Source organism: Pseudomonas sp. BN414, from assembly GCF_029871275.1.
Lineage (GTDB): Bacteria > Pseudomonadota > Gammaproteobacteria > Pseudomonadales > Pseudomonadaceae > Metapseudomonas > Metapseudomonas resinovorans_C.
Genome location: NZ_SSOL01000079.1, coordinates 338071 through 451564, shown reverse-complemented (window position 1 = coordinate 451564; position 113494 = coordinate 338071). Strand labels below are relative to the sequence as shown.

The following is a 113494-nucleotide window of genomic DNA, read 5'->3' as shown; positions in this document are numbered from 1 at the left end:
AGATCACCGACGACGATGGCCGCGCGGAGTTTCGCAGCATCCTCCCTGGCTACTACCCCGGCCGAACCAACCATGTGCACCTGAAGGTGCATCTGAGCGAGCGGGATATCCACACGGGGCAGCTGTACTTCCCCGAATCGCTCATCCGCCCGGCGATGGCAAAACCGCCCTACTCCCACCCCGGCCAGGATTGGACACCCCGGGAGCAGGACTACATCTATCGCCGGCAGGGCGGGGAACAGTCGGTTGCTGAACTGGTGGAGGATGGCGACGGATTCATTGCACGCCTGACGCTGGTGGTCGATACCCGCGCCAATACGTAGGTTGGGCAGAGCGCAGCGAAGCCCAACCTACAAGAGCAGTGCCTACCAGGCCGTGAAAACAAAACCGGCCAGGCTTTGAGGCCTGGCCGGTTCCGTTTCGCTAGCGCTTGCGCACTCGCATCATTCCCACTCGATGGTCGCCGGCGGTTTGCTCGACACGTCGTAAGTGACGCGGGAGATGCCTTCGATCTCGTTGATGATGCGGTTGGAGACGGTCTCCAGCAGCTCGTAGGGCAGGTGCGCCCAGCGAGCGGTCATGAAGTCGATGGTTTCCACTGCGCGCAGGGCCACGACCCAGGCATAACGGCGGCCATCGCCGACCACGCCGACGGATTTCACCGGCTGGAACACCACGAAGGCCTGGCTGGTCTTCTGGTACCAGTCGGCCTTGTGCAGCTCTTCGATGAAGATGTGGTCGGCACGACGCAGCAGGTCGGCGTATTCCTTCTTCACTTCACCGAGGATGCGCACGCCCAGGCCGGGGCCGGGGAACGGGTGGCGGTAGACCATGCTGTAGGGCAGGCCCAGCTCCAGACCGATCTTGCGCACTTCGTCCTTGAACAGCTCACGCAGCGGCTCGACCAGTTCGAACTGCATGTCTTCCGGCAGGCCACCGACGTTGTGGTGGGACTTGATCACGTGGGCCTTGCCAGTCTTGGCGCCGGCCGACTCGATCACGTCGGGGTAGATGGTGCCCTGGGCCAGGAACTTGATGCCCTGCAGGCGGGTGGCTTCCTCATCGAACACTTCGATGAAGGTGCGGCCGATGAGCTTGCGCTTTTCTTCCGGGTCGGCGACGCCGGCCAGACGAGAAAGGAACTTCTCTTCTGCGTTGGCGCGAATCACGCGTACGCCCATGTTCTCGGCGAACATGGCCATCACGTGGTCACCCTCGTGCAGGCGCAGCAGGCCGTTGTCGACGAAGACGCAGGTCAGCTGGTCGCCGATGGCGCGGTGCAGCAGCGCCGCTACCACGGAGGAGTCCACGCCGCCGGACAGGCCCAGCAGCACCTTGGACGAGCCCACCTGGGCACGGACGGTGGCGATGGCGTCTTCGACGATGTTGGACGGGGTCCAGAGGGCGGCACAGCCGCAGATCTCCAGCACGAAGCGGGAAAGGATACGGCCGCCCTGCTTGGTGTGGGTCACTTCCGGGTGGAACTGCACGCCGTAGTAAGCGCGGTGATCGTCAGCCATGGCGGCGATCGGGCAGCTCGGGGTGCTGGCCAGGATGTGGAAGCCGGACGGCATGTCGGTGACCTTGTCACCGTGGCTCATCCAGACGTCGAGGCCGAGTACGCCGTCGTCATCGATATGGTCTTCGATGCCGTCCAGCAGGCGGGCCTTGCCGACCACGTCGACACGGGCGTAACCGAATTCGCGCAGGTCGGAACCCTGCACCTTGCCGCCCAGTTGCTCGGCCATGGTCTGCATGCCGTAGCAGATGCCGAACAGCGGCACATTCAGGTCGAACACGGCCTGCGGCGCGCGCGGGCTGTTGGCTTCGTGCACCGACTCGGGGCCGCCGGCGAGGATGATGCCGCGCGGCGCGAAGGCGCGAATCGCCTCGTTGCTCATGTCGAACGGGTGGATTTCGCAGTACACGCCGATCTCGCGCACACGACGGGCGATCAGCTGGGTGTACTGGGAACCGAAGTCGAGGATCAGGATCCGGTGGGCGTGAATGTCTTGGGACATGGCCATCTCTCGTTACGGAATTCACAAACGACACGGGGCTGAATCAGACAGCCCCGTGACGCACTAGCTTTCAGTCAGCCTCAACCAACGCGGTAGTTCGGGGCTTCCTTGGTGATCTGTACGTCGTGGACGTGGGACTCGGCCATGCCGGCGCCGGTGATGCGTACGAACTGCGGCTTGGTACGCATTTCCTCGACAGTGGAGCAACCGGTGTAGCCCATGGAGGCACGCAGGCCGCCCATCAGCTGGTGGACGATGGCGGTCAGGGTGCCCTTGTAGGGAACGCGACCCTCGATGCCTTCCGGAACCAGCTTCTCGGCACCGGCCGAGGAGTCCTGGAAGTAACGGTCGGACGAGCCCTGGGACTGCGCCATGGCGCCCAGCGAGCCCATGCCGCGGTAGGCCTTGTAGGAACGGCCCTGGAACAGCTCGACCTCGCCCGGCGCCTCTTCGGTACCGGCGAACATGGAGCCCATCATCACGCAGGAAGCACCCGCCACGATGGCCTTGGACAGGTCACCGGAGAAGCGGATGCCGCCGTCGGCGATCAGCGGGATGCCGGAGCCGGCCAAGGCAGCCGCGACGTTGGCGATGGCGGAAATCTGCGGTACGCCGACGCCCGCGACGATACGGGTGGTGCAGATGGAACCCGGGCCGATACCGACCTTGACCGCGTCAGCACCAGCCTCGGCCAGGGCCTTGGCGGCGTCGCCGGTGGCGATGTTGCCGCCGATCACCTGGACGTGCGGGTAAGTGTTCTTGACCCAGCGCACGCGCTCGATCACGCCCTTGGAGTGACCGTGTGCAGTGTCCACCACCACCACGTCGACACCTGCGGCAACCAGTGCGGCAACGCGCTCGCCGGTATCGGCGCCAGTACCTACGGCTGCGCCTACGCGCAGGCTGCCTTGGGCATCCTTGGACGCCAGCGGGTAGGTCTTGGCTTTCTCGATGTCGCGGAAGGTCACCAGGCCGCGCAGGTAGAAATTCTCGTCGACTACCAGCATCTTCTCGATGCGGTTTTCGTAGAGCTTGGCCTTCATCTCTTCCAGCGGGGTGCCTTCACGAGCGGTGACCAGCTTGTCCTTGGGAGTCATGATCGCAGCGACGCTATCGCCCACGTTCGGGCGGAAACGCAGGTCGCGGCCGGTCACGATGCCGACCAGTTCGCCCTCTTCCACCACCGGGAAGCCGGAGAAGCCGTACTCACGGGCGATCTGCAGCAGCTCGATGATCTTGGTGGAGGGAGTGACGGTCACCGGGTCACGGACAATCGCGGTCTCGTGACGCTTGACCTTGCGCACCTCGGCAGCCTGCTGCTCGATGGTCATGTTCTTGTGGATGATGCCGATGCCGCCTTCCTGCGCCATGGCGATGGCCAGACGCGCTTCGGTCACGGTATCCATCGCCGCGGAAACCAGCGGGATGTTCAATTCGATGCCGCGGGTCAGGCGGGTCTTGAGGCTGACATCCTTCGGCAGAATCTCGGAATATCCCGGAATCAGGAGAACGTCGTCGAAGGTCAGGGCTTCTTGGCTGATGCGCAGCATGGCGGGGGCTCCCAGGCGGGAAAATTGGAAGCGCGCCATTATAACGAGGCCACGGCCTCCGCTCAACGCAGCCGATGGACTGCAGAGCGTTTCCCGCAAAAAAACATGCCAAGCCGATCAGTGGTCGTCAGCCGTCGGTTCGCACCTGGCGCACGGCGAACCCCAGCCGATCGCTGAAAGCATCGAGAAATGCCGGGGTAAAGCGGGTTTCACCCCAGCCGTTGAAGATGAACCCCAGGTTGGAAAAACCACAGGGCTGAAGGAAGAGGAAACCGTTGATGTCATCCTCGAAGCCGCATTCCGGGCAGCTGAAATTGTCCGTTTGCCCCGGCCACCACTCCTCCAGGCTCTCGAACAGCGGCTCTCCCACCTCCTGACGGCACTCCGGACAACCCGCTTCGTTGAGGAAATTCCGCGTGGGTGTATAGATGCAGCGCTTGTCCACCAGTTCGAGGCCATTCACCGGCTGGCCGAAAGGCAGGCGCTCCGGATTCTCCACCACCTGGCGCGCGCCAGCGGCGATGGCATAGGCCATGCGATTGCCGCGCAGGCCACAGGTGCTCGGCAGTGCCGCGACCACCTCGCGCCGCGCCAGCCAGCGCAGCATGCGCCCCGCCAAGGCCTGATGGCCGGGCACACTGGAAATCTGCGGCACGATGATCAACTGGCTCGATTCCATCGCGGGTCTCCTGCTTGGGTGGAAAGGGCGCGCAGCTTAACCGTCGCCCCTCACTCGTCAACTATGGCGCATGGCGACAAAGCCATTATCATTTCCCCCCATGCTCAAAGACCCCTTTCAACGGCTCGGCCTCGACCGCGAGGTGCTGACCGTCAGCCAGCTCAACCAGCGCGCCCGCCATCTACTGGAGGACGTGTTTCCGCAGGTCTGGGTGGAAGGCGAGATCTCCAACCTCGCCCGCCCCGCTTCCGGCCATCTCTACTTCACCCTCAAGGACGCCCAGGCCCAGGTTCGCTGCGCGTTGTTCCGCCAGAACGCCCAGCGTGTTCGCCAGGCACTGCGCGACGGCCTGGCCGTGCGGGTGCGCGGCAAGGTCTCGCTGTTCGAAGGACGCGGCGACTACCAACTGATCGCCGATGCAGTAGAGCCGGCCGGTGATGGCGCCCTGCGCCTGGCGTTCGAGGCGTTGAAAGAGAAGCTCGCCGCCGAAGGGCTGTTCGCCGCCGAACGCAAACGCCCCCTGCCTGCCCACCCGCAACGCATCGGCATCATCAGTTCGCCCACCGGCGCCGTGATCCGCGACATCATCAGCGTGTTCCGCCGCCGTGCGCCGCAGGTGCAGCTGACCCTGATCCCCACGGCCGTCCAGGGCCGTGAAGCCACCGCGCAGATCGTTCGCGCCCTGGCGCTGGCCGATGCGCAGGGCTTCGATGCGCTGATACTCGCCCGGGGTGGCGGTTCCCTGGAGGACCTCTGGTGCTTCAACGAAGAAGCCGTGGCGCGCGCCGTGGCCGCCTGCCAGACGCCCATCGTCAGCGCCGTGGGCCATGAAACGGACGTTTCCATCAGCGACTTCGTTGCCGATGTACGCGCCCCTACCCCATCGGCCGCTGCCGAACTGCTGGCGCCCGACGCAAACGAGCTGCAGCAGCGCCTCGATAGCCTGCACCGCCGCCTCGTCCTGCGCCTGCGGGAACAGCTGACCCGTGAACGCCTGCGCCTGGACGGTCTGTTCCGACGCCTGCGTCATCCCGGCGAACGCTTGCGGCAGCAAGCCCAGCGCCTGGACGACCTGGACATGCGCCTGCGCCGCGCCTTCGAGCGCCGCCAGCAGATTCGTGCCGAGCAACTGGCTCGCCTGGACACCCGCCTCGCCGCACAGCATCCGGGGCGCAGCCTGGCACTACTGCGACAGAAGCTCGACAGCCTCGCCGAGCGCCTGCCCCGCGCCGCCCGTGATGCCCTCAAGGACCGTCGCCAGCGCCTCGACGCCCTCGCCCAGACCCTGCACGTGGTCAGCCCCCTGGCCACACTCGGGCGCGGCTACAGCATCCTGCTCGACGAACGCGGCCAGGCCGTTCGCGCCGCCAGCCAGACCCGCCCCGGCCAGCGCCTGAAGGCCCGACTCGGGGAAGGCGAGCTGGATGTGCGTGTCGAAGACAACCACCTCACCCCCGTGAACCTCTCCCTGCTGGATTGATAATGCGCCTGCTTGCCGCCCTGCTCCTCTGCCTTGCCCTCCCCGCCCATGCCGATGGTTTCATCACCCGCCTGCTGAACAAACCGGTGCCGGGTGGCGTGGCGGTGGTCCAACTGGGCAACGGCGCCCAGGCCCCCACCGCGCAATACCAGGGCAAGCCCGTGCTGGTGGTGAAGGAAGACGGCCGCGACTGGATCGCCATCGTCGGCATTCCGCTGGGTACCAAGGCCGGCCAACAGCAGATCCAGGTCAGCGACGGACGCAAGCTGGCGTTCGCCGTTGGTCCTCGCACCTATCGTGAACAGCGCATCAAGCTGGCCAACACACGGCAGGTGAACCCGCTGCCGGAAGACCTCAAGCGCATCGACCGCGAACTGGCCGAGCAGACCACTGCCTACCGCCGCTTCAGTCCCGGCTCGCCGAGCAACCTACTGTTCGACAAGCCGGTGAACGGCCCGCTTTCCAGCCCCTTCGGCCTGCGCCGCTTCTTTAATGGCGAGGAGCGCAACCCGCACTCCGGCCTGGACTTCGCCGTGGGTGCCGGCACGCCGATCAAAGCACCGGCAGCGGGCAAGGTGACCTTGATCGGCGACTACTTCTTCAATGGCAAGACGGTGTTCGTCGACCATGGCCAGGGCCTGATCAGCATGTTCTGTCACATGTCGAAGGTAGAGGTGAAGCTCGGCCAGCAATTGCCTCGCGGTGGCGTGGTCGGCCGCGTCGGCGCAACCGGCCGTGCCACCGGACCGCACATGCACTGGAATGTCAGCTTGAATGATGTGCGAGTGGACCCGGCCATTTTCATCGGTGCCTACAAACCCTGAGCGACATCCGCGCTTACAGCCTCGGTTTGGGCCGGTGGGACGGATTTGTTATGGTCCGGCGCTTTCCGGGACCCGCCCTGTGCAGCGGATAGATAAAGGGAGCAGCCCATGCAAGACGAAGTCACCCACTGGCTGATGTGGCTGAGACAGCACAACGAATTGCACACGGTCGTCTCCACCAGCGTCCTCATCCTCCTGGCCTGGGTTTCCAACTGGATAGTCCGCCGCATTCTCCTGCGCGGCCTGTTCCGCGTTACCGGCGCGCATATACAGGACCACGGCCTGATCAAGCGCCTGGCCAACGTGGTGCCCGCCCTGGTACTGGCATTCGGCGTCAAGGTCGTACCGAACCTGCCCGGCGCGCTGGTGGAAGTGATCACCAACGTCTGCGCCGCTTTCATCATTCTCACCATCGCACTCGCCCTGAGCGCTGCGCTGAACATCGTCAGCAGCCTCTACCAGCGCCGCAAGGACGCCCACCTGCGGCCCATCAAGGGGTACGTGCAGGTGCTGAAGATCGCCATCTTCGCCATCGCAACCATCCTGATGATCGCCAGCCTGATCGACCGCTCACCGCTGATCCTGCTCTCCGGCCTGGGTGCCATGGCGGCGGTGCTGCTGCTGATCTTCCAGGACACCCTGCTTTCCCTGGTGGCCAGCGTGCAGATCACCTCCAGCGACATCATTCGTGTGGGCGATTGGGTGGAGATGCCGCAGCTCAACGCCGACGGCGACGTCATCGACATCGCCCTGCATACGGTGAAGGTGCAGAATTGGGACAAGACCATCACCACCATCCCCACCAAGCGTTTCATCACCGACTCGTTCAAGAACTGGCGGGGCATGCAGGAATCCGGCGGCCGGCGGATCAAGCGCTGCCTGTACCTGGACCAGAACAGCGTGCATTTCCTCAGCGCGGATGACATCGACCGCCTGCACCGCGTCCGCCTGCTGGACGGCTACCTCAAAGCCAAGGAAAGCGAGCTGCTCAGCTGGAACAGCCAGCTGGATGAATCCCTTCGCCTGCCCATCAACAGCCGCCAGCTGACCAACATCGGCACCTTCCGCGCCTACGTCGAGCACTACCTGCGGGAGAACCTCGACATCCGCAAGGACATGACCCTGATCGTGCGGCAGTTGGCCCCCACCGCCGACGGCCTGCCCCTGGAGCTTTACTGCTTCACCAATACCACCGCCTGGGCGAGCTACGAGTCCATCCAGTCCGACATCTTCGACCACTTGCTGGCGATTCTTCCCGAGTTCGGCCTGCGGGTGTTCCAGCACCCCAGCGGCGCGGACATGCGCGCACTTCGACTGCCAAACGCCGAGTGAGCCGGGCACTGCCCGCGGATTGCCCAACACCGGGCTTTTTGCGGGCGAGCTACTCCACCCGAAAAAAGCAGCGCAATCATCTCTAGAAAACCTCATAAATCGCGCAATAAATTCCTCCATTGCAAATTCTTGCGCTCTTTTTCGCTGTTTTTTTAACAATGCTTGCCATATTCACGCACGATGAATAGGGTTAGCCCCTATGAAAACCGCACACACTCTCATCCTTCTGCGTCAACACGCCTGCCTGCGACTGGTCAGCCCACGACTGCGTGGCTGAATCCCACCTCCGCCGCACCCGCCGACTTCAATGCCTGGCCGACCACCATACGGCCCGCAGTAAAAAGGATTTGCCCCATGAGCATGCTGAAAGACCCGTCCCGCAAATATCGCGCCTTCCCCGCCATCAATCTGCCGGACCGTACCTGGCCGTCGAAGACGATCACCGAAGTGCCGATCTGGTGCAGCTCCGACCTGCGTGACGGCAACCAGTCGCTGATCGAGCCCATGGATGCGCAGAAGAAGATGCGCTTCTTCAAGACCCTGGTGCAGGTGGGCCTGAAGGAAATCGAGGTGGCTTTCCCCTCCGCCTCGGATACCGACTTCAACTTCGTTCGCGAGCTGATCGAGGGCGGCCACATTCCGGATGACGTGACCATCCAGGTGCTGACCCAGGCACGTGAAGACCTGATCACCCGTACCTTCGAATCCCTGAAGGGCGCGAAGAAGGCCATCGTCCACGTCTACAACGCCACCGCGCCATCCTTCCGCCGCATCGTCTTCAACCAGGACAAGGCCGGTGTGATCGAGATCGCCACCAGCGCCGCCAGGCTGATCAAGAAGCTGGCCGCCGAACAGCCGGGCACCGACTGGACCTTCCAGTACTCGCCGGAAATCTTCAGCTCCACCGAGCTGGATTTCGCCGTGGAAGTCTGCGACGCGGTAATCGACGTCTGGCAACCGACCCCCGAGAAAAAGATCATCCTCAACCTGCCGGCCACCGTGGAATGCGCGACGCCGAACGTGTACGCCGACCAGATCGAATGGTTCGGGCGTCATGTCAGCCGCCGCGACTCGGTCATCATCAGCCTGCACACCCACAACGACCGTGGCACGGGCGTCGCCGCCACCGAACTGGGCCTGATGGCCGGTGCCGATCGCGTGGAAGGCTGCCTGTTCGGTAACGGCGAGCGCACCGGCAACGTCGACCTGGTGACCCTGGCGCTGAACATGTACACCCAGGGCCTGCACCCGCAACTGGACTTTTCCGACATCGATGCCGTGCGCAAAGTCGTCGAAGAGTGCAACCAGCTGCCGGTCCACCCGCGTCATCCGTACGTGGGCGACCTGGTGCATACCGCATTCTCCGGCTCCCACCAGGACGCCATCCGCAAGGGCTTCGCCCAGCAGAAGGAAGACGGCGCCTGGGAAGTGCCCTACCTGCCGATCGACCCGGCCGACATCGGCCGCAGCTACGAAGCGGTGATCCGTGTGAACAGCCAGTCCGGCAAGGGCGGCATCACCTTCCTGCTGGAGCAGGAATACGGCATCAGCCTGCCGCGCCGCATGCAGATCGAGTTCAGTCAGGTGGTGCAGAAGGAAACCGATCGCCTGGGCCTGGAAATGACTGCCGAGCAGATCTACAAGTTGCTGGACGCCGAGTACCTGCAAGCCGCTACCCCATTCACCCTGAAGGGCCATCGCCTGCAGGAAGAGAATGGCACCAGCGCCGTGGATATCGAAGTTCAGTTCAACGGTGAAACCCAGCACCTGCGCGGCATGGGCAAGGGCCCGCTGGAAGCCCTGGTGGCCAGCTTGCCGGTGAAAGTGGAGATCATGGATTACTCCGAGCACGCCATCGGCGCCGGCACCAATGCCAAGGCCGCCGCCTACATCGAACTGCGCGTCAACGGCGGCCGTGCCCTGCACGGTATCGGCATCGACGAGAACATCACCACCGCCAGCTTCCGTGCCCTGTTCAGCGCCCTCAACCGCGCCCTGAGCCAGGCCGAGGCCGAAGCGGCCTGAGGCTGATGCTGCAATAAAAAACCCCGCCATCCGGCGGGGTTTTCTTTTGTGGGCGGCCCTTCTCCTGTGGGGGCGATTTCAATCGCCAAGCGGGCCGAAGGCGCGCCACTGGTATTCCATGGGGCGGCTGCGCCGCCCTTGGCGAATGAATTCGCCCCTACATTAGAGCGACACCCGCTCTAGCCCTGCTGCTGCCAGTGGCACTTGCCCCAGGCGCACATCGAATCCAGCACCGGTTTCAGGCTGATGCCATGTTCGGTCAACCTGTACTCCACCCGCGGCGGCACCTCGGCATACACGGTGCGCGAGACGATACCGTCGCGCTCCAGCTCCCGCAGCTGCTGGGTCAGCATCTTTTCGGTGATGCCCGGCACCAGCCGCTTGAGCTCGGAGAAGCGCCGCGCCTCGGGGATCAGGTGGTAGACCAGCAGCGACTTCCATTTGCCGCCGATCACTGCCAGCGTGACCTCCACCGGCGTGTTGTAGACCTTTTCTCCCGCCACGAGCAGGTTGCCCCCGGTAGGTATCGGCTTGTGCTCGCTCATGGATTAACCCCGACTCAAAGGTGCAGGTCGAAGGCGTCCGCATCGCGCATCGCGGGGAAGCGTTCGCGGTAGGCCGCCAGTTGCGAAGCGGACAGGCTTGAGATGAACACGCCATCGCCATCGCCGGCGTCCAGCAGGTGCTCGCCCTGGAAATCCAGCACCTGGCTGTCGCCACTGTAACCATGGCCCTTGCCGTCAGTACCGACGCGGTTCACCGCCGCCACGTAGCAGAGGTTCTCGATGGCCCGTGCCGGCAGCAGGCGGTTCCAGTGATGGCGGCGGGCAGCCGGCCAGTTGGCGGTGTACAGGAGCAGGTCGGTATCGTTGGGATCGCGACTCCACACCGGGAAGCGCAGGTCGTAGCAGATCAGCGGGCGCACTCGCCAACCCTTGAGCTCGAACAGTGCCTGGGTCTCACCCGGTGTGTAGTGCTTGTGCTCACCCGCCATGCGGAACAGGTGGCGCTTGTCGTAATGCAGAATCTCGCCATCCGGACGCACCCAGAGCAGGCGGTTGCGATGGCTGCCATCGGCGGCCTGGATGATGACGCTACCGGTAATCACCGCATCCAGGCGCCGCGCCTGTTCGCGCAGCCAGACGTGCGTCGGACCTTCTTCGGGCTCGGCGAGAGCTGCCGAATCCATGGAGAACCCAGTGGTGAACATCTCCGGCAGGACGATCAGGTCCGCACCTCTCGCCTGCTCCAGCAGGGTTTCGAAGTGCGCGAGGTTCGCGGCGCGGTCGTGCCAGGCCAGGGTGGTCTGCACGAGAGCCAGCTTGAGGTCAGGCAGGGAGGTCAGATCGCGCATAGCTTTTCCGCCGCCTCGCGCAGCGTCTCCTCACGTTTGGCGAAGCAGAACCGTACCAGGCGCAGGTCTTTCGGCGCTTGCTGGTAGAACACCGAAACCGGAATGGCGGCGACGCCATGCTCGCGGGTCAGCCATTCGGACATGGCCACGTCGTCCAGGTCGTTGCGAATGGCGCTGTAGTCCACCAGTTGGAAGTAGGTGCCGGCGGCGCGGGTGAAACGGAAGCGCGAACCGGCCAGCAGGTCGCAGAACAGGTCGCGCTTGGCCTGATAGAAGGCGGGAAGTTCAGCCAGGTGCTCCGGGTGCGCAGCCATGAAATCGGCCAACGCCCATTGCAACGGGGTGACACCGCAGAAGTTCACGTACTGGTGGACCTTGCGTAGCTCGGCGGACAGCGAAGGCGGTGCCACCACGTAGCCCGTCTTCCAGCCGGTGACGTGATAGGTCTTGCCGAACGAGCTGACCACGAAGGAGCGGGCGTAGAGCTCGTCATGGGCGAGCACGCTGACGTGGCCAACACCGTCGAACACTAGGTGCTCGTAGACCTCATCCGATACCAGGTAGATATCGCGGTCGCGGATCAGCTCGGCCAACTGGTCCAGCTCAACGCGGGAGATCAGCGCACCGCTGGGGTTGTGCGGGCTGTTGAGGATGATCATGCGTGTGCGCGGGCTGAGGGCGTCGCGCATGCGCTGCCAGTCGATGGAGAAGCCCGGCAGTGCCAGGGGTACGTGCACGCAGCGGCCGCCTGCGAGTTCCACCGACGGCTCATAGCTGTCGTAGCAGGGGTCGAGGACGATTACTTCGTCGCCAGCGCGAACCACCGCCTGGATAGCGCAGAAGATGGCTTCAGTAGCGCCGGGGGTGACGGTCACCTCGCTATCAGCGCTGACCTGGCGACCATAGAAGGTAGCAACCTTGGCGGCCACCTGCTCGCGCAGGGCCGGCAGGCCGGTCATGGGGGCGTACTGGTTATGTCCGCTGGCGATGTGCCGGCCGACCGCGTCGCACAGGGCAGCAGGCGCGGGGAAATCCGGGAAGCCCTGGGACAGGTTGATGGCGCCGACTTCAGCGGCGAGCTGGGACATGCGGGTGAAGATGGTGGTGCCGACGTTGGGCAACTTGCTGGCGATCATTTCTTCAGGCTGCTGGCGACTGGGAAGTGGGTCATAGCTTAAGGCCTGAGGGGTTTCGCCACCACAGGAATGGCCCTGTAGGAGCCAGCTCTGCTGGCGAAACATTGTGCCGACTCAGTTCGCGAGCAGAGCTCGCTCCTACCTGTAACGGTGCCCCTAAATGAAAAAGGGCGCCCGAAGGCGCCCTCTTTCGTACCGGTCAATCAGCGCTTCTTGTCGCGGCGCTTCTTCTCGGCCTTCTTGTGGTGCGACATGAGGCGGCGCTTCTTGTTCACCTGACGCTCGGTCAAGGTGTTCTTCTTGCCCTCGTAAGGGTTCTCGCCGCCCTTGTACTCGATGCGGATCGGCGTACCGACCAGCTTGAGCACGCGCCGGTAGGTATTTTCCAGATAGCGCGAGTAGGACTTCGGCACCGACTCGACCTGGTTGCCGTGGATCACGATCAGCGGCGGGTTGGCGCCACCCAGGTGGGCGTAGCGCAGCTTGATGCGGCGACCGTTGACCAGCGGCGGCTGGTGCTCCTGCACCGCGTCCTCGAGGATCTGGGTCAGGCGGCTGGTCGGCCAACGGGTGATGGCCGAGCGGAACGAGTCCTGCACCGACTTGTACAGGTGACCGACGCCAGTGCCGTGCAACGCGGAAATGAAGTGGATGTCGGCGAAATCGACGAAGAACAGCCGGCGCTCCAGCTCGGTCTTCACGTAGTCGCGCTCGCTCGGCTCCATGCCGTCCCACTTGTTCAGGGCGATGACCAGCGCGCGGCCGGTTTCCAGCACAAAGCCCAACAGGTTGAGGTCGTGCTCGACCACGCCTTCACGGGCGTCCATCACGAAGACCACCACGTTGGCGTCCTGGATGGCCTGGAGGGTTTTCACCACCGAGAACTTTTCCACCGCCTCGAAGATCTTGCCGCGACGGCGTACGCCCGCGGTGTCGATGAGGGTGTACTTCTCTTCGTTGCGCTCGAAGGGGATGTAGATGCTGTCGCGCGTGGTCCCGGCCTGGTCGTACACGATCACTCGTTCTTCGCCGAGCATGCGGTTGACCAGGGTGGATTTGCCGACGTTGGGGCGGCCGATGATGGCGATCTTGATGCCATCCTTCTCGCTCGGTCCCGGAATGCGCTTGGCTTCCTCGCCTTCGGCGACCACTTCGGCTTCGGCGGCGGCCTCTTCGTCAGCCTGGTCGTCACGACCAAACTCACCCAGTGCTTCCTGCAGCATCTGGGTGATACCGCGACCATGGGCAGCGGCGATCGGCAGGGCGTCGCCCAGCCCCAGGGGGCTGAACTCGGCGCGGGCGATATCCGGATCGACGGTATCGACCTTGTTCGCCACCAGGAAACTGCGCTTGTTCCGCTTGCGCAGGTGCTCAGCGATCATCTGGTCGGCGGCGGTCATGCCGGCGCGGGAGTCGACCATGAACAGCACCGCATCGGCTTCTTCGATGGCCTGCAGGGACTGCTCGGCCATTTTCGCGTCGATGCCTTCCTCGTCGCCGGAGATACCGCCGGTGTCGATGACGATGAAGGTGCGGCCCTGCCACTTCGCCTCGCCGTACTGGCGGTCACGGGTAAGACCTGCGTACTCCGCGACGATCGCGTTGCGGGTCTTGGTCAGGCGGTTGAACAGGGTGGACTTGCCGACGTTGGGCCGACCCACCAGGGCAATTACGGGAACCATGAGGCTCTCCACTCGTTATTTCAGAAAACACAAAGGCCGCTGCCGTTCGACGGCAGCGGCCGGGTATCAAGCTTCAGCTTAGCGGATGGTCAGGCCGACCAGCTTTCCGCCGTTGCCGTAGGCATACATCCACTCGCCGACCACCAGCGGACGGGCACGCAGGCCGTCGCCGTCGATCTTCGTGCGGCCGACGAAGTGACCATCCACCTGGCTCAGCAGGTGCAGGTAGCCTTCGAAGTCACCGACCGCCACATAGCTGGAAAACACTTCCGGCGCGGACAGCTGGCGACGGGCCAGGGAATCGTTGCTCCACAGGGCGGAGGCGGAACGCTCATCCACGCCTTCCACGGTGCCATTGGCCAGGCTCACGTAGACGTTACCGAAGCCCTGGGCAACACCGGCGTAGCTGGACGCCTCGCGCTGCCAGAGCACACGGCCGCTTTCCAGGTCCAGCGCCGCAACGCGCCCCTGGTAGGTGGCCATGTAGAGGGTACCGCCGGAGAGCAGCAGGCCGCCGTCGATGTCCACGACGCGATCCAGCTCGGAGCGGCCCTGGGGCACAGCCACGCGCTGTTCCCAGACCGGAATGCCGCGCTTGATATCCAGCGCGAGCACCTTGCCGGTGGAAAGGCCGGCTACGGCCAGGTTGTTGGTCACGATGGGCGCGCCGGTACCACGAAGGGTCAGCACGGCCGGGGTGTTCTCGTAGATCCAGAGCTGGTTGCCGGTGGCGGCTTCGAAGCCGAACAGGGTGTCGTTCTGGGTCTGCACGACCACCACGTCACCGTTGTTGGCCGCCGGAGCCAGCACTTCGCCGTTGACGCGGGCACGCCACTTCTCTTCGCCGTTGGTGGCGTCCAGAGCAACGATTTCGCCCTTCAGGGTGCCGACCATCACCAGGCCGTAACCAACGCCAACAGCGCCGGAAACCGGCAGTTCGAGATCCTGTTTCCAGATCACGTCGCCATTGAAGCGATTGAGCGCCATGACCTCGCCGTTCACATCCGAGGCGTAGATGGTGTCGCCGTCGACAGCGGGCACCAACAGGTTGTAGGTCTCACCCTGGCCATCGCCGATCGAACGGCTCCAGCCCTTGTCCAGCGTCACTTCTTCAGTGATATCGGGCAGCTCGGCGGGCGGCAGTTCCTTCTTGCTGTTGCTGCTGCAGCCCACGGCCAGAACGGCGAGGGCCAGCACTGCGGCATTCTTCCAACGCATCACGTCACGCGTCCCCTTTTGCCAGGTCGTCGAGCTTCATCTGCAGGCCACCCACGGCGGCGTCTTCGGGCAGTGCGGCCTTGGCTTTCAGGTAGGCGGCATGCGCATCGTCGGCGCGACCCAGCTGAACCAGCAGGTCGCCCTTGAGTTCTTCGCGACTGGCAGCGAAGGCCTTGTCGGCATCGCCATCCAGCAGCTTGAGGGCTTCATCGGCCTTGTCCTGGGCAGCCAGAACACGGGCCAAACGCTGACGCGCCAGTTCGCCCAGGGTTGCGTCGGCAGGCTTGTCGAGCACGGACTTGAGTTCAGCAGCGGCGTCATCCAGCTTGCCGGCCTCGACCGCGACCTTGGCCACGAACAGGCTGCCGTACTGGGCGTAGTGGGTACCGCCGAAGTCGCTCTTCAGTTTGCCGGCCAGCTCGGCGACCTTCGCCGAATCGGGGGTGCCGCTCGGGTTCAGAGCGGTTTCCAGCAGTTGCTGGTAAACGATAGAGGCACCCTGGGCCTGATTGGATTCGTACTTCTGCCAGGCCTGCCAACCAAAGACCACCGCCAGCGCCAATGCGCCGCCAGTGAGCATGGGTTTGCCGTTGCGCTGCCACCAGTCCCTGAATTGCGCAATCTGTTCTTCTTCAGTCTGCATGCTTAACCCCGTACTCCTGATCTTTGTTTGCTCAAGCCTGCTTCAGGCAGGCTGCGAGATGCTCGGCCAGAGCATCCCAGGCAATGCTTTGTTGTTCGCTGTCGTCGCGAAGCGGTTTGCAACCTACCACGCGCTTGGCCAGTTCGTCGTCCCCCAGGATCAACGCGTAGCGAGCACCGCTCTTGTCGGCTTTCTTGAACTGGCTCTTGAAGCTGCCAGCACCGGCGTTGACCAGCAGGCGCAGGCCCGGAACGGCATCACGCAGCTGCTCGGAAAGGCCGAGCGCAGCCAGCTCGGCGGCTTCGCCGAAGGCACAGATATAAACGTCGGCCGGGCTGTTCAGCTCGTCCGGCACCAGGCCGAGGGTTTCCAGCAGCAGCACGAGACGCTCGACGCCCATGGCATAACCCACGCCCGGGGTCGGCTTGCCGCCGAACTGGGAGACCAGGCCATCGTATCGGCCGCCGGCACAGACGGTGCCCTGGGAGCCCAGCTTGTCGGTCACCCACTCGAAGACGGTGCGGCTGTAGTAGTCCAGGCCGCGTACCAGCTTCTGATTGATTTCATAGCGAATGCCCACGGCATCCAGTCGCGCCTTGAGGGCTTCGAAATGGACCAGGGACTCTTCGTCGAGGTAGTCGTGCAGGGTCGGCGCGTCCACCAACAGGGCCTGGGTGCCACCGTCCTTGCTATCGAGAATGCGCAGGGGATTGGTGGTCAGACGGCGCTGGCTGTCTTCGTCCAGCAGGTCGTAACGATCTTGCAGGTAAGCCACCAGGGCATCGCGGTAGCGGGCGCGGGCCTCGCTGGAACCCAGGCTGTTCAGCTGCAGGGTCACGGCGTCAGACAGGCCGAGCTTCTTCCACAGGCGCCAAGTGAGCACGATCAGCTCGGCATCGATGTCCGGGCCAGGCAGGTTGAACACTTCCACGCCCATCTGGTGGAACTGGCGATAGCGGCCTTTCTGCGGCTTCTCGTAACGGAACATGGGGCCGGCGTACCACAGCTTCTGAACCTGGCCACCGCCGGTGAGGCCATGCTCGAGCACGGCGCGCACGCAGCCTGCGGTGCCTTCCGGACGCATGGTAAGCGACTCTTCGTTGCGATCGAGGAAGGTGTACATCTCCTTGTCGACCACATCGGTGCCTTCGCCGATGCCGCGCGCGAACAGCTCGGTGAACTCGAGGATCGGCAGGCGGATTTCCTTGTAACCGTAGGAGTCCAGCAGATCAGCTACGGTGTTTTCCAGATAACGCCAGGCGGGCGTCTGCTCCGGCAGGATGTCGTTCATGCCACGAATGGCTTGCAGGGTCTTGCTCACGTGGATTCCTTCTCTCAGCTACGGGCGATCAGCGCCGCGTCAGCTTCGGCCTTTGCGGCCGCCTTCTCGCGAATGAGCCGCTCCAGCTCGTCCACCAGGTTGTCGTTGTTCAGCTTCTGCGCCGGCTTGCCATCGATGTAGACGAGGTTGTTCGGGGTACCGCCGGTGAGGCCGATATGGGCCTCCTTGGCTTCGCCCGGACCGTTGACCACACAACCGATGACGGCGACGTCCATCGGCACCAGAAGGTCTTCGAGACGGCCTTCCAGTTCGTTCATGGTCTTGACCACATCGAAGTTCTGCCGCGAACAGCTCGGGCAGGCGATGAAGTTGATGCCACGGGAACGCAGGTGCAGGGACTTGAGGATGTCGAAGCCGACCTTGACCTCTTCCACCGGGTCCGCCGCCAGGGAGATGCGGATGGTGTCGCCGATACCTTCGGCCAGCAGCATGCCCAGGCCCACTGCGGATTTCACGGTACCGGAACGCAGGCCACCGGCTTCGGTGATGCCGAGGTGCAGGGGCTGCACGATCTGCTTGGCCAGCAGGCGGTAGGCTTCGACGGCCATGAACACGTCGGATGCCTTCACGCTGACCTTGAAGTCCTGGAAGTCCAGCTTGTCGAGATGTTCCACATGGCGCAGTGCAGACTCGACCAGAGCCTGCGGCGTGGGCTCGCCGTATTTCTTCTGCAGGTCCTTCTCCAGCGAACCGGCGTTAACGCCGATGCGGATCGGGATGCCTTTGTCGCGCGCGGCATCGACCACCGCCCGGACGCGATCTTCGCGACCGATGTTGCCCGGGTTGATGCGCAGGCAGTCGACACCCAGCTCGGCAACGCGCAGGGCGATCTTGTAATCGAAGTGAATGTCCGCCACCAGCGGCACCTGAACCAGTTGCTTGATGCGGCCGAAGGCCTCGGCAGCGTCCATGTCCGGCACGGAAATCCGGACGATATCGACGCCGGCATCCACCAGGCGCTGGATCTGCCCAACGGTGGCGGCGACATCACAGGTGTCGGTGTTGGTCATGCTCTGAACGGCGATAGGCGCATCCCCGCCCACCGGAACCGAGCCAACCCAGATTTTCCGCGAGACGCGGCGTTTGATCGGTGATTCGCAATGCATGACTTATTGCCCCAACTTCAGGCGCGCGGTCTCGCCGCGGACGTAAGGCGCCACGTCGACCGACTGGCCGTTGTAGCTCAGCTGGGCGCCACGAGCGAAACCGAGGCGAACTTCCAGCGGTGCCTTGCCGGCCAGCTCCAGGCTGTCGCCGGTACGTTTAAGGGCGCTGACCAGCACCTTGCCGTTGGCGTCGGTGACCTGGGTCCAGCAATTGGCGGTGAACTGGATACGCAACACACCCTGGCCCTGCTGTGCGACCACGGGGGCCGACGCGGGAGCCGCAGGGGCTGCGGGAGCCGGGGTTACTGCAGCGACAGCGGGAGTCTCGGGCTGGGCAACCGCAGGCGCAGGCGCAGCAGGAGCGACTGCAGGCGCGGACGGCTGCGCGACGACCGGGGCGCTCGGAGCGGCGGCGATTGCCGGTGCCGGGGTCTGCGCCGGAGCCGCAGGAGCGACCGGTGCGGTCTCGCCGGCCGGGGCAACCGGTGCGGTACCTTCAGTGGCCGGCTGCTCAGGCTGTGCAGCGGTCTCCGGCGATACCTGGGCAGGTGCGGGCACCTGGCTTTCCTGGGCCTCGGCTACCGCCTGGTCTTCGGGTTCGTCGAGCGGGTGGATCTGGGTGGTGCCGTCGGCACTTTCCACTTCCACATGTTCCATGTTCACGCTGGCTGCTTCTTCGCTGTTGCGGCTGGAATGCTCCTGCCACCAGAAGAAGCCCACCGCGCCCAGAGCTACCAGGATGATGAAGCTGACGACACGCAGCACGCTCTGGGACAGGCGCACCGGCTCTTCGATGCGCCCCAGGCTGTGCACATTGCTGCCCTTGGCATCGGTGCCGGTGTAATGGTCGAACTCGGCGACCAGTGCAGCCTGGTCCATACCCAGGAACTTGGCGTAGGCGCGCACGTAACCGCGGGCGAAGGTGTGCCCTGGCAACTGGTCGAAATCGCCGGCTTCGAGCTGGCGCACGGCATGCTCGGTCAGGTTCAGGTGACGGGCGACCTCACCCAGGCTCAGATCCTTGCTCTCACGGGCCTGACGCAGGGTTACACCTGGGTTGGCGCGGGTCGCCGCTACAGCTTCGGGATGCGACGCTTTCATCATTGCTCCGACAGGTATTGCTGATATTCCGGCGTGCCGGGATAAAGTCGTTTGAGTTGCAGACCGAGGCTGGCGGCCTGGTCACGGTCTTCGAAAATGGTCGACAGACGCGCGCCGAGCAACAGGCTGCGAGCATTCTGCGGGGCGATCTGCGAATAGCGCTCGTAGTAGTCGCGAGCCGGCACGTACTGCTTTTCATCGAAAGCCAGCTGGGCCATCTCCAGCAACGCCAGGGGCTGCTGCCGGTTCAGGCGCAACGCCTTGTCGAAATGCTGTTTGGCCAGGGCCGGGTTGTTCATCTTCAGGGCGGTCAGGCCGAGGTTCTCGAACACCCGCGAGCGCTCCGGGTAGAGGTTGTCTTCGGCGGCCTGCTGGAAGCGTTCGTAGGCTTCCTTGTAGCGCTTCTGCTCGTACAGGAAGGTGCCGTAGTTGTTGAGGATGCGCGGATCGTTACGGGACGACAGGGCCTTGCGGTAATGCTGGTCGGCCAGGTCCGGCTCCATTTCGGTCTGGAACACCAGCGCCAGGGCCGCGTTGGCATCAGCGTTGGACGGATCCATCTCGAGGGCTTTCTTCAGCGGCACCTTGGCACGTTCGGTGGCGCCCTGCTTGAGGTAGCCGATGCCCAGGTTGATATACGCATCACGCGCTGCATCGCGGCCCGCGTCGGTTTTCATCGGGTCGACCTGACCAGTCGACACGCAAGCCGCGAGCAGTACGGTGGAAACGAGGAGCAGCGCAGCGCGCAGGGTCATGGGTTGTCCTTCTTTAGTTCCGGTTCGCGGCGTTATTGGACGCCTCCGCTTCGGCGTTCAGCTGGCGCACGGCGATGTAGCGCTCGCTGCGGCGGGTACGGTCCATGACCTGGCCGACCAGCTGGCCGCATGCGGCATCGATGTCTTCGCCACGAGTGGTGCGGACGGTGACATTGTGCCCGGCCTTGTGCAACAGGTCCTGGAAGCGGCGGATCGCATTATTGCTCGGCCGCTCGTAACCCGAGTGCGGGAAGGGATTGAACGGAATCAGGTTGATCTTGCAGGGGAAGTCCTTGAGCAGCTCGATCATCTGGGAAGCGTGTTCGGGCTGGTCGTTGACGTCCTTGAGGAGGGTGTACTCGATGGTCAGCACGCGCTTCTCACCCAGGCGGGAGATGTAGCGGCGGCAGGCATCGAGCACCACTTCAAGAGGGTACTTCTTGTTGATCGGCACCAACTGGTTGCGCAGGGGGTCGTTCGGCGCGTGCAGCGACAGCGCGAGGGAAACGTCGATCACCTCGCCCAGCTTGTCGATCATCGGCGCCACGCCCGAGGTGGACAGGGTCACCTTGCGTTTGGAGATGCCGTAGCCGAGGTCGTCCATCATGATGTTCATGGCGGCGACGACGTTGTCGAAATTCAGCAGCGGTTCGCCCATGCCCATCATCACCACGTTGGTGATGGCACGGTCGATCTTCGCGGGAATGGTCCCGAAGGACTTGTTGGCGATCCACACCTGACCGATCACTTCGGCGGCGGTGAGGTCGCTGTTGAAACCTTGCTTGCCCGTGGAGCAGAAGCTGCAGTCCAGGGCGCATCCAGCCTGAGACGAGACACACAGCGTGCCGCGGCCGCCTTGCGGGATGTATACGGTTTCGACGCAGCTGCCGGAGGCAACGCGGACCACCCATTTACGGGTGCCATCGCTGGAAATGTCCTGGCTGACCACTTCCGGGCCGCGAATCTCGGCAGAAGCCTTGAGCTTGTCGCGCAAGGCCTTGCCGATATTGCTCATGGCGTCGAAATCATCGACGCCAAAGTGGTGAATCCACTTCATCACCTGACCGGCGCGGAAGCGTTTCTCCCCGATGGACTCGAAGAAGCTTTCCAGTTGCGGCTGGGTCAGACCCAGCAGGTTCACTTTACCGGTCGATTCAGTCATGGCTTCACCCTCTCCCATTCGCGATTAGCGAATGCGAGCGCACACCTCGGTGGCGGCGAAGAAGTAGGAGATTTCGCGAGCAGCGGAAGCCTCGGAATCCGAACCGTGTACGGCGTTTTCGTCGATGGAAACAGCGTAATCGGCGCGGATGGTGCCAGCGTCGGCTTTCTTCGGATCGGTCGCGCCCATCAGCTCACGGTTCTTGGCAACGGCGTTCTCGCCTTCCAGAACCTGAACGACTACCGGACCGGAAGTCATGAAGGAAACCAGGTCCTTGAAGAAGGGACGCTCTTTGTGCTCAGCGTAGAAACCGCCGGCTTCGCGCTCGGACAGTTGAACCATCTTGGCGGCAACGACGCGCAGGCCGGCCTTTTCGAAGCGGGTGATGATCTCGCCCACTACGTTCTTGGCAACAGCGTCCGGCTTGATGATGGAGAGAGTACGTTCGACAGCCATGGAAAAACTCCAGAAACAAGGATTAAAGCGAAAAATTAAACCCGCGAATTATACGCGGGTTAGGGGGAAATGCGTAGGGCCGGAGCCCAGGGGTGGACGTCGCTCAGTCGGCTTCTTCGATCCAGGCGGCCTGTACGGCCTCCAGGACCTTTTCGCCACCGCGCTTGGGATCGTCGGAGAACTCCGGAAGCGCCACAATCCAGTTGTGCAGATCGACGAAGTTCACGTAGCGCGGATCGACCTCCGGCTTGGATTCAGCGAGCTGGATGGCGATTTCCAGCACGTCCGTCCATTTCAGGCTCATGTTGCACTCCAGAAGCGGCTCCGGACTCGCCAACCAAGGGCGAAGTAGCGGAGTTCATACGCGGTAAATGAGCGGCCCGAGCCTGTTACCAGATGCAACAGGCTGCGAACGCTGTATCAGTGCCCTTCGGACACCTGGTTGATGGTGTATTTCGGGATTTCCACCACCAGGTCCTCGTCAGCCACCAGCGCCTGACAGGACAGGCGCGAATTTGGCTCCAGACCCCAGGCCTTGTCCAGCATGTCGTCTTCCAGTTCGTCGGAAGCCTCCATGGAATTGAAACCCTCGCGCACCACCACATGACAGGTGGTGCAGGCGCAGGACTTCTCACAGGCGTGCTCGATGTCGATGCCGCTACGCAGGGCGGCATTCAGGATGCTTTCGCCCGGCTGCGCCTCGATCACGGCACCCTCGGGGCAATGCTCGGCGTGGGGCAGGAAGATGATCTGCGGCATTTCTGGTTCAATCCTCGATTTCGTTGAGTCGGCGGCCGGACAGGGCAGCCTTGACGGCGGCATCCATCCGACGCGCAGCAAAGGCATCGGTCACCTGGGACAGGCGCTTGATCTGGGCCTCGATGGCGACGACATCACTGCCGATCGCCAGCTCGCGCAGGGTCTGCATGCTGTCGAGGATGGCGGCGCGCTCGGTATCGTCCAGCAGGCGTTCCCCATCGACCTCCAGCGCAGCCTGGACAGCTTCCAGCAGGCGCTCGGCCTCGACCTGCTGTTCGCGCAGGGCACGGGCATTCTTGTCTTCGCCGGCGTATTCGAAGGAGTCCTTCAGCATGCGAGAGATTTCGCCATCGGTCAGGCCATAGGACGGCTTCACCTGGATGCTCGCCTCGACGCCTGAAGCCAGTTCGCGGGCAGTCACGCCCAGCAGGCCGTCGGCATCCACCTGGAAGGTCACACGAATCTTCGCCGCACCCGCCACCATCGGCGGGATGCCACGCAACTCGAAGCGCGCCAGGGAACGGCAATCCTTGATCAGCTCGCGCTCACCCTGGAGCACGTGGATCATCATGGCCGTCTGGCCATCCTTGTAGGTGGTGAAGTCCTGGGCGCGAGCCACTGGGATCGTGGTGTTGCGCGGAATCACCTTCTCCATCAGCCCACCCATGGTTTCCAGGCCGAGCGACAGCGGAATCACGTCGAGCAACAGCAGCTCTTCGCCGCGCTTGTTGCCCGCCAGGGTATCGGCCTGTACGGCAGCACCAATGGCCACGACCTGGTCAGGATCGATATCGGTCAGCGGTTGGCGGCCGAACATTTCCGCCGCTGCCTCGCGAACGCGCGGCACGCGGGTGGAACCGCCGACCATGACAACGGCCTCGACCTCATCCAGCTCGATGCCAGCGTCCCGCACCGCGCGACGACAGGCTTTGAGGCTGCGGGCAACCATGGGCTCGATCAGGGCGTCGAACTGCCCGCGAGTGAGCGTGCCGCGCCAATCGCCATGGACCAGCTCGACGCTGTCGGCATCGGTCAGGGCTTCCTTCGCATCGCAGGCAGTACGCAACAGACTGCGCTGTGCGCCAGGATCGAGATCAGCGGAAAGACCTGCCTGCTCGACTATCCAGCCAGCCATCGCATGATCGAAATCATCACCGCCCAGCGCGCTGTCGCCGCCGGTGGCCATGACTTCGAAGACGCCACGAGACAGGCGCAGGATGGAGATATCGAAGGTGCCGCCGCCCAGGTCGTAGATGGCGACCACGCCTTCGGCCTGCTTGTCCAGGCCATAGGCCACGGCAGCGGCGGTAGGTTCGTTGAGCAGACGCAGCACATTGAGCCCGGCAAGACGCGCGGCATCCTTGGTGGCCTGGCGCTGGGCCTCATCGAAGTAGGCCGGGACCGTGATCACCGCGCCCACCAGCTCGCCACCGAGGGTCTGCTCGGCGCGCTGACGCAGGGCCTTGAGAATATCGGCCGAGACTTCCACCGGGCTCTTGGCGCCCTGGACGGTCTCGATGAAGGGCATGTGCGATTCGCCACCCACGAAGCGATAGGGCAGTTGCTCGCCCAATTGCTTGACGTCTTCCAGTCCACGCCCCATGAAGCGCTTGACGGAAATAATGGTGTTGAACGGATCACTGGCGGCAGCCTGCTTGGCGCTGCGGCCAACTTCGACGCGATCGGCGTGATAGCGGACTGCAGAAGGCAGGATGACCTGTCCATTGTCATCCGGCAGGGGTTCGGCGACACCGCTGCGCACGGCAGCGACCAGCGAATTGGTGGTACCCAGGTCAATACCCACCGCCAGGCGGCGCTGGTGCGGCTGGGGGCTCAGTCCGGGTTCGGCGATCTGCAGTAAGGCCATGCTTGTCTATTTATCAGGCGTACCGGCAACCATGACGGCATCGCGGGTTAATCGTCGAGGCGCTCTTCCAGTTGGCGCACTTCGTGGGTCAGCTTGTCGAGGAACTGCATACGGCGCGCCAGACGCTCGGCATCTTCGCGGCGCTCGGCATCATCCCAGCACTCGGCGAACTCGACATCCAGCTCCGCCTGCGCCACCTTGAGCCGGCGCTTGAACGCACCCGCACCATCAAGGTCCGCGCTGTCGTGCAATTCCTCGAGCTCTTCGCGCCACTGCATCTGCTGCAGCAGGAACTGAGGGTCCTGCACTGTAACTTCCAGCGGCAGCTCCTGCCCCTTCAGCGCCAGCAGATAAAGTGCCCTTCGCGGCGCGCTCTTCAGCGTCTGGTAAGCATCGTTAAGCTGCGCCGCGCGCTCCAGCGCCAGGCGCTGCTCACGCTCGGTCGCATCGGCGAAACGGTCGGGATGGACGGTACGCGCCAGCTCGCGATAACGCGACGCAAGCTGGTCAAGGTCCAGTCGATAACCCGGCTTCAGGTCGAACAGGGCGAAATGACAGGGAGTTCCCACACACGCCTCAGACGTTGAAGCTCTCGCCGCAGCCACACTCGCCGCGCACGTTAGGGTTATTGAACTTGAAGCCCTCGTTGAGCCCTTCGCGAACGAAGTCCAGCTCGGTGCCGTCGAGGTAAGTCAGGCTCTTGGGATCGATGATCACCTTGACGCCATGACTCTCGAAGACCAGGTCTTCAGCAGTCAACTCGTCGACGAACTCCAGCACATAGGCGAGACCGGAGCAGCCAGTCGTACGCACCCCCAGACGGATACCTTCACCCTTGCCACGTCCGTCAATGGAACGCTGCACGTGACGGGCGGCGGATTCAGTCATGCTGATGGCCATTGCAACTCCTTACTCGTTCGAGCGCTTAGAGCAGACCCTTCTTCTGCTTGTAGTCATGGACGGCCGCCTTGATGGCGTCCTCAGCCAGTACCGAGCAGTGGATCTTCACCGGCGGCAGGGCCAGCTCTTCGGCAATGGTGGTGTTCTTGATGGCAGCCGCTTCGTCCAGGGTCTTGCCCTTCATCCACTCAGTGGCGAGGGAGCTGGAAGCGATGGCGGAACCGCAGCCGTAGGTCTTGAACTTGGCGTCTTCGATCACGCCTTGCTCGTTGACCTTGATCTGCAGGCGCATCACGTCGCCGCAGGCCGGCGCGCCAACCATGCCGGTGCCCACGTTGGGGTCCTGGGCGTCGAGCTTGCCGACGTTACGCGGGTTTTCGTAGTGGTCGATGACCTTGTCGCTGTATGCCATGGTAACTATTCCTCACTCATCAGGGTGGCGTCAGTGCGCCTGCCATTCGACCTGGGAAAGGTCGACGCCCTCTTTATACATATCCCACAGCGGGGACAGTTCACGGAGCTTGCTGACCGCTTCGCGCACCTTGGCAGCGGCATAGTCCACTTCGTCCTCGGTGGTGAAACGACCGAAGGTGAAGCGGATGGAGCTGTGCGCCAGCTCGTCGTTGCGGCCCAGGGCGCGCAGCACGTAGGACGGCTCCAGGGAAGCCGAGGTGCAGGCGGAACCGGAGGAGACCGCGAGGTCCTTGAGCGCCATGATCAGCGACTCGCCTTCGACGTAGTTGAAGCTGACGTTCATGTTGTGCGGCACGCGCGCCGTGGCGCTGCCGTTCAGATAGAGCTCTTCCATGCCATCGATCTGGGACCAGAAGCGATCAGCCAGGGCCTTGATGCGCACGCGCTCGGTGGCCATTTCCTGCTTGGCGATGTGGAAGGCTTCGCCCATGCCGACGATCTGGTGGGTTGCCAGGGTGCCGGAGCGCATGCCGCGCTCGTGGCCGCCGCCGTGCATCATGGCTTCGAGGCGCACACGCGGCTTGCGGCGGACGTAGAGCGCGCCGATGCCTTTCGGGCCGTAAGTCTTGTGGGCGGAGAAGGACATCAGGTCGACCTTCAGCTTCTCCAGGTCGATCTCGACCTTGCCGGTGGACTGGGCAGCGTCGACGTGGAAGAGGATGCCACGGGCACGGGTCAGCTCGCCGATGGCGGCGATGTCGTTGATGGTGCCGATTTCGTTGTTCACGTGCATGACGGAAACCAGGATGGTGTCGTCACGCAGGGCGGCCTCGACCATGACCGGAGTGATCAGGCCATCTTCGCCCGGCTCCAGGTAGGTCACTTCGAAGCCTTCGCGCTCCAGCTGGCGGGTGGTGTCCAGGACCGCCTTGTGCTCGATCTTCGAGGTGATGATGTGCTTGCCCTTGCCACCGTAGAAGTGCGCAACACCCTTGATGGCCAGGTTGTCGGACTCGGTCGCACCGGAAGTCCAGACGATTTCGCGAGGGTCCGCGTTGACCAGCTCAGCTACCTGACGACGAGCATTCTCCACCGATTCTTCAGCTTTCCAGCCGAACACGTGAGAGCGCGAGGCTGGGTTGCCGAAGTTGCCGTCCACCAGCAGGCACTCGCTCATTTTCTGAGCGACGCGCGGGTCCACCGGCGTAGTGGCGGAGTAGTCGAGGTAGATCGGCAATTTCATCGGGGCTCTCCTATCAGGTATCGGGGCCAATCACGGGCCGGCGCCCTGCTCAATCGATGGCGGACGCTTCAATCTTATCGAGGTGCGGCATCCTGCCATTGCTTCCACAGCGGCGTTGATCCTGCCGCTGTGCGACCTCTTGAACCTCACGGCGGTTGACCAGGTCGGCCAAGCTGATGCCGCTGAGGAACTCGTGGATCTGCAGACTCAGATCACACCAGAGGTGGTGGGTAAGACAGGTATCGCCGGAATGGCAATCGCCCAGGCCCTGGCAACGGGTGGCATCCACCGACTCGTTGACCGCATCAATTACCTGGGCGACATGAATGCCATGCATGTCGCGGGAAAGCTGGTAGCCACCGCCCGGGCCGCGCACGCTGCTGACCAGGTTGCCGCGACGGAGCTTGGCGAAAAGCTGTTCGAGGTAGGACAGGGAAATGCCCTGCCGCTCGGAAATATCAGCCAGGGACACCGGCCCATGCTGCGCATGCAGCGCCAGGTCGAGCATGGCGGTGACGGCGTATCGGCCTTTGGTGGTCAGTCGCATGGTGAGTACCACGGGATCGCTGGAATGCAGCGAGTATGCGATTCCCGACTATTTAAGTCAACTATAAGCCTGATCAAAATAGTCGGGATTACATCTTGCAGGGGCGTGCATGATAGCAGAGGCATATCCCGTTAGCACCCTAATAATCCGCCCCTGAAGCACCGGACCAAAGTCGAATCGGAAGCGTCAGGCGACCGGCTTGCGCTCTTCGTCCTTGACGCCCGCGAAGTCCTCATCACGAAGCTCCGGCAACGCCTTGGCGCAGTAGTCACTGCCCAGCGCAGTGAGCGCCTTGCACATGCCATCGAGGCGCTCGTCCACCGCCTGCACATGATCCAGCAACTGGCCGATCGCCCGCGCCACAGGGTCGGGCATGTCCTGGCCAAGACCATAGGCGTCGAAGCCGAAACGCTCGGCGATCGCCTGGCGCTTGGCCTCCTGCTCGGGATCAGCCTTGACGATGACCCGACCTGGAATACCCACCGCCGTAGCACCGGCCGGCACTTCCTTGGTCACCACGGCATTGGAGCCGATCTTGGCGCCCGCACCAACGGTGAAAGGCCCAAGCACCTTGGCGCCCGCACCTACTACCACGCCATCTTCCAGCGTCGGATGGCGCTTGCCCTGGTTCCAGCTGGTACCCCCGAGGGTCACACCCTGATAGAGAGTCACGTCATTGCCGATTTCGGCAGTCTCGCCAATGACGATACCCATGCCGTGGTCGATGAAGAACCGCCGGCCGATCTTGGCGCCGGGATGAATTTCAATGCCGGTGAGCCAGCGACTGAAGTTGGACACCAGGCGCGCCAGCCACTTCCAACCGGAGACCCACAGAGCGTGAGCCACACGATGCAACCAGATGGCATGCAGGCCCGGGTAACAGGTGAGCACCTCGAAGGCATTACGCGCAGCCGGATCACGGTGGAATACGCTTTGAATGTCTTCTCGAATGCTGTCGAACATCACTTGTCACTCCGCTTGCTTGTTTCGCCCCGCGCGGCTTTCTGGGTTTCCGTGAGGATGCCCCGCAGGATATTCATTTCCAACTTGCTGATGGCGCTGCGGCCATAGAGGCGGCGCAGACGGGACATCAGATGTCGCGGCTTTTCCGGATCCAGGAAGCCGATCTCGACCAGAGTGCTCTCCAGGTGTTCGTAGTAGCGCTCCAGCTCATCGACGGTGACGGGCTGGGCGTTGAGCATGGCGGTGGTTTCCACCTTCTCCACCTTGCTTGGCAAGCCTTCCTGCTCGAGCCACGCCATGCGCACCTCGTACACCAGCACCTGAACGGCGGCCGCCAGATTCAGCGAGGAGAACTCGGGATTGGAGGGGATGTGCACGTGATACTGGCAGCGCTGCAACTCTTCGTTGGTCAGACCCGCGTACTCGCGACCGAACACCAGGGCAACCTCACCGCCAAGCTGCGCCTGCTCCACGGAAGTCTTGCCGCACTCGCGCGGATCCAGCAGTGGCCAGGGAATACGGCGATCACGAGCACTGGTACCGATGACCAGACTGCAGCCAACCAGCGCCTCCTCAAGGGTGGCAACGACTTGAGCACCCGCCAGGATGTCATCCGCACCGGATGCGCGAGCTTGAGCCTCGGGACTGGGGAAGTCCTCGGGATCGACCAGCACCAGCTTCGACAGGCCCATGTTTTTCATGGCGCGCGCGGCACCACCGATATTTCCGGGATGGCTGGTATTGACCAGTACCACGCGAATGTTCTGCAGCAACGCTCTAGTCTCCCAGCGGAACCTCAAGGGAGCGGAATATTACCGGAGCCCCCGACGCAACGCCACGAATGACGCCTCGTCCTCTGCCTGCCTTGTGCTTTTTCTGCTACTATGTGCGGCTTTCTTCTTTAACGACCCAGGTGAACTCCCCATGCAGCCTATGCTGAATATCGCCCTGCGCGCCGCTCGCAGCGCCGGTGAACTGATTTTCCGCTCTATCGAGCGCCTGGACGTTATCTCCGTCAACGAGAAGGACGCCAAGGACTACGTCACCGAGGTCGATCGCGCCGCTGAGTTGTCCATCGTGCAGGCCCTGCGCAAGGCCTACCCGAACCACGGCATCATGGGCGAGGAAGGCGGCCTGCTGGAAGGCAAGGGCGAAGGCGCTGACTACCTGTGGATCATCGATCCGCTGGACGGCACCACCAACTTCATTCGCGGCGTTCCGCATTTCGCCATCAGCATCGCCTGCAAATACAAGGGTCGCCTGGAGCATGCCGTGATCCTCGATCCGGTTCGCCAGGAAGAGTTCACTGCCAGCCGCGGCCGTGGCGCCGCCCTCAACGGCCGCCGCCTGCGTGTCAGCCCGCGCAAGAGCCTGGAAGGCGCCCTGCTGGGCACCGGCTTCCCCTTCCGCGATAGCCAGCTGGACAACCTCGACAACTACCTGGGCATGTTCCGCAGCCTGGTTGGTCAGACCGCCGGCATCCGCCGCGCCGGCTCCGCCAGCCTGGACCTGGCCTACGTCGCTGCTGGCCGCTTCGACGCGTTCTGGGAATTCGGCCTGTCCGAGTGGGACATGGCTGCAGGCGCCCTTCTTGTTCAGGAAGCTGGCGGCCTGGTAAGCGACTTCACCGGCGGCCATGACTTCCTCGAGAAGGGCCACATCGTTGCCGGCAACACCAAGTGCTTCAAGGCGGTACTGACTGCCATCCAGCCGCACCTGCCGCCGTCGCTGAAACGCTGATCGCGCAGCCATGAAAAAACCCGGCCAAGGCCGGGTTTTTTTGTGCTCGAGCGCAGCTTATTGCTGCACGCCTGCACCGCCACCCTGGGGCTCGATACCGCCGCCCTGCTGACTCAGGATCAACTGACCTTCCTTCGTCACCGGAATCTGACGACCCGGGTCATGATCCATGCGAACCTGGCTAACCTTGCCATCCAACTGGTACTTCACGTCGTAGCCGACGAGCCTTTCGCTCGTATCAGTGACGGTCTTGCAGCGGGTTTCAGTCGTGGTGTAGGTGTCACCTTCCTGCATGTGCTCCTGCACCTTGTTGCCGGCATAACCACCACCGACGGCGCCAGCCACAGTGGCGATCTTCTTGCCGCTACCGCCGCCGACCTGGTTGCCCAGCAGACCACCCGCAACCGCTCCAAGGACGGTACCGGCAATCTGATGTTGATCCTTGACCGGACGCTGACGGGTCACCGCCACATCGTTGCAGACCTCGCGCGGGGTCTTCACGGTTTCATTGATCGGTTGGACAGCGAGCACTTCGGCATACTCCGGGCCGTTCTTGCCTACCAGGTTGTAGGTGGCCACGGCGCCGCCGGCAGTCACACCAACCGCACCCAATACAGCACCGACGAGCATCGACTTGTTCACTTGAACCTCCAGAATCTTCCATAGCGGGCCTACTTGCCCTGCTCAACGCCTTGGATAGGCGGATAAATGCCAAGTTCCCAAACCCATGGGAATATTCCGACAAATGGGACGACAGTCTCACACAGCAGAAACGACGAGGCCCGGCATTTGCCGGGCCTCGCTTTCAGCTGCGGTACGCCTCAGGGACGGTCATCCGCTTCGGCGGTATTCGCCGGCGGAATCAGGTCCTCGGAAGACAGACCCAGCCAGATCAGCACCGGGGCACTGATATAGATCGAGGAGTACGTACCCACGACCACGCCGACCAGCAGCGACAGGGCGAAGCCATGCAGGCTGTCACCGCCGAAGATCAGCAGGGCGAACAGCGCCAGGGCGGTGGACATCGAGGTCGCGATGGTCCGCAGCAGAGTCTGGGTGCAGGACACGTCGATGTTCTCGATCAGGTCAGCACGACGCAGCACGCGGAAGTTCTCGCGGATACGGTCGAAGATGATGATGGTGTCGTTCAGCGAGTAACCGATCATCGCCAGCACAGCGGCCAGAACAGTGAGGTCGAAGGGAATCTGGAAGAACGCCAGGATACCCAGGGTGACGATCACGTCGTGGACCAGCGAGGCCACAGCGCCTACACCGAACTTCCACTGGAAGCGGAAGGCCAGGTACAGCAGGATGCCGCCCAGCGCCAGGAGCATGGCCAGTCCACCCTGGTCACGCAGCTCTTCACCCACCTGCGGGCCGACGAATTCGACGCGCTTGAGCTCGAACTTGCTCTCGGCATCCACCTTGCGCAGGGCGTCGGCCACCTTGTTGCCCAGCTGCGGGTCTTCGCCAGCCAGACGAACCAGGACATCGGTCGAAGCACCGAAGCTCTGCACAATGGCGTCGGGGTATCCGACCTGGCCCAGCTCCTTCTTGATCAGCTCGAGGTTCGCCGGCTTCTCGTAGGCGAGCTCGATCAGCGTACCGCCAGTGAAGTCCAGGCCGAAGTTCAGACCCTTGATGAACAGGCTGCCGATACCGATCAGGCTGATGATCACGGTGATGGCGAACGCAACGTTGCGTATCGCCATGAAACGGATGGTTGACTTGATCATGACAGGCCTCAAATCCACAGTTTCTTGAAGTTGCGGCCACCGAAGATCAGGTTGACCATGCCGCGGGTGAACATGATGGCGGTGAACATCGAGGTGATGATCCCCAGCGACATGGTCACGGCAAAGCCCTTGATCGGACCGGTGCCGAGGGCGAACAGGATGCCGCCCACCAGCAGGGTGGTGAGGTTACTGTCGACGATCGCGGTATAGGCGCGGTCAAAACCTTCGTGAATCGCACGCTGTACCGACAGGCCGTTGTTCAACTCCTCGCGAATACGCGAGTAGATCAACACGTTGGCATCCACCGCCATGCCGAGGGTCAACACGATACCGGCGATACCCGGCAGCGTCAGGGTCGCGCCGATCACCGACATCAGACCGACCAGCAGCACCAGGTTGAACGCCAGGGCGATGGTGGCCAGGAAGCCGAAGAAGCGGTAGATGGCCATGATGAACAGCGATACGAAGACCATCGCCCACTCGGTGGATTCGATGCCCTTGATGATGTTCTCGGCACCCAGGCTCGGGCCGATGGTGCGCTCTTCCGCGAAGTACATCGGTGCAGCCAGGCCACCCGCGCGCAGCAGCAGGGCCAGTTCGGAGGACTCACCCTGGCCGTTCAGGCCGGTGATGCGGAACTGGCTGCCCAGCGGCGACTGAATGGTCGCCAGGCTGATGATTTTCTTCTCTTCCTTGAAGCTCTGGACCGCGACTTCCTGCTGGACGCCGTTGACGTCCTGGGTGACGTAGCGGGTAACCGGGCGCTGCTCGATGAAGATCACCGCCATGCTGCGGCCCACGTTGTTGCGGGTAGCACGGCTCATCAGTTCGCCGCCATGGCCATCCAGACGGATGTTCACTTGCGGGCGGCCGTTCTCGTCGTAGCTGGCCTGGGCGTCGGTCACCTGGTCACCGGTGATGATCAGGCTGCGCTCCAGCGGCACCGGCGGACGACCCGGCTCACGGAACTCGAAGGATTCGGTAGAGGCCTTGCTGGCGGTCGCCTCAGCGGCCAGGCGGAATTCCAGGTTGGCGGTCTTGCCGAGGATACGCTTGGCTTCGGCGGTGTCCTGCACACCCGGCAGCTCGACCACGATGCGGTTGGCACCTTGGCGCTGCACGATCGGCTCGGCCACACCCAGTTCGTTCACGCGGTTACGAACGGTGGTCAGGTTCTGCTTGATGGAGTATTCGCGGATCTCAGCCAGCTTGGCCTGGGTCAGGACCAGTTGCAGGACCTGCTGATCACCACGCGCGGTGGTGGTCATCTGGAAATCGTTGAAGCTCTTGCGAATCAGCGACTGCGCCTTGTCCAGGGACTCCTGGTCGGTGAAGCCGAGCTGGAAGCCGTTCTCCTGGGCCGGCAGGCTGCGGTAGCGGATCCGCTCCTTGCGCAGCAGGGTACGAACTTCGCCTTCGTAGATCTTCAGGCGCGCATCGACAGCTTTCTCCATGTCCACTTCCAGCAGGAAGTGCACGCCGCCGGAGAGGTCAAGACCGAGCTTCATCGGCGCAGCGCCAAGCTTGCGCAGCCAGTCCGGAGTAGTCGGGGCCAGGTTGAGTGCGACTACGTAGTCGTCGCCCAGCGCCTTGCGCACAACATCCTTGGCCGGCAGCTGGTCACCCAGCTTGGTCAGACGCAGCAGGCCGCCGCGCTCGCTGACGCTGGAGGACTTGAGCTCGATGCCCGCTTGCTTCAGGGCTTCGCTCGCCTTGTCCAGGTCGGATTGCTGGATCTTCAGCGCGGTGCTGGTGCCGCTGATCTGGATCGCCGGATCATCCGGATAGAGATTCGGTGCGGAATAGACCAGGCCGATCGCCAGCACCGCCAGGATCAGCAGATATTTCCACAGTGGATACTTGTTGAGCATGACTCCGCCCGTTATGAAGCGGGGCGCCTGATGGCGCCCCGTCGGTGTTGATCCATGTATCTGTTAGATGGCTTTCAGGGTGCCCTTCGGCAGGGTCGCCGCAATAGCCGCCTTCTGGAACTTCAGCTCTACGGTATCGGACACTTCGATGACCACGAAGTCATCGGTGACCTTGGTGACCTTGCCCGCGATGCCGCCGGAGGTGACCACTTCATCACCTTTCTGCAGGCTGCCCAGGAGATTCTTGTGCTCCTTGGCGCGTTTGGCCTGGGGGCGCCAGATCATCAGGTAGAAGATGACCAGGAAACCGATCAGGAAGACCCACTCGAAACCGGTACCGGCAGGGCCTGCAGCGGCGGCCGGCGCAGCGGCGTCGGCATAGGCGGCGGGAATCAGAAAGCTCATGTAGCACTCCTGTTGCAGAAATTTGAAAAAATCGACTGTGAATATGCGGCTTTATCAGTCCAGGGGCGGAGTCGGTAGTCCGCGCTTGGCGTAGAAGGCATCGACAAAGGCGGCCAATTTACCCTGTTGAATAGCCTCGCGCAAACCAGCCATCAGGCGCTGGTAATGCCGCAAGTTGTGGATTGTATTCAACATGCTGCCGAGCATTTCGCCGCATTTGTCCAAATGGTGGAGATAGGCGCGCGAGAAGTGTTTGCAGGTGTAACAGTCGCAAGTCGGGTCCAACGCAGACTCGTCATGCTTATGCACCGAGTTGCGGATTTTCAGCACGCCGGTATCGATGAACAGGTGACCGTTTCGCGCGTTACGCGTCGGCATCACGCAGTCGAACATGTCCACCCCGCGACGCACACCCTCCACCAGATCCTCCGGCTTGCCCACGCCCATCAGGTAGCGCGGCTTGTCCGTCGGCATTTGCCCGGGCAGGTAGTCCAGCACGCGAATCATCTCTTCCTTGGGCTCGCCCACCGACAGACCGCCGATGGCCAGTCCGTCGAAGCCGATTTCACTGAGGCCCTCCAGGGAGCGCATGCGCAGTTCTTCGTGCATGCCGCCTTGAACGATGCCGAACAATGCGGCGGTGCTTTCACCGTGGGCCGTCTTGGAGCGTTTGGCCCAACGCAGGGACAGCTCCATGGAACGCTTGGCGGTATCGAAGTCCGCCGGATAAGGCGTGCACTCGTCGAAGATCATCACGATGTCGGAGCCCAGGTCGCGCTGGACTTGCATGGACTCCTCGGGCCCCATGAACACCTTCGCGCCATCGACGGGCGAAGCGAAGGTCACGCCCTCCTCCTTGATCTTGCGCATGGCACCCAGGCTGAACACCTGGAAGCCACCGGAATCGGTGAGGATCGGCCCCTGCCACTGCATGAAGTCGTGCAGGTCGCCATGGCGCTTGATCACTTCCATGCCCGGGCGCAGCCAAAGGTGGAAGGTATTGCCAAGGATGATCTGCGCGCCGATGCCTTCGATGTCGCGCGGCAGCATGCCCTTCACGGTGCCGTAGGTGCCTACGGGCATGAAGGCAGGCGTCTCGACGACACCCCGGGGAAAGGTCAGACGGCCACGACGGGCCTTGCCGTCGGTGGCCAGCAGCTCGAAGTTCATCCGGCAGGTGCGCGTCATGCTTGGTCCTCGGGCCCGCGAGGGGCGGGATTGCGGGTGATGAACATGGCATCACCGTAACTGAAGAATCGGTAACCCTGCTCCACGGCGGCAGCGTAGGCGGCCATGGTCTCTGGATAGCCGGCAAAGGCGGAAACCAGCATCAGCAGGGTGGATTCGGGCAAATGGAAATTGGTAACCAGCGCATCGACCACATGGAAGGGGCGGCCGGGGTACAGGAAAATATCGGTGTCGCCGCTGAACGCCTTGAGCTGCCCGTCCCGCGCGGCGCTTTCCAGGGAGCGCACGCTGGTGGTGCCGACCGCAACCACCCTGCCACCACGGGCACGGCAGGCAGCAACGGCATCGACCACGTCCTGGCCCACTTCAAGCCACTCGCAGTGCATGTGGTGGTCTTCGATGCGCTCTACTCGCACAGGCTGGAAGGTACCCGCCCCGACGTGCAGCGTGACGAACGCACTCTCTACCCCTTTGGCGGCAATGGCGGCCAGCAGGTCCTGGTCGAAATGCAGCCCCGCCGTCGGCGCCGCAACGGCACCAGCATGGCGGGCGTAGACGGTCTGGTAACGCTCGCGGTCGGCGTCTTCGTCAGGCCTGTCTATATAGGGAGGCAGCGGCATGTGGCCGACCCTGTCCAGCAGCGGCAGCACTTCTTCGGCAAACTTCAGTTCGAACAGCGCATCGTGGCGAGCGACCATTTCAGCCTCCCCGCCACCGTCGATCTGCAGCATCGAGCCCGGCTTGGGCGACTTGCTGGAGCGCACATGGGCCAGCACGCGATGGCTGTCCAGCACGCGCTCGACAAGAATCTCCAGCTTGCCGCCAGAAGCCTTCTGGCCGAACAGGCGCGCGGGAATGACGCGGGTGTTGTTGAACACCATCAGATCGCCGGGCCGCAGGTATTCCAGCAGGTCGGTGAAATGGCGATGGTTCAGTGCACCAGATTCGCCATTCAGCACGAGGAGGCGGCTGGCGCGACGCTCGGCCAGTGGATGGCGGGCAATAAGAGCTTCAGGGAGCTCGAAATGGAAGTCGGCTACGCGCATGGTGGGGGGTCGTATCGCAGGGGCGCAGATAGTACAGGAAATGCCTGTTTCTGACCACGCAGACGGATTGACCGACACAGAGCGTCTCCCTATACTCCGCCGCCATCGTGCCTCGGTGGCGGAATGGTAGACGCGGCGGATTCAAAATCCGTTTCTGGCGACAGAGTGAGAGTTCGAGTCTCTCCCGGGGCACCACGATATCTTCAAGCTCTTTCTGAGCTTTCTCCCCCTCAACTTTCCGCCCGTCCGGGCCCCTCCCCCGCCCGTAAATATTGGCCTTTTGGGGGCTTGGCATTTCCGGGAAACTTAGCGTAGAGTTGGCCAACTGTGTTTGCATGGGTCGCTGTTGAATCGTGACCTGATGCGGTAGATCACCAGATCCGCTACATCCCGCTCGACTTCTCTTACCTCTTTGCAACCAGTTCCAGCCCTTCTGGCGCATCAGTGAACAGCAGGCTGTCATCAACTTCAGTTTCAAGGAAAAAGATATGTCGAATCGTCAAACCGGCACCGTCAAATGGTTCAACGACGAGAAAGGTTTTGGTTTCATCACCCCGGAAAGCGGCCCGGATCTGTTCGTTCACTTCCGCGCTATCGAAGGCTCCGGCTTCCGTAGCCTGAAAGAAGGCCAGAAGGTTACCTTCGAAGCCGTTCAAGGCCAGAAAGGTATGCAGGCTGACAAGGTTCAGGTAGTTAACTAACTACCCGAGCTTCGCCGAAAGCCTCTGATGGAAACATCAGGGGCTTTTTTGTGCCCGCGAATCGGCTGCTAGAATGGCGCGCCCTCCACACGCCAAGAGCCCGCAATGCCGAAACATCAGCTGCGCCCCCAGGGTGAATTCCCCTCTGCCGGGCTGGTTCGCCGCTTCGCCGCGATCTTCTACGACTTCCTCCTTTGCGTCGCCCTGCTGATGGTGGTCACCCTGATCTATCAACAGGTCGTCCTCCGTCTGATTTACGGAGGCGAGTACCTGCGCCAACTGGCCGATCAGGGTGCCCTCTCCGGCGACCCGGTGCTCTCCACGCTGCTGGTATTCGCCCTGTTCGGATTCTTCGCCAAGTTCTGGACCCATAACGGACAGACCCTCGGCATGCAGGTGTGGGGTATCCGCGTGCAGAACAAGGATGGTTCGGCCATCAGCCTGTGGCAGGCCCTCCTGCGTTTCGTCATTGCCATCGGTTCATGGCTGGCGCTGGGCCTGGGCTTCCTCTGGAGTCTCTGGGACAAAGAGAAGCGCACCTGGCACGACATCTATTCGGAAACCCGGGTCGTTCGCGTCCCCAAGGACGCACACAAGAAGTGACCCACAAAAAAGCCGGCAGACGCCGGCTTTTTCTTGGGTCGATTCGGGGTCAGCCCGCGCGCCTCAGCAGCCAGACGCCAGCCAGGGCGCAGATGCCCGCCGGTACCAGAACCGCGAAGAGCGGCGAGAATCCGAACACCAGGCTCGAAGGCCCGAGCAGATCCTGGCTGATGCGCACCACGAAGCCGATCACGACGCCGGTGAACACGCGCTGGCCCAGGGTTACCGAACGCAGCGGACCGAAAATGAAGGAGATCGCCATCAGCACCAGGGCCGCCGTAACCAGGGGCTGCAGCACTTTGGTCCAGAACGCCAGCCAGTAGCGGCCGTTGTTCAGCCCCTGCTCCGCCAGGTAGTGGGTGTAACGCCAAAGACCCGTGATCGACAGCGCCTCGGGCTCCATCACCACGGTGCCGAGCAACTCCGGCTTGAGTTCGATATCCCAACGCTCGGTGACACTGTTGAGCACCTCAGTGTGATCACCCCGGAAATGCGTGGTGGTCACATCCTCCAACTGCCAGTAGTCACCCTGGAACAACGCGCGCTTGGCAAAGCTGGCCGACTGCATGTGGCGCTCGCCGTCGAAGTGATAGCGCGTCACGCCATAGAGCACGCCATTGGGCTGCACGGCGTTGATGTGGACGAATTCCTCGCCCTGGCGGTGCCACAGACCACGCTTGGAGCTTTGTGCATCACCGCCGCCCTGGGCCAGGGAACGATTGGCCTGGGCCAGGTTCTCGCTCCAGGGTGCGGCGTACTCGCCAATCAGCACGCCTACCAACATCAGCACCAGCATGGGCTTCATCACCGCCCAGACGATACGACCGATGGACACACCGGCAGCACGCATCACGGTCAGTTCGCTGCTGCTGGCCAGGGTGCCGAGACCGATCAGGCTGCCGATCAGGGCCGCCATGGGCAGCATGTCGTAGATCCGACGCGGCAGGGTGAGGAAGACATACCAGGCTGCGGCGAGCACATCGTAGTCACCCCCCACGTCGCCCAGTTCATCGATGAAAGCGAACAACGCCGCGAGGCTGACGATGATCCCCAGCACCGCGAGGATGCCGAAGAACACGCTAGTGCCGATGTAACGATCCAACCTAACCATGGGCCACCTCACGGGCATCACGACGAGCCGCCCACTTCAGGCGCAGAGGCTCCCAGTACAACAACAACAGGCCTACCGCGATGAACAATGCGTGAACCCACCACAGGCCGAGGGCCATGGGAATGCGCCCCTTGTCCAGCTGTCCGCGCGCAGCAATCAGCAGGGCGAGGTACGCCATATACAGAAGGATGGCCGGGAGCAGCTTGAGGAAGCGCCCCTGGCGCGGATTGACCCTGGACAGCGGCACCGCCAGCAGGGTGACGACGAACACCAGCAGCGGGATCGACAGACGCCACTGCAGTTCGGCCTGGTAGCGCGGGTCTGTGCTGCCGATCAACTCGGAGGTGGACACCGCCTCGCGCTCGCCGATTTCCGAGGAAATCTCGGGCTTGGGCAGGAGCACGCCGTAGGTTTCGTAGTGGATGATGCGGTAATCGGCCTTGCCCGGATTGCCGTCATAGCGATAGCCATTCTTGAGGATCAGGTAGCGGCTGCCGTCCGGCTGGACCTCCTGGTGGCCCTTCTCCGCGACCAGCACCCCAATGCCACGATCCTTGCCGTCCTGGCGCGAAATGCGCTTCTCGGAAATGAACACACCGCCCAACTCACCGCGGTCGGAAGACAGGGTTTCGGTATAGGTCACCCGACCACCACCCTTGAGCGCCTGGAAGCGTCCGGGAACGAGGGTATCCAGCTCCGTCAGGGCATCCTGTTCGTTGAGGATGCGAGCGACCTGGCCAACGCCCTGGGGCGCGAGGCCCAGGCTCAGCCAGGCCACCAGCAGGGCCACCAGCAGCGCAGGCGCGAGGCTGTAGACCATCAGGCGCTGCTGGCTCATGCCGGTAGCGCTGAGCACGGTCATTTCACTTTCGAGATACAGGCGGCCGTAGGCCAGCAGGAAACCGAGAAACAGCCCCAGAGGCAGGATCAGCTGAAGGAAACCGGGGATCCGAAACCCCATGATCATGAACAGCACGCCGGGGTCCAACGCCCCTTGCGCGGCTTGCGCCAGATACTTGATGAAACGGCCGCTCATGATGATCACCAGCAGCACGGCACTGACCGCGCTCAGGGTAACCAGGACTTCGCGGGAGAGATAACGGAAGACAATCAAACCAGACACTCCAGGGTTGTCAGGCTCACGCGGCTACGCTCAAACTAGCCGCTTTATGGCCAGCCCGCCGTTCTGACGGGCCACTGAAAAAATAGCCGGCATTATCCGTCAATCCCGGCTCTTTGTCTTGGGGACACATGTCATGGAATTCCTCGTCAAAAGCGCCCGTCTGGAAACCCTGAAAACCGCCACACTGGTCGTCGCTGTCGGCGAAGGACGCAAGCTTGGCGACGCCGCCAAGGCCGTTGATACCGCAGCTGGCGGCGCCATCACGACCCTGCTCAAGCGCGGCGACATTGCCGGCAAGGTGGGTCAGACCCTGCTCCTGCACAGCCTCCCCAATCTCAAGGCCGAGCGCGTACTGCTGGTGGGCAGTGGCAAGGAGCGCGACCTCTCTGACCGCCAGTTCCGCAAAATGATCGCCGCCGTGAATGGCGTGCTGAAAGGCCTCGGCGGCGGCGATGCCACGCTGGCCCTCTCCGAGCTGGCCGTCAAAGGCCGCGACGCTTACGGCAAGGCCCGCCTGATGGTGGAAACCCTGGCCGATGGCGGTTACGTCTTCGACCGTTTCAAGAGCCAGAAGGCCGAACCCAGGGCCCTGAAGAAAATCACCCTGCTGGTGGAAAAGGCCGACCAGGCCGAGGTCGAGCGCGGCAGCCTGCACGCCCAGGCGATCGCGAACGGTATGGCGTTCACCCGCGACCTCGGCAACCTGCCGCCGAACCTCTGCCACCCCAGCTTCATCGCTGAGGAAGCCAAGGCCCTGGCCAAGGCGCACAAGAACCTCAAGGTCGAAGTGCTCGACGAGAAGAAGCTCAAGGAGCTCGGCGCCGGCGCCTTCCTCGCCGTGGCCCAGGGCAGCGAGCAGCCGCCGCGGATGATCGTGCTCAATTACCAGGGTGCCAAGAAGGACGAGCAACCCTTCGCCCTGGTCGGCAAGGGCATCACCTTCGACACCGGCGGCATCAGCATCAAGCCGGCGGCCGGCATGGACGAAATGAAGTACGACATGTGCGGCGCCGCCAGCGTGCTCGGCACCTTCCGTGCCGTGCTGGAACTGCAACTGCCGATCAACCTGGTGGGCCTGCTGGCCTGCGCCGAGAACATGCCCAGCGGCGGCGCCACGCGCCCGGGCGACATCGTCACCACCATGAGCGGCCAGACGGTCGAGATCCTCAACACTGACGCCGAAGGCCGCCTGGTGCTGTGCGACACCCTGACCTACGCCGAGCGCTTCAAGCCGCAGGCGGTGATCGACATCGCCACACTCACCGGCGCCTGCATTGTCGCCCTGGGCAGCAATACCTCTGGCCTGATGGGCAACAACGACGCGCTGGTGAAGCAGATCCTCAAGGCCGGCGAATACGCCGACGATCGCGCCTGGCAGCTGCCGCTGTTCGACGAGTACCAGGAACAACTGGATAGCCCCTTCGCCGACATCGCCAACATTGGCGGCCCGAAGGCCGGCACCATCACCGCCGGCTGCTTCCTGTCGCGCTTCGCCAAGAAGTTCCACTGGGCGCACCTGGACATCGCCGGCACCGCCTGGGTCAGCGGCGGCAAGGATAAAGGCGCCACAGGCCGTCCAGTCCCCCTGCTCACCCAGTACCTGCTGGACCGCATCAAGTGAGAGTTGAGTTCTACGTGCTCTCTTCGGCCAATCCGGCAGACCGCCTGCGCGCGGCCTGCCAGTTGGCCGCCAAGGGCTGGCGACATGGCTTGCCAGTCCTCGTGCGCTGCACCGATGCCGCCCAGCGCGACGAGCTGAACGAGCTGCTCTGGCGTTTTCGCGGCGAAAGCTTCATTCCCCACAGCCTGATCGACGACGACGCCAGCGCCCCGGTGGTGCTGGCCCTGGACGAAGCACCCGCCACCCAGCAGGGCCTGCTGATCAACCTTGCTTCGACCATTTCCCCTCACGTCGAGCAATTCAGCCGGATCATCGAGATCGTCAACCAGGAACCCGACCTGCTTGCCGCCTGCCGGGAGAATTTCCGTAGCTACCGGCAGCGGGGCTATGATCCGAAACGAGTCGAACTCTAGCCGTACCGCACCGATGGACACCCCCAAGAATCCCCAAAAGCCGGCGAACCTGCTGGACGACCTCGAATCCATTCGTGCCCTGCTCGATGACGAGCCTGGCGACGCCGAACCACCCTTGCTCACCGAAACCCTGGATGCCGACGACATCCCACTGCTGTCGGAAATAGTCGAACCCGCGCCCACGCCGCCGGCCGCGCCCCTGTCGGCCCCGCAGCAGCCCTTGTTCCAGGCAGCGCCCGTCGAACCGGACCCCATTGCCGCGCCGACTCCGGAGCCAGATCCAGCGCCCGCACAGATGGCCGAAGCGATACGTCAGCGCATGACGCCGGCGAGCAACCCGGAACTGGTCCGCCTGGACAGCGAACTGCGCGCCGCCGCGCAGCTGATCCTGCAGGATGTGATCGACGATTTCGTGCCGCAGATCGAAGCCGAACTCAAACGCCGCCTCGAAGCCCGCCTGACCCGCCTGCTGCCGCCACGCCGGCAGTGATCCGGCGCGCCCGGTAACCACCGGGCGGCACCGGTAACGCGCGCCAATTCTTTCGAGGGGCCGTTGCCGTTATACTCTCCCGTTTTCCCGTTCAGACGCCTCTAGGGTCCCCGCCGAACCATGGACAAGACCTACCAGCCCCACGCCATCGAAACTTCCTGGTACCAGACCTGGGAGAAGAACAACTACTTCGCCCCGCAAGGTTCCGGTGACCCCTACACCATCATGATCCCGCCGCCGAACGTGACCGGCAGCCTGCACATGGGTCATGGCTTCAACAACGCCATCATGGATGCCCTGATCCGCTTCCGTCGCATGCAGGGTCGCAACACCCTGTGGCAGCCGGGCACCGACCATGCCGGCATCGCCACCCAGATGGTGGTGGAGCGCCAGCTGTCCGCCCAGGGCGTCAGCCGCCATGACCTCGGCCGCGAGAAATTCCTCGAGAAGGTCTGGGAATGGAAGGAACAATCCGGCGGCACCATCACCCGCCAGATTCGCCGCCTCGGTTCCTCCGTGGACTGGACGCGTGAGCGCTTCACCATGGACGACGGCCTGTCCGACGCGGTGAAGGAAGCCTTCGTGCGCCTGCATGAAGATGGTCTGATCTACCGCGGCAAGCGCCTGGTCAACTGGGACACCAAGTTCCACACCGCCATCTCCGACCTCGAAGTGGAAAACCACGACGAGAAAGGCAGCCTGTGGAACCTGCGCTACCCGCTGGCCGACGGCCACAAGACTGCCGATGGCAAGGATTACCTGATCGTCGCCACCACCCGCCCGGAAACCATGCTGGGCGACAGCGCCGTTGCCGTGCATCCGGAAGACGAGCGCTACAAGAACCTGATCGGCACCTTCGTCGAACTGCCCCTGGTGGGCCGCCGCATTCCGATCATCGCCGACGAGTACTGCGACCCCGAGTTCGGCACTGGCTGCGTGAAGATCACCCCGGCCCACGACTTCAACGACTATGAAGTCGGCAAGCGCCACGACCTGCCGCTGATCAACATCTTCGACAAGAACGCCGCCGTGCTCGCCACCGCCCAAGTGTTCAACCTCGACGGCAGCGTCAACGACCAGCTCGACGGCAGCCTGCCCGCGCAATACGCCGGCCTGGACCGCTTCGAAGCGCGCAAACAGATCGTCGCCGCCTTCGAACAACTCGGCCTGCTCGAGAAGATCGAAGACCACGCGCTGAAAGTGCCAAAGGGCGACCGCTCCGGCACCGTCATCGAGCCGTGGCTGACCGACCAGTGGTACGTCTCCACCAAGCCGCTGGCCGAACCGGCCATCGCCGCAGTGGAAGATGGCCGCATCCAGTTCGTGCCCAAACAGTACGAGAACATGTACTTCTCCTGGATGCGCGACATCCAGGACTGGTGCATCAGCCGCCAGCTCTGGTGGGGCCATCGCATTCCGGCCTGGTACGACGAAGCCGGCAATGTCTATGTCGGCCGCGACGAAGCCGAAGTGCGCGCCAAGCACAACCTGGGCGACATCGCCCTGCGCCAGGACGAAGACGTGCTGGACACCTGGTTCAGCTCGGGCCTGTGGACCTTCTCCACCCTGGGCTGGCCGGAACAGACCGAATTCCTCAAGACCTTCCATCCGACCGACGTGCTGGTCACCGGCTTCGACATCATCTTCTTCTGGGTCGCCCGCATGATCATGCTGACCATGCACCTGGTGAAGAACGAAGACGGCACCGCGCAGGTTCCGTTCAAGACCGTCTACGTCCACGGCCTGGTGCGCGACTCCCAGGGCCACAAGATGTCCAAGTCCAAGGGCAACGTCCTGGACCCGCTGGACATCGTCGACGGCATCGACCTGGATACCCTGCTGGAAAAACGCACCAGCGGCATGATGCAGCCGAAGCTCGCCGAGAAGATCGCCAAGCAGACCAAGGCCGAGTTCCCGGAAGGCATCAACAGCTACGGCACCGACGCCCTGCGCTTCACCTTCCTCTCGCTGGCGTCTACCGGCCGTGACGTGAAGTTCGACATGGGCCGCGTCGAGGGCTACCGCAACTTCTGCAACAAGCTGTGGAACGCCGCCAACTTCGTCATCGAGAACACCGATGGCCAGGACACCGGCGTCAACGACGAACCGATCGAACTGTCCTCGGTTGACCGCTGGATCATCTCCGCCCTGCAGCGCACCGAAGCTGAAGTCACCCGTCACCTCGACGCCTTCCGCTTCGACCTGGCCGCCCAGACTCTCTACGAGTTCATCTGGGACCAGTACTGCGCCTGGTACCTGGAACTGGTCAAACCGGTTCTGTGGGACGAGAACGCCCCCATCGAGCGCCAGCGCGGCACCCGCCGCACCCTGATCCGCGTGCTGGAAGTGGCCCTGCGCCTGGCACACCCCTTCATGCCGTTCATCACCGAAGAAATCTGGCAGCGCATCAAGGGCCAGGCCGGCAAGAGCGGCGCCACCCTGATGCTCGAGCCCTGGCCGGTTGCAGTGGAAGAGCGCATCGACGCTGCCGCCGAAGGCGACATCGAGTGGGTCAAGGCACTGATGCTCGGCGTGCGGCAGATTCGTGGCGAGATGAACATCTCCATGGCCAAGCGCATAGACATCATCCTCGCCAATGCCAACGACGAAGACCGTCGCCGGCTGGCCGACAACGAGCCGCTGCTGAAGAAGCTGGCCAAGCTGGAGACCATTCGCGTCCTGGCCGCCGGTGAAGAAGCGCCGATGTCCGCCACTGCCCTGGTCGGCGACATGCAGGTGCTGGTACCCATGGCCGGGCTGATCGACAAGGACGCGGAACTGGCCCGCCTGGACAAGGAAATCCAGCGTCTGGACGGCGAAGTGAAGCGAGTCGGCGGCAAGCTGGGCAACGAAGGTTTCGTCGCCAAGGCTCCGCCCGAGGTGATCGAGAAGGAGCGCGCCAAGCTGGCCGAAGCCGAACAGGCCCTGGCCAACCTGACCGAACAGCGCTCGCGAATCGCCAGCCTGTAACCCCCGACAAGGCCCGCTACTGCGGGCCTTGTTCTATTTGCTGAAGGACAGTCCATGGAAACCAGCAAGACCAAGTCCAGCTTCTACCGCCGCCTCTACGTCGCCTGGCTGATCGACAGCGGCACCGCTGTCAGTGTGCCGGCAATCATGGACGCCACCGGGATGCCCCGGCGCACCGCACAGGACACGCTGCTGGCCCTGGGTGAGCTGGATATCGATTGCCATTTCGAGCAGCAGTCCGGCGAGCGCAATAACGCCGGGCACTACGTGATCCGCAACTGGGGTGCCATCGACAAGCACTGGATCGCCGCTAACCTGCATCAGATCAAGGCCGTTCTGAACTACCCCTGACAGACTGCCGCCCCCTCAAGGAACCCTGGGAGTCGCGTTTGAACTTCGATCTGCTGATGGTGCTTGGCCTGCTCGTGGTCGCCATCACCCTGTTCGTAATCAACAAGCCACGCATGGACGTGGTCGCCCTGCTGGTCATCGTCGCCCTGCCGCTGACCGGCATTCTCGATATCAGTCACACCCTGGCCGGCTTCAGTGACCCCAGCGTAGTGCTGATCGCCGCCCTCTTCGTCATCGGTGACGGCCTGGTCCGCACCGGCATCGCCTATCGCCTCGGCGACTGGCTGGTGGCCCGCGCCGGCAGCAGTGAAACACGCCTGCTGGTACTGCTGATGTTGGCTGCCGCCGGCCTCGGCTCGGTGATGAGCTCGACGGGCGTGGTGGCCATCTTCATTCCCGTCGCCCTCGGGGTCGCCGCACGGCTGAAGATCGCCCCGGCGCGGCTGATGATGCCGCTGGCCTTCGCCGGCTTGATCAGCGGCATGCTCACCCTGGTCGCCACCGCTCCCAACCTGGTGGTACACAGCGAACTGCGCCGCGCCGGCCTCGACGGCTTCGGCTTCTTCAGCCTGACCCCGGTGGGGCTTGCGGTACTGGCACTGGGTATCGTCTACATGTTGCTCACTCGGCACTGGCTGACCCCCAGGGGCAGCGACCAGGCCGACGCCGTACCGCGCCTGACCCTCACCGACCTGGCCACGGCCTACGCCCTCGAAGAACGCGAACGGCGCCTGAAAGTACGCGCCGACTCCCCTCTGGTTCGCCAGGCCCTCAACGAGTTGGAGCTGCGCAAGCAGTACGGCATCAACGTAATCGCCGTCGAGCGCCAGCGCCGCTTTCGCACCCTGCTGCTGATGGCCACCGGCAATACCCTGCTGGAACCCGGCGACGTACTGCTGGCGGACCTCGCCAGCCCGGCCATTGGCCTGCTGGGCGCCTACCAGGAACTCGGCCTGGAACCCTTGCCGCTGCCCTCGTCCTACTACAGCCTGCACGCCCATTCGTTGGGGCTGGCCGAGGTAGCCCTGCCGCCCGAGTCGAAGCTTCCGGGCAAGACCATCCAGGAACTGGGTTTCCGTTCCCGCCACCAGCTCAACGTGGTCGGCCTGCGTCGCCATGGTGAGGCGCTGGAAGGCGTGCTGGTGGACGAGAAGCTGAAACCCTCAGACACCCTGCTGGTGGCCGGCGAGTGGAAAGCCATCCACCAGTTGCAGGGGCAAAGTCGCGACTTCCTGGTGCTGAGCCTGCCCGCCGAAGTGGATGAAGTGGCCCCAACCGCGCGCAAGGCGCCCTACGCCCTGCTCAGCCTTGCGGTGATGATCTTCCTGATGGTCAGCGGCCTGGTGCCCAACGTGATGGCAGCGCTGATCGGCTGTCTGCTGATGGGCGCGTTCCGTTGCATCGACCTGGACAGCGCCTACCGCGCCATCCACTGGCCCACCCTGATCCTCATCGTCGGCATGCTGCCGTTCGCCCTGGCCCTGCAACAAACCGGCGGCATCGACCTTGCGGTGAAGGGGCTGGTCGCCCTGCTCGGCAATGCCGGTCCCTACGCCATGCTCGCCTGCCTGTTCATCGTCACCGCGCTGATCGGCCTGTTCATTTCCAATACCGCCACCGCCGTGCTCATGGCCCCGGTGGCCATTGCCACGGCCCAGCAACTGGGAATGTCGCCCTACCCCTTCGCGATGATCGTCGCCCTGGCGGCATCGGCAGCCTTCATGACGCCCATTTCCTCGCCCGTGAATACCCTCGTGCTGGGACCTGGGCAATATCGCTTCGGCGACTTCGTGAAGGTGGGTGTGCCCTTCACGGTCCTGGTGATGATCGTCAGCGTTTTCCTGGTGCCCTTGGTGTTCCCGCTCTGAGCTTCAATGAAGGGGACAACTGCGGAGCCCCTGCCATGTACAAGTACCGCCGCCTGATTCTGGTCGCCCTGTTTCTCGCACTCCTCCTGGCGGGCTTCCAGTTCAGCGGTTTGCGCGAACATCTGAGCCTCCAGTACCTCCATGACACGCTGCTGGCGCACAAGGGCTGGGGTCTGCTGCTCTTCGCCCTGCTCTTCGCGTTGGGCAACCTGATCCAGATTCCCGGCTGGATTTTCCTCGCCGCCTCGGTACTGGCCCTGGGGCGCGTCTGGGGCGGGCTGGCCACCTACCTGGCCGCCACCTTCTCCTGCTGCACGACATTCGTGGTCATCCGCCTGCTCGGCGGCAGCGCCCTGCGGGAGCTGGACAACCGCCTGGCGCGACGCATCATCGCCCACCTCGACGAACGTCCAGTGACCGTCATTGCCCTGCTGCGGATGCTGTTTCAGACCGTGCCGGCTCTCAACTACGCGCTCAGCCTCAGCGGCGTGCGCTTTCGCCATTACCTGACTGGAACCTTGCTCGGCCTGCCGCTGCCCATCGCCGTCTACTGCCTGTTCTTCGATTACCTCGGACGCGCGCTTCACCTCTCCTGACGCCAGCCCCGCGCCTGTGGGAAAATGCCGCGTTTTCACCTGCCGACACCGCCACCATGCCCCAGCCTCCCAAGCGCCCCCGCACCGCCCCAGCCAAGCCCCCCGCCGCCAAGGGGCAATTGCACCCACGCAATCGCCATCAGGGCCGCTATGACTTTCCCCAACTGATCCAGGGCAGCCCGGAGCTGGCGCGCTTCCTCATCACCAACCCCTACGGCAAGGAGAGCATCGACTTCGCCGATCCGGAGGCGGTCAAGGTCTTCAACCGGGCCCTGCTGCGGCAGTTCTACGGCATCCAGCACTGGGACATTCCCGCTGGCTACCTCTGCCCGCCCATACCGGGTCGCGCTGACTACCTGCACGGCCTGGCCGACCTGCTGGCCGCGGATAACGGTGGGCAGATTCCCCACGGCAAGGGCATCCAGGCGCTGGATATCGGTGTAGGCGCCAACTGCATCTATCCGCTGATCGGCCATAGCGAGTACGGCTGGCACTTCACCGGTGCCGATATCGACCCGACGGCCCTCGGCTCGGCGCGCGACATCGTCCAGTCCAACCAACTGGACGGCGCCATCGACCTGCGCCAACAGACCGGATCGCGCAATATTTTCAAAGGACTGATCGCGCCGGGCGAACGCTTCGACCTGACCCTGTGCAACCCGCCCTTCCACAGCTCACTGGAAGAAGCCACGCGCGGCAGCCAGCGCAAGTGGAAGAACCTCGGCAAGCTCGACCCCAAGCGCAAGCTGCCGGTGCTGAACTTCGGTGGCCAGGGCGCGGAACTCTGGTGCGAAGGCGGCGAAGTCGGTTTCCTGGAACGGATGGCGGATGAGAGCGTGCACTGCAAGGCACAGGTGCTCTGGTTCAGCAGCCTGGTTTCCAAAGCCAGCAATCTGCCAGGACTCGAGGCTCGCCTGCGGCGAAACAATGCCGTGGAAATCCGCGTCCTGGAAATGGCTCAGGGCCAGAAGCAGAGTCGCTTCGTCGCCTGGACCTTCTTCGATGCCGCCGGGCGCGAAGCCTGGCGCAAGGAACGCTGGGCCTGATTGCGGCGGGTCTGCTCGGGACTTCGAGCTGCCTCAACAACCCTCTCCCCCCGCCCCTCTCCCTGAAGCGGAGAGGGGAGTTATCCGTGCCAGCTGAATCGTCTTGCCCATCCTGTGGGGGGCGATTTCAATCGCCAAGCAGACCGCAGGGCTGCCCATGGGAATCAAGCCAGTTCCAGCTGCCCTCACCCCAGCCCTCTCCCGCAAGCGGGAGAGGGGGCTGTCCGTGCCAGCTGAATCGTCTTGCCCATCCTGTGGGGGCGATTTCAATCGCTAAGCAGACCGTAGGGCTGCCTATGGGAATCGAGCCAGTTCCAGCTGCCCTCACCCCAGCCCTCTCCCGCAAGCGGAGAGGGGGCTGTCCGTGCCACCTGAACCGTCTTGCCCATCTTGAGGGAGCGATTTCAATCGCTAAGCAGACTGCAGGTCTGCCTCAACTAACAAACCGCGAAACAGGCATCCAGCCGGCTGTACCCCATGCCCACGCCCTTGTGCACCTTGAGCTGCACCGGGATGCGTTCCTTCAATGCTTCGACGTGGCTGATCACACCGATCATCTTGCCGCTGGCATTCAGTGCATCCAGGGCGTCGAGGGCGATTTCCAGGGTTTCACCGTCGAGGGTGCCGAAGCCTTCGTCGAGGAATAGGGAATCGATGCTGGTCTTGTGACTGACCAGATCGGACAGCGCCAGCGCCAGCGCCAGGCTGACCAGGAAGCTCTCGCCGCCGGACAAGGTCTTGCAGTCGCGGACGACATCGGCCTGCCAGGTATCCACCACCTCCAGCTCCAACTCTCCGCCTTGGCGCCGGGCCAACTGATAGCGGCCGTGCAGGCGCTGCAATTGCAGGTTGGCCAGGTGCACCAGATGGTCCAGGGTCAGGCCCTGGGCGAACTTGCGGTACTTGGCGCCGTCGGCCGATCCCACCAGGCCGTTGAGGCGTTGCCAGAGGTCGTATTCGGCTTCCTGGCGGGCGATGTCGGCGAACAGGGCCTGCTGGTTTTGCCGGCGCTGCTCGTCACCGGAGAGCTGGGCACGGATTTCGCCCTGTCGCTGGCTGAGCTCGCGCACGCGTTCGCCCAGGGCCTGCCATTCACTCTCCAGACGCTCGCGGTCGAGCTCGCTCTGGGGCTCAGCCTGCAGGCGTTCGGCCTGGGCCCGAGCGTCAGCCAACAGGGCTTCGGTATCGCCCAGTTCCCTGTTTAGCCGCTGCTGCAGCTCAAGCAAGGCGTTGCGTTCCGCCTCATCCAGCAAGGCGGCGATAAAGGCGGCTTCATCGGCAAAAGGACTGGCGGCCAGCCCCTGTCGCCAGGAGTCGAGCTGCACATGCAATTGGTGCCGGGCTTCCTGGATCCGCTGGTCCTGGCTGCGCTCACTGCCCTTGAGCTGGTTCAGCCGCTGCTGCGCAGCGTCCAGCTCGGACTGCACCAGCGCCAGCGCGGCCTGGGGATCCTCTACCGGCACCAGCGGTGTTTGTCCGGTATGCCCGGAAGCCTGCCAGCGGCCTTGCCACAGACGGGCCTGCTCCCGAGCGGCCTCCAGGGCATGCTGCTGGTCTCGCAGGCGGACTTCCAGTTGCTGACCGGTCGCCTGGTCCTGCTGCCACTGCTGCCACTCGGCTTCGCGTTCGGTGAGCCAGACGTCACCTGCCGTCGGCAGGCCATAGCCCAGTGTCGCCAGGCTGGCGGACAACTGCTCGCGCGCCTCACCCTGCTCGCGGTCCAGTTGCTCCAGCCGCTGCGCGTTGCCCTGTTCCTGCTGGCGCAGGCTGGCCTGGTCCTTCTCCAGCAAGGCGAGCTGGCTGGTGCAATCGTGCAGGACCTTGTCGCGCTGCTGGCGCAGGTCGCGGGCCGAGACTAGGCCAGCCTTGAGCTGATCCAGCTGTGCCAGTCGATCCTGCAGCGCGTGCAGCTGCTCGGCATGACCTGACAGCTCGGCCTGCAGCGCCGCCAGGTCCGGCAATTGGAGTTCCAGGGTCTGGCACAGCTCGCGCCATTGCTCCACGTACTGCCGCTGTTCGACTTCGGCGCCCTGCAAGGCTTCGCCCAGCTGGGCCACCTGCGCTTCCAGGGAAGCCAGGCGATTGCTCAGGGTTTCCCCTTGCTGGCGCACCTCGTCCTGCGCGGCCTTGCAATCCAGCAGCCCCTGTTGGGTAGCGGAGAGGTTGAGGGCCTGGTACTCGGCAATGGCCGGATGCTCATGGGAACCGCACAGCGGGCAGGCCTCGCCCGGCTGCAGGGCGGCACGATAAGCCTCCAGTTGCTGGATGCGCTGCGCCTGTTCGAGGAGCTTTTCCTTGTCGGTGATCTGTTGCTTGAGTTCGGCGAAACGGCGACGAAGGGAATCGCGCTGTTCGACCAGGGTTTTCTGCTCGTCCTGCAACGGTTGCAGTTGCTCACGGGCGCGCGACTGGCGCTCGGCCAGTTGTCGGCGTTGTTGGGACAGTTGGTCAAGGCGCTCCAGCTGGCGGCCTCGTTCCAACAGTTGCTGCCACTGCGAGCGAAGGGCAGCGTCATCCAGCCCACCCAGGAGTCCATCGAGCCGGGCTTGCGCTTCCGTCTCGCCATGAAGCGCCTGCGCCTGTTCGGCCTTGGCACTTTCCAAGGCACCACGGGCCAGGCTGAAGCGCACGCCCAAATCATCCGCCTGGCGCTTCAGCTCGGCCTGGGCACTCTGCAATCCGCTCAACTCGTCCTGGCGCCTGGCCAGGGCGCCGAATTCCGCCCGCCAGCCCCCCAGGTGCTCTCCAAGACGGGACCGCTGGGGTTGTTCAGCCATCCTCCTTTGCAGGGCTTCTCGCTCGGCCTGGAGGCCTTCAAGGGCATTCTGGCGCGCCTCTGCCCACTGCTCGCCAAGCTGGGCGCCCTGCCAGAGTTGGTCGAGGATGCGTTCGGCCAGCGTCTGCAAATCGTGCCGAGTGACGCGCAGTTCGCTTTCACCCTGATTCAGCTGCTGCTGAGTCCGCTGCCAATCGCGATACACGGGCAACAGCTGACTGGCCGGCTCGCTGGCAGCCAGCCGGGACAGTTGCGGCTGCGCTTGTTCCAGGGCGGCGCGGGCAGCCTGGCCTTGTTGTCCGGCTGCCTGTTGGCGGGCCAGGGCCTTGTCCAGTTCATCGCGCCATTGCCGCTGACGTTGCAGATCGGCCTGGCGAGTCTGCAGTTGGCGCTCTTCGTCGGAGAGGATGCCGACTTCCTGCTGCAAGGCTGCGCGGGTGTCTTCGTTCAACAGCTCGACCCCCTCGGCGCGGGCGCGCAGTTGGTCCAGCCCGGTCTTCACTTCACGGGTGCGCTCGAATACGCGCTGGGATACGCGCCCGTAGATTTCGGTGCCGGTCAGTTCTTCCAGCAGTTCCGCACGCTGGTTGGCGTTAGCCTCCAGGAAGGCGGCGAAGCCACCCTGGGCCAGCAGCATGGACTTAGTGAAACGCTCGAAATCGAGGCCCGTCAGGCTCTCGGTCAGCTTGAGCTTGTCGTTGATCTTGTCGGTGAGGATTTCCCCATCCAGCACCCGCGCCAGCTCCACCTTGGGTGGCTGCAGGCCGCCATCAGCCTTGTCGCGGGCACGGCGCTGACTCCAGAAGGCGCGATAGGCCACGCCCTTCACCTCGAATTCCACCTCTGCCAGGCAGTCGGCGGTGTGACGGGTCATCAGCTCGTTGATGCTCGCCGATACGGTCCCCATGCGAGGCGTCCGGTGGTAGAGCGCAAGGCAGATGGCGTCCAGCAGGGTCGTCTTGCCGGCACCGGTGGGGCCGGTGATGGCGAACAGGCCGTTGCCGGCGAAGGGTTCGCCGGTGAAATCGACCTTCCACTCGCCCTTGAGCGAATTGAGGTTCTTCAGGCGCAGACTGAGGATCTTCATGCCTGGCCCTCCTGCAATTCGGCCAGCACTTCGCGGTGCAGTCCCTGGAGTCGCTGCCGCAGTTCCTGCTCAAGCTCTTCGCTATCCAGGCGCTTGTCGAACACCTCTTGCGGATTCAGCTCATCGAGGGTTTCCCGTGCCTCACGCTGCAGGCCAGCCAGGGCCGCGCCGCGTTCGCGGCGAATACGCAACACCTCTACCGGGAGGCCATCGCAGAGTGCAGCCAGACGCGCCTGCAGGTCGTTGAGGTAGTCGTCGGTGCTGATCTGCACCTCCACCCAGACGGGCTGTTCCGGGCTGCCATCGCGCGCCACTTCGGCGAACAGGGCCGGCAACTCCGTCAGGCTGCCACGCAGTGAATAGAGGGGCTGGAAACGCGGTACCGCCAGGGCTTCCACCTTGTGCAGACCAATGCTATCCAGCTCCACCAGCAACACTTCCTTCTGCTGCCGCGCCTCGTCGAAAGACAGCGGAATGGGCGAGCCGCAATAGCGGATGTGGTCCAGGCCACCCACCTTCTGCGGCCTGTGGATATGTCCGAGGGCGATGTAGTCGGCCGCCGGGAAGGCGCTAGTGGGGAAGGCTTCCAGCGCACCGACGTAGATTTCCCGCACCGACTCGCTCGCGCTGGCGCCCACGGTGGTCAGGTGGCCGGTCGCGACGATGGGCAGTCCGCCGCCCAGTTCGGTGCGGCGCTGTTCGGCGAGGGCGAACAGTTGCTGATAGTGATCCTGGATCGCCTGCTGCAGGGACAGTTGCTTGTCCGCCGCGCTCTGCCCGGCCTGGCTCTGCAGCACATCGCGCGGACGAATGAAGGGAATCGCGCAGAGGATCGCCCCCGGTTCGCCGGAGCGGCGCTTGAGCACCAGCAATTGCTCGTCCGGATTGACGCCCACCGCCGGCACCACCCGCGTATCCAGTTGCGCCAGCAACGTGCGGCTCTCGCCGAGCATGGCGACCGAATCGTGGTTACCACCGAGTACCACCAGGCTGGCGCCGGCATCCCGCAGTTCGACGATGAACTGGTTGTACTGCTCGCGGGCGTAGCTGGGCGGTGCGCCGGTGTCGAACACATCCCCGGCGACCAGCACCGCGTCGACCTCGCGTTCACGTACCTGCTCGATCAGCCAGCGGCAGAAGGCCTGGTGCTCGGCCTGGCGGGTCTTGCCCATGAAGTGCTGGCCCAAGTGCCAGTCGGAGGTATGGAGAATGCGCATCGGGAATCACGGCGAAGGAACGGAAATGCGGGCAACCCTGTCATTTCCTTCGCGGCCTGGCAACCACGGAGCCGCTATCCTTCCCAGCATTCGCTGCAGACAAGGACTGACATGCAACGCATCTTTCGTGACCTCAAGATCATGCTCCTGGCCAACCTCTGGCTGATCCCGGTGATGGCGGCACTGGTGGGTGCGCTCTTCTATTTCGTCGCGCCACCTCCACCCATGCACGCGCGGCTGGCGACCGGTGGCCCGTCGGGCGGCTACAACGCGTTTGGCGAGAAGCTCAAGGAGGAACTGGCCAAACAAGGCTTCGAGCTGGAACTGGTGCGCAGTACCGGTTCACTGGACAACCTGGCGAAGCTGCAAAGCGGCGAAGTGGATATCGCCCTGGTCCAGAGTGGCCAGGAACTCACCCTGAGCCCGAAACAGCGCCAGCACCTTCACGGTCTCGGTGTGATGTACCAGGAGCCGCTCTGGCTGTTCAAACGCAAGGAACTGGACATCGACAGCATGGCCGACCTGCTGCAGCTGCGGATTGCCATCGGTGCCCCGAACAGCGGCACCCGCTCGGTCAGCGACGCGCTCCTCGCCGCCAACCAGATCAGCCCCGAGCGCTATCCGCCACAGTGGCAGCTCATCAGCGGCAGCTCGGCGGCCAACGCCCTGCTCGGCGGTGAACTGGACGCCGGCTTCTTCCTCGGCCCGGCAGAGAGCGCCGTGGTGCAGCGCCTGGCGGCCAGCCCGGAACTGGACCTGGTCAACCTGCGCCGCAGCGCCGCTTATCGCGCGCGCCTGCCCTACCTGACCAAGCTGGAAGTGGGCGAGGGCCTGCTCAACCTCGCCAGCAACAGCCCCTCGCGCGACATTCGCACCCTCGCCCCGGTGGCCACCCTGGTCGCCAACGACGAGTTCCATCCCTCGCTCACGCCACTGATCCTCGAAGCGGCCCGCGAAGTGATGAAGAACGGCACCCTGCTCGATCCGCCTGGCACCTATCCGAGCCCCAAGCCGCAGATGCTCGCCAGCCTGGACGAAGCCGATTACTACTACGACAAGGGATTGCCGATCCTGCAGCGCTACCTGCCCTTCCGTATCGCCTCGCTGGCAGACCGTTACATCATCCTGCTGATTCCGCTGCTGGTGATCATGATTCCGCTGAGCAAGGCGATAGGTCCGATCTACCGCTGGCGTATCCGCGCGCGCATCTACCGCTGGTACAAGTACCTGCGCGAAATCGACCGCAAGCTGGACAGGGGCACGCCGCCAGAACAACTCGCCAACGAGATCGACCAGCTCGAAAAGCTGGAACAGCGCCTGGCGAAGGTCGAAGTGCCGCTGTCGTACTCCAACGAGCTGTACGACCTGCATGTGCACCTGCGCTATGTGATCGAGCGCCTGCAGGCGGTGCAGACACGGCAGGCAGCCGAGGAGCAGGTCGGGTAGACTGGCGCACTTTTCGTGCCGGCGCGTCCTCGCGCCGGATGTGCCCCTGAGAGCGAAGATCCATGCCCATCCGCCACTGCATCGTTCACTTCATCGACAAGAAGCCCGACGGCAGCGCCGCCGTGCTGCATGCCCGGGATAGCGAGCTGGGCGCTTCCCAGGCCATGGAAAACCTCCTGGCCGATCTCAACGAAAGCTACAACGCCAAGCAAGGCAAGGCCTGGGGCTTCTTCTTCGAGGAGTCCGGCGCTTATCCCTTCGTTGGCTGGCTGAAGGAATACCAGGACGGCGCCCGCGACTTCACCGCCTTCAGCCGCCAGGCCGTGGAGCACCTGCAGAAGCTGATGGAGGAATCCAACCTCTCCACCGGCGGGCACGTGCTTTTCGCCCATTACCAGCAAGGCATGACCGATTACCTGGCCATCGCCCTGCTGCACCACAGCGAAGGCGTTGCCGTGACCGACTCGCTGGAAGTCACGCCAGCCAAGCACCTGGACCTGGGCCAACTGCACCTGGCAGCGCGTATCAACATTTCCGAGTGGCAGAACAACCAGCAGTCGAAGCAGTACATCTCCTTCATCAAGGGCAAGAACGGCAAGAAAGTCTCGGACTACTTCCGCGACTTCATCGGCTGCCAGGAAGGTGTCGACCCGCCGAGCGAAACGCGCACCCTGCTCAAGGCCTTCAGTGACTTCGTGGAAAGCGAAGACCTGGCCGAGGAACAGGCCCGCGAAAAGACCAAGACCCTGGTTGACTACGCCACCACCCAGGCCAAGATGGGCGAACCGATCACCCTCGACGAACTGTCCGGCCTGATCGACGAAGACCGCCCGCGCGCCTTCTATGAGCACATCCGCAACAAGGACTACGGGCTGTCGCCGGAAATTCCGCCGGACAAGCGCACCCTCAGCCAGTTCCAGCGCTTCACCGGGCGTGCCGAGGGCCTGTCGATCAGCTTCGAAGCGCACCTGCTGGGCTCGAAGATCGAATACGACGAAGGCCGCGACATGCTGATCATTCGTCAGTTGCCGACCCAGCTGAAAGACCAGCTGAAGCGCCGCAAGGATTGACTCTCTGCGCCCCCCAATGAACGAAGCCCGGCGATTGCCGGGCTTTGTTTTGGGGTGCTCAAAAAAACTGGGACAACGACATCCGTAGGGTGGGCTTCAGCCCACCTGGGCGGAAGCCTTGTAGGGGCGAATTCATTCGCCAAGGGCAGCGCAGCTGCCCCCCTGGGGATTCGAAGGGCAGACCTGCGGCCTGCTTGGCGAATGAATTCGCCCCTACAGAAGAGCGGTCGCCCCGCCTCAACGGGCTTCGATGCGGAACCCCAGGCGCGGTACATGGACATGCACCGTACCGGCGCGCTCGTCCTGGCGGCGCAGGATGATCTCCTCGCGGCCGACGAACACCAGTTCGCCTTCCACCGGATCGACGCCGTAGTCGGTAGCCGCCACCAGTACCTTCTGGCCGGGGGCGAAGCCATTGGGGTCGACGAAGTCCTCGACGGGCAAGGCAGCCGGAGTGGCCTGGCGGGCGATTTCAATCGCCTCCGCGGCAGACAGTTGACTGCTCGCGCCCTCGCCGAACCCCAGCGCGCGACCGTACCAGGCCGCCACTTCCGGGTAGTCGTCCACCAGCGGCGCGGTAACCGGCGTGGCCTTGAGGAACCACAGGCAGTGGGCCAGGGAAAAATCAGCCACCGACGGTTCGCCGAAGAGGAAGTCGCCTTCGCTGCGCTCCAGTTGGTCCTGCAGTCGCCCCATCAGTACGGGCCAGTTGCTGCGGGCCTGGTCTGCCGGCAGGCGAGTCGTGCTGCCGCCGGAGAACAGCTTGGCGCGGTCGGCGAGGAAAGCCTGCTGCACGGCCGGCGGTAGCTGGCCCATGCGCACGGCGATGGATTCGGGCTGGAACACCAGGGTCACGGCGTGCTGGAAGACCACCGAGTCCACCCACAGGGCGAAGCTCGCAACGTTGAACTCCTGCCCCTCCGGGAACAGCGCCGGACCGGCCTTTTCCTGCTCCAGCCGACGGGCGATCAGTGCGGTGTCGCAGTAGATGTCGGCGCCCACCTGCAGAACCGGCGTCTTGCGGTAGCCACCGGTCAGCGCCATCAGATCGGGCTTGGGCAGGATCCTCGGGATCTCCACCGATCGCCACGACAGCTGCTTGTAGCCGAGCATCAGCCGCGCCTTCTTGGCGAAGGGCGAGGGTTCGTAATGGTGCAGGATGAGTTCGGACATTGCAGGGCTCCGCTGCGGTTGTGATGAGGCCGGAGCTTATCCGGCCACTTGGTCAAGGCCTATCCTTTCGGCGCGCACCCAGTCCTCTATCAGCGACTCTTTGACCGCCTTCTTCATGCGCTTGATGGCGATCTCGCGGCGCAAGGCCTCGCTCTTGTCGGCGCAGGCCTCGACGAACACCAGGGCCTGGGCCGGGCTGGAATGGAAGAATCGTGCCCCCTTGCCGCTCTGGTGCTGGGCAAAACGCCGCTGCGGGTCGTCGCTGATGCCGCAGTAGAGGGCACCGTTCTCGGCGCGCACCAGATAGACGTACCAAGGCTTGGCAGCGGGGGCGGATTCGGATTGCTCGGGCATTGCGGGGTCCTGAGAAAAGGCCGCCGCATTAGGCATTGCCTCACCTGATCAAGACAAGTCCTTCAATGCCCCGGCGCGATACGCCGCAAGCCCTCGCGCCGCTTGCTCGCGAATGGCGTTCTGCACCGGCGGCAACCAGCCCAGCAGCGTCCCCTTGGCGCCGAGGGCCTGACGAGCCCAGCGCCAGAGGTCGAAGCTGTCGTGGTGCTCGATGATCTTGCCGTCGGAAAAGAGGAAACGCGCCTGGATACGGTTCTCCACCATTCGCCCGGTCTGGCTGAAGAGGTAAGTGGCGACCCAGTTGGCGCGCCCGGAAAGGTCGTCCGCTTCGACGCCGTCGAAGGTCAGGCTGAACCGCTGCGCGCGGCTGGCCAACATGCGCCACATGTCAGCGGCTTCCTGGCCATTGAGATCGGTGAACACCGGGTCGCTGAAGTGCACATCCGGGCTGTAGCAGGCGGCCATGGCCTCGGCATCGAGCTGCTGGAAGGCCTGGTAGAAGCGGGTGATAAGTTCAGCATTGGGGTGAGCCATGGACAACTCCGACAAGACTGTATGACTAGCAGTATTGACCCGAATGGCCCGGAGGGCGATTGGCGGCATTGCCAACTTTGTGTCAATAATCGCCAACCCTATCCTGAGTCCAATCCATGATCCGCGTCGCCCTGTTCGTCTGCCCACAGACCGTCTGCTCCAGCCTGGCAACGGCCGACGACGCCTTTCGCCTGGCCAACCAGTTGGCCGGCGAGCCGTTGTTCCAGGTCCAGCGCTTCAGCCGTGATGGCCGCGCTGTGGATATCGGCATGGCCGAGGTACGGGTGGATGGCGATCTGGCACTGGCGGAGCGCGCCGATCTGGTACTGCTGACAGCGACCGGCCCTGGCGTGGAGAAAACCCTCGCAGCCAACCAGGCACTGCTGCCCTGGCTAGCCGCGCGGCCAGACACCCAGCAACTCGCCAGCCTCTGCAGCAGTGCCTTCCTGCTGGCCGCTTCGGGTCGCCTCGACGGCCGTCGCGCCACGACGCACTGGGCGCTGGCACCGGCCTTCCGCAAACGTTATCCACAGGTCCGGCTGGATGCGGATGCCATGCTGACGGAGGACGGCAACCTGTTCTGCTCGGGTGGTGCCCAGGCGGGGCTGGACCTCTGCTTGCACCTGATCGGCTGGCATGCGGGCGACTGGCTCGCACAACGCGTGGCCAGCGCCATGGTGTTCGACATGCAGCGCGGTCTCCAATCGCGCTTCGCTCCGTTGTTGCCAGCCGCCGGCGGGGACGATCCACAGATAAGCCCGCTGCTGCTCTGGCTGCAGCGCAACCTGGCCGAACCGCTGGACGTGGACGCCCTGGCGACCCGCGCCCACTGTTCGAGCCGCACCCTGCTGCGACGCTTCAAGGCCTCCACCGGCCTGACCCCGAATGCCTACCTGCAACGACTGCGCATCAGCGCAGCGCAGATCGCCCTGCGCAACCCGGCGCGGTCCCTGGAACAGGTGGCGGCGCAGGTGGGTTACGCCGATCGGGCGACGTTCGCCAAGTTGTTCAAGCAATTGTGCGGGGAAACGCCAGGAGCGTTCAGGCGCAGGCTGCGAACACCGGAATCACCGTAGGTTGGGCCAAGCGAAGCGCGGCCCAACGCTTGTTCGCGAAGACGTTGGGCTTCGCTTCGCTCAGCTCAACCTACAAGAGCAGATGCTTCAGACCGACTCTTCCTTCAGTTCCTTGAGGTGCTTGTAGACGGTGGCGCGACCCATGTTGAGCACGTTGGCCACGTAGTTGGCAGCGCTTTTTCCCTTGAAGGCGCCCTCGGCATGCAGGGCCAGGACCAGTTCGCGCTTGTGATCACGGGTCAGCAGGTTGAGGCCGAGCTGACGCTGCCGCAGCCAGTTGTGCAGGAAGGTGTTGATACGCTCCTGCCAGTCGTCGCGGAACAGCGCGTCGGGCTGGGGAATGAGCTTGCTGGAGGACAGGAACAGGTCGAGGGCCGCCTTGGCCGCCTCGAACATGGAGATATTCAGGTTGATGCAGAGCATGGCAAGCGGCGCGCCCTGGGCATCGCGCAGCACGGTGCTCACCGAGCGGATCTTCTGACCGTCCCAGTTGAGCTTCTCGTAGGGGCCGATGTTCCGCTCATCCACTTCCTCGCTGAACAGGTCTTCCAGCGCCGCATCGTCGCCCACGCAGCGCTTGGAGATGTTGTTGGCGATGTAGTCGATCTTCTGTGTCCGCAGGTCGTGCAGCACCACCTCAGCATGGGGAAAGAACAGCGTGGCGATGGCGTCCGCGATGGCGCGGTAGTTGTCCAGGGCGAGGTCTGGGCGAGAGGTCATGGAGCGGCTCCTGGAGCATGAAGATCGGCGCCGGGCACAAGGCCCGGCGCAGCGAGTGTGGCGCAAAGCGCCAACGTCGTCACCCCAGCCGCGCGGGCGACAGCATGGCCTCGGTCAGGCCGAATTGCGTCAGGTGCTCCGGCAACGGCTGGCGCAGGATCAGGCAGGCACTGGCCTCGCCCATGGCAGCGGAGGTCTGGATACCGTAGCCGCCCTGCCCCGCCACCCAGTAGAAGTCCGGCGCGCGCAAGTCGTAGCCGGACACCAGGTCGCCATCGGGGAAGAACGAACGCAGCCCAGCCCAGACCCGCGCGGGACGGCGAATGGTCATGCTGGTGTGCTCCTCGATCTGGTAGATGCCGAGGGCGATGTCCAGTTCTTCCGGCTGCACATCGTGGGGATCGACCGGGTCGGCGTTTGCCGGCGAGCCCAGTAGCACTCCAGCGTCCGGCTTGAAGTAGAAGGATTCGTCCAGGCTCACCAACGCCGGCCATTTGTGCGCATCTACGCCTTCCGGCGGCGAGAAGATGAACGCAGCGCGGCGCTTGGGTTGCAGGCCCAGCGGCTGGACGCCGGCAAGCTTCGCGAGCTGGTCGCACCAGGCACCGGCGGCATTGATCAGCGTCGCGGCCTGGAAGCTGCCCTGGGAGGTTTCCACCCGCCACTGGTCACCGTCACGGGTCACACCGGTCACTTCGCAGCTATGGCGTACTTCGCCGCCGTTGCGGCGAATACCACGCAGGTAGCCCTGGTGCAGGGCATCGGTGTCGATATCGGCGGCACTGGGGTCGAGCATGGCGCCCTGCACCTTGTCCCGGCGCAACACCGGCACCAGGGCGCAGGCCTGATCAGGGGTGAGCATCTGCATGTCGGGGACGTTCTCCAGCGCACTGTCGAACTGGCGCTGCAGCTCAGCGGCATCGCCAGTGAAGTCCACCACCATCTCGCCACGCGGGGTGAGCAGCGGGTGCTCGCTGAAGCCTTCCGGCGGCGCGTCGAAGAACGCACGACTCGCGGCGGTCAGCGCACGCACCTGGGGAGTGCCGTAGGCGACGGTATAGAGCGCAGCGGAACGACCGGTGGAGTGGTAGCCGGCGTGCTCCTCGCGTTCCAGCACCAGCACGCGGCCGTGGCGGGACAGCCAGAAGCCGGTGGAGGCACCGGCGATACCGGCGCCGATAATGATGAAGTCAGCCTGTTGCATGGCGTCTACCTCACTGTCCTTGGCGTTGCAGATGATAGAGGGCGTTGGCCAGGGCCATGTCTTCCAGGCCCAGACCGATGGAACGGAAGAAGACCGGCCGGCTGTAATCGGGCCGAGCCGCCTTGCCACTCACCAGCTCCGGCAGGTCGCCACGGATGGCGTCGCGGCTCCAGCCGTGAAGCTCGGCGGCGAGCAGCATCTCGCCTGCGGAGCCCGGCGTGGTAGCGCGATAGTCGCAATACACATCCATTTCACCCAGCGCCTGCGGCGGCACTTCATGGGCGCGCGGGGCATTGGTGCTGATGGAGGTGACCAGGGCGGGCTTCGCCAGGCTGCGTGGGTCCAGCACCGGGCCGGCGGACGACGTACAGAGCATCACCACATCGGCTTCGGCGACTGCGTCCTCCAGGGTGGCACTGAATTCCACGCGCGGGTCCTGGGCAGCCAGTTGCGTCCGGGCATCGTCCGAGAGGGAGGGCGAATAGACGGCGATACGTTGCCAATCACGCAGGCCTTTCACGTAATGCAGGTGGGCACGGGCCACCGGGCCGCTGCCGACCACGGCGAGTCGACGCGCCTGGGCCGGTGCGAGGACCTCGACGGCTACGGCGGTGGTCGCGGCGGTGCGTGCGGTGGTCAACTCGGCGGCATCGCAGAGCAGCAGAGGCTGGCCGCTGTCCATGGACATCAGCAGTGTCCAGGCCGTGACCAGGGCACCATCGGGTTTCTTGATGTAAGGCGATGTCTTTACGCCGTAGACCCCATCCTTGGCCAGCACGCCCAGGTAGTTGATGAAGTCGCCTGCAGCATTGGGGAACTCCACCAACTGTTGGGCCGGCTGTACCGCTTCACCGGCGGCGAGGTCGAGGAACATGTTGCGCATGGCCTGGTGAACGTCCACCTGTTGGAGCAGGCGGCGAGCTTCGGCTTGCTGGAGAACAATGGGCGGGGTGCTGGACATGGGGGATGCTCCCGAGACTGGCATAAACAATTTGTCCATCTTGGACTTTTAAGTTTATACCAGCAAGGGGACAACCGACCGGATGTACGAGTTTGGCGCCTGGGTATAAGACCAGGCACCGGGTGTGGGAGCGATTTCAATCGCGACCGACTTGTAGGAGCGAGCTTGCTCGCGAACATCCGCGCACGATCTTTCGCGAGCAAGCTCGCTCCTACAGACAATCCGACTTTTACCAGCCCACACCGAAGCCCACGGTGTAGCGGGTTTCGTCGACTTCACCCTCGGCGCCGCTGACCTGGTCCTTCTCCGCTTTCATGTTGAGCGAGGCCCAGTCGGTGAGCTTGTAGCGCAGGCCCACTTCAGCATCCAGCGCGTAGTCGGCGGTGTTGTCCAGGGGACGGCCGACCTCGCCGTTGGTGAAGAGCTCCACGGTCTTGCCCACCAGGTAGCGGTTGTAATCCCACTTGGTACTGATGGAGTAGAAGTTTTCCTTCTCGCCGTTGGAGAACTGGAAGTCACTGCGGTTGACCAGCCCGGCCAGGGAGAAGGCCCCGAGTTCGTCGTCCCAGAACTGGTAACCGGGGCCGGTACCCAGGGTGCGCTGGCGTTCGAGGTCTTCGACCTTGTCGCGCTTGTACTCACCGCGGCCTTGCCAGAAGAACTTCTGGGTGATGAAGCGATCGAGGGCGTACTCGGTTTCCCAGTTGTCCGTGGTCTTCTCGTCGTCGGTGAATTCGCGGTTGTACTCGCCCGAGGCGTTGTGCCGCCAACGGCCGTGGCGCGCCTTGGTCTTGAAGTCGACGTCGTAGTCGTCGGTGTCCCGCTCGGCGCGCTTGTAGTCCAGCGCCAGATCGACGTTGCCGCTCCAGGTGAGGTCTTCCACCAGAGGCTTGGGCTTCATGATCTGTTCGATGCTGGCCAGCTCGACTTCCTTCGGCGCCTCGCCGTTGGCGAGGATCACCTTGCCTTCGTCGGCACGATGCAGCGACTTGGCGCGTTCGCCGTTGAGATCGTCCTGCTTGATCAGCAGCTCGCGGTCACTTTCCAGGGTGGCGACTTTCTTCCAGTCCAGCGGGATGGTGCCACCGTAGTCGGTCTCCAGAACCAGCTTGCCACCATCGAACACGCGGATCGTACCGGTGAGTTTGTCGCCATTCTTCATCCAGACGGTGTCGGCGAAAGAGGCGGAGGAAGCGGCGGCGAGCGCCATGCACAGCAGGTTTCTGGACAACATAAAGCGGATTCTTTGCTCGGGTCTTCGAAAAAAGCCGGGCATTATCCGTATGACCGACAGCAGAGCAAGGACTGACCGGCCAACACCTGCTGAGTTCCGGAAAATCGATGGACGTGCCCCTTCCCTGCCCTACCAACCGATACCAACACCGATGAGATAGTGCTTGTCCGAGTCCGTCTGGCCCAGCCCTCGCAACTGATCCAGTTCGTAGAGCAGCGACAGGCGTGCCCAGTCGTTCAGGCGATAGCGCAGGCCGAATTCGCTGTCGAGCACGTAGTCGACCTCGTCTATCTGCGGCACCTGCAGCTGGGCCTTGGAATAGAGCTCGAAACGGGTTCCCCAGATCAGTCGCTTGAAGTCCCATTCGAAGGAATAGGCGTTGAAATCCAGGTTGCCGTCATCGCTTTCCAGTTGGAAACGGGACAACTGCGCGATCAGGTCGAAACGGCCCAGTTCGTTGTCCCAAAACCGATAGCCGGGCCCGAGCCCATAGGATCGCTGCCGCTCGAAGAACTGGAACTGGTCGTTCTCCTGGTCGTAACTGCCTCGCACGAACCAGTGTTCGGTGAGGAAGCGGTCGAGGTCGTACTCCAGCTCCCAGCTGTCCTCAGTGCGCTCGCCGTTCTTGGTTTCCTTCTCGAACTGGCCGCTCATGACATGCCGCCAGCGGCCATGCTCGACGCGGGTATCGCCCTTGAGTTTCCACTCGTCCGTCTTGTCGTCGTTGCGCTCCATGTCCAGCTTGGCATCGAGGTTGCCCTCCCAGACCCGGTCCTTGAGGACGGGGCGCGGCGGCACCATCTGCCGAATGCTCGCCAGCGGCACCGTCTCGCTCTTGCCATTGACCAGGTGCACCATGCCTTTGCCCGCCGCGCCAAGGCTGCGGCTATGCTGGCTGTCGAGGCCCTGGCGCTTGATCAGCAATGGTTTTTCGGAGCGGAGGGTGTCGATATCCTTCCAGTCGATCAGGACCTGGCCGGCATATTTGGTTTTCAATGCGAGCTTGCCGCCATCCAGCAGGATGATTTCCCCGGTCAGGCGGTCACCGTTGTTCAACCACACGGTGTCGGCCCAGAGCGGCAGGCAGTTAAGCAACACGAACGAAGCAAGCAGGCTACGGAGCAGCATGGTCGGTAAGAAGAAGAAAGAAGAAGCGCCAGAGCATGCATGGGCCGACTTGCCGACAGCAAGCACGGACGTCCGCCGCGAAGCGCTCTACCTGACCCTGGGCCAGGTTCCGGAAGGCAAGGTCGTGACCTATGGCCAGTTGGCTGAATTGGCTGGCCTGGGTCGTGCCGCTCGCTGGGTCGGTCGCACCCTGAGCCAATTGCCGACCGGGACCCAATTGCCCTGGCATCGGGTGCTGGGGGCTGGCGGACGCTTCAGCCTGGCGCTGGGCACGCCTTCGGGCAATGAGCAGCGGGCACGTTTGCGCGCCGAAGGGGTCAGTATCCAGAACGATCGGGTGGACATGCGTCGGCACGGCTGGCATCCCATGCCACCCAAGGGTTAGAGTGCGCCCTGCCCTGTTTTCCGCTCCCACCATGGACGCCGCGAGCAGCCTTATGCCCAGCACCACGCTTTCCGGACCACACCGCTAATGCCCCATCGCTCCTGGCGCGCAGCCATCGCCGCCTACGCCACACCGGCCACGCTTTCGCTATTGCTGCTCGGGTTCGCCGCCGGCCTTCCCTACATGCTGGTGTTTTCCACCCTTTCCGTCTGGCTTCGCGAGGCAGGTGTTTCTCGCGAGACCATCGGCTTCGCCAGCCTGATCGGCCTGGCGTACGCCTTCAAATGGATCTGGTCGCCGCTGCTCGACCAGTGGCGCCTGCCGCTGCTGGGCCGCCTCGGACGGCGTCGCTCCTGGCTGGTGCTGTCCCAGGCGCTGGTGGGCCTCGGGCTGGTGGGCATGGCCCTGTGCGATCCCAAGACCAACCTCACCTGGCTCATCGCGCTGGCGGTGCTGGTGGCTTTCGCCTCGGCCACCCAGGACATCGCCATCGATGCCTATCGCCTGGAAATCGCCGAAGACAGCCGGCAGGCCGCCCTGGCCGCCAGCTACATGACCGGCTACCGCGTCTCCGCGCTACTCGCCACCGCCGGCGCGCTCTACTTCGCCGAATGGTTCGGCTCCACCGCCCAGGTCTATGAATACGGTGCCTGGGCCGGTACCTACCTGCTGTTCGCCCTGCTGATGCTGCCGGGGCTGATCACCAGCCTGTGGATGCGCGAGCCACCGGTGGACCTGCCGGCCACGAGCACCACCTCGCGCTTCAAGCTCAAGCACCAGCTCTCCTCCGTGCTGATCCTGCTGGTCATGCTGATCTCCCTGCCAGCGATGATCACCGGCCTGCTCGACCGTGCCTGGCCACGCGCCGCGCTCTACGCCATCTTCCTGGTCACCTGCCTGTCGCCCTGGGGCATGCGCCAGATCCTGCCGGTGCGCGAGCTGCTCAGCCAGCAGCGCCGCCAACTGCTGGTCGCCGCGCGGGGCAAGGTGATGCCCAACTTCGACTTCGTCCACCAGGCGGTTTCGATCATCGTCCTGATCGTGATCCTGGTGACCATCGCCGCTGCCGCCAAAGCCTTCTCCTCCGGCGCCTGGCCACGCGGGACGATGTTCCTGCTGATCACCCTGGCGTGCTTCTCCGCCGCTGGCCGCCTGTTGATGGCACCGGTCCTCACCCCGATCAGCGAGTTCGTCCAGCGCTATCGCTGGCAGGCGCTGCTGTTGCTGGGGTTGATTGCCACTTACCGCATGTCGGACACCGTCATGGGCGTGATGGCCAACGTGTTCTACATCGACCAGGGCTTCACCAAGGAGCAGATCGCCAGCGTCAGCAAGCTGTTCGGCCTGGTGATGACGCTGCTCGGCGCGGGTGCGGGCGGGGTGCTCATCGTGCGCTTCGGCATCCTGCCGATCCTGTTCATCGGCGGCATCAGCTCGGCAGCCACCAACCTGATGTTCGTGGCCCTGAGCGACATGGGTGCCCACCTGAACATGCTCATCCTGACCATTTCCTGCGACAACTTCAGTGCAGGGCTGGCCACTTCGGCGTTCGTCGCCTACCTCTCGAGCCTGACCAACCTGAAGTTCTCCGCGACCCAGTACGCCCTGCTCAGCTCCATCATGCTGCTGCTGCCACGCCTGATCGGCGGTTACTCCGGCGTAATGGTGGAAAGCGTGGGCTACCACAACTTCTTCCTCATCACGGCATTGCTGGGCATTCCCACACTGGTGCTGATCGCCATCCAGTGGGGCCGCGACCGCCAGCAGCCGAAGGAGAATGGCTCCTCCGACGCATCGGCGACGCCTGGCTCTACCGAGCAGCCCTGACTTATCCACAGGCATGAAAAAGGCCGGCAAATGCCGGCCTTTTTCGTTCCTGCCGAACCTCAGCTCGGCACCACCTGCACCATGCGCGGCGGCTGCGCCAGCTCGACGCCAACCGCGTTGAGGCTGTCACGCACGGTTTCGTTGAGCTTGAAGATCACGCCCCAGTAGTCGGCGTTGGACGTCCACAGGCGCAGCGACAGGTTGATCGAGGTATCACCCAGGGACGAAACCACCACCACCGGCTCCGGGTCCTTGTGCACGCGCGGGTCCTGAGCCAGCTTCAGCAGCACATCGCGGGCCTTGGCGAGGTCGGTGGAGTAATCCACTTTCACGTCATACAGGACCTGGCGATTCGCCTGCTTGGAGTAGTTGGTGATGATGCCGTTGGACAGGCCGCCGTTGGGCATGATCACAGTCTTGTTGTCGCCGGTGCGCAGCACGGTGTGGAAGATCTGGATGTGGTCCACCGTGCCGGAAACGCCCTGCGCCTCGATGAAATCACCGACCTTGAAGGGGCGGAACAGCAGGATCAGCACACCCCCTGCGAAGTTGGCCAGGCTGCCCTGCAGCGCCAGGCCGATGGCCAGGCCCGCCGCACCGATGGCGGCAACGAAGGACGTGGTCGATATGCCGATCATGGACGCCACGCTGACCAGCAACAGCACCTTCAGGATGATGTTGGCCAGGCTGCCGATGAACCCCTGCAACGTACGGTCGACGCGGCGGTGCTGCATCAGCGTTCCGACCCGGCCGGTCAGCACATTGATCAGCCACCAGCCGATCAGCAGGGTGAGCAGCGCCAGCGTCAGCTTGCCGCTGTACTCCAGCACTACAGGCAACCAGGCTTGGGATACCTTCACCAGTTCGTCGACGTTCATCTCCATGGGCACTCTCCCGCACTATTTCAGCGATGCAAAAAACCGGGCCGCCATGGACGAGCCATGGCAGCGACGGTTCAAAGGACTTCAGTTTTGCGACGCGATTCGGCCGCGAAGGTTCCGCTCAGTCGCGGAAGTTGTTGAATTGCAGGGGCATGCCGAATTCCTTGGCACGCAGGGCGGCGATGGCTTCCTGCAGGTCGTCGCGCTTCTTGCCGGTGACGCGCACCTGCTCACCCTGGATCGCGGCCTGGACCTTGAGTTTGCTTTCCTTGATGTGGGCGACGATCTTTTTCGCCAGTTCCTTGTCGATACCTTCGCGCAGAACGGCTTCCTGCTTCACGATCTTGCCGGAAGCGTAGGAGTCCTTGATCTCGAGGCACTGGACATCGATCTTGCGCTTGACCAGCGCCATCCTGAGAATTTCCAGCATCTGCTCCAGCTGGAAATCGGCGTCGGCCGTCAGGGTGACCGTCAGTTCCTTGAACTCGAAACTGCCCTTGCCGCGCAGGTCGTAGCGGCGATCGAGCTCTTTCATGGCGTTGTCGACGGCGTTAGTGACTTCGTGTTTGTCCAGTTCGGACACCACGTCGAACGAGGGCATGGGATTCCTCCAGATAGACGGCGCGATCTACTTCACGGATATGAGCGCGCCTGGCTTGACGGTAAAAAATGCGCACCCATTATAACCGAGGCGACAAGCCGCCTTCTGGAGACCTTCCCCAGCAGTCCGAAACCGGCAGAACGGTAGGGCGACAAGGGAATCCGAACGAGGCTTGATATCATAACGCCATATACCGCTGTTCCACTCCCCTTGCGAGCCTGCCACATGCCCAACCCTCATCTCAGTATCCTGGTGGTGGACGACGCCAAGTTTTCCAGCGCCATGATCGGCCGAACCCTCAGCCAGGCCGGCTACCAGGATCTGCGATTCGCCAGCAGCGCCAGCGAAGCCCTGCAGTTGCTGGAGTCCAAGCCCGCCAACGTCATCCTCGCCGACTGGCTGATGCCCGAGATCGATGGCCTGGAACTGACCGCCCGCGTGCGTCAGCTGGATGAAATGACCGATCACTACAGCTACATCATCCTGCTCACGGGCAAGGAAGGTGAGAACGTCCTCGGCGAAGCTTTCGATCGCGGCGTGGACGACTTCATCAGCAAGGCGGCGATGAGCGAGCAACTGGTTCCGCGGGTCTACGCGGCTGATCGCCTGTGCAACACCCTGCAGCGCCTGTTGCAGGAGAACCGCCTGCTGACCCAGAACATCGCCAGCCTGGAACAACGTAACCTGGTGGACTCCCTCACCGGCCTCGGCAACCCGCGCTACCTGCGCCAGAAGCTCGCCGACAGCCTGCGCCAGGTGGAGTCCCGGGGCGGCGCCATGTGCTACCTGCTGATCGGCCTGCTGGATGCTCCGCAACTGCGCCAGCAGTACGGCGAATCCTTCTACAACGAGCTGCTACACGGTGTCGCCCGGCGCCTGCAGCAGTTGGTGCGTCCGCTGGACGTCCTGACGCGCGTGGACGACAGCCATTTCGGCCTGATCACCCTGCTCGACGACCTCCACGAATGCTCACCGAGCAGTTTCCGTCGCCTGCATGAAGGCCTGAACCTGAAAGCCTTCAAGACCAGCGAGGGTTTCATCACCCTCAAGGCCGGCATCACCCTCGTCGGCCTCGATACCAAGGCCCTGCCCCTGGATGTCGAGGAGCTTCTGGAGAAAGCCAGCGCGATGCTCCCTGAAGCCTACGCCAGCGGTCGCGTCACCGCCTTGCGCCTGCCACAACCATGACCTGGCATATTCTCGGCGCGGGCAGCCTGGGCAGCCTCTGGGCCGCCCGCCTTGCGCGCGCCGGGAAGCCGGTACGGCTGATTCTGCGCGATCGCGCGCGGCTGCAGGCCTATGAAGCGGCCGGTGGCCTGACCCTCGTCGAGCAGGGCCAGGCGCAGCAGTACGCCATCCCGGCCGAGCTGCCCAGCAAGGCCGGACCGATCAGGCGCCTTCTGGTCGCCTGCAAGGCCTACGACGCCGAAGCGGCGGTCCAGCCACTGCTGCCGCATCTGGCACCTGGCGCCGAACTCATCCTGTTGCAGAACGGCCTGGGCAGTCAGGACGCCGTTGCCCTGCGCCTGCCCCACGCCCGCTGCATACTCGCCTCCAGCACCGAAGGCGCCTTTCGCGAAGCGGACTTCCGCGTGGTCTTTGCCGGCCACGGTTTCACCTGGCTGGGCGATCCTCTGCAGCCCGCCGCCCCCGCCTGGCTGGATGAGCTGGAGCAGGCGGGAATTCCCCATGGCTGGACGCCCGACATCCTTTCGCGCCTCTGGCGCAAGCTGGCGCTCAACTGCGCCATCAACCCCCTCACCGTGCTTTACGACTGCCGTAACGGCGGCCTCGCCGAGCACCCTGCGGAAGTTGGCGTGCTCTGCCTCGAGCTGGCCGAGTTACTGCGCCGCTGCGGCCAGCCGGACGCCGCCGAAGGCCTGCACGAAGAAGTGCAACGCGTGATCCAGGCCACTGCAGCGAACTACTCGTCCATGTACCAGGACGTCGCAAACGGTCGCCGTACCGAGATCAGCTACCTGCTCGGCCACGCCTGCACCAGCGCCGCTCGCCACCAAATCAGCCTGCCGCATCTGGCCAGCCTGCACGCTCGCCTCAGGGCCCATCTGGAAAAGCGTGGATTGCCCGTCACCTGACCCCGCGCTAGGCTCTGTTCGAAAAGCCATCGAGCGACAATCAGGTGTTCGTGCACAGCCCAACCTGCCCTTCACCCCAGCCGCGGATATTTCCTTGACCAATCTGCGTCAGCGCCTAGATAACCTGTCGGTCGGCCGCAAATTGCTCGCCGCATTGCTGGTCCTGCTTGCCACTGTCCTCCTCATCGCCAACCTGGCCTTCATCAGCGCCGCCTACTGGATCTCCCAGGAAAGCGTGGCGCCGCAGGGCCTGGAAACCCTCGGGCGGCTCTTCGCCACCTCGGCCGTTGGCCCGGAAGCCCTGTCCTCGGAAGGGAACGCGAAGGCGATGCTGCAGCGCCTGAACAGCTATACGCCTTTGCGGGTCGCGGCCCTCTACGACACCGATGGCCGTCTGCTGGCGCAGTTGCAGCGCGGCGAACAGCTGGATCTGCCACTGAAGGCCGACGACATTTCCACCTGGCGGCTGCGAGAGTTCCGCACGTCCTATGTGACCGAACTGCCGATTCCCGGCAAACCCGCCGGCCACCTGCTATTGGTGGCCTCCAGCGAACTACCCGGCGTGTTCTATACCGGCACCTTGACCGCGAGCCTGGCCATCCTGGCCTGCAGCGTACTGCTCTGGCTGCTGGTGGCGCGGCAGATCAGGCGCATGGTCACCCGCCCCATCCGCCGCCTGGAGGAGCTTTCGCGCCAGGTGACCCGCGAGGAGAACTACGCCCTGCGGGCTCCCCGTGGCAATCGCGACGAGATCGGCAGCCTGGCGGATGCCTTCAACACCATGCTCAGTCGCATCGAGGCCCGCGAGCAGCAGCTCAAGCGCGCCCGCGACGATGCCCAGGCAGCCTTCGACCAGGCCCACGAACTGGCCGAAGAAACCCGCCATTCCAACCGCAAGTTGGAGCTCGAAGTCCAGGTGCGCAGCAAGATCGAGAAGAAGCTCACCGGCTTCCAGAACTATCTCAACAGCATCATCGACTCCATGCCCTCGGCACTCATCGCACTGGACGAGCAGCTCTACGTCACCCAGTGGAACCAGGAGGCCAGCGCGCTCTCCGGCACCCCCATGGACGATGCGCTGAACCAGCCGGTGTTCCTCGCCTTTCCCTCGCTCAAGCCCTTCCTCCCGCAGATCCGCCTGACCGCCGAAAAGCACAAGGTGGAAAAGGTGGAACGGGTGAGCTGGCTGGTCGGCGAGAACGTCCACAACTATGCGCTGACCTTCTACCCGCTGATGGGGGGCACCGGGCGCGGCGTGGTGATCCGCATCGACGACATCACTCAGCGCCTGTCGATGGAAGAGCTGATGGTGCAATCGGAGAAGATGCTCTCGGTGGGCGGCCTGGCTGCCGGCATGGCCCACGAGATCAACAATCCGCTAGGGGCCATCCTGCACAACGTGCAGAACATCCGCAGACGCATCTCCCCGGAACTCGACCGTAACCAGGAACAGGCGGCGATCAATGGCCTCAGCCTGACGTCGGTCAACCAGTACCTGGAGGCCCGCGAAGTGCCCAAGCTGCTGGACGACATTCACCAGGCCGGCGCCCGGGCGGCCAAGATCGTCACCCACATGCTCGCCTTCAGCCGACGCAGCAATCGCCAGCTGGCGCCCTGTCAGTTGCCGGTGCTGATCGACCAGGCGCTGGAAATCGCCAGCAACGACTTCGACCTGACGGAAGGGTTCGACTTCAAGGGCCTCAAGATCGTCCGCGAATTCGACCCTGAGCTGGGACCGGTGCCCGGCACGGCCAATGAGCTGGAGCAGGTGTTGCTCAACCTGCTGAAGAACGCCGCGCAGGCCATTCACCTGCGCGAGGACGACGAGGAAGGCCGCATCACGCTGCGCACCCGGCTGTGCCCGCCGTGGGCGGAAATCCAGGTGGAGGACACCGGCATGGGCATCCCCGAGAGCGTGCGCAAGCGCATCTTCGAACCCTTCTTCACCACCAAGGAAGTCGGCCAGGGCACGGGGCTCGGATTGTCGGTCTCGTATTTCATCATCACCAACAACCACAAGGGGCAGATGGAAGTGCAGTCCAAGCCCGGCCAGGGCACCTGCTTCACCCTGCGCCTGCCGCTGACTTCCGCCGCCACGGAAGCAGGAACCTGAAATGGGCAATCGCCTTTCGAAGATCTATACCCGCACCGGCGACAAGGGCGAAACCGGTCTGTCCAGTGGACGGCGCGTGCCAAAGAACCACCCGCGAATCGAAGCCATAGGCGAGGTCGACACGCTGAACAGCCAACTCGGCCTGTTGCTCGCGGAACTGCTCGAAGCCCTGCCGCAATCACCCGGCTTGAGCGAGGTGATCGACATGCTCGCACCCTGTCAGCATCGTCTGTTCGACCTCGGCGGCGAATTGGCGATGCCGGAGTACCAGGTGGTGGAAAAGCCGGAGATCGAGCGACTGGAAGCCGCCATCGATCTCTGGAACGACGAACTCGGGCCGTTGAAGAACTTCATTCTTCCTGGTGGCTCCCGCCTGGTAGCCCAAGCCCACATCTGCCGCAGCCAAGCCCGTAGTGCCGAACGCCGCGCACAGGCGCTGAACGGCGAGGAACCGCTGCGCGAAGAGCTGCTGGCCTACCTCAACCGCCTCTCCGACCTGCTGTTCGTCGCTGCGCGCCTGATTGCCTTGAGGCAGGGCGTAAACGAGGTGCTTTGGCAGGCAGCAAGTCGGCCGTAGGTTGGTAAGTGCAGCGATCCGTTGGAACGAAACGAAGCCCAATCTAGCGCCTCAGCGTTGGGCTTCGCCGAGCTCAGCCCAACCTACGACTCTGGCCAGAACGCCCGAATCCCGGCCACGCCCTGTGCACCGACCTGCCAGGCACGCTCCAGTTCATCAGGGCCAACACCGCCCAACAGATAAGCCGGCTGGTTGAAGCCGCGAAGCAGTTCCTCGGCGCGCTCCCAACCGAGGGGCTGTGCCTCGGGGTGGGTCTGGGTGGCTTGTACCGGCGAGAGGGTGACGAAATCCACCTCCATAGCCGCCGCAAGCTGCAGTTCCTCGATACTGTGGCAGGACGCCGCCAGCCAGCGCTCGCGTGGGAATGGACGGCCGTTGGGGGAGTACTTGCGCAGTTGCTCGGCGGTCAGGTGCCAACCGGCGGCGGGGAAGTCGCCCAGCCACTCCAGCGGTCCCTTGAGCATGAGCTGCGCCTTGCCCGCGCAGAGCCCCTGTACATCCACGGCCAGGTCGCGGTACTGGGCATCGAACATGCGCGGCGCGCGCAACTGCACCAGACGCACGCCACTCGCCAGGGCCGTCTTGAGGCCAGCCAGCAGGGCCTGTGGTTCGATGTCATCCGGGGTAATCAGGTAGCGATCAGGCAACCGCGCAGCGGCCACGATCGGCTTGTTGGCGGCAGGGAATTCATAGTCACCCAGCTCTCGCGGTGACGCCCAGACAAGCGGCTGGCCTTCGGCGCCATGGGGCTCGCCGGTAAAGGCGCTGACTTCCCAGACATCCAGCAGCACGTGCTTGTCCGGGTAGTCATGGTGAATCTGAATCAACGGCCGGGCTGCGCTTACACGGATGCCCAGTTCCTCCTCCAGTTCGCGGGAGAGCGCGGCCTGCACGGCCTCGCCCTCCTCTACCTTGCCGCCGGGAAATTCCCAGAGGCCGCCCTGGTGCTTGTCGTCAGGGCGCCTGGCAATCAGTACCCGGCCGTCGGCGCCGCGGATGACTGCGGCGGCAACATGCACTCGTTTCATTCAATGATCTCCGTTTCCTGCAAGGCGGCCTGGTACCAGCGCTGGAAGGCAGGCCACCGGTAAATGGTTTCGACATAGGCCTCGGCATCCGCCGGCAGCTCAACGCCGTAGCTGCGCAGGCGGCAGGCCACCGGCGCGTAGAAAGCATCGGCGATGCTGGCATGGCCGAACAGATAGGGGCCGTCCTGACCGAAGCGCGAGCGGCACTCGGCCCAGATCGCGCTGATGCGGCGAATGTCCTCGGCCACCTCTTCCGGGACCTCGGCCAGGGGCTGATTGCGCTTCATGTCCATCGGCATGTGGCTGCGCAGGGGAACGAAGCCACTGTGCATCTCGGCACAGACGGCACGAGCGAAGGCGCGGGCGGCCTGACCGAAGGGCCACAGATGTGCCTCGGGGAAGCGTTCGGCGAGATATTCAGCGATGGCCAGGGAGTCCCAGATGGTGCCATCTTCGGACTGCAGCACGGGCACCTTGGCGGTGGGCGAATAGGCGAGCAGGCGCTTGTGGCTATCCGCCTGGTAGAGCGGGATACGTACTTCGTCGTAGGGCGAGCCGGTCAGCTCCATGGCCAGCCATGCACGCAGGGACCAGGACGAGTAGTTCTTGTTGCCGATTACCAATATCAGGGACATGTTCAGCTCCTTCTTTCCAGTTCCTCGGGGGTGTCGCTGGATCATGAAGAGCGAGTGTGCCCATGGCAAATTCCCGATTTTCATCGGGGGATGAAAATCGGGAATGCCTGGAACGCCTTCACGATCAACTGCCGGACAGCTGATCGTGGAAGGAATATCAGGTGCGGTACTCGGCGTTGATTTTCACATATTCGTGAGACAGGTCAGTGGTCCAGATGGTCTCACTGCAATCGCCACGGCCGAGCTCGATACGGATGGTGATTTCCTCGCGGGCCATCACCGCCGCGCCCTGCGCCTCGGTGTAGGTGGCGGCACGGCCACCCTGGCTGGCGATGCAGACTTCGCCGAGGAACACGTCGATCTTGCTCACGTCCAGGTTCGGCACGCCGGCGTAGCCCACTGCCGCGAGGATGCGGCCCCAGTTCGGGTCGGATGCGAACAGCGCGGTCTTGATCAGCGGCGAATGGGCCACGGCGTAGGCCACGTCGAGGCATTCCTGGTGATTGCCACCACCATTGACCTGCACGGTGACGAACTTGGTCGCGCCTTCGCCGTCGCGCACGATGGCCTGGGCGATTTCCATGAAGACGTCGAATACTGCCTGCTTGAGCTTGGCGAACAGCTCGCCGCTGGCAGCAGTGATTTCCGGCAGTGCGGCCTGGCCGGTGGCAATCAGCATGCAGCAGTCGTTGGTGGAGGTGTCGCCGTCGATGGTGATGCGGTTGAACGACTTGTTCGCGGCATCGCGCACCAGGGCATGCAGCACATCGCGGGTAACCTTGGCGTCGGTGGCGATGTAGCCGAGCATGGTGGCCATGTTCGGACGGATCATGCCGGCGCCCTTGCTGATGCCGGTGATGGTAACGGTCACGCCATCGTGCTCGAACTGGCGGCTGGCACCCTTGGGCTGGGTGTCGGTGGTCATGATGCCTTCGGCGGCCTGGGCCCAGTTGTCCACCTTGAGGTCGGCCAATGCGGCTTCCAGTGCGCCTTCGATCTTCTCGACCGGCAGCGGCTCGCCAATCACGCCCGTGGAGAACGGCAGCACGACGTCTTCGCTGACGCCAGCCAGCTCGGCCAGCTTGGCGCAGGAGCGACGGGCACGGACCAGACCGTCCGGGCCGGTACCGGCGTTGGCGTTGCCGGTATTGGTCAGCAGATAGCGAACTTCGCCATCCAGACGCTCACGGGTAACCAGTACCGGGGCGGCGCAGAATGCGTTGGTGGTGGTCACGCCGGCGATGGTCGAACCCTCGGCGCAACGCATCACTACCACGTCCTTGCGGCCGGGGCGCTTGATGCCGGCAGAGGCGATGCCGAGTTCGAAACCGGGTACCGGGTGCAGCGTAGGCAGAGGGCCAAGACCAACAGCCATGGGAAGCGCTCCTTTGTCAGCGGGTGACCGGCTGCGGGCGGCGCAGGCGGCCAGGGATATCAGGAAAAACGCCGCGAGCGGCAGGGCCGGTCGCGGCGTTGTAACTACAGCAGTGCCTTAGTCGATTTGACCGTGGCAGTGCTTGTATTTCTTGCCGGAGCCACAGGGGCAGGGTTCGTTACGACCCACCTTGGGCTCGGTACGCACCGGCGCGGCAGCGGTAGCAACGGCCACATCACCTTGCTCGTCCGCCAGTTCCGGCTCGTCGATGCTCGGTGCAGCGGCGTGCTGGAACTGCATGCGGCGGGCCATTTCTTCGGCTTCGCGGCGCAGGCGCGCCTCTTCCTCGGCCGGATCCTCGCGACGGACCTGAACATGGGAGAGGACGCGGATGGTGTCGCGCTTGATGGAGTCGAGCAGGTCCTGGAACAGGGTGAAGGACTCGCGCTTGTACTCCTGCTTCGGGTTCTTCTGCGCGTAACCGCGCAGGTGGATGCCGTGGCGCAGGTGGTCCATGGTGGACAGGTGGTCTTTCCACAGGTCGTCCAGCACGCGCAGCAGCATCTGCTTCTCGAAGGCACGCAGGGCTTCGGCGCCGGCGAGCTCTTCCTTCTCGTTGTAGGCCCCCAGCAATTGCTCGAGGATCTTCTCGCGAAGGGTCTCTTCGTACAGTTTGTCGTCTTCGTCGAGCCACTGCTGAATCGGCAGCTTGAGGCCGAAATCGCTGTACAGCGCGGCTTCCAGACCGGAAATGTCCCACTGTTCCGGCATCGACTGCGGCGGAATGTGGGCGTCGATGGTGCTGCTGAGCACCTCGTCGCGGAATTCCTTGATGGTGTCGCCAATGTCCTCGGCGGCCAGCAGGCTGTTGCGCATGTGGTAGATCACCTTGCGCTGCTCGTTGGCCACGTCGTCGTATTCGAGGAGCTGTTTGCGGATGTCGAAGTTGCGGCCTTCGACCTTGCGCTGGGCCTTCTCGATGGCGTTGGTCACCATGCGGTGCTCGATGGCCTCGCCGGACTGCATGCCGAGGGCCTTCATGAAGTTCTTCACCCGGTCAGAGGCGAAGATGCGCATCAGGTTGTCTTCCAGCGACAGGTAGAAACGGCTGGAACCCGGGTCACCCTGGCGACCGGCGCGGCCACGCAACTGGTTGTCGATACGACGGGATTCGTGGCGCTCGGACGCGACCACGTGCAGGCCGCCAGCTTCGATCACCTGCTGGTGACGCTTCTGCCATTCAGCCTTGATCTGCGAAACCTGCTCGTCCGTCGGGGCTTCCAGGGCGGCGACTTCAGCTTCCCAGTTGCCGCCGAGGAGGATGTCAGTACCACGACCGGCCATGTTGGTGGCGATGGTCACGGCGCCCGGGCGGCCTGCCTGGGCAATGATCTCGGCTTCCTTCTCGTGGTACTTGGCGTTGAGCACCTTGTGCTCGATACCACCCTTGATCAGCAGCTGGGAGACGTACTCGGAGCTCTCGATCGAAGCGGTACCCACCAGCACGGGACGGCCGCTGGCCTGGCAGTCCTTGATGTCGGTGATGATGGCGCTGAACTTCTCTTCCTGGGTCAGGTAGACGAGGTCGTTGAAGTCCTTACGGGCAACAGGGCGGTGAGTCGGGATGACGATCACGTCCAGGCCGTAGATCTGGCGGAACTCGAAGGCCTCGGTGTCGGCGGTACCGGTCATGCCGGACAGCTTCTTGTAGAGGCGGAAGTAGTTCTGGAAGGTGGTAGAAGCCAGGGTCTGGCTCTCCGCCTGGATCGGCAGGTTTTCCTTGGCTTCGATGGCCTGGTGCAGGCCCTCGGACAGGCGACGGCCCGGCATGGTACGGCCAGTGTGCTCGTCGATCAGCAGGACCTGGTCGTTCTGCACGATGTATTCGATGTTGCGGTGGAACAGCGTGTGGGCGCGCAGTCCGGCATAGACGTGGGTCAGCAGGCTGAGGTTGTGCGCCGAGTACAGGCTCTCGCCCTCGGCCAGCAGACCGGCCTGGGTGAGCATTTCCTCGATGAACTGGTGACCCATCTCGTTGAGTTCGACCTGACGGGTCTTCTCGTCGACCGAGTAGTGGCCTTCCTGGGTGACCTGCCCCTCAACCTCTTCGATGTGCTGCTTGAGGCGCGGGATCAGCTTGTTGATCTGAATGTAGAGTTTGGAGCTGTCTTCGGCCTGGCCGGAGATGATCAGCGGGGTGCGCGCTTCGTCGATGAGGATGGAGTCCACTTCGTCGATCACGGAGAAATTCAGCTCGCGCTGGAACTTGTCGTCCATGCTGAACGCCATGTTGTCGCGCAGGTAGTCGAAACCGAACTCGTTGTTGGTGCCGTAGGTGATGTCGGAGCCGTAGGCAGCGCGCTTCTCTTCCGGCGGCTGGAAGGGCGTGACGACACCCACGGAGAGGCCGAGGAATTCATACAGCGGACGCATCCAGTTGGCATCGCGGCGGGCCAGGTAGTCGTTCACGGTGACCACGTGCACGCCTTTGCCGGACAGCGCGTTCAGGTACACGGCCAGGGTCCCTACCAGGGTCTTGCCCTCACCGGTACGCATCTCGGCGATCTTGCCTTCATGCAGGGTCATGCCGCCGATCAGCTGGACGTCGAAGTGGCGCATGCCCATGACGCGCTTGCCGGCCTCACGCGCCACGGCGAAGGCTTCCGGCAACAACTGGTCAAGGGTCTCACCCTTGGCCAGGCGCGCCTTGAACTCTTCGGTCTTGGCACGCAGCTGGTCATCGGACAGGGCCACCATCTGCTCTTCGAACGCGTTGATAGCCTGCACAGCCTTGGCCATGCGCTTCACTTCGCGTTCGTTCTTGCTTCCAAAGAGTTTCTTCAACAATGGCGCAAACATATAGAGAGGATCTTCCACACATTGAGATGGAGGGCGGCCTGTAGTCGCCCGCGCAGCCGCCATGGCTGCTTGCGAAGGGGGCATTCTACCCGGATTCCTTGCTGAGGAAAGCGGGAGCACTTCCCGGTCGCCGTAGGAGGGCTTCCATTGTCCCTGGCCAGGGGCCCACTGCGAATGCACAGGCGAGTTGACTGCCAGGACAGCCGAACCGCGCATGAACGCCGAGGCCAAGGTCACCCTCTGTTAATATGGGCGCACCTCCCTTCATTCAAGCAGCTCATCATGGCGTTTCGCCCTTTGCCCGCCCGCTCCCCTGCCGAACTGCTGCGTGAGCAAAAACCTCTGCGGGCTTTGTTCAACGAAGCCCAGCGCATCGAGCAACTGCAGCAATTGCTGGCCAGCCAGTTGCAGCCCGCCGCCCGTGATCACTGCCATGTGGCCGCGTGGCGCGAAGGGCGCCTGTTGCTGATCGTCACCGACGGCCACTGGGCCACGCGTCTGCGCTATCAGCAAACCCGACTGCTGCGACAACTGAAGGGATTCGAAGCATTTGCAGGCCTGGAGCGGATCGTTTTCAAGGTCCAACCGAGCTTCACGCCGAGCAGCGCACCGGCGACCGAGGGCCGCTTGTCTTCCACTGCTGCGGAAAGCCTGCAAGCCACCGCGGAAACCGTCACCGACCCACGCCTGCGCGAAGCGCTGGAGCGCCTGGCGCGCCACGGCAAGCCGAAAGACACTTCGGAATAACGAAGATAAAAAAAGGCCACCCGAAGGTGGCCTTTGAAGTCAGGAAAGAGGGTATTGCTTAAACGGCTGCTACCGGTCGCATATAAGAGATAGGTGCAGTCCTGGCATCCTCGAAGGTCACCACTTCCCAGGCGTCCTTCTGCTCGATGAGCTGGCGCAGCAAGCGGTTGTTCAGCGCGTGGCCCGACTTGAAGCCACGGAATTCGCCGATCAGGCTGTTTCCGAGCAGGTAGAGGTCACCGATCGCATCGAGAATCTTGTGCTTGACGAACTCGTCCTCGTAACGCAGGCCGTCTTCGTTGAGCACCTGGTTCTCGTCTACCACGATGGCGTTCTCCACGCTGCCGCCGAGTGCCAGGTTCTGAGAACGCAGGAACTCGATGTCGCGCATGAAGCCGAAGGTCCGCGCGCGGCTGACCTCCTTGACGAACGAGGTGCTGGAGAAATCCACGCTCGCACTTTGGGTGCGGTTGCGGAATACCGGGTGATCGAAATCGATCTCGAAGCTCACCTTGAAACCATCGAAGGGAACGAAGGTGGCGCGCTTGTCGCCCTCCTCCACGGTCACTTCGCGCAGGATACGGATGAACTTCTTCGGCGCTTCCTGCTCCTGCAGGCCGGCGGATTGAATCAGGAAGACGAAGGGACCAGCGCTGCCGTCCATGATCGGCACTTCCGACGCGGAGAGTTCGACGTAGGCGTTGTCGATGCCCAGGCCTGCCATGGCCGAAAGCAGGTGCTCCACGGTGTCCACCTTGACCTCACCGTTGATCAGTGTGGTCGACATGGTGGTCTCACCGACATTCTCTGCGCGTGCAGGAATATCCACCACGGGATCGAGGTCGGTACGGCGGAACACTATGCCAGTGTCCACAGGAGCGGGCTTGAGGGTCAGGTAGACCTTTTCCCCGGAATGCAGCCCCACGCCAGTGGCACGGATAATGTTCTTGAGAGTGCGTTGTCTGATCATGGCATTGGCCGCTTGTGCGCAAGTTGCGAACTGTTTTCAACAATGGGCGGCGATAATAGCAGAACCGCCCTTTGCTGAACACCAATCACCCTAATGCTCCTGATACAAATCATCAATCGGCCTGGCGACGCAGGAACGCCGGGATGTCCAGGTAATCCAGGTCATCCTGAGTGTTGAGCTTGGCCGCGGTGGCCGCGCCGGCGTGAGCCTGGTTGCGCATCACGGTCGGACGATCCAGATCGCGGTAGTTGACGGACGGCTGCTCCGGACGAGCGGCGACGGTGGTGGTGGCCACAGCGGCTGCCTGAACGGTGTTGTCGACGACCTTGACCGGCTTCTCGATGCGCGCACCCAGGCCAGTGGCCACTACGGTTACGTGCAGCTCGTCGCGCATGTCCGGATCGATCACGGTACCCACCTTGACGGTGGCGTGCTCGGAGGCGAACTGCTCGATGATGTTACCCACGTCGGAGTACTCGCCCAGGGACAGGTCCGGACCGGCGGTGATGTTCACCAGGATGCCGCGGGCGCCCTGCAGGTTCACGTCGTCCAGCAGCGGGTTGCGGATAGCCGCTTCGGTCGCTTCGCGAGCGCGATTCGGACCGCTGGCGCAGCCAGTGCCCATCATTGCCATGCCCATCTCGCCCATGACGGTCTTAACGTCGGCGAAGTCGACGTTGATCATGCCGGGACGCTTGATGATGTCGGAGATGCCGCGCACCGCGCCGGCGAGCACGTCGTCCGCCTTGGCGAAAGCGGCCAGCAGGCTGGCGTCCTTGCCGAGGATGGTCAGCAGCTTTTCGTTGGGAATGGTGATCAGCGAGTCGACGCTTTCCGCCAGGGAGCGAATGCCCTCGTCGGCGATCTGCATGCGCTTGCGACCTTCGAACGGGAACGGACGGGTCACCACCGCAACGGTGAGGATGCCCATGTCCTTGGCCACTTCAGCAATGACCGGCGCAGCACCGGTACCGGTACCGCCGCCCATGCCGGTGGTGATGAAGACCATGTCGGCGCCCTGCAGCACTTCGGCAATGCGCTCACGGTCTTCGATGGCAGCCTGACGGCCGACTTCCGGGTTGGCACCGGCACCCAGGCCCTTGGTCACGCCCGGGCCGAGTTGCAGCACGGTGCGCGCACCGATGTTTTTCAGCGCTTGGGCATCGGTGTTGGCGCAGATGAACTCGACGCCTTCGATGTTGCTTTTCGACATGTGGTTAACGGCGTTGCCACCGCCGCCACCAACGCCGATAACCTTGATAACCGCTGTTTGCGGAACGTTATCTACGAGTTCGAACATTTCCCCTCTCCTTCCTTTTTTAGTTTTTCGCCTACTGCGTACCGCGTTAAAAATTGCCCTGAACCCAGCGCTTGAGCCGCTCCAGTACAGGAGCCTTGGCCTCTTCGGCATAGCCGTAGCTGCCAGTGGAGACGGGCATGCCGTCGGACTGCTTGCGCAACCCGTACATCAGCAGGCCCACGCCCGTGGAATAGATGGGGTTGCGCACGACATCCGCGAGCCCCTTGACGCTATGCGGGACGCCGAGGCGTACCGGCATGTGGAAAATCTCTTCGGCCAGTTCAACTGCACCTTCCATCTTGGCGGTGCCACCGGTGAGGACGATGCCCGCCGGAATCAGGTCCTCGTAGCCGCTGCGGCGCAGCTCGGCCTGAATCAGGGTGAAGAGCTCGTCGTAACGCGGCTCGACCACCTCGGCCAGGGCCTGGCGTGACAGCTCGCGCGGCGGACGGTCGCCGACGCTGGGCACCTTGATGGTCTCTCCGGCGCCGGCCAGCTTGGCCAGGGCGCAGGCGTAGCGAATCTTGATCTCTTCGGCGTACTGGGTCGGCGTACGCAGGGCCATGGCGATGTCGTTGGTCACCTGGTCGCCGGCGATCGGGATCACCGCGGTGTGGCGGATGGCACCCTCGGTGAAGATCGCGATGTCGGTGGTGCCGCCGCCGATATCCACCAGGCAAACGCCCAGTTCCTTCTCGTCATCGGTGATGACCGAGTAGGCCGAGGCCAGTTGCTCGAGGATGATGTCGTCGACTTCGAGACCGCAGCGGCGCACGCACTTCTCGATGTTCTGCGCCGCATTCACCGCGCAGGTCACCACGTGCACCTTGGCTTCCAGACGCACACCGGACATGCCCAGCGGCTCGCGTACGCCTTCCTGGTTATCGATCACGTAATCCTGGGCCAGGGTGTGCAGCACACGCTGATCGGCTGGGATGGCCACCGCCTGCGCCGCGTCCAGCACACGCTCGATGTCGGCACCGCTCACTTCGCGGTCGCGAATCGCCACGATGCCGTGGGAGTTCAGGCTGCGGATGTGGTTGCCGGCAATGCCGACGAATGCCGAGTGGATGCGGCAGCCCGCCATCAACTGGGCCTCTTCCACCGCACGCTGGATGGATTGAACGGTGGACTCGATGTTGACCACCACGCCCTTTTTCAGGCCGCGCGACGGATGAGTGCCGATACCGACGATTTCCAGTTGGCCGTCAGCTGCGACCTCGCCCACCAGCGCCACCACCTTGGAGGTGCCGATGTCCAGGCCGACGATCATCTTGCCGCTCTGTACGCTTCCCATGGTTCTAACCTTCTCTCTAATTCACTGCACGGCGACCGTGGTCGCCGCGGGGGCCTCGACTTGCGCCCGCCAGGCCACAGCCAGGCCGTTGGGGTATCGCAGGTCGACGCGCTCGATGTTCGCAATCTGGTCCTTCAGCGTTTTCTCGTAGATCGAGATGAATCGCCGCATTTTCTCTACCAGGTGGTCCCGCCCCAGTAGTAATTCGACACCCTGTCCAGTGGACAGGAACCAGCTACCGCGTTCACGCAGCTCCAGCCGGACTATGGAAAAGCCGAGCGGGCGCAACATCTGGCTGAGCATCTGGTATTGCTGCATCACCTGCTCCTGTGCCCGTTGTGGGCCCCAGAGCTGCGGCAGCTGTTCGTAGTGGGCCAGTTCGCGCGGAGCGAAAGCCTGGCCCTGGTTGTTCAGGAGTGCCTCGTCGCCCCAACGAGCGATGGGCAATTGCTCTTCCAGCCGGACCATTACCTGGTCCGGCCACACACGGCGTACCTCTGCGTGGGCGATCCACGGCATCTGCTCCAGCTCGCGGCGCATGCCGGCCAGGTCGATGCTGAAGAAGCTCGCAGCGATGTAAGGCGCGATCCGTTGCTGCACCGCCTGCTGGCTGATGTAACTCAGATCGCCCTGCACATTGACCTTGGCGATGGGCCGGTCGGCATAAGGAAGCAGGCGCTGGGCCGCTTCGTAGGCGCCGAAACCGAGCACCGCCAGCATCACCGGCCACATCAGCTTGCGCAGGAAACCGAAGCTGGGCTTGGGCAGACGCTGGGTCAGCGGCTCCTTGGCCACCATCCGACTGGCGCCACGCGGCATCGGCTTGCGCAAAGGAGCGGCGCGACCGATAACAGGTTCCTGGCGGCGGATAGTGGCGTTACGCATGGGATCAGCCCCTTGCCTCGACGCTGTCGGTCAGGATTGCCAGCACAAGTTGCTGGAAATCCAGGCCCGCGGCGCGTGCGGCCATGGGCACCAGGCTGTGATCAGTCATGCCCGGTGCGGTGTTGACTTCGAGGAGCCAGAAGCGCCCTTCGGCGTCCTGCATCACGTCGGCGCGAGCCCAACCCTGGATACCGAGGGTCTCGCAAGCGCGCGCGGTGAGCTGCTTCAGCTCCTCTTCCTTTTCCGCATCCAGGCCACAGGGGATCTGGTAGCGGGTGTCACTGGCCAGGTACTTGGCGTCGTAGTCGTAGAAGGTGTGCGGGGTGCCAAGGCGGATGGGCGGAAGTACGTCGCCGCGCAGCCAGGCGATAGTGAACTCCGGACCGTGGATCCACTGCTCCACCAGGACCTGCGGGTCATAGGTTCCAGCCGCGCGCCAGGCTTCGATGAGCGCCTCGACGTTCTCGACCTTCGCCATGCCGATGCTGGAGCCTTCGTGGGCTGGTTTGACGATCAGCGGGAAGCCCAGTTCTTCTGCGGCCTGGCGGCAGTCCTGCTCGCTGGCGAGAACGGCGTGGCGCGGGGTCGGCAGACCCAGGCTGATCCACAGCTGCTTGGTGCGGAGCTTGTCCATCGCCAGGGCCGAGGCAAGGATGCCGCTGCCGGTATAGGGAATGCCCAGGCACTCCAACAGGCCCTGCATGCTGCCGTCTTCGCCGCCACGGCCGTGGAGGATGATGAAGGCGCGGTCGATCTTCTCGGCCAGCAGTCGCTGCAGCAGGTCATCGCCCACGTCGATGCCGAAGGCGTCCACGCCAGCAGCCTGCAGGGCCTGCAGCACCATGGCGCCGGATTTCAACGACACTTCGCGCTCAGCGCTCTTGCCACCGTAGAGCACGGCGACCCGGCCAAACGCAGCCGGTTCGAGGGTGGGTTTCAATTGCGCGCTCATTTCGACTTCCTCTTGGTGGTGTCGTCAGACTGGCCACCAAACAGCGGGTTCTGGATCAGTTGCGGGGCCAACGCGCCGATGTCGCCGGCACCCTGGCAGAGCAGGATGTCGCCGGGACGCAGCAGCGGCTTGACCAGGGGCGCCAGGTCGACGCCGCGCTCGATGTAGATCGGGTCCAGTTGGCCGCGCTGACGGATGCTGTGGCAGAGCTGGCGGCTGTCAGCACCGGGGATCGGCTCTTCGCCGGCCGGGTAGACCTCCATCAGCAGCAGTACGTTGGCCTCGCCGAGCACCTGCACGAAATCGTCGTAGAGATCGCGGGTGCGGCTATAACGGTGGGGCTGGTAGACCATCACCAGGCGACGCTCCGGCCAACCACCGCGAACAGCCTTGACCACCGCAGCCACTTCGCGGGGATGGTGGCCGTAGTCGTCCACCAGCATCACGCTGCCGCCTTCGATTTCCAGCTCGCCGTAGACCTGGAAGCGTCGACCCACGCCCTGGAAGCCGGAAAGGCCCTGGACGATGGCTTCGTCGCTGATGCCTTCGTCGGTGGCAATGGCAATGGTCGCGAGGGAGTTCAGGACGTTGTGGTTACCCGGCATGTTCACCGAGACATCCAGCGGCTCGCGGTCCTTGCGCAGGACGGTGAACCAGGTACGCATGCCTTCCTGGCGAACATTGATGGCGCGTACGTCGGCGTCTTCGGCGAAGCCGTAGGTCACGGTGGGACGTGCGACCTGGGGCAGGATTTCGCGTACTACCGGGTCATCCACGCAAAGCACGGCCAGCCCGTAGAACGGCAGGTTGTGGAGGAACTCCACGAAGGTCTTCTTCAGCTTGTTGAAGTCCCCTTCGTAGGTGCTCATGTGGTCCGCGTCGATGTTAGTGACCACGGCCACCATCGGCTGCAGGTGCAGGAAGCTGGCATCGCTCTCGTCCGCCTCGGCTACCAGGTAGCGACTGGTGCCAAGCTGGGCGTTGGTGCCGGCAGCGTTCAGACGACCGCCGATGACGAAGGTCGGATCAAGGCCACCGGCAGCGAACACCGAAGCGATCAGGCTGGTGGTGGTGGTCTTGCCGTGGGTACCGGCGACGGCGATGCCGTGACGGTAACGCATCAGTTCGGCCAGCATTTCGGCGCGCGGTACCACCGGGATACGGCGCTCCAGGGCAACCGCGACCTCGGGGTTGGATTTGTTCACGGCGCTGGACACCACCAGAACATCGGCGTGTTCAGCGTTCTCGGCGCGGTGGCCGATGAAGATCTGGGCACCAAACTTCTCCAGACGCTCGGTAACCGCCGAGGTCTTGAGGTCGGAACCGGACACGCGATAGCCCAGGTTCAGCAGCACTTCAGCGATCCCGCACATGCCCACGCCGCCGATACCGACGAAATGGATCCGGCGGATGCGGCGCATTTCCGGCTGGGGCATGGCTTTCTGGCTCTCAACCATGGGCCACCTCCAGGCAGATCTCGACCACGGTGCGGGTGGCGGCGGGTTTGGCCAGACGGCGGGCGGTAGTGCCCATGGCCTTGAGTTTTTCGGGCTGCATCAGAACCTCGGTCAGCTGAGCGGCAAGCTTGGCCGCGTCAGTGGAATGTTGCGGAAGAAGGACAGCTGCGCCCTCCTTCGCCAGATATTCGGCATTGCGCGACTGGTGGTCGTCGATCGCATGGGGCAGCGGTACCAGGAACGACGGCAGCCCGGCAGCGGCCAATTCGCTCACGGTCAGGGCACCTGCACGGCAGATGACCAGGTCGGCCCAGGCATAGGCACGTGCCATGTCCTTGATGAAGGGTGCGACCTCCGCTTCGACCGCGGCTTCGCGATAACGCTCCGCGGTGATCTCGTCATGCTTGCGACCCGCCTGGTGGAACACTTCCGGACGCAGGTCAGCAGGGACCTTCGCCAGCGCTTCCGGCAGCAATTTGTTCAACGGTTCGGCGCCCAGACTGCCGCCCAGCACCAGCAGGCGCGGCTTGCGTCCTGCCAGGGCATCACGCGGTGTTTCCAGGAACAGCTCCTCGCGCACCGGGTTGCCGGTGGTGCGCCGTTTGTCGCTTTGTCCGAAGGTATCGGGGAAGGCCTCGCAAACGCGGCTGGCAAGAGGCGCCAGGCTGCGATTGGCGGTACCCGCCACGGCGTTCTGCTCGTGGATGATCAGCGGCACACCGGACAGTCGTGCGGCCAGTCCACCGGGACCGGTGACATAGCCGCCCATGCCCAATACGCAGACGGGCTTCAGTTCACGCACGATTCGACGTGCCTGGAACAGCGACTTGAGCAATTCGAAGGGTGCCTTGAGCAGCGACTTCAGCCCCTTGCCGCGCAGGCCGCTCACCTGAATGAGGTGCAGTGGCAGACCCGCCTGGGGTACCAACTCGTTCTCGATCCCCTTCGGCGTACCGAGCCAATGCACCTTGAAGCCGCGCGCCTGGAACTCACGAGCGCAGGCCAAGGCCGGGAATACGTGACCGCCGGTGCCGCCGGCCATGATCAGCACGTTGCCGCTCATGGGCGTACCTCCTCGTCGAAGAAATCGCTTTCGACGAATTCCACTTCTTCATTGCCCAACTGGGTACGCCGCTCCCATTCGATACGCAGTAACAAGGCCAGGCTCACGCAGCAGATCACCAGCGAGCTGCCGCCATAGCTGAGGAACGGCAGGGTCAGGCCCTTGGTCGGCAGCAGACCGACGTTCACGCCGATGTTGATCAACACCTGGCCGATCCAGAGGAAAGCGAGGCCGTAGGCGACGTAGGCGGAGAAATACTGGCGCGCCTTCTCGGCCCAAAGACCGATGTAGAGGGCTCGGACGCTGACGAAGACGAACAGGCCGACGGTTGCCAGTGCGCCCAGCATTCCGAGTTCTTCGGCGAGCACGGCGAACACGAAGTCGGTATGGGCCTCAGGCAGGTAGAACTGCTTCTGGATGCTGTTGCCCAGACCTACGCCAAACCATTCGCCGCGACCGAAAGCGATCAACGCCTGGCTCAGCTGGTAGCCGGCGCCGTACTGATCGGCCCAGGGGTCCACGAAGTTGGTCAGACGCTGCATCCGGTAACTCTGGCTGGTCATGACCAGGACGCCGGCAGCCAGTACCGCGCCTGCCAGGGGTATGAAGCGAACCAGGTTGATACCGCCCAGGAAGAGCATCGCGATGCAGGAACCCACCAGCACCACAGTGGCTCCGAAGTCCGGCTCGGCCAGCAGCAGTACGGCGATCGGGCCCAGCACCAGCATGGGTTTGATGAAGCCGGTCAGCTTCTCGCGAACTTCATCCTGGCGCCGCACCATGTAGCCGGCGATGAACATCACGGTGAACAGTTTGGCCAGCTCGGACGGTTGCAGGTTGAACAGACCGAAGCCGATCCAGCGCTTGGCACCGTTGATTTCGCGGCCGATGCCCGGCAGCAGTACCAGCACCAACAGGATGATGGCCGCGAGCATCAGCCGCGCGCCGTGGCGCTGCCAGAAGGCCATGGGAATCTGCAGGGTGACCAGCGCCGCGCCAAGACCGATCGCCAGGTAAATCAGGTGGCGGATCATGTGGTACAGCGGATTGCCGGACTGCGCCGCAGCCACTTCCGACGAAGCCGAGGTGATCATCACCAGGCCCAGGCCCAGCAGCGACAGACAGCCGGCCAGCAGCGGGAAGTCGATGTCGATTCCGCGGCGGCTGCGCAGCGGCGATGGGGCGGCGAGCAGACGGGCCAGCATCAGGAAAGTCCCTCCGCGGCCTGGGCGAAGAGGCGCCCGCGTTCTTCGAAATTCTTGAACATGTCCAGGCTGGCGCATGCCGGCGACAGCAACACCGCATCGCCGGCCTCGGCCAGTTCGGCGCAGCGTTGTACCGCCTCTTCCAGGGTCTTGACCCGCACCAGCGGCACGGCATCGCCCAAGGCTTCGGCGATCAGCTCGGCGTCACGTCCCAACAGCACGACGGCGCGGCAGAAGCGTGCTACGGGAGCCTTGAGACCGGAGAAGTCGGCGCCCTTGCCATCGCCACCGGCGATCAGCACCAGCTTGCCGCCGATGTCGGCACCGAGCCCTTCGATTGCCGCCAGGGCCGCCCCGACGTTGGTAGCCTTGGAGTCGTCGTAGTAGGACACGCCACGCAGCTCGCGTACCCATTGGCAACGGTGAGCCAGTCCGGGGAAGGTCTTCAGGGTCTCCAGCATGGGTTCGAACGGCAATCCCACCGCGTGACCCAGCGCCAACGCAGCCAGGGCGTTGGACTGGTTGTGAGCGCCACGAACCTTCAGCTCGCGCACCGACATCAGCTTGTCGAACTGATAGGCCAGGTACTTCTCGCCGTCTTCCTCGATCAAGCCGAAGGACTTGAAGTCGGGCTTGTTCAGGCCGAACGTCCAGCAAGGCAGCTGGTCGGCTACCAGCGGCCGCGACAAGGCATCCCCACGATTGACCACGACCTGACGCGCGCCGCGGAAGATGCGGTGCTTGGCCAGGTGATAGGCCTGCATGTCGGCGTAGCGGTCCATGTGGTCTTCGCTGACGTTGAGCACCGTCGCCACCTCGGCATTCAGCCGGTCAGTGGTTTCCAGCTGGAAACTGGACAGTTCGAGCACGTAAAGCTCAACGTCATCATTCAGCAGGTCCAGGGCCGGTGTGCCGAGGTTGCCGCCGACAGCGACGCGCTTGCCGGCAGCCGCTGCCATGTCACCCACCAGGGTGGTGACAGTGCTCTTCGCGTTCGAACCGGTGATGGCAACGATCGGCGCCTTGGCATTGCGCGTGAACAGTTCGATATCACCGGACAGCTTGGTGCCGCGGCTCGCGGCTTCCTGCAGCGCCGGAGTTGCCAGGGCAAGACCCGGGCTCACGTAAAGCTCGCTGGCGCGACTGAGGAAGTCCGGATCGAGCTCGCCACAACGCACTTCCACCTGCGGGAACTGACTCTGCAGCGTCGCCAGTTCCGGCGGGTTCGCACGGGTATCGGCCACGGCAAACGGAACGCCCTGGCGCGCCAGGAAGCGCACCAGGGACATGCCGCTCTTGCCGAGGCCGACAACGATGCGGAACTGGTCGGAAGCGATCAACGTCACTCTCGGTTACCTCAGTTTCAGGGTGGCAAGGCCCACCAGGACCAGGATCACGGTGATGATCCAGAACCGTACGATGACCCGGGGTTCGGGCCAGCCTTTCAGCTCGAAGTGGTGATGGATAGGGGCCATGCGGAATACACGACGACCGGTCAGCTTGAACGAGGCGACCTGGATCATCACCGAGAGCGTCTCCATCACGAACACGCCACCCATGATGAACAGCACCACTTCCTGGCGCACGATCACGGCGATGGTGCCCAGCGCCGCGCCCAGGGCGAGAGCGCCCACGTCACCCATGAAGACCTGGGCGGGGTAGGTGTTGAACCAGAGGAAGCCGAGGCCGGCACCCACCAGGGCGGCGCAGAACACGATCAGCTCGCCCGCGCCCGGTACGTAAGGGATCAGCAGGTAGTCGGCGAATTTGATGTTGCCCGACAGGTAGCAGAAGATCCCCAGCGCGCCGCCGACCATCACGGTGGGCATGATCGCCAGGCCGTCGAGGCCGTCAGTCAGGTTCACCGCGTTGCTGGAGCCGACGATCACGAAGTAGGTCAGCACCACGAAGCCAATGCCCAGCGGAATCTCGATGTTCTTCACCAGCGGCAGGATCAGCGTGGTCTCGGCCGGAGTGCTCGCGGTCATATAAAGGAAGATTGCAGCGGCGATGCCAAACACGGATTGCCAGAAATACTTCCAGCGGCTCGGCAGGCCGCGGGAGTTTTTCTCGATCACCTTGCGGTAGTCATCCACCCAGCCAATGGCGCCGAACGCCAGGGTCACGGCCAGCACCACCCAGACATAACGATTGGACAGGTCCGCCCACAGCAGCGTGCTGATGGCGATGGCGGTCAGGATCAGCGCGCCACCCATGGTCGGCGTGCCGGATTTCGACAGGTGCGATTGCGGGCCGTCGTTACGTACGGCCTGGCCGATCTGGCGGATCTGCAGGGTGCGGATCATCCAGGGACCGAGCCAAAGCGACAGCGACAGCGCTGTCAGGACGCCGAGAATCCCGCGCAGGGTCAGGTACTGGAATACGCCGAACCCTTTATAGAACTGTTGCAGGTACTCAGCGAGCAGCAGCAGCATGATTAGTGAGCCTCCCCCGTCCCGCAGAATGCCGCGACGACTTTGTCCATCGCCGCACTGCGGGAGCCTTTGATCAGAATTGTGGTGTTTGCATCCTGCTCGCTGACCAGCGCCTGGATCAGGCTGGCCTGGTCGGCGAAGTGGCGCCCCTGGGAACCGAAGGCAGTGACGGCGTGCGCCATCAGCGGGCCAACGGCGTACAGGGAACTGACCTTGCCGCGAGCATATTCGCCAACTTCGCGATGCCCTTGTTCGGCCCAGTCGCCAAGCTCGCCCATATCTCCGAGCACCAGGACGGTGCGACCGGAAAAGCCGGCGAGTATATCAACGGCGGCCAGCATCGACGCGGGGTTGGCGTTGTAGCTGTCGTCGATTACGCGCATGCCGCTGGTGGCGAGCTGCGCTACGGCGCGGCCTTTGACAGGCTGCAGGTTTTCCAGGCCGGCCTTGATCCCGACCAGCGGCACACCAAGGGCGTGCGCAGCGGCGGCGGCGGCCAGTGCGTTGGCGACGTTGTGCGTCCCCAACAGGTTGAGCTGGATGTCCGCCTCGCCGGCTACGCCACGAAGGCTGAAGGCCATGCATCCACGGGCATCACGGGTAATGTTTTCGGCTCGCAGGTCCGCCCCGGCGTCAGCCAGGGCAAAGCTCAGCACCTTGCGACCGGCTGCACGCTTGTGCCAGATCGCAAAGGCGCGGTCATCGCGATTGAGGATCGCCACACCATCAGCCGGCAGGCCCTCGAGAATCTCGCCCTTGGCCTCGACGATTCGTTCCGGACCACCGAACTCGCCCACATGGGCAGTACCGGCGTTGTTGAGGATCGCCACCTGTGGCCGGGTCAGGCCCACGGTGTAGAGGATTTCTCCGACACGCGACGCGCCCAGCTCGATCACCGCGCTGTCGTGCTCGGAACCAAGCTCCAGCAGGGTCAGGGGCACGCCAAGATCGTTGTTCAGGTTGCCTCGGGTGGCCAGCACGGAACCCTGGGTGCGCAGGATACTGGCAAGCATCTCCTTGACCGTGGTCTTGCCGCTGGAGCCCGTCACCGCTGCCACGCGACCGGTGAAACCGTCGCGATTGTAGGCGCCCAGGCGACCGAGTCCTTCGCGGGTGTCGGCGACCAGGAGTTGCGGGATCGGCGCATCCGCCACCTTGCGCTGGACAAGGGCTGCGACGGCGCCCAGGGCGGCTACATCGGCAAGATAGTCATGGCCGTCGAAACGCGGGCCGACCAGCGCGATGAACAACTGCCCGGCTTCAATCTTGCGGCTATCACTGGAGACGCCGCTGAACGCCACGTCCGCACCGATCAATTCCGCCTGCAACGGCCCAAGCAGTTCAGACAGCTGGAAAGGTTTAAGCATGGGGCACCTCCCAGGCATCCAGCGCCTTGGCGGCTTCATCGAGATCGGAGAAGGAATGACGTACGCCAGCGATCTCCTGGTAATCCTCATGGCCTTTGCCGGCCAGCAGGACGACATCGTCCACACCAGCAGTGCCGATCAACCGGGCAATCGCCAGACCACGGCCAGCGACGAACTCGACCTTGTCCACGGCAGTGAAGCCGGGACGAATGTCGGCGAAAATCTGAGCAGGGTCTTCAGTGCGCGGGTTGTCGTCGGTCACCAGAACCCGGTCGGCCAGCTGCTCGGCGACGGCCGCCATGATCGGGCGCTTGCCACGATCACGATCACCGCCACAGCCAAACAGGCAGAGCAGGCTTCCGCGAACATGGGGACGCAGGGCTTGCAGGACCTTTTCCAGGGCATCCGGAGTATGTGCGTAGTCCACGACTACCAACGGCTTCTCGCCGCCGCCAAGTCGCTGCATCCGCCCGACGGGGCCTTGCAACGACGGCAGGACGCCGAGCACATCCACCAGCGGGTAATCCATGGCAAGCAGGGCGCCCACCACGGCCAACAGGTTGCTCAGGTTGAAGCGACCCAGCAACGGGCTGCGCAGCAGGCCTTCGCCTTGATGGGTAACCAGCTGGGCGCGGACGCCGTGATCGTCGAAGTGGGCTTCGCGGCAATAAATGAAGGCGCTCGGGTCTTCCAGGCTATAGCTGAACAACCGCGACTCATGCTGTTCCGCTGCCAGTTTGCGTCCCAACGCGTCGTCCAGGTTGATCACCCGGGCCCGCAGGTTGGGCCAGCTGAACAGCTTGGACTTGGCGGCCGCGTAGGCCTCCATCGAGCCGTGGTAGTCCAGGTGGTCACGGGACAGGTTGGTGAACGCTGCCACGTCGAAATCCAGTGCGGCTACACGCCCCTGTTCCAAACCGTGGGACGAAACTTCCATGGCCACGGCGCGCGCGCCGGCCTGTTTCAGATTGGCCAGCGTGGCCTGCACGGCAAGCGGGTCAGGCGTGGTATGGCGGCCGCTTTCCAGCTCGCCGTAAAAACCGGTGCCCAGGGTGCCGACAATGCCGCAGCGCTCGCCCAACTGGTCGAGCGCCTGTGCCAGCAGCTGGCTGACACTGGTCTTGCCGTTGGTCCCGGTGACGCCGACCAGCCGCAGTGCACGGCTAGGTTCGCCATAAAAGCGTCCAGCAATGGCCGAAAGCTGGTTGGCCAGGCCTTTGACAGGAATAAGCTCCGCACCGGCAACTTCAGGCACCTCGGCACCGGCGGCCTCATAGGCGACGGCGACGGCACCGCGAGCGACAGCATCAGCAATATGGGCGCGGCCATCGTACTGGGCGCCGGGAATAGCCAGGAACAGATCCCCCGGACGTACCTTGCGGCTATCCAGGGTCAGTTCGCGAATCAACGTGGCGCTTTGCGCCTGGGACAGTAACTGGTTCAGTGGCATGGGCATCAGATCCGCCCTCCTTTGCCGGTGGCCGCATTTGCGGTCTGTTGTTCCTCGGTGGGCAGGTTGTCCGGCGCGATGTTCATCAGACGCAACGCACCCGCCATGACCTTGCCAAATACCGGGGCCGAAACCAGGCCGCCGAAGTAGCCCGCCTTGCTGGGCTCGTCGATCACCACCACCATCGCGATACGCGGATTGGTGGAAGGACCGAAGCCTGCGAAGAGCGAGCGATAGGCGTTCTGGGTGTAGCCCTTGGTTCCTACGCTGGCTTTACGCGCCGTACCACTCTTGCCGGACACGTGGTAACCGGGCACCTGGGCGCGGAACACGCCGCGCGGTGCTTCGACCACTTGTTGCAGCATGCCCTGCATCGTTTTGGCCACATCGGCGGGGATTACCTGTGCACCGTCGGGAATGCTGTCCACTCGAGTCATGGACAACGGCACGGCAATGCCATTGTTGGCCAGCGTCGCGTATGCATGGACCAGTTGGATCGCCGTGGTCGAGAGGCCGTAGCCATAAGACAGGGTCGCGGTCTCCGCCTTGCGCCACTCGCGATGGTTGGGCAGGTTGCCTACGCGCTCGCCGGGAAAGCCGAGGCCGGTGTCCTGGCCCATGCCCAGTTTGCGCATGGTGTCGTAAATGGCCTCGCCGCCAATGTCGAAGGCGATCTTGCTCATGCCGACGTTACTGGAGTTGATCAAGATGCCGGTCAGGTCGAGGATCGGGCCCTCGGTCTTGGATACGTCCTTGATGGTGTAGCGGCCGATCTGCAGCGAACCGGGGTAGACCTCGACCTTGTCCTCGGGCTTCCAGCGGCCGGACTGCAGGGCAGCGGACATGGAAATCGGCTTCACGGTCGAGCCCGGCTCGAACACGTCGATCATCGCGCGGTTACGCATCGCCGCAGGTTGCAGGTTGCGGCGGTTGTTCGGGTTGTAGGTGGGCTGGTTGGCCATCGCCAGCACTTCGCCCGTCTTCACATCGACGATCACGAGGCTGCCCGCCTTGGCACCGTTCTCCACCAGGGCGTTGCGCAGCTCCCGATGGGCGAGGTACTGCAGGCGCAGATCGATGGACAGGGCGAGAGTCTTGCCGGGTTTTGCGTTGCGAGCGACCTGGACGTCCTTGATCAGGCGACCACGGCGATCCTTGAGAACCTGGCGCTTGCCCGGCACACCGGCCAGCCACTCGTCGAACGACAGCTCGACGCCTTCGCGACCACGGTCATCGACGTCGGTAAAGCCCACCACATGCGCGGTCACTTCACCGGCCGGATAGAAGCGGCGGAATTCCTCGATGCCATACACGCCAGGAGCCTTGTTGGCCATGATGGCCTGCCCCTGTTCCGGCGTCAGGCCACGCACCAGGTACATGAACTCGCGATTGGCGTTCTGCTCGATACGCTGGGCAAACGCTTTCGGGTCCTGCCCGAGGGACTGAGCGATGCGCGGCCATTCGTCGCGCAGCGCCATGAGGTCCTTCGGATTGGTCCAGAGGGTAGTGACCGGGGTACTTACGGCCAGCGGCTCCCCGTTGCGGTCGGTGATCAGGCCGCGGTGGGCGGGAATCGGGATGTGCCGAACGCTGCGCGCATCACCATGAGCTTTGAGGAAGTCATGGTCGATCACATGCAGGTCGACGATGCGCCAGGAAATCGCGCCGACCATGATGGCGAGAAGACCCAGCACCACCCGGAAACGCCAGGGGTAGAGTGCGCCTTCCAGCTTCATCATTGCGCCACCATCCGTACTTCTGCCGGATCGGGGATGCGCATCTTCAGCTGTTCGCTGGCCAGGGATTCAATGCGGTTATGCGCAGTCCAGGTGCTTTGCTCGAGTACCAGGCGCCCCCACTCGGCCTGTGCCTTGTCGCGTACGCTGAGTTCCGCATACAGCTCGTTGAGCAGCTTGCGATTCCAATGGGCGCTGTAGGACACCGCGATTGCGGAGAACAGCACGCCGACGAACAGCAGCAGCATGAACAGGCTGCCGCCGGGAAGGGGTTTGGCGTAGAGGCGGCTCATCGCAGCTTCTCCGCTACACGCATGACGGCGCTGCGCGAGCGCGGATTTGCCTTGAGTTCTTCGTCGGAGGCGTACTGCGGCTTGCCGAGCAGTTTCAGGCGCGGCTCGAAGGTAGCCAGGCGGACAGGCAGGTCGCGGGGAAGCTTGTCTGCCTCGCCCTTGGCGTGCTTGCGCATGAACTGTTTGACGATGCGGTCTTCCAGGGAATGGAAGCTGATCACCACCAGGCGACCACCGACAGTGAGCGCTTCGAGCGCAGCATCCAGTCCCTGCTCCAGGTCGCCGAGCTCATTGTTGACGTGAATACGAATGCCCTGGAAGGCGCGGGTAGCGGGATTCTTGCCTTTCTCCCACGCCGGATTGGCGACAGTCAGCACAGCTGCCAGGTCGGCGGTACGCTCGAAAGGCTTCTCGGTACGGCGCTGCACGACGGCACGCGCCATACGCTTGGCGAATCGCTCTTCGCCATAGTCCTTGAAGACACGGGCGATTTCGTCCTCGCTGGCACTGGCAATCCACTGTGCAGCGCTTTGGCCGCGATCAGGGTTCATGCGCATATCCAGCGGGCCATCGTTCAGGAAGCTGAAACCACGCTCCGGATCGTCAAGCTGCGGGGAAGACACGCCAAGGTCCAGCAGAACGCCGTCAACCTGCCCGGCAAGCGAGCGCGTGCGCACTTCGTCGCCGAGCTCGGCAAAGCTCCTTTGCACAATGACAAAGCGGCCGTCATCGGCCGCCAGAGCTTGCCCCGTCGCAATCGCTTGCGGGTCTTTGTCGAACCCCAGCAAGCGACCTCCAGGCCCAAGCCGCTCCAGGATGAGCCGGCTATGCCCTCCGCGCCCGAACGTGCCATCGAGGTAGCAGCCGTCTGCGCGCAGGGCGAGGCCTTCCACTGCCTCTTCGAGCAGTACGGTGATATGGCGGAAGGTGCTGGTTGCGCTCACAGGATCAGGTCACGTAGTTCGTCCGGCAGACCGCCAGGTTGTTTGATTGCCATGAGGTCGGCCTCGGAAATCGCAGTCCAGGCATCCTCATCCCACAGTTGAAATTTGTTCAGTTGGCCGACCAGCATGGCCCGCTTGTCCAATCCGGCGTACTCGCGCAGGCGCGGAGGAACCAGAAAGCGCCCGGCGCTATCCAGCTCCAGGTCCACGGCATTACCGATCAACAGGCGTTGCAGGCGGCGAGTTTCCTCGCGCAGGGAGGGCAGCTCTCTCAGCTTGGCTTCGATGAGTTCCCATTCAGGCAGGGGGTAGACAGTCAAACAGGGATCGACGGCGTCGATTGTGACGATGAGCTGCCCACCACAACGCGAAACGAGCTCGTCTCGATACCGACTTGGCATCGCGAGTCGCCCTTTGGCGTCGAGACTGATGGCGTTAGCTCCGCGAAACAAGGCTGCGCTTCCCCTTTGATTGGCTTTCCTTGCCAGTAAATCCCACTTCTACCCACTTCGCTCCACTTCCGCACACTATAGAAATGCGCTAGCCCCACCGTCAAGGCGCGGAAAAGCGGAAAACTCCTTACAGGACGGCAATTTAGCGAGTGTTCGGAAGGCATTTGGGCGGTTTTGGAGGGACAAAGGAGAAGCAAAATCCAGCACTTACAAGAGGCTGAACTTCGAACTTAAAGTAATTTGTTAAGAGTAAGATCTTTTCGGTATTTTGAGGGCGGGACAAAGAGCGGAGAAGAGCTAACGCGAGGAGAGAAAAAGTAGAGAGTCGATCTGTAAGCCGGGTTCTGTCGAGGACAGTCATTCATCTACGGCTGCCATCACTGACAGCCTTTAGCAACCTACCCGAATCCGACGCGGGCCGCGCCATGGATTCCTATTTGGTCTTGCTCCGAGTGGGGTTTGCCTAGCCACGAACTGTTACCAGTCGTGCGGTGCGCTCTTACCGCACCTTTTCACCCTTACCGGCGCTTGCGCGCTTAGGCGGTTATTTTCTGTGGCACTTTCCGTAGGCTTGCGCCTCCCAGGCGTTACCTGGCACTCCGCCCTATGGAGCCCGGACTTTCCTCCCTCTCAAATCGTAGAACGAAATGAGACAGCGACTGTCCGATCGACTCTCCGCCGCCAAGGTTAACGGCAGGCGCCCTCAAGAACAAGCTCAGACATCCGCCTGACGCTCCAAGGCCGCCTGATAGAGCAGGTTCTTGCGCACACCCGTGATCTCAGCAGCCAACGCAGCAGCCCGCTTGACGGGCAACTCGGCCAGAAGAAGATCCAGCACCCGCAACGCTTCCGCACTCAAGGCACCCTCGCCTTCCGGCGCTTGCCAGCCACCGACCAACACCACGCACTCGCCACGCTGCTGATTCGAGTCCGCCGCCACCCAGGCACACAACTCTTCCAATGGTGCTCCCTTCAAGGTCTCGAAGGTCTTGGTCAACTCCCTCGCCAGCACCGCTGGACGATCACCGCCAAATACTCCCCGCATATCCTCCAGAGATTCCAGGAGACGATGAGGTGCCTCATAGAAGATGAGCGTTCGCGGCTCTTCCTTTATGCCCTCCAACCGGCCACGGCGAGCAGTGGCCTTGGCGGGGAGAAAGCCCTCGAAGATGAATCGATCCGAAGGCAGGCCCGCCGACGACAACGCTGCGATCAACGCGCAGGCGCCCGGTACTGGAACGACAGGGATGCCGGCCGCACGAGCCTGGCGCACCAGATGGAAACCCGGATCGGAGATCAGTGGAGTTCCCGCGTCGGAGATCAGCGCGACATCATCCCCGGCTTGCAGACGCGACAGGAAGCGCCCGCCCTGGTCACGCTCGTTGTGCTCGTGACAAGCCGCCAGCGGCGTTTCTATGCCGAAGTGTTGCAACAGGCGAACCGAGTGGCGAGTGTCCTCAGCAGCGATCAGCTTTACGTCCCGCAACACTCGGAGGGCCCGCGCAGTGATGTCGTCGAGGTTGCCGATGGGCGTTGCGACCACATAAAGCGTACCGACCGCACTGCCGCTGGCGGAAGAAAGAGTCACAAGGCACCTCGGAAAAGACTGAAAGCGCGCATTGTATCCCGATTCACCGGCCCGACATCGCGCCTCAACCGGGGCTTGGGTACAATCGCACCTTTCTTTAACGAGTATCGGGACCGATAAATGATCGCTTGCCTGCGTCCGCTCTCCGCCCTCTGCCTCGCTGGCCTGCTGGCTGCCTGCTCCAGTTCGCCCTCGTCCAGCCTTGGCGAACTGCCCCGCACACCCCAGGCCAGCATCGAGCAACTGCTGCAGCAAGCCAGCCAAGCCGAGCCGGAAGAGGCCGTACTGCTCCGCCTGTCTGCTGCTGACCTTGCGTACAAGCAGCAGGACATTGGCCGCTCCGCTCGCATCCTAGAGCAGATCCCGCTCGACAGCATGAAACCGGCGCAGCAGATCTTCGCCAGCACCCTGGCCGCGGAACTGGCCATGGCCCGCAACCAGCCCAAAAGCGCGCTGAAGGCCCTGAGCCACCCCAGCCTCGACCACCTGGCCGAATTGCCGGTAGAGCAACAGGTGCGCACTCAACTGGTTCGCGCCCGCGCCCTGGAAGCCGACGGCCAGACCCTCGCAGCCGCTCGCGAGCGCGTATTCATCGCCCCGCTGCTGAGTGGTGAAGCCGCCGGCAGCAACCATGAAGCCATCTGGGCACTGGTTTCCAGCCTCCCGCTCGACCAACTGCAAGGTGGGGGCGACACGGATCTGGCCGGTTGGCTGGAACTGGCGCGCCTGACCAAGACCTCCTCGACACTGGAGCAGCAGCAGGCAGCCATCGACAACTGGCGCGCACAGAATCCGGAGCACCCGGCCGCCAAACAGCTGCCCCAAGCCCTGACCAAGCTGAAGGAAATTGCCGGCCAGCCACTGACCAAGATTGCCCTGCTCCTGCCCCAGGAAGGCCAGTTGGCGTCGGTCTCCCGCGCCCTGCGTGATGGCTTCCTGGCCGCCCATTACCAGGCCAAGCAATCCGGACAGCCGCAACCGACCATCGAGATCTACGACAGCTCCAAGCTGACCTCCATCGATGACTTCTACCGCCAGGCTCAGGCCGATGGCGTGCAACTGGTCGTCGGCCCGCTCGAGAAGCCGCTGGTCAAGCAACTCAGCACCCGCGAGCAACTCCCCATCACCACCCTTGCCCTGAACTACAGCGATTCCGGCCAGGAAGCTCCTGCCCAGCTCTTTCAGTTCGGCCTCGCCGCCGAAGACGAAGCCCGCGAAGTAGCCCGCCGCGCCTGGGCCGATGGCATGCGCAGCGCCGTGGCACTGGTTCCCCGCAGCGAATGGGGCGATCGCGTACTGCGCGCGTTCCAGCAGAGCTGGCAAGCCGAAGGCGGCCGTCTGATCGCCGCAGAGCACGTAGACCAACCCGTCGCCCTGGCCCAACAGATCGCCGACCTGTTCCAGCTTCGCCAGAGCGAAGCGCGCGCCAAGCGCCTGCAGGGCACCCTGGGCGTTCCCGTAGCGGCCCAGCCAGCGCGTCGCCAGGATGTCGACTTCATCTTCCTCGCCGCAACGCCGCAGCAAGCCCAGCAGATCAAGCCGACGCTGGCCTTCCAGTACGCTGGCGATGTACCCGTCTACGCCACTTCCCACCTCTATTCGGCGAGCAATGACCCGGCCCAGTATCAGGACCTCAACGGCATCCGCTTCTGCGAAACCCCCTGGCTGCTGAACGGTGACGACCCGCTCCGCCAGCAGGTTGGGAGCCAATGGCCACAGGCCGGCGGCAGCCTGGGCCGTCTCTATGCAATGGGTGCTGACGCCTATCGTCTCGCGCCGCGCCTCACGCAACTGAAAGCCCTGCCAGAAACCCAGGTGGACGGCCTTTCCGGCCGCCTCACCCTCAATCCCGCTCGTCGCGTGGAGCGCCAGCTTCCCTGGGCCGAGTTCCGCGATGGCCAGGTCCAGCGCCTGAAAGACAGCGACTCTTGATTGACCGGCGTGCCCGCGGGCAAGCGGCGGAAGCCCTTGCCCGCAATCATCTCGAAGCCAACGGACTGCGCTTGCTGTCCCAGAACTGGCTGTGCCGACGCGGCGAGCTCGATCTGGTCATGCTCGACGGCGATACAGTAGTATTCGCCGAAGTCCGCTACCGGCGTCATGCCGGCTGGGGCGGTGCCCTCGAGAGCGTCGATGCCCGCAAGCGCGAAAAACTGGCATACGCCGCCCAACAGTTCCTCCAGCAGGAATCCCGCTGGGCAAAATACCCTTGTCGATTTGATGTGATTGCCGTCCATGCAATGGACGGTGACTCACCCCCGCGACTGACCTGGCTGAAGAATGCCTTCGACACCTGATCGGTCGCCCCACTGAAGGTCTAACCCGATGGACATGCAACCCCGTATTCGCCAACTCTTCCAGGCCAGCATCGACACCAAGCTGCAAGCCATGGAAGTGCTGGCCCCGCACATCGAGCACGGCAGCATGGTGATGGTCCACGCGCTGCTCAATGAGGGCAAGATACTGTCCTGCGGCAACGGCGGCTCGGCCGGCGACGCCCAGCACTTCTCCTCGGAACTGCTCAATCGCTTCGAACGCGAGCGCCCGAGCCTGCCCGCAATTGCGCTGACTACCGACAGTTCGACCATTACCTCCATCGCCAACGACTACAGCTACAACGAAGTCTTTTCCAAGCAGATCCGCGCCCTGGGCCAACCCGGCGACGTGCTGCTGGCCATCTCTACCAGCGGTAACTCCGCCAACGTGATCCAGGCCATCCAGGCCGCCCACGACCGCGAAATGGTGGTGGTTGCCCTGACCGGCCGCGACGGCGGCGGCATGGCATCCCTGCTGCTTCCAGAGGACGTGGAAATTCGTGTGCCGTCCAAGATCACCGCACGAATCCAGGAAGTACACCTGCTGTCCATCCATTGCCTCTGCGACCTGATCGACCGTCAACTGTTTGGGAGTGAAGAATGATCCGTTCCCCGCTGATACTCGCCGGCCTGGCCATCTGCCTCGCGCTCTCCGGCTGCGGTGGCCGCACCATCGGCAAGACCATCGATGACCAATCCATGCCATCGAAAGTACGCGCCAAAGTCGAAGCGGCCAGCCCTGATCTGAAGACCAACTCGCACATCGTCGTCTCCAGCTACAACGGCGTCGTGCTGCTCGCCGGCCAGACGCCGCGCGCCGACCTGAAGGAACTGGCCGGCCAGGCTGCCCAGTCCGCTCAGGGCGTTCGTCGTGTGCACAACGAGCTGCAAGTGCTGCCGCCCTCCTCCACCCTGGCGCGCATGAACGACAGCACCATCACCACCAAGATCACCACCCAGCTGCTGGCCGACGGCAAGGTTCCCAGCTCGCAGATCAAAGTGATCACCGAGAACGGCATCGTCTATCTGCTGGGCCTGGTTACCCGCCAGGAAGCCCAGCTCGCTACCAGCATTGTCCAGAACGTTTCTGGGGTGCAGAAGATCGTCCGGCTCTTCGAATACACCAACTGACCTTACGGGCAGGCATGAAAAAGGCGATCCGAGGATCGCCTTTTTTATTACTTGACCACTTTGAGGCTGGGTCGCCCACTGGGGCGCGACGGTTCGCCTCCCGAACTCGGCGGCTCGCCACCCGACGGACCGTCATCCTCCGGCTCCGGATCATCACCGGGCAGCGGGGGTTCGAGATCGAAGACCATGCCCTGGCCGTTCTCCCGCGCGTAGATGGCCATCACTGCGGCGGAAGGAACGTAGAGGCTGTGGGCAACGCCACCGAAACGGCCTTCGAAGCTCACCGCCTCGTTGTCCATGTGCAGATGGCGCACCGCACTCGGCGAAACGTTGAGCACGATCTGGCCATCATTGGCGTAGCCGGGCGGAACCCGCACGCCGGCGTGCTCAGCATTGACCAGCAGGTGCGGGGTGCAATCGTTGTCGACGATCCATTCGTAGAGGGCACGGACGAGGTAGGGACGACTGGAATTCATCTTGGTCTCCTCAGCGCATATCGCGCTCGGCGGCGGACAGGCTGGCCTGGAAGGAGTCACGGGCAAATGCGCGCTCCATGTAGTCCAGAAGAGGTTTGGCCGGCCGCGGCAACTCGATGCCCAGCAGGGGAAGGCGCCAGAGAATCGGCAGCAGGCAGCAATCCACCAGACTGAAATCTTCGCTTAGAAAATATGGCTTGTCCGCAAATAGCGGCGATACGCCGGTCAGGCTCTCACGCAGCTCCTTGCGCGCGACGGCCTTGTCGGCTTCCTTGTTACGAGAATCGAGGATGCGATCTACCAGCGAACACCAGTCACGCTGCACACGATGCATGAGCAGGCGGGTGTTGGCGCGCGCCACGGGATAGACCGGCAGCAGCGGAGGATGGGGGTAACGCTCTTCCAGGTACTCCATTACGACCGTGGACTCGTAAAGCGCCAGGTCCCGATCAACCAGGGTCGGAACGCTGCCGTACGGATTGACCTCGGCCAGCTTGGGCGGGCAACGGCCCGGCTCGACATTGATGATCTCGGCGGCGACGCCCTTCTCGGCGAGCACGATACGCACACGATGGGAGTAGTGGTCGGCGGGGTCGGAGTAACAGGCCAGCCTGTTGGTGACGGCCATTGCGTCCTCCTTACATTGGAAAATTCAGGGGCAGAAAGAAGCGCGCGCCCAATAAGGGCGCGCGCTTCTTGCAACAGTGCAGCAGTGTATCAGTGCACGTCCTTCCAGTACTCGCGCTTGAGCAGGTAGGCGAACACGAAGAAGAACGCCAGGTACAGCAGTACGTAGGTACCGATGCGCTGGCTTTCCATCTTGACCGGGTTGGCGGAGTACGCCAGGAAGGTCACCAGGTTCTGGACCTTCTCATCGAACTCAGCTTCGGTCAGTTTGCCGGTCTTCGGTACTACGGTCAGCTGATCACAGGCTTCGTGGGTCAGCGGAGCACCAGTCAGCGGGTCGAACTGCTTCTTGCCGTCCTCAACCGCTTGAACCTGCTTGCAACCAACGACCTGACGACCCTGCAGACTGACCAGGACGTTTGGCATGCCGACGTTCGGGAAGACCTTGTTGTTCACGCCCCAGGGACGCGCAGGATCTTCATAGAACGAACGCAGGTAGCTGTACAGCCAGTCGGTGCCACGCACGCGGGCAACCAGGGTCAGGTCCGGCGGAGCAGCGCCGAACCAGGTCTTGGCGTCCTGCGGCTGCATGCCGATCTTCATGTGATCGCCGATCTTGGCACCGGTGAGTACCAGGTTCTGCAGCATGAGCTCTTCCGGAATGCCCAGGTCCTTGCCCACACGCTCATAGCGCTGGAACTTGGCACTGTGGCAGCCCATGCAGTAGTTCGCGAAGGTACGCGCGCCGTCCTGCATGGCAGCCTTGTCGGTCACGTCGATATCGACCTTGTCCAGATGCACATCATGACCACCGGCGGCGAAGGAAAGAGCCGGCAGTGCAGCGAAAACAAATGCAGCAAATAGCTTTTTCATCAGCCTGTCACCCTTTCCGGTACCGGTTTGGTTTTTTCCATCCTTGTGTAGAACGGCATCAGGATGAAGTACGCGAAGTACAGGATGGTGCAGACCTGGGACAGCAGGGTACGACCCGGAGTCGGAGCCAGAACACCCAGTACGCCCAGGATGACGAAGGAGATGCAGAACACCAGCAGCCAGATCTTGCTCAGCCAGCCTTTGTAGCGCATGGACTTCACCGGGCTGCGGTCCAGCCACGGCAGCACGAACAGCACGGCGATCGCAGCACCCATGGCGATAACGCCGAGGAGCTTGTCCGGTACCGCACGGAGGATCGCGTAGAACGGAGTGAAGTACCAAACCGGTGCGATGTGCTCAGGAGTCTTGAACGGGTTGGCCTGTTCGAAGTTCGGCTTCTCGAGGAAGTAACCACCCATTTCCGGGAAGAAGAACACCACGAAGCAGAACACGAAGAGGAACACCACCACGCCGACGATATCTTTCACGGAGTAGTAGGGGTGGAACGCAATACCGTCCAGCGGAATGCCGTTCTCATCCTTCTTCTTCTTGATGTCCACGCCGTCCGGGTTGTTCGAACCCACTTCGTGCAGGGCCAGGATGTGCAGTACAACCAGGCCGAGCAGCACGATCGGCAGGGCGATCACGTGCAGCGCGAAGAAGCGGTTCAGGGTGATACCGGAAATCAGGTAGTCACCACGGATCCACTGGGTCAGGTCATCGCCCACGACAGGGATGGCACCGAACAGCGAGATGATCACCTGGGCACCCCAGTAGGACATCTGGCCCCAGGGCAGCAGATAGCCCATGAAGGCCTCGGCCATCAGGGCGAGGTAGATCAGCATGCCGAAGATCCACACCAGCTCACGCGGCTTCTGGTAGGAGCCGTAGAGCAGACCGCGGAACATGTGCAGGTAGACAACGATGAAGAACGCCGATGCACCGGTGGAGTGCAGGTAGCGAATGATCCAGCCGTACTCCACGTCGCGCATGATGTACTCGACGGACGCAAAGGCTTCTTCGGCGGACGGAGTGAAGCTCATGGTCAGCCAGATACCGGTGAGGATCTGGTTTACCAGTACCAGCAGTGCCAGCGAACCGAAGAAGTAGAAGAAGTTGAAGTTCTTCGGCGCGTAGTACTTGCTCAGATGGTCTTCCCACATCTTGGTCGCGGGGAAGCGCGCATCGACCCATTCCATGAATTTGCTCATCAGGCCTTCTCCTGGTCCACACCGACGATGATGACGTCATCCGTCTCATACGAGTACGGCGGCACCGGCAGGTTGATCGGCGCGGGTTGCGCCTTGTAGACACGGCCGGCGAGGTCGTAGCGAGAGCCATGGCAGGGGCAGAAGTAGCCACCAACCCACTCGGAACCCAGGTCAGCCGGGGCAACTTCCGGGCGGAAGGACGGCGAGCAGCCCAGGTGGGTGCAGATACCGACCAGTACCAGGATTTCCGGCTTGATCGAACGGCTTACCGGGTCCACATAGGTCGGTTGAACCGATGCCTTGGACTCAGGGTCTGCCATGCGGTCGTGGATCTTCGGCAGGTTCGCCAGGATCTCTTCGGTACGACGCACGATGAACACCGGCTGACCGCGCCATTCGGCAATGATCTGCTGGCCCGCCTCGACCTTGCTTATATTCACCTTGACCGGTGCACCCGCGGCCTTGGCCTTGGCACTGGGCAGCCATGACCCCACGAACGGGACAGCAGCCCCCACCGCTCCCGCCGCACCAACCACGGACGTGGCCGCTACGAGGAAGCGACGCCGGCCTGCATTCACGCCGTCATTGCTCATTCAGTCGTCTCCCATCAGCTTCTGTGGCCTGTTGTTCAGGCCTCTACTAAGTAAAAAATCGAGCCGCGCAAAAAATTCGCCAAATGGTAAAGAAAAGCCCCTTACCTGACAAGGTAATAGCCGGATACAAATAGTCCGAAAGCCTTGATTGGCGGGGGATTCGCACGTGCGACAAGCTGTCGCACGGACAAATTCTTCACGCATAAAAAAACGCCCAGTTCCGAAGAAACTGGGCGCTTTTCGCAAGCGTTGAATTAACGCTTGGAGTACTGCGGACGCTTACGCGCTTTACGCAGACCGACTTTCTTACGCTCAACTTCGCGAGCATCGCGAGTCACGTAGCCGGCCTTACGCAGCGGGCTGCGCAGGGTCTCGTCGTATTCGATCAGGGCGCGGGTGATGCCGTGGCGGATAGCACCGGCCTGACCGCTTACACCACCGCCAACGACGGTAACGTAGATGTCGAATTTCTCGACAGTCTCGGTCAGCTCCAGCGGCTGACGCACGACCATGCGAGCGGTTTCGCGGCCGAAGAAGGTATCCAGGCTGCGGTTGTTGATGGAAATCTTGCCAGTGCCCGGACGCAGGAAGACGCGAGCGGTAGCAGTCTTACGACGGCCGGTGCCGTAATTTTGAGTCGCCGACATAATGAACTTATCCCGTTAAATCTTCAGTTCTTGGGGCTGCTGAGCGGTGTGCGGGTGAACAGCACCCTTGTACACCTTCAGCTTGCGATACATGTCGCGGCCCAGCGGATTCTTCGGCAGCATGCCTTTGACCGCGGTCTCGATCACGCGCTCAGGGGCCTTGGCAATCAGCTTCTCGAAGTTGATTTCCTTGATGCCACCCGGGAAGCCGGAGTGCGAGTAGTACATCTTGTCGGTGGTCTTGGCACCGGTAACACGAACCTGCTCGGCGTTGATCACGACGATGTAGTCGCCGGTGTCAACGTGAGGGGTGTATTCGGGCTTGTGCTTGCCACGCAGACGGCTGGCAATTTCGGTGGCCAGACGACCCAGGGTCTGACCTGCAGCGTCGACGACGTACCAGTCGCGCTTAACAGTTTCCGGTTTTGCAGTAAAAGTCTTCATTCGCTATAGCCTCAGGGGCCGCCCTGAAAATAAGACGGCGGATCTTACTGAATAGTGCTCGCCCTGACAAGTCAGGGACAGCCGGAAACAGACGCTATCGGGGGCTCGGGTCAGCGCGTCCGCTACGGCAAAAGGTTTTTCGGCGGGCTAGGCATCCCCACCTTCCTTCTTCGCAGGCTAGGCATCCCCGCAAAGAAAGCCGCGGAATTATGCCGATTGCAGGAAAAAATTCAACCTGATTTCATGCATCCTTTACAAAAACGCAGGAGGCAGCGATGGAATACCGCCAACTTGGCCGCACTGATCTCAAGGTCAGCAGCCTTTGCCTGGGCACCATGACCTGGGGCGAGCAGAACACCGAGTCGGAAGCCTTCGCCCAGATCGAACGCGCCAAAGGCTACGGCATCAATTTCATGGACACGGCGGAGATGTATCCGGTACCGCCCCGCGCGGAAACCTACAGCGCGACCGAAACCATCATCGGCAACTGGTTCGCCAGGCATCGCGACCGGGCCGACTGGGTGCTGGCGAGCAAGGTGGCCGGACCGGGAAATGGCATCAGCCATATCCGCGGCGGCAACCTCAAACACAATCGCCAGCACATCACCGCGGCGCTGGATGCCAGCCTCAAGCGCCTGCAGACCGACTGGATCGATCTCTACCAGTTGCACTGGCCCGAGCGCAGCACCAACTTCTTCGGCCAGCTCGGCTACCAGCACAAGGAGGAAACGTTCACCTCCCTGCAGGAAACCCTCGAAGTGCTCGGCGACCAGGTCAAGGCGGGCAAGATCCGCCATATCGGCCTGTCCAACGAAACGCCCTGGGGCACCATGAAGTTCCTACAGCTCGCCGATCAGCTTGGCCTGCCACGCGCTGTCTCCATCCAGAACCCCTACAACCTGCTCAACCGCAGCTTCGAAGTGGGCCTGGCCGAAGTGGCGATGCGTGAGCAATGCGGCCTGCTGGCCTATTCGCCCATGGCCTTCGGCATGCTCTCCGGCAAATACGAGAACGGCGCGCGCCCAGCCAATGCGCGGATCACCCTGTTCAGCCGTTTCACCCGCTACACCAACCCGCAGTCCCAGGCAGCCTGCTCGCGCTATGTACAACTGGCTCGCGAACACGGCCTGGACCCAGCACAAATGGCACTGGCCTTCGTTACCGCGCAGCCCTTCGTGACCAGCAACATCATCGGCGCCACCTCCCTTGAGCAACTGGAGGCGAACCTGCGCAGCGCCGAGCTGACCCTGTCCGAAGATGTACTGGAAGGCATTGCCGCCATCCACAAGGACCAGCCGAATCCGGCCCCCTGAAAACAAGAAAGCCCGGCAATTGCCGGGCTTTTTCCCGCAAGGGACTCACACCAGGGAACGGGCGATGATCTCCTTCATGATCTCGTTGGTACCGGCGTAGATCCGTTGCACGCGCGCGTCCGCCCAGGCCCGCGCTACCGCGTATTCCCACATGAAGCCGTAACCGCCGTGCAGCTGTACGCATTCGTCCAGCACCTTGCACTGCAGGTCGGTACCCCAGTACTTGAGCATCGCCGCCGTCGGCACATCCAGCTTGCCTTGCAGGTGCAGCTCCAGGCAGCGGTCGACGAATACACGACCAATCTGGATTTCAGTTGCCATCTCCGCCAGCTTGAAACGGGTGTTCTGGAATTCGGCGACCGATTTGCCGAACGCCTTGCGTTCGCGGGTGTAATCCAGGGTCCAGTTGAGCGCCGCCTCGGCGGAAGACAGGGCGCCGATACCCACAGTCAGACGCTCCTGGGGAAGCTCCTGCATCAGATAAGCGAAGCCCATGCCCGCCTGACCCAGCAGGTTCTCCTTTGGCACGCGAACATCCTGGAAGAACAATTCGGAGGTGTCCTGGGCCTTCATGCCGACTTTCTCCAGACGCTTGCCCTTGGCGAAGCCCGGCGTTCCCGCTTCAACCAGGAACAGGCTGGTTCCCTTGGCGCCCGCCTTCGGGTCGGTCTTGGCCACCACGATGACCAGATCGGCAAGGAAGCCGTTGGTGATGAAGGTCTTGGAGCCGTTGATGACGTACTCATCACCATCCAGCACCGCAGTGGTCTTCACACCCTGGAGATCGGAGCCGGCACCCGGCTCGGTCATGGCGATGGCCGTCACCAGCTCGCCACTGACAAGCCTGGGCAGGTACTTCAGCTTCTGCGCCTCGGAACCGTAGTGGAGGATGTAGGGGGCAACGATGTCGGAGTGAAGGGAGAAGCCGATACCAGTCAGTCCCAGGCGGCCGATCTCTTCGATGACCACCGCGCTGTAGAGGAAATCAGCGCCCATCCCGCCGTACTCCTCCGGGATATGCGAGCAGAGCATTCCGGCTTCGCCTGCCTTGTTCCAGAGGGTGCGATCGATGTGACCGTCCTTTTCCCACTGATGGTGGTAAGGCACCGCCTCCTGCTCGAGGAACTTGCGCACGCTATCGCGGAAGAGCTCGTGATCGGAGCTGAACAGGGTTCTTGGGATCATGGCATCACCTTGGAATGAACTTCTTGTTGTGTGTGGGGTTCGGAGGCCACCGACTCTAGGTCAGTCCCCTGCCCCGCCATACTGGACACTTAGGACAAAAAATAAGACGATCCAGCCGCAGAATGACCGCTTTCCCCTAATAAGAACAACACCATGAGTATTACGCAGTCCCCCAACCTTCGGCAGGTCAGCATCCTGGCCACCGATGGCGTCTTCGCCTCCACCCTCATGCAGGCCAAGGACTTCTTCCACATGGCCAGCCTGCGCTTCGGCAAGCTGCAAGGCAAAGGCCTCACCCCCGCCTTCCAAACCCGCCTGGTCAGCCCTGACGGCCAGCCCGTACGCAGCTTCAGTGAAGTGCACATTCCGGTCGACGGCGCGCTGGATGATGCCGACATCATCGTCATACCGACGTTCTGGGGCGACTTTGACGCCCTGCTCGCCCGTTATCCACACGTGTGCGGGTGGTTGCGCGCGCGTCACGCCGCCGGCAGCGCCATCTGCGGCGAAGCGTACGGGGTGTTCTGGATGGCCCAGGCCGGCCTTCTGGATGGTAAGGAAGCGACTACCTACTGGCGCTTCTTCGGCGAGTTCGCCGAACGCTTCCCCAAGGTATTGCTGAACCAGGACAAGCACCTTTCCGACGCCGACAATCTCTACTGCGCCGGCGGTGTCACTTCGGCCTGCGACCTCTACATCTACCTGATTGAACGCTTCTGCGGCGCCGGCATCGCCCAGGCGGTTGCCCGCGACATCCTCTATGAAGTGCAACGCAGCTATACGCCCGGCCGCATCGGTTTCGGCGGACAGAAGCTGCACCACGACATGACCATCCTGCAGATCCAGCAATGGCTGGAAGACCACTTCGCCGACAAGTTCCGCTTCGAGGACGTGGCCCGCGACCACGGCATGAGCATCCGCAACTTCATGCGGCGATTCCAGGCGGCTACTGGCGACAAGCCCCTGCACTACCTGCAAAGGTTGCGCATCGAAACAGCGAAGGGACTGCTCTCGGGTACGCGCAAGAGCATCAAGACCATCAGCTACGAGGTGGGCTACGACGACGCCAGTTTCTTCGCGCGCCTGTTCCGTCAGCACACTCAGCTTTCGCCGAATCAATACCGGCACCAGTACCAGCAGAAAGGTGAATGAACGGAGCCGCGCACATGCGGCTCGTCACCGGACGCTGCAACCATACCGCTGACGCCGGTTAGCGACCCCGCCTTTTCTGGTATCGCCATCCCAAGGATGGGTTGGCCCCATGCCCCGTCGCCCTATGATCGACCCATGCCCGAACGGGTTGCTTCGAACCCGCGCCGAACCTCGCGCGGGAGGAAAACAACAAGAAAAGGTCCCTCGCCATGCGCCGCTACCTGCTTGCCCTGCTGGCCGCTCTCAGCCTCACCGCTGTAGCGGATGAAAACTGGAAACCCTTCCCCTACGACCAGGCCGCCTATGACTACTCCGGCGACAAGCTGCGTGAAGCCTGGCCGCGCCTGACCCGCGGTTTCGGCTCCAACTACCCCTACCCGGATGCCGACTGGGTCGTGACCATGGCCAGCCAGTATCCCAAGGCACTCGAACTGACCGTGACCGGCAATACCGGCTTCACGGGCAAGCCAGAAGAAGCCGAAGCCTATGCGGCGAAACTCCAGGATGTCTGGCGCCTGATGTTCCGTGGCGACTTTGCCCAGGCCAAGAAGCAGGGGCTCGCGCTAGGTGTTGGCGGCCAGGTTCCGGCGATGTTCGCCCAGGTGGTCTACGCCATGTTCCTGGTGCCGGACCAGACGGAGAAACATCGCCTGCTGGAGGAAGTGATCCGTTACACCGATGAAGCCGGCGATCTGGTCAAGGCAGACGTGGTCGCACAGTTCGGCCGCGCCTATGCCAAGGCCCGGCTGGGTGAAGAGTTGCCAGTGCCCGTTGTGCTCAAGCGCGGCTATACCAGCCAGATCCCCGAAGAACTGGATGCCCTGCTGAAGACGCAGCCTGGGCAACCCTTCGCCCTGGCCCTCTACGGCGGTTACGAAGCCGGTGTGATCCGCAAGGTGGGCAAGCTGGTGGGCAAGATGACCTACGGGGTCAGCTCGGACAAGATGGAGCAATACTTCGCCCGCTCCTTCAAGGCCACCGATGACCTGCCCATTGGCCACTACGAATACGCCAACGCCCTGGAGTACGTATACGGCGAAGACGAGGAAGCCAAGGCCGTGGAGCACCTGAAAAAGGCTGTGGCGATCAAGCCGATCAACGCGATGGAAGCCCTGGAAGTGGCTCACGCGCAGCGACTGCTGAAACAGCAGGAGCAGAAGGTGGCGCAGAACTGACGCCAGCGGAAATGAAAAAGGCTGCCTTTCGGCAGCCTTTTTTGTATCCATCTCAGGGCTTGTGCGGCCGCGACAGGAACTCGTGCGACTGCATTTCCAGCAGGCGGCTCAATGTACGTTGGAACTCGAAATTCAGCCGGCCGCCGGAGTAGAGATCCTTCAGCTCCACCTCGGCGGAAATGATCAGCTTCACGTTGCGATCGTAGAACTCGTCCACCAGGTTGATGAAGCGGCGCGCCATGTCGTCCTTGGCCACGCCCATCTGCTCGACGTTGGCGAGGATCACCGCGTGGAAGATCTTGCCCAGTTCGATGTAGTCGTTCTGGCTGCGCGGACCGTCGCAAAGCTCGCGGAACTCGAACCAGGCAACATCTTCGCAGACGCGCACAGCGCGAATTTCACGATTCTCGATCATC

108 protein-coding genes, 1 tRNA gene and 1 other RNA gene (2 of these 110 running past the window's edge) are annotated in these 113494 nt (G+C 63.3%); 34 read left to right on the top strand and 76 right to left on the bottom strand.

Annotated features, from left to right (window positions below; genetic code table 11):
- Positions 1–323, top strand: the 3' end of a protein-coding gene (locus tag E8E95_RS29945; protein WP_280356024.1) for an intradiol ring-cleavage dioxygenase. Its footprint begins 331 nt before the window's first position; the window shows 323 of its 654 coding nt (coding positions 332–654); its start codon lies off the left edge, out of view; its stop codon occupies positions 321–323.
- Between the two features lie 120 nt (positions 324–443).
- On the opposite strand, the gene guaA is transcribed toward E8E95_RS29945, so the two are convergent.
- From guaA to E8E95_RS29930, 3 genes are all read right to left on the bottom strand, one after another.
- Complete coding sequence (guaA, locus tag E8E95_RS29940; RefSeq protein ID WP_280356022.1) at positions 444–2021, bottom strand: glutamine-hydrolyzing GMP synthase; 1578 nt, start codon at positions 2019–2021, stop codon at positions 444–446.
- A gap of 80 nt (positions 2022–2101) precedes the next feature.
- The gene (gene guaB, locus E8E95_RS29935; RefSeq protein ID WP_179061684.1) at positions 2102–3571 is read right to left on the bottom strand and encodes an IMP dehydrogenase; all 1470 of its coding nucleotides are present in this window, start codon (positions 3569–3571) and stop codon (positions 2102–2104) included.
- A gap of 127 nt (positions 3572–3698) precedes the next feature.
- Positions 3699–4250, bottom strand: coding sequence for a sugar ABC transporter ATPase (locus tag E8E95_RS29930; RefSeq protein WP_280356019.1), 552 nt, complete (start codon positions 4248–4250; stop codon positions 3699–3701).
- A gap of 100 nt (positions 4251–4350) precedes the next feature.
- On the opposite strand from E8E95_RS29930, the gene xseA reads away from it, so the two are divergent.
- The 4 genes from xseA (at position 4351) to leuA (ending at position 9911) form a co-directional block, all read left to right on the top strand.
- Complete coding sequence (gene xseA / locus E8E95_RS29925; protein ID WP_280356017.1) at positions 4351–5730, top strand: exodeoxyribonuclease VII large subunit; 1380 nt, start codon at positions 4351–4353, stop codon at positions 5728–5730.
- 2 nt (positions 5731–5732) lie between these two features.
- Positions 5733–6554 carry a peptidoglycan DD-metalloendopeptidase family protein gene (locus E8E95_RS29920; protein ID WP_280356015.1) on the top strand — a complete coding sequence of 274 codons (822 nt, stop codon included), beginning with the start codon at positions 5733–5735 and terminating at the stop codon, positions 6552–6554.
- A 108-nt stretch (positions 6555–6662) separates the two neighbouring features.
- On the top strand, positions 6663–7886 hold the full coding sequence (locus E8E95_RS29915) for a mechanosensitive ion channel family protein (RefSeq protein WP_280356013.1): 1224 nt from the start codon (positions 6663–6665) through the stop codon (positions 7884–7886).
- A 354-nt stretch (positions 7887–8240) separates the two neighbouring features.
- Complete coding sequence (gene leuA / locus E8E95_RS29910; protein WP_280356011.1) at positions 8241–9911, top strand: 2-isopropylmalate synthase; 1671 nt, start codon at positions 8241–8243, stop codon at positions 9909–9911.
- A 179-nt stretch (positions 9912–10090) separates the two neighbouring features.
- Here leuA and E8E95_RS29905 read toward each other — a convergent pair whose 3' ends face one another.
- The 22 genes from E8E95_RS29905 to trmJ form a co-directional block, all read right to left on the bottom strand.
- Positions 10091–10456: a helix-turn-helix domain-containing protein gene (locus E8E95_RS29905; RefSeq protein ID WP_280356009.1), complete on the bottom strand. Its 366-nt coding sequence runs from the start codon at positions 10454–10456 to the stop codon at positions 10091–10093.
- Between the two features lie 14 nt (positions 10457–10470).
- Entirely contained in the window at positions 10471–11265 is a 795-nt protein-coding gene (locus E8E95_RS29900) for an amidohydrolase (RefSeq protein ID WP_280356008.1), read from the bottom strand.
- Entirely contained in the window at positions 11253–12401 is a 1149-nt protein-coding gene (locus E8E95_RS29895; RefSeq protein ID WP_280356007.1) for a pyridoxal phosphate-dependent aminotransferase, read from the bottom strand. Before E8E95_RS29895 ends, E8E95_RS29900 begins: the two co-directional genes overlap by 13 nt.
- A gap of 203 nt (positions 12402–12604) precedes the next feature.
- Positions 12605–14083, bottom strand: coding sequence for a ribosome biogenesis GTPase Der (gene der, locus E8E95_RS29890; protein ID WP_280356005.1), 1479 nt, complete (start codon positions 14081–14083; stop codon positions 12605–12607).
- Between the two features lie 78 nt (positions 14084–14161).
- On the bottom strand, positions 14162–15304 hold the full coding sequence (bamB, locus tag E8E95_RS29885) for an outer membrane protein assembly factor BamB (protein ID WP_280356003.1): 1143 nt from the start codon (positions 15302–15304) through the stop codon (positions 14162–14164).
- A 1-nt stretch (position 15305) separates the two neighbouring features.
- A complete protein-coding gene (locus tag E8E95_RS29880) occupies positions 15306–15944 on the bottom strand; it encodes a YfgM family protein (RefSeq protein WP_280356001.1) in 639 nt (212 codons plus the stop codon).
- A gap of 31 nt (positions 15945–15975) precedes the next feature.
- Positions 15976–17265, bottom strand: a complete 1290-nt coding sequence (hisS, locus tag E8E95_RS29875) for a histidine--tRNA ligase (RefSeq protein ID WP_280356000.1) — start codon at positions 17263–17265, stop codon at positions 15976–15978.
- A gap of 14 nt (positions 17266–17279) precedes the next feature.
- Positions 17280–18392: a flavodoxin-dependent (E)-4-hydroxy-3-methylbut-2-enyl-diphosphate synthase gene (gene ispG, locus E8E95_RS29870; RefSeq protein ID WP_280355998.1), complete on the bottom strand. Its 1113-nt coding sequence runs from the start codon at positions 18390–18392 to the stop codon at positions 17280–17282.
- A gap of 3 nt (positions 18393–18395) precedes the next feature.
- Positions 18396–19496 (bottom strand): helix-turn-helix domain-containing protein, encoded by a 1101-nt coding sequence (locus E8E95_RS29865; RefSeq protein ID WP_280355996.1) that lies wholly within the window; start codon positions 19494–19496, stop codon positions 18396–18398.
- Complete coding sequence (pilW, locus tag E8E95_RS29860) at positions 19493–20248, bottom strand: type IV pilus biogenesis/stability protein PilW (protein ID WP_280355994.1); 756 nt, start codon at positions 20246–20248, stop codon at positions 19493–19495. The genes E8E95_RS29865 and pilW overlap by 4 nt, the downstream gene beginning before the upstream one ends.
- A gap of 13 nt (positions 20249–20261) precedes the next feature.
- Complete coding sequence (rlmN, locus tag E8E95_RS29855; RefSeq protein ID WP_280355993.1) at positions 20262–21410, bottom strand: 23S rRNA (adenine(2503)-C(2))-methyltransferase RlmN; 1149 nt, start codon at positions 21408–21410, stop codon at positions 20262–20264.
- Positions 21411–21434: 24 nt separating this feature from the next.
- Complete coding sequence (gene ndk, locus E8E95_RS29850; protein ID WP_077522642.1) at positions 21435–21866, bottom strand: nucleoside-diphosphate kinase; 432 nt, start codon at positions 21864–21866, stop codon at positions 21435–21437.
- A 103-nt stretch (positions 21867–21969) separates the two neighbouring features.
- Positions 21970–22170, bottom strand: a complete 201-nt coding sequence (iscX, locus tag E8E95_RS29845; protein ID WP_280355992.1) for a Fe-S cluster assembly protein IscX — start codon at positions 22168–22170, stop codon at positions 21970–21972.
- A gap of 116 nt (positions 22171–22286) precedes the next feature.
- Positions 22287–22625, bottom strand: a complete 339-nt coding sequence (gene fdx / locus E8E95_RS29840; protein ID WP_120652805.1) for an ISC system 2Fe-2S type ferredoxin — start codon at positions 22623–22625, stop codon at positions 22287–22289.
- Positions 22626–22632: 7 nt separating this feature from the next.
- Entirely contained in the window at positions 22633–24492 is a 1860-nt protein-coding gene (hscA, locus tag E8E95_RS29835; protein WP_280355990.1) for a Fe-S protein assembly chaperone HscA, read from the bottom strand.
- Positions 24493–24539: 47 nt separating this feature from the next.
- Positions 24540–25061 (bottom strand): co-chaperone HscB, encoded by a 522-nt coding sequence (gene hscB, locus E8E95_RS29830; RefSeq protein WP_280355988.1) that lies wholly within the window; start codon positions 25059–25061, stop codon positions 24540–24542.
- 7 nt (positions 25062–25068) lie between these two features.
- Positions 25069–25392 (bottom strand): iron-sulfur cluster assembly protein IscA, encoded by a 324-nt coding sequence (gene iscA, locus E8E95_RS29825; protein ID WP_077522652.1) that lies wholly within the window; start codon positions 25390–25392, stop codon positions 25069–25071.
- Positions 25393–25417: 25 nt separating this feature from the next.
- Complete coding sequence (iscU, locus tag E8E95_RS29820) at positions 25418–25804, bottom strand: Fe-S cluster assembly scaffold IscU (protein WP_151132043.1); 387 nt, start codon at positions 25802–25804, stop codon at positions 25418–25420.
- 30 nt (positions 25805–25834) lie between these two features.
- The gene (locus E8E95_RS29815) at positions 25835–27049 is read right to left on the bottom strand and encodes an IscS subfamily cysteine desulfurase (protein ID WP_280355987.1); all 1215 of its coding nucleotides are present in this window, start codon (positions 27047–27049) and stop codon (positions 25835–25837) included.
- A 49-nt stretch (positions 27050–27098) separates the two neighbouring features.
- Positions 27099–27596, bottom strand: a complete 498-nt coding sequence (iscR, locus tag E8E95_RS29810; protein ID WP_016491067.1) for a Fe-S cluster assembly transcriptional regulator IscR — start codon at positions 27594–27596, stop codon at positions 27099–27101.
- Positions 27597–27782: 186 nt separating this feature from the next.
- Positions 27783–28559, bottom strand: coding sequence for a serine O-acetyltransferase (cysE, locus tag E8E95_RS29805; RefSeq protein WP_179061703.1), 777 nt, complete (start codon positions 28557–28559; stop codon positions 27783–27785).
- Entirely contained in the window at positions 28559–29332 is a 774-nt protein-coding gene (trmJ, locus tag E8E95_RS29800) for a tRNA (cytosine(32)/uridine(32)-2'-O)-methyltransferase TrmJ (RefSeq protein ID WP_179061704.1), read from the bottom strand. Before trmJ ends, cysE begins: the two co-directional genes overlap by 1 nt.
- Positions 29333–29483: 151 nt before the next feature.
- On the opposite strand from trmJ, the gene suhB reads away from it, so the two are divergent.
- Entirely contained in the window at positions 29484–30299 is an 816-nt protein-coding gene (gene suhB, locus E8E95_RS29795; RefSeq protein ID WP_179061705.1) for an inositol-phosphate phosphatase, read from the top strand.
- 57 nt (positions 30300–30356) lie between these two features.
- On the opposite strand, the gene E8E95_RS29790 is transcribed toward suhB, so the two are convergent.
- From E8E95_RS29790 to queA, 6 genes are all read right to left on the bottom strand, one after another.
- The gene (locus E8E95_RS29790; protein ID WP_179061706.1) at positions 30357–30941 is read right to left on the bottom strand and encodes a glycine zipper 2TM domain-containing protein; all 585 of its coding nucleotides are present in this window, start codon (positions 30939–30941) and stop codon (positions 30357–30359) included.
- A 179-nt stretch (positions 30942–31120) separates the two neighbouring features.
- Positions 31121–32035, bottom strand: a complete 915-nt coding sequence (secF, locus tag E8E95_RS29785; protein WP_179061707.1) for a protein translocase subunit SecF — start codon at positions 32033–32035, stop codon at positions 31121–31123.
- A gap of 8 nt (positions 32036–32043) precedes the next feature.
- Positions 32044–33906 carry a protein translocase subunit SecD gene (gene secD, locus E8E95_RS29780; RefSeq protein WP_280355983.1) on the bottom strand — a complete coding sequence of 621 codons (1863 nt, stop codon included), beginning with the start codon at positions 33904–33906 and terminating at the stop codon, positions 32044–32046.
- Positions 33907–33969: 63 nt separating this feature from the next.
- Positions 33970–34311 (bottom strand): preprotein translocase subunit YajC, encoded by a 342-nt coding sequence (gene yajC / locus E8E95_RS29775; RefSeq protein ID WP_077522670.1) that lies wholly within the window; start codon positions 34309–34311, stop codon positions 33970–33972.
- 54 nt (positions 34312–34365) lie between these two features.
- Positions 34366–35481 (bottom strand): tRNA guanosine(34) transglycosylase Tgt, encoded by a 1116-nt coding sequence (tgt, locus tag E8E95_RS29770; protein ID WP_280356198.1) that lies wholly within the window; start codon positions 35479–35481, stop codon positions 34366–34368.
- Between the two features lie 14 nt (positions 35482–35495).
- Positions 35496–36545: a tRNA preQ1(34) S-adenosylmethionine ribosyltransferase-isomerase QueA gene (gene queA, locus E8E95_RS29765; RefSeq protein ID WP_280355981.1), complete on the bottom strand. Its 1050-nt coding sequence runs from the start codon at positions 36543–36545 to the stop codon at positions 35496–35498.
- Between the two features lie 109 nt (positions 36546–36654).
- Between queA and E8E95_RS29760 the strand changes: the two genes are divergently transcribed.
- The 3 genes from E8E95_RS29760 (at position 36655) to E8E95_RS29750 (ending at position 37849) form a co-directional block, all read left to right on the top strand.
- Positions 36655–36740: transfer RNA gene (locus tag E8E95_RS29760), tRNA-Leu, on the top strand.
- Between the two features lie 293 nt (positions 36741–37033).
- A complete protein-coding gene (locus E8E95_RS29755; RefSeq protein WP_016491057.1) occupies positions 37034–37246 on the top strand; it encodes a cold-shock protein in 213 nt (70 codons plus the stop codon).
- Positions 37247–37351: 105 nt separating this feature from the next.
- A complete protein-coding gene (locus E8E95_RS29750) occupies positions 37352–37849 on the top strand; it encodes an RDD family protein (protein ID WP_280355979.1) in 498 nt (165 codons plus the stop codon).
- Positions 37850–37898: 49 nt separating this feature from the next.
- Here E8E95_RS29750 and lptG read toward each other — a convergent pair whose 3' ends face one another.
- Both lptG and lptF read right to left on the bottom strand, forming a co-directional pair.
- Complete coding sequence (gene lptG, locus E8E95_RS29745; protein ID WP_280355977.1) at positions 37899–38960, bottom strand: LPS export ABC transporter permease LptG; 1062 nt, start codon at positions 38958–38960, stop codon at positions 37899–37901.
- Positions 38953–40074, bottom strand: coding sequence for an LPS export ABC transporter permease LptF (lptF, locus tag E8E95_RS29740; RefSeq protein ID WP_280355976.1), 1122 nt, complete (start codon positions 40072–40074; stop codon positions 38953–38955). The genes lptG and lptF overlap by 8 nt, the downstream gene beginning before the upstream one ends.
- 142 nt (positions 40075–40216) lie before the next feature.
- On the opposite strand from lptF, the gene E8E95_RS29735 reads away from it, so the two are divergent.
- The 8 genes from E8E95_RS29735 to rlmF all read left to right on the top strand — a co-directional run bounded on the left by E8E95_RS29735 (position 40217) and on the right by rlmF (position 49438).
- A complete protein-coding gene (locus tag E8E95_RS29735; protein ID WP_280355974.1) occupies positions 40217–41704 on the top strand; it encodes a leucyl aminopeptidase in 1488 nt (495 codons plus the stop codon).
- On the top strand, positions 41701–42117 hold the full coding sequence (locus tag E8E95_RS29730; protein ID WP_280355971.1) for a DNA polymerase III subunit chi: 417 nt from the start codon (positions 41701–41703) through the stop codon (positions 42115–42117). The genes E8E95_RS29735 and E8E95_RS29730 overlap by 4 nt, the downstream gene beginning before the upstream one ends.
- A 13-nt stretch (positions 42118–42130) precedes the next feature.
- A complete protein-coding gene (locus tag E8E95_RS29725) occupies positions 42131–42607 on the top strand; it encodes a DNA polymerase III subunit chi (RefSeq protein ID WP_280355969.1) in 477 nt (158 codons plus the stop codon).
- A gap of 120 nt (positions 42608–42727) precedes the next feature.
- Complete coding sequence (locus tag E8E95_RS29720) at positions 42728–45577, top strand: valine--tRNA ligase (RefSeq protein ID WP_280355968.1); 2850 nt, start codon at positions 42728–42730, stop codon at positions 45575–45577.
- Between the two features lie 54 nt (positions 45578–45631).
- On the top strand, positions 45632–45928 hold the full coding sequence (locus E8E95_RS29715; RefSeq protein ID WP_280355966.1) for a winged helix-turn-helix domain-containing protein: 297 nt from the start codon (positions 45632–45634) through the stop codon (positions 45926–45928).
- 38 nt (positions 45929–45966) lie between these two features.
- Entirely contained in the window at positions 45967–47796 is a 1830-nt protein-coding gene (locus tag E8E95_RS29710) for an SLC13 family permease (protein WP_280355964.1), read from the top strand.
- 35 nt (positions 47797–47831) lie between these two features.
- Positions 47832–48392, top strand: a complete 561-nt coding sequence (locus E8E95_RS29705) for a VTT domain-containing protein (RefSeq protein WP_280355962.1) — start codon at positions 47832–47834, stop codon at positions 48390–48392.
- Between the two features lie 56 nt (positions 48393–48448).
- The gene (gene rlmF, locus E8E95_RS29700) at positions 48449–49438 is read left to right on the top strand and encodes a 23S rRNA (adenine(1618)-N(6))-methyltransferase RlmF (protein ID WP_280355960.1); all 990 of its coding nucleotides are present in this window, start codon (positions 48449–48451) and stop codon (positions 49436–49438) included.
- Positions 49439–49875: 437 nt separating this feature from the next.
- Here the strand turns inward: rlmF and E8E95_RS29695 are convergent, their stop codons facing one another.
- Complete coding sequence (locus E8E95_RS29695) at positions 49876–53301, bottom strand: AAA family ATPase (RefSeq protein ID WP_280355959.1); 3426 nt, start codon at positions 53299–53301, stop codon at positions 49876–49878.
- Positions 53298–54518 carry an exonuclease subunit SbcD gene (gene sbcD / locus E8E95_RS29690; RefSeq protein WP_280355958.1) on the bottom strand — a complete coding sequence of 407 codons (1221 nt, stop codon included), beginning with the start codon at positions 54516–54518 and terminating at the stop codon, positions 53298–53300. The genes E8E95_RS29695 and sbcD overlap by 4 nt, the downstream gene beginning before the upstream one ends.
- Positions 54519–54629: 111 nt before the next feature.
- Here sbcD and E8E95_RS29685 point away from each other — a divergent pair, with 111 nt between their 5' ends.
- Positions 54630–55964, top strand: coding sequence for a TAXI family TRAP transporter solute-binding subunit (locus E8E95_RS29685; RefSeq protein ID WP_280355957.1), 1335 nt, complete (start codon positions 54630–54632; stop codon positions 55962–55964).
- Between the two features lie 62 nt (positions 55965–56026).
- Positions 56027–57034, top strand: a complete 1008-nt coding sequence (yejK, locus tag E8E95_RS29680; RefSeq protein WP_077522704.1) for a nucleoid-associated protein YejK — start codon at positions 56027–56029, stop codon at positions 57032–57034.
- A gap of 237 nt (positions 57035–57271) precedes the next feature.
- On the opposite strand, the gene E8E95_RS29675 is transcribed toward yejK, so the two are convergent.
- The 3 genes from E8E95_RS29675 to E8E95_RS29665 are packed head-to-tail and all read right to left on the bottom strand — an operon-like array spanning position 57272 to position 59095.
- A complete protein-coding gene (locus tag E8E95_RS29675; protein ID WP_280355956.1) occupies positions 57272–58207 on the bottom strand; it encodes a glutathione S-transferase family protein in 936 nt (311 codons plus the stop codon).
- A 36-nt stretch (positions 58208–58243) separates the two neighbouring features.
- Entirely contained in the window at positions 58244–58561 is a 318-nt protein-coding gene (locus E8E95_RS29670; RefSeq protein WP_280355954.1) for a GIY-YIG nuclease family protein, read from the bottom strand.
- 48 nt (positions 58562–58609) lie between these two features.
- Positions 58610–59095: a nuclear transport factor 2 family protein gene (locus E8E95_RS29665; RefSeq protein WP_179061725.1), complete on the bottom strand. Its 486-nt coding sequence runs from the start codon at positions 59093–59095 to the stop codon at positions 58610–58612.
- Positions 59096–59211: 116 nt separating this feature from the next.
- Between E8E95_RS29665 and E8E95_RS29660 the strand changes: the two genes are divergently transcribed.
- Complete coding sequence (locus E8E95_RS29660; protein ID WP_280355951.1) at positions 59212–60171, top strand: helix-turn-helix domain-containing protein; 960 nt, start codon at positions 59212–59214, stop codon at positions 60169–60171.
- Between the two features lie 87 nt (positions 60172–60258).
- On the opposite strand, the gene E8E95_RS29655 is transcribed toward E8E95_RS29660, so the two are convergent.
- From E8E95_RS29655 to E8E95_RS29635, 5 genes are all read right to left on the bottom strand, one after another.
- Entirely contained in the window at positions 60259–60891 is a 633-nt protein-coding gene (locus tag E8E95_RS29655; protein WP_077522714.1) for a transcriptional regulator, read from the bottom strand.
- Between the two features lie 79 nt (positions 60892–60970).
- Positions 60971–62095, bottom strand: a complete 1125-nt coding sequence (locus E8E95_RS29650; RefSeq protein WP_280355950.1) for an FAD-binding oxidoreductase — start codon at positions 62093–62095, stop codon at positions 60971–60973.
- Between the two features lie 10 nt (positions 62096–62105).
- Complete coding sequence (locus E8E95_RS29645) at positions 62106–63056, bottom strand: ornithine cyclodeaminase family protein (RefSeq protein WP_280355949.1); 951 nt, start codon at positions 63054–63056, stop codon at positions 62106–62108.
- Positions 63057–63285: 229 nt separating this feature from the next.
- Positions 63286–64290 (bottom strand): DUF481 domain-containing protein, encoded by a 1005-nt coding sequence (locus E8E95_RS29640; RefSeq protein WP_280355948.1) that lies wholly within the window; start codon positions 64288–64290, stop codon positions 63286–63288.
- Between the two features lie 129 nt (positions 64291–64419).
- Positions 64420–65418: a DUF481 domain-containing protein gene (locus E8E95_RS29635; protein WP_280355946.1), complete on the bottom strand. Its 999-nt coding sequence runs from the start codon at positions 65416–65418 to the stop codon at positions 64420–64422.
- Here E8E95_RS29635 and E8E95_RS29630 point away from each other — a divergent pair.
- Together E8E95_RS29630 and E8E95_RS29625 are read left to right on the top strand one after the other, a co-directional pair.
- Entirely contained in the window at positions 65417–65803 is a 387-nt protein-coding gene (locus E8E95_RS29630) for an MGMT family protein (RefSeq protein WP_280355944.1), read from the top strand. The genes E8E95_RS29635 and E8E95_RS29630 overlap by 2 nt on opposite strands.
- Before the next feature lie 87 nt (positions 65804–65890).
- A complete protein-coding gene (locus E8E95_RS29625) occupies positions 65891–67630 on the top strand; it encodes an AmpG family muropeptide MFS transporter (protein ID WP_280355942.1) in 1740 nt (579 codons plus the stop codon).
- A 59-nt stretch (positions 67631–67689) separates the two neighbouring features.
- Here the strand turns inward: E8E95_RS29625 and E8E95_RS29620 are convergent, their stop codons facing one another.
- Together E8E95_RS29620 and E8E95_RS29615 are read right to left on the bottom strand one after the other, a co-directional pair.
- On the bottom strand, positions 67690–68514 hold the full coding sequence (locus tag E8E95_RS29620) for a mechanosensitive ion channel family protein (protein WP_280355941.1): 825 nt from the start codon (positions 68512–68514) through the stop codon (positions 67690–67692).
- A gap of 118 nt (positions 68515–68632) precedes the next feature.
- Entirely contained in the window at positions 68633–69112 is a 480-nt protein-coding gene (locus E8E95_RS29615; protein ID WP_120652845.1) for a YajQ family cyclic di-GMP-binding protein, read from the bottom strand.
- Between the two features lie 225 nt (positions 69113–69337).
- Between E8E95_RS29615 and E8E95_RS29610 the strand changes: the two genes are divergently transcribed.
- From E8E95_RS29610 to E8E95_RS29595, 4 genes are all read left to right on the top strand, one after another.
- Positions 69338–70300, top strand: coding sequence for a response regulator (locus E8E95_RS29610; RefSeq protein ID WP_280355939.1), 963 nt, complete (start codon positions 69338–69340; stop codon positions 70298–70300).
- Positions 70297–71208, top strand: a complete 912-nt coding sequence (locus tag E8E95_RS29605; RefSeq protein ID WP_280355937.1) for a putative 2-dehydropantoate 2-reductase — start codon at positions 70297–70299, stop codon at positions 71206–71208. Before E8E95_RS29610 ends, E8E95_RS29605 begins: the two co-directional genes overlap by 4 nt.
- A gap of 94 nt (positions 71209–71302) precedes the next feature.
- Positions 71303–73321: a HAMP domain-containing sensor histidine kinase gene (locus tag E8E95_RS29600; protein ID WP_280355935.1), complete on the top strand. Its 2019-nt coding sequence runs from the start codon at positions 71303–71305 to the stop codon at positions 73319–73321.
- Position 73322: 1 nt separating this feature from the next.
- A complete protein-coding gene (locus E8E95_RS29595) occupies positions 73323–73898 on the top strand; it encodes a cob(I)yrinic acid a,c-diamide adenosyltransferase (protein WP_280355933.1) in 576 nt (191 codons plus the stop codon).
- Positions 73899–73981: 83 nt separating this feature from the next.
- Here the strand turns inward: E8E95_RS29595 and E8E95_RS29590 are convergent, their stop codons facing one another.
- From E8E95_RS29590 to secA, 4 genes are all read right to left on the bottom strand, one after another.
- A complete protein-coding gene (locus E8E95_RS29590; protein WP_280355932.1) occupies positions 73982–74926 on the bottom strand; it encodes a Nudix family hydrolase in 945 nt (314 codons plus the stop codon).
- Positions 74923–75561: a glutathione S-transferase family protein gene (locus tag E8E95_RS29585; protein WP_280355930.1), complete on the bottom strand. Its 639-nt coding sequence runs from the start codon at positions 75559–75561 to the stop codon at positions 74923–74925. Before E8E95_RS29585 ends, E8E95_RS29590 begins: the two co-directional genes overlap by 4 nt.
- Before the next feature lie 157 nt (positions 75562–75718).
- Positions 75719–76936: a bifunctional glutamate N-acetyltransferase/amino-acid acetyltransferase ArgJ gene (gene argJ, locus E8E95_RS29580; protein ID WP_280355929.1), complete on the bottom strand. Its 1218-nt coding sequence runs from the start codon at positions 76934–76936 to the stop codon at positions 75719–75721.
- Between the two features lie 117 nt (positions 76937–77053).
- Positions 77054–79795, bottom strand: coding sequence for a preprotein translocase subunit SecA (secA, locus tag E8E95_RS29575; RefSeq protein ID WP_280355928.1), 2742 nt, complete (start codon positions 79793–79795; stop codon positions 77054–77056).
- 282 nt (positions 79796–80077) lie between these two features.
- Here secA and E8E95_RS29570 point away from each other — a divergent pair, with 282 nt between their 5' ends.
- Positions 80078–80542, top strand: coding sequence for a DUF721 domain-containing protein (locus tag E8E95_RS29570; protein ID WP_280355926.1), 465 nt, complete (start codon positions 80078–80080; stop codon positions 80540–80542).
- A gap of 58 nt (positions 80543–80600) precedes the next feature.
- Here E8E95_RS29570 and lpxC read toward each other — a convergent pair whose 3' ends face one another.
- From lpxC to rsmI, 18 genes are all read right to left on the bottom strand, one after another.
- Positions 80601–81512: a UDP-3-O-acyl-N-acetylglucosamine deacetylase gene (gene lpxC / locus E8E95_RS29565; protein ID WP_077526468.1), complete on the bottom strand. Its 912-nt coding sequence runs from the start codon at positions 81510–81512 to the stop codon at positions 80601–80603.
- A 112-nt stretch (positions 81513–81624) separates the two neighbouring features.
- Positions 81625–82812 carry a cell division protein FtsZ gene (gene ftsZ / locus E8E95_RS29560; RefSeq protein ID WP_280355924.1) on the bottom strand — a complete coding sequence of 396 codons (1188 nt, stop codon included), beginning with the start codon at positions 82810–82812 and terminating at the stop codon, positions 81625–81627.
- Between the two features lie 46 nt (positions 82813–82858).
- Entirely contained in the window at positions 82859–84109 is a 1251-nt protein-coding gene (ftsA, locus tag E8E95_RS29555) for a cell division protein FtsA (protein WP_179061744.1), read from the bottom strand.
- A gap of 21 nt (positions 84110–84130) precedes the next feature.
- Positions 84131–84994 carry a cell division protein FtsQ/DivIB gene (locus E8E95_RS29550; protein ID WP_280355921.1) on the bottom strand — a complete coding sequence of 288 codons (864 nt, stop codon included), beginning with the start codon at positions 84992–84994 and terminating at the stop codon, positions 84131–84133.
- Between the two features lie 4 nt (positions 84995–84998).
- Entirely contained in the window at positions 84999–85946 is a 948-nt protein-coding gene (locus E8E95_RS29545; RefSeq protein WP_280355918.1) for a D-alanine--D-alanine ligase, read from the bottom strand.
- The gene (murC, locus tag E8E95_RS29540; RefSeq protein ID WP_280355916.1) at positions 85943–87403 is read right to left on the bottom strand and encodes a UDP-N-acetylmuramate--L-alanine ligase; all 1461 of its coding nucleotides are present in this window, start codon (positions 87401–87403) and stop codon (positions 85943–85945) included. The genes E8E95_RS29545 and murC overlap by 4 nt, the downstream gene beginning before the upstream one ends.
- Positions 87396–88466 carry an undecaprenyldiphospho-muramoylpentapeptide beta-N-acetylglucosaminyltransferase gene (gene murG / locus E8E95_RS29535; RefSeq protein ID WP_280355915.1) on the bottom strand — a complete coding sequence of 357 codons (1071 nt, stop codon included), beginning with the start codon at positions 88464–88466 and terminating at the stop codon, positions 87396–87398. Before murG ends, murC begins: the two co-directional genes overlap by 8 nt.
- Positions 88463–89671, bottom strand: a complete 1209-nt coding sequence (gene ftsW / locus E8E95_RS29530; RefSeq protein WP_179061749.1) for a putative lipid II flippase FtsW — start codon at positions 89669–89671, stop codon at positions 88463–88465. Before ftsW ends, murG begins: the two co-directional genes overlap by 4 nt.
- On the bottom strand, positions 89671–91017 hold the full coding sequence (gene murD, locus E8E95_RS29525) for a UDP-N-acetylmuramoyl-L-alanine--D-glutamate ligase (protein WP_280355913.1): 1347 nt from the start codon (positions 91015–91017) through the stop codon (positions 89671–89673). The genes ftsW and murD overlap by 1 nt, the downstream gene beginning before the upstream one ends.
- A 6-nt stretch (positions 91018–91023) precedes the next feature.
- A complete protein-coding gene (mraY, locus tag E8E95_RS29520; RefSeq protein ID WP_280355911.1) occupies positions 91024–92106 on the bottom strand; it encodes a phospho-N-acetylmuramoyl-pentapeptide-transferase in 1083 nt (360 codons plus the stop codon).
- Between the two features lie 2 nt (positions 92107–92108).
- Positions 92109–93473 carry a UDP-N-acetylmuramoyl-tripeptide--D-alanyl-D-alanine ligase gene (gene murF, locus E8E95_RS29515; RefSeq protein WP_280355909.1) on the bottom strand — a complete coding sequence of 455 codons (1365 nt, stop codon included), beginning with the start codon at positions 93471–93473 and terminating at the stop codon, positions 92109–92111.
- Positions 93466–94929, bottom strand: a complete 1464-nt coding sequence (gene murE, locus E8E95_RS29510; protein WP_280355908.1) for a UDP-N-acetylmuramoyl-L-alanyl-D-glutamate--2,6-diaminopimelate ligase — start codon at positions 94927–94929, stop codon at positions 93466–93468. Before murE ends, murF begins: the two co-directional genes overlap by 8 nt.
- Positions 94929–96659 carry a penicillin-binding transpeptidase domain-containing protein gene (locus E8E95_RS29505; protein WP_280356196.1) on the bottom strand — a complete coding sequence of 577 codons (1731 nt, stop codon included), beginning with the start codon at positions 96657–96659 and terminating at the stop codon, positions 94929–94931. The genes murE and E8E95_RS29505 overlap by 1 nt, the downstream gene beginning before the upstream one ends.
- The gene (ftsL, locus tag E8E95_RS29500; protein ID WP_280355906.1) at positions 96659–96952 is read right to left on the bottom strand and encodes a cell division protein FtsL; all 294 of its coding nucleotides are present in this window, start codon (positions 96950–96952) and stop codon (positions 96659–96661) included. The genes E8E95_RS29505 and ftsL overlap by 1 nt, the downstream gene beginning before the upstream one ends.
- Entirely contained in the window at positions 96949–97896 is a 948-nt protein-coding gene (gene rsmH / locus E8E95_RS29495) for a 16S rRNA (cytosine(1402)-N(4))-methyltransferase RsmH (protein WP_280355904.1), read from the bottom strand. The genes ftsL and rsmH overlap by 4 nt, the downstream gene beginning before the upstream one ends.
- Complete coding sequence (gene mraZ, locus E8E95_RS29490; protein ID WP_280355902.1) at positions 97893–98348, bottom strand: division/cell wall cluster transcriptional repressor MraZ; 456 nt, start codon at positions 98346–98348, stop codon at positions 97893–97895. Before mraZ ends, rsmH begins: the two co-directional genes overlap by 4 nt.
- 317 nt (positions 98349–98665) lie before the next feature.
- An RNA gene (gene rnpB, locus E8E95_RS29485) (RNase P RNA component class A) lies at positions 98666–99023 on the bottom strand.
- Between the two features lie 40 nt (positions 99024–99063).
- On the bottom strand, positions 99064–99936 hold the full coding sequence (gene rsmI, locus E8E95_RS29480; protein ID WP_179061756.1) for a 16S rRNA (cytidine(1402)-2'-O)-methyltransferase: 873 nt from the start codon (positions 99934–99936) through the stop codon (positions 99064–99066).
- A gap of 120 nt (positions 99937–100056) precedes the next feature.
- On the opposite strand from rsmI, the gene E8E95_RS29475 reads away from it, so the two are divergent.
- From E8E95_RS29475 to E8E95_RS29460, 4 genes are read left to right on the top strand one after another with little or no spacing between them, the layout of a single operon-like run.
- A complete protein-coding gene (locus tag E8E95_RS29475) occupies positions 100057–101868 on the top strand; it encodes a penicillin-binding protein activator (RefSeq protein ID WP_280355900.1) in 1812 nt (603 codons plus the stop codon).
- The gene (locus E8E95_RS29470; RefSeq protein ID WP_280355898.1) at positions 101865–102233 is read left to right on the top strand and encodes a YraN family protein; all 369 of its coding nucleotides are present in this window, start codon (positions 101865–101867) and stop codon (positions 102231–102233) included. The genes E8E95_RS29475 and E8E95_RS29470 overlap by 4 nt, the downstream gene beginning before the upstream one ends.
- Positions 102234–102261: 28 nt before the next feature.
- Positions 102262–102855: a phosphoheptose isomerase gene (locus E8E95_RS29465; protein WP_077526499.1), complete on the top strand. Its 594-nt coding sequence runs from the start codon at positions 102262–102264 to the stop codon at positions 102853–102855.
- Complete coding sequence (locus E8E95_RS29460; protein ID WP_280355896.1) at positions 102852–103382, top strand: BON domain-containing protein; 531 nt, start codon at positions 102852–102854, stop codon at positions 103380–103382. Before E8E95_RS29465 ends, E8E95_RS29460 begins: the two co-directional genes overlap by 4 nt.
- Before the next feature lie 47 nt (positions 103383–103429).
- On the opposite strand, the gene E8E95_RS29455 is transcribed toward E8E95_RS29460, so the two are convergent.
- From E8E95_RS29455 to rplM, 7 genes are all read right to left on the bottom strand, one after another.
- Entirely contained in the window at positions 103430–103858 is a 429-nt protein-coding gene (locus E8E95_RS29455; RefSeq protein ID WP_280355894.1) for a ClpXP protease specificity-enhancing factor, read from the bottom strand.
- Between the two features lie 10 nt (positions 103859–103868).
- Positions 103869–104486 (bottom strand): glutathione S-transferase N-terminal domain-containing protein, encoded by a 618-nt coding sequence (locus E8E95_RS29450; RefSeq protein WP_280355893.1) that lies wholly within the window; start codon positions 104484–104486, stop codon positions 103869–103871.
- A gap of 89 nt (positions 104487–104575) precedes the next feature.
- On the bottom strand, positions 104576–105358 hold the full coding sequence (locus E8E95_RS29445; protein WP_280355890.1) for a cytochrome c1: 783 nt from the start codon (positions 105356–105358) through the stop codon (positions 104576–104578).
- On the bottom strand, positions 105358–106569 hold the full coding sequence (locus tag E8E95_RS29440) for a cytochrome bc complex cytochrome b subunit (RefSeq protein WP_179061763.1): 1212 nt from the start codon (positions 106567–106569) through the stop codon (positions 105358–105360). Before E8E95_RS29440 ends, E8E95_RS29445 begins: the two co-directional genes overlap by 1 nt.
- Entirely contained in the window at positions 106569–107162 is a 594-nt protein-coding gene (gene petA / locus E8E95_RS29435) for a ubiquinol-cytochrome c reductase iron-sulfur subunit (RefSeq protein ID WP_179061764.1), read from the bottom strand. Before petA ends, E8E95_RS29440 begins: the two co-directional genes overlap by 1 nt.
- Positions 107163–107416: 254 nt before the next feature.
- On the bottom strand, positions 107417–107809 hold the full coding sequence (rpsI, locus tag E8E95_RS29430) for a 30S ribosomal protein S9 (RefSeq protein ID WP_003448478.1): 393 nt from the start codon (positions 107807–107809) through the stop codon (positions 107417–107419).
- Between the two features lie 15 nt (positions 107810–107824).
- Entirely contained in the window at positions 107825–108253 is a 429-nt protein-coding gene (rplM, locus tag E8E95_RS29425; RefSeq protein WP_016490991.1) for a 50S ribosomal protein L13, read from the bottom strand.
- Positions 108254–108528: 275 nt separating this feature from the next.
- Here rplM and E8E95_RS29420 point away from each other — a divergent pair, with 275 nt between their 5' ends.
- Entirely contained in the window at positions 108529–109566 is a 1038-nt protein-coding gene (locus E8E95_RS29420) for an NADP(H)-dependent aldo-keto reductase (protein WP_280355889.1), read from the top strand.
- Between the two features lie 45 nt (positions 109567–109611).
- Here E8E95_RS29420 and E8E95_RS29415 read toward each other — a convergent pair whose 3' ends face one another.
- On the bottom strand, positions 109612–110751 hold the full coding sequence (locus tag E8E95_RS29415) for an acyl-CoA dehydrogenase family protein (RefSeq protein ID WP_280355888.1): 1140 nt from the start codon (positions 110749–110751) through the stop codon (positions 109612–109614).
- Between the two features lie 252 nt (positions 110752–111003).
- Between E8E95_RS29415 and E8E95_RS29410 the strand changes: the two genes are divergently transcribed.
- Positions 111004–111903 carry a GlxA family transcriptional regulator gene (locus E8E95_RS29410; RefSeq protein WP_280356194.1) on the top strand — a complete coding sequence of 300 codons (900 nt, stop codon included), beginning with the start codon at positions 111004–111006 and terminating at the stop codon, positions 111901–111903.
- Between the two features lie 209 nt (positions 111904–112112).
- Positions 112113–113078: a hypothetical protein gene (locus tag E8E95_RS29405; RefSeq protein WP_280355886.1), complete on the top strand. Its 966-nt coding sequence runs from the start codon at positions 112113–112115 to the stop codon at positions 113076–113078.
- A gap of 52 nt (positions 113079–113130) precedes the next feature.
- Here the strand turns inward: E8E95_RS29405 and zapE are convergent, their stop codons facing one another.
- On the bottom strand, positions 113131–113494 hold the 3' end of the coding sequence (gene zapE, locus E8E95_RS29400) for a cell division protein ZapE (RefSeq protein ID WP_280355885.1). It continues 731 nt past the right edge of the window; 364 of the gene's 1095 nt are visible here — the last part of the coding sequence; its start codon lies off the right edge, out of view; the stop codon is at positions 113131–113133.

Excerpts from the sequence above, each read along its gene's own strand:
- rlmF (WP_280355960.1), top strand. The coding sequence starts at position 48,449 with ATGCCCCAGCCTCCCAAGCGCCCCCGCACCGCCCCAGCCAAGCCCCCC.
- rplM (WP_016490991.1), bottom strand. The coding sequence starts at position 108,253 with ATGAAGACTTTTACTGCAAAACCGGAAACTGTTAAGCGCGACTGGTAC.
- E8E95_RS29615 (WP_120652845.1), bottom strand. The coding sequence starts at position 69,112 with ATGCCCTCGTTCGACGTGGTGTCCGAACTGGACAAACACGAAGTCACT.
- rlmN (WP_280355993.1), bottom strand. The coding sequence starts at position 21,410 with ATGACTGAATCGACCGGTAAAGTGAACCTGCTGGGTCTGACCCAGCCG.
- xseA (WP_280356017.1), top strand. The coding sequence starts at position 4,351 with ATGCTCAAAGACCCCTTTCAACGGCTCGGCCTCGACCGCGAGGTGCTG.
- E8E95_RS29920 (WP_280356015.1), top strand. The coding sequence starts at position 5,733 with ATGCGCCTGCTTGCCGCCCTGCTCCTCTGCCTTGCCCTCCCCGCCCAT.
- iscU (WP_151132043.1), bottom strand. The coding sequence starts at position 25,804 with ATGGCATACAGCGACAAGGTCATCGACCACTACGAAAACCCGCGTAAC.
- guaA (WP_280356022.1), bottom strand. The coding sequence starts at position 2,021 with ATGTCCCAAGACATTCACGCCCACCGGATCCTGATCCTCGACTTCGGT.
- ndk (WP_077522642.1), bottom strand. The coding sequence starts at position 21,866 with ATGGCTGTCGAACGTACTCTCTCCATCATCAAGCCGGACGCTGTTGCC.
- E8E95_RS29570 (WP_280355926.1), top strand. The coding sequence starts at position 80,078 with ATGGCGTTTCGCCCTTTGCCCGCCCGCTCCCCTGCCGAACTGCTGCGT.
- E8E95_RS29505 (WP_280356196.1), bottom strand. The coding sequence starts at position 96,659 with ATGAAGCTGGAAGGCGCACTCTACCCCTGGCGTTTCCGGGTGGTGCTG.
- E8E95_RS29455 (WP_280355894.1), bottom strand. The coding sequence starts at position 103,858 with ATGAATTCCAGTCGTCCCTACCTCGTCCGTGCCCTCTACGAATGGATC.
- yejK (WP_077522704.1), top strand. The coding sequence starts at position 56,027 with ATGCCCATCCGCCACTGCATCGTTCACTTCATCGACAAGAAGCCCGAC.
- tgt (WP_280356198.1), bottom strand. The coding sequence starts at position 35,481 with ATGAACTTCGAGCTGCTGGCCACCGACGGCAAGGCCCGTCGTGGCCGT.
- lptG (WP_280355977.1), bottom strand. The coding sequence starts at position 38,960 with ATGGTTAGGTTGGATCGTTACATCGGCACTAGCGTGTTCTTCGGCATC.
- rpsI (WP_003448478.1), bottom strand. The coding sequence starts at position 107,809 with ATGTCGGCGACTCAAAATTACGGCACCGGCCGTCGTAAGACTGCTACC.
- E8E95_RS29670 (WP_280355954.1), bottom strand. The coding sequence starts at position 58,561 with ATGCCCGAGCAATCCGAATCCGCCCCCGCTGCCAAGCCTTGGTACGTC.
- ftsL (WP_280355906.1), bottom strand. The coding sequence starts at position 96,952 with ATGAGCCGCCTCTACGCCAAACCCCTTCCCGGCGGCAGCCTGTTCATG.
- E8E95_RS29880 (WP_280356001.1), bottom strand. The coding sequence starts at position 15,944 with ATGCAGACTGAAGAAGAACAGATTGCGCAATTCAGGGACTGGTGGCAG.
- E8E95_RS29715 (WP_280355966.1), top strand. The coding sequence starts at position 45,632 with ATGGAAACCAGCAAGACCAAGTCCAGCTTCTACCGCCGCCTCTACGTC.
- mraY (WP_280355911.1), bottom strand. The coding sequence starts at position 92,106 with ATGCTGCTGCTGCTCGCTGAGTACCTGCAACAGTTCTATAAAGGGTTC.
- E8E95_RS29865 (WP_280355996.1), bottom strand. The coding sequence starts at position 19,496 with ATGATGAAAGCGTCGCATCCCGAAGCTGTAGCGGCGACCCGCGCCAAC.
- queA (WP_280355981.1), bottom strand. The coding sequence starts at position 36,545 with ATGCGCGTAGCCGACTTCCATTTCGAGCTCCCTGAAGCTCTTATTGCC.
- E8E95_RS29900 (WP_280356008.1), bottom strand. The coding sequence starts at position 11,265 with ATGCGCGATCTGACCTCCCTGCCTGACCTCAAGCTGGCTCTCGTGCAG.
- lpxC (WP_077526468.1), bottom strand. The coding sequence starts at position 81,512 with ATGATCAGACAACGCACTCTCAAGAACATTATCCGTGCCACTGGCGTG.
- pilW (WP_280355994.1), bottom strand. The coding sequence starts at position 20,248 with ATGACCCTGCGCGCTGCGCTGCTCCTCGTTTCCACCGTACTGCTCGCG.
- E8E95_RS29675 (WP_280355956.1), bottom strand. The coding sequence starts at position 58,207 with ATGTCCGAACTCATCCTGCACCATTACGAACCCTCGCCCTTCGCCAAG.
- murC (WP_280355916.1), bottom strand. The coding sequence starts at position 87,403 with ATGGTTGAGAGCCAGAAAGCCATGCCCCAGCCGGAAATGCGCCGCATC.
- sbcD (WP_280355958.1), bottom strand. The coding sequence starts at position 54,518 with ATGCGCATTCTCCATACCTCCGACTGGCACTTGGGCCAGCACTTCATG.
- E8E95_RS29750 (WP_280355979.1), top strand. The coding sequence starts at position 37,352 with ATGCCGAAACATCAGCTGCGCCCCCAGGGTGAATTCCCCTCTGCCGGG.
- E8E95_RS29815 (WP_280355987.1), bottom strand. The coding sequence starts at position 27,049 with ATGAAATTGCCGATCTACCTCGACTACTCCGCCACTACGCCGGTGGAC.
- ftsW (WP_179061749.1), bottom strand. The coding sequence starts at position 89,671 with ATGCTGGCCCGTCTGCTCGCCGCCCCATCGCCGCTGCGCAGCCGCCGC.
- E8E95_RS29895 (WP_280356007.1), bottom strand. The coding sequence starts at position 12,401 with ATGATCGCCAGCAAGTTGCCCAACGTCGGCACCACCATCTTCACCCGC.
- E8E95_RS29420 (WP_280355889.1), top strand. The coding sequence starts at position 108,529 with ATGGAATACCGCCAACTTGGCCGCACTGATCTCAAGGTCAGCAGCCTT.
- der (WP_280356005.1), bottom strand. The coding sequence starts at position 14,083 with ATGGTTCCCGTAATTGCCCTGGTGGGTCGGCCCAACGTCGGCAAGTCC.
- iscX (WP_280355992.1), bottom strand. The coding sequence starts at position 22,170 with ATGAGCCTGAAATGGACGGACGTGCTGGAAATCGCCATCCAGCTCGCT.
- E8E95_RS29695 (WP_280355959.1), bottom strand. The coding sequence starts at position 53,301 with ATGAAGATCCTCAGTCTGCGCCTGAAGAACCTCAATTCGCTCAAGGGC.
- E8E95_RS29625 (WP_280355942.1), top strand. The coding sequence starts at position 65,891 with ATGCCCCATCGCTCCTGGCGCGCAGCCATCGCCGCCTACGCCACACCG.
- E8E95_RS29475 (WP_280355900.1), top strand. The coding sequence starts at position 100,057 with ATGATCGCTTGCCTGCGTCCGCTCTCCGCCCTCTGCCTCGCTGGCCTG.
- E8E95_RS29605 (WP_280355937.1), top strand. The coding sequence starts at position 70,297 with ATGACCTGGCATATTCTCGGCGCGGGCAGCCTGGGCAGCCTCTGGGCC.
- E8E95_RS29415 (WP_280355888.1), bottom strand. The coding sequence starts at position 110,751 with ATGATCCCAAGAACCCTGTTCAGCTCCGATCACGAGCTCTTCCGCGAT.
- E8E95_RS29685 (WP_280355957.1), top strand. The coding sequence starts at position 54,630 with ATGCAACGCATCTTTCGTGACCTCAAGATCATGCTCCTGGCCAACCTC.
- E8E95_RS29650 (WP_280355950.1), bottom strand. The coding sequence starts at position 62,095 with ATGCAACAGGCTGACTTCATCATTATCGGCGCCGGTATCGCCGGTGCC.
- E8E95_RS29705 (WP_280355962.1), top strand. The coding sequence starts at position 47,832 with ATGTACAAGTACCGCCGCCTGATTCTGGTCGCCCTGTTTCTCGCACTC.
- murE (WP_280355908.1), bottom strand. The coding sequence starts at position 94,929 with ATGCCCATGCCACTGAACCAGTTACTGTCCCAGGCGCAAAGCGCCACG.
- E8E95_RS29655 (WP_077522714.1), bottom strand. The coding sequence starts at position 60,891 with ATGACCTCTCGCCCAGACCTCGCCCTGGACAACTACCGCGCCATCGCG.
- E8E95_RS29460 (WP_280355896.1), top strand. The coding sequence starts at position 102,852 with ATGATCCGTTCCCCGCTGATACTCGCCGGCCTGGCCATCTGCCTCGCG.
- E8E95_RS29440 (WP_179061763.1), bottom strand. The coding sequence starts at position 106,569 with ATGAGCAAATTCATGGAATGGGTCGATGCGCGCTTCCCCGCGACCAAG.
- E8E95_RS29660 (WP_280355951.1), top strand. The coding sequence starts at position 59,212 with ATGATCCGCGTCGCCCTGTTCGTCTGCCCACAGACCGTCTGCTCCAGC.
- E8E95_RS29630 (WP_280355944.1), top strand. The coding sequence starts at position 65,417 with ATGGTCGGTAAGAAGAAGAAAGAAGAAGCGCCAGAGCATGCATGGGCC.
- E8E95_RS29725 (WP_280355969.1), top strand. The coding sequence starts at position 42,131 with ATGGACACCCCCAAGAATCCCCAAAAGCCGGCGAACCTGCTGGACGAC.
- E8E95_RS29610 (WP_280355939.1), top strand. The coding sequence starts at position 69,338 with ATGCCCAACCCTCATCTCAGTATCCTGGTGGTGGACGACGCCAAGTTT.
- murG (WP_280355915.1), bottom strand. The coding sequence starts at position 88,466 with ATGAGCGGCAACGTGCTGATCATGGCCGGCGGCACCGGCGGTCACGTA.
- hscA (WP_280355990.1), bottom strand. The coding sequence starts at position 24,492 with ATGGCCTTACTGCAGATCGCCGAACCCGGACTGAGCCCCCAGCCGCAC.
- secA (WP_280355928.1), bottom strand. The coding sequence starts at position 79,795 with ATGTTTGCGCCATTGTTGAAGAAACTCTTTGGAAGCAAGAACGAACGC.
- E8E95_RS29595 (WP_280355933.1), top strand. The coding sequence starts at position 73,323 with ATGGGCAATCGCCTTTCGAAGATCTATACCCGCACCGGCGACAAGGGC.
- E8E95_RS29585 (WP_280355930.1), bottom strand. The coding sequence starts at position 75,561 with ATGTCCCTGATATTGGTAATCGGCAACAAGAACTACTCGTCCTGGTCC.
- E8E95_RS29930 (WP_280356019.1), bottom strand. The coding sequence starts at position 4,250 with ATGGAATCGAGCCAGTTGATCATCGTGCCGCAGATTTCCAGTGTGCCC.
- E8E95_RS29545 (WP_280355918.1), bottom strand. The coding sequence starts at position 85,946 with ATGAGCGCGCAATTGAAACCCACCCTCGAACCGGCTGCGTTTGGCCGG.
- yajC (WP_077522670.1), bottom strand. The coding sequence starts at position 34,311 with ATGAGCTTTCTGATTCCCGCCGCCTATGCCGACGCCGCTGCGCCGGCC.
- E8E95_RS29720 (WP_280355968.1), top strand. The coding sequence starts at position 42,728 with ATGGACAAGACCTACCAGCCCCACGCCATCGAAACTTCCTGGTACCAG.
- ftsZ (WP_280355924.1), bottom strand. The coding sequence starts at position 82,812 with ATGTTCGAACTCGTAGATAACGTTCCGCAAACAGCGGTTATCAAGGTT.
- ftsA (WP_179061744.1), bottom strand. The coding sequence starts at position 84,109 with ATGGGAAGCGTACAGAGCGGCAAGATGATCGTCGGCCTGGACATCGGC.
- fdx (WP_120652805.1), bottom strand. The coding sequence starts at position 22,625 with ATGCCGCAGATCATCTTCCTGCCCCACGCCGAGCATTGCCCCGAGGGT.
- E8E95_RS29755 (WP_016491057.1), top strand. The coding sequence starts at position 37,034 with ATGTCGAATCGTCAAACCGGCACCGTCAAATGGTTCAACGACGAGAAA.
- E8E95_RS29445 (WP_280355890.1), bottom strand. The coding sequence starts at position 105,358 with ATGAAAAAGCTATTTGCTGCATTTGTTTTCGCTGCACTGCCGGCTCTT.
- cysE (WP_179061703.1), bottom strand. The coding sequence starts at position 28,559 with ATGTTCGACAGCATTCGAGAAGACATTCAAAGCGTATTCCACCGTGAT.
- argJ (WP_280355929.1), bottom strand. The coding sequence starts at position 76,936 with ATGGCTGTTGGTCTTGGCCCTCTGCCTACGCTGCACCCGGTACCCGGT.
- secF (WP_179061707.1), bottom strand. The coding sequence starts at position 32,035 with ATGATCAAGTCAACCATCCGTTTCATGGCGATACGCAACGTTGCGTTC.
- E8E95_RS29410 (WP_280356194.1), top strand. The coding sequence starts at position 111,004 with ATGGCCAGCCTGCGCTTCGGCAAGCTGCAAGGCAAAGGCCTCACCCCC.
- E8E95_RS29465 (WP_077526499.1), top strand. The coding sequence starts at position 102,262 with ATGGACATGCAACCCCGTATTCGCCAACTCTTCCAGGCCAGCATCGAC.
- iscR (WP_016491067.1), bottom strand. The coding sequence starts at position 27,596 with ATGCGACTGACCACCAAAGGCCGATACGCCGTCACCGCCATGCTCGAC.
- E8E95_RS29635 (WP_280355946.1), bottom strand. The coding sequence starts at position 65,418 with ATGCTGCTCCGTAGCCTGCTTGCTTCGTTCGTGTTGCTTAACTGCCTG.
- leuA (WP_280356011.1), top strand. The coding sequence starts at position 8,241 with ATGAGCATGCTGAAAGACCCGTCCCGCAAATATCGCGCCTTCCCCGCC.
- E8E95_RS29905 (WP_280356009.1), bottom strand. The coding sequence starts at position 10,456 with ATGAGCGAGCACAAGCCGATACCTACCGGGGGCAACCTGCTCGTGGCG.
- E8E95_RS29450 (WP_280355893.1), bottom strand. The coding sequence starts at position 104,486 with ATGGCCGTCACCAACAGGCTGGCCTGTTACTCCGACCCCGCCGACCAC.
- suhB (WP_179061705.1), top strand. The coding sequence starts at position 29,484 with ATGCAGCCTATGCTGAATATCGCCCTGCGCGCCGCTCGCAGCGCCGGT.
- E8E95_RS29735 (WP_280355974.1), top strand. The coding sequence starts at position 40,217 with ATGGAATTCCTCGTCAAAAGCGCCCGTCTGGAAACCCTGAAAACCGCC.
- guaB (WP_179061684.1), bottom strand. The coding sequence starts at position 3,571 with ATGCTGCGCATCAGCCAAGAAGCCCTGACCTTCGACGACGTTCTCCTG.
- E8E95_RS29590 (WP_280355932.1), bottom strand. The coding sequence starts at position 74,926 with ATGAAACGAGTGCATGTTGCCGCCGCAGTCATCCGCGGCGCCGACGGC.
- petA (WP_179061764.1), bottom strand. The coding sequence starts at position 107,162 with ATGAGCAATGACGGCGTGAATGCAGGCCGGCGTCGCTTCCTCGTAGCG.
- E8E95_RS29550 (WP_280355921.1), bottom strand. The coding sequence starts at position 84,994 with ATGCGTAACGCCACTATCCGCCGCCAGGAACCTGTTATCGGTCGCGCC.
- murF (WP_280355909.1), bottom strand. The coding sequence starts at position 93,473 with ATGCTTAAACCTTTCCAGCTGTCTGAACTGCTTGGGCCGTTGCAGGCG.
- E8E95_RS29620 (WP_280355941.1), bottom strand. The coding sequence starts at position 68,514 with ATGGAGATGAACGTCGACGAACTGGTGAAGGTATCCCAAGCCTGGTTG.
- E8E95_RS29645 (WP_280355949.1), bottom strand. The coding sequence starts at position 63,056 with ATGTCCAGCACCCCGCCCATTGTTCTCCAGCAAGCCGAAGCTCGCCGC.
- E8E95_RS29405 (WP_280355886.1), top strand. The coding sequence starts at position 112,113 with ATGCGCCGCTACCTGCTTGCCCTGCTGGCCGCTCTCAGCCTCACCGCT.
- ispG (WP_280355998.1), bottom strand. The coding sequence starts at position 18,392 with ATGCATTGCGAATCACCGATCAAACGCCGCGTCTCGCGGAAAATCTGG.
- E8E95_RS29665 (WP_179061725.1), bottom strand. The coding sequence starts at position 59,095 with ATGGCTCACCCCAATGCTGAACTTATCACCCGCTTCTACCAGGCCTTC.
- iscA (WP_077522652.1), bottom strand. The coding sequence starts at position 25,392 with ATGGCCATCAGCATGACTGAATCCGCCGCCCGTCACGTGCAGCGTTCC.
- E8E95_RS29915 (WP_280356013.1), top strand. The coding sequence starts at position 6,663 with ATGCAAGACGAAGTCACCCACTGGCTGATGTGGCTGAGACAGCACAAC.
- secD (WP_280355983.1), bottom strand. The coding sequence starts at position 33,906 with ATGCTCAACAAGTATCCACTGTGGAAATATCTGCTGATCCTGGCGGTG.
- E8E95_RS29640 (WP_280355948.1), bottom strand. The coding sequence starts at position 64,290 with ATGTTGTCCAGAAACCTGCTGTGCATGGCGCTCGCCGCCGCTTCCTCC.